Source organism: Priestia sp. FSL R5-0597 (assembly GCF_038006305.1).
Taxonomy (GTDB): Bacteria; Bacillota; Bacilli; order Bacillales; family Bacillaceae_H; genus Priestia; species Priestia zanthoxyli.
The window spans coordinates 3,239,577-3,350,127 of the sequence record NZ_JBBOUZ010000001.1 but is presented as its reverse complement, the minus strand read 5'-3'; the positions used below and the strand labels follow the sequence as shown (position 1 = coordinate 3,350,127).

Annotated in this window: 137 protein-coding genes and 1 other RNA gene (2 of these 138 only partly in view); 92 read left to right on the top strand and 46 right to left on the bottom strand. The window is 37.7% G+C overall.

Annotation, left to right across the window (positions count from 1 at the left end):
- Together MKX72_RS17490 and MKX72_RS17485 are read left to right on the top strand one after the other, a co-directional pair.
- Positions 1–237 carry the 3' end of a ParM/StbA family protein gene (locus tag MKX72_RS17490; protein ID WP_034268326.1) on the top strand. The gene continues 921 nt to the left of window position 1, outside the view, so only the last 237 of its 1,158 coding nucleotides appear in the window; the start codon falls outside the window, past its left edge; its stop codon occupies positions 235–237.
- A gap of 15 nt (positions 238–252) precedes the next feature.
- A complete protein-coding gene (locus MKX72_RS17485) occupies positions 253–957 on the top strand; it encodes a hypothetical protein (protein ID WP_155007819.1) in 705 nt (234 codons plus the stop codon).
- Positions 958–1,593: 636 nt separating this feature from the next.
- Here MKX72_RS17485 and MKX72_RS17480 read toward each other — a convergent pair.
- Entirely contained in the window at positions 1,594–2,121 is a 528-nt protein-coding gene (locus tag MKX72_RS17480; protein WP_033580183.1) for a cupin domain-containing protein, read from the bottom strand.
- Between the two features lie 275 nt (positions 2,122–2,396).
- Between MKX72_RS17480 and MKX72_RS17475 the strand changes: the two genes are divergently transcribed.
- The 3 genes from MKX72_RS17475 to MKX72_RS17465 all read left to right on the top strand — a co-directional run bounded on the left by MKX72_RS17475 (position 2,397) and on the right by MKX72_RS17465 (position 3,632).
- Entirely contained in the window at positions 2,397–2,585 is a 189-nt protein-coding gene (locus MKX72_RS17475; protein WP_028414680.1) for a hypothetical protein, read from the top strand.
- Between the two features lie 242 nt (positions 2,586–2,827).
- Complete coding sequence (locus MKX72_RS17470) at positions 2,828–3,004, top strand: aspartyl-phosphate phosphatase Spo0E family protein (RefSeq protein ID WP_223260221.1); 177 nt, start codon at positions 2,828–2,830, stop codon at positions 3,002–3,004.
- Positions 3,005–3,242: 238 nt separating this feature from the next.
- Positions 3,243–3,632: a MerR family transcriptional regulator gene (locus MKX72_RS17465; RefSeq protein ID WP_034268334.1), complete on the top strand. Its 390-nt coding sequence runs from the start codon at positions 3,243–3,245 to the stop codon at positions 3,630–3,632.
- A gap of 78 nt (positions 3,633–3,710) precedes the next feature.
- Here MKX72_RS17465 and MKX72_RS17460 read toward each other — a convergent pair whose 3' ends face one another.
- Complete coding sequence (locus tag MKX72_RS17460; protein ID WP_155007820.1) at positions 3,711–4,766, bottom strand: NAD(P)-dependent alcohol dehydrogenase; 1,056 nt, start codon at positions 4,764–4,766, stop codon at positions 3,711–3,713.
- A 197-nt stretch (positions 4,767–4,963) separates the two neighbouring features.
- A complete protein-coding gene (locus MKX72_RS17455) occupies positions 4,964–5,224 on the bottom strand; it encodes an HPr family phosphocarrier protein (RefSeq protein WP_049165740.1) in 261 nt (86 codons plus the stop codon).
- A gap of 222 nt (positions 5,225–5,446) precedes the next feature.
- Here MKX72_RS17455 and MKX72_RS17450 point away from each other — a divergent pair, with 222 nt between their 5' ends.
- Positions 5,447–6,178, top strand: a complete 732-nt coding sequence (locus MKX72_RS17450) for a nucleotidyltransferase domain-containing protein (RefSeq protein ID WP_155007821.1) — start codon at positions 5,447–5,449, stop codon at positions 6,176–6,178.
- Between the two features lie 74 nt (positions 6,179–6,252).
- Here MKX72_RS17450 and MKX72_RS17445 read toward each other — a convergent pair whose 3' ends face one another.
- Positions 6,253–6,996, bottom strand: a complete 744-nt coding sequence (locus MKX72_RS17445; protein WP_155007822.1) for an SDR family NAD(P)-dependent oxidoreductase — start codon at positions 6,994–6,996, stop codon at positions 6,253–6,255.
- Positions 6,997–7,113: 117 nt separating this feature from the next.
- On the opposite strand from MKX72_RS17445, the gene MKX72_RS17440 reads away from it, so the two are divergent.
- On the top strand, positions 7,114–7,956 hold the full coding sequence (locus MKX72_RS17440) for a LysR family transcriptional regulator (protein WP_155007823.1): 843 nt from the start codon (positions 7,114–7,116) through the stop codon (positions 7,954–7,956).
- A gap of 83 nt (positions 7,957–8,039) precedes the next feature.
- Here the strand turns inward: MKX72_RS17440 and MKX72_RS17435 are convergent, their stop codons facing one another.
- Positions 8,040–8,369 (bottom strand): four-helix bundle copper-binding protein, encoded by a 330-nt coding sequence (locus MKX72_RS17435; protein WP_028414673.1) that lies wholly within the window; start codon positions 8,367–8,369, stop codon positions 8,040–8,042.
- A 181-nt stretch (positions 8,370–8,550) separates the two neighbouring features.
- On the opposite strand from MKX72_RS17435, the gene MKX72_RS17430 reads away from it, so the two are divergent.
- Positions 8,551–9,264, top strand: a complete 714-nt coding sequence (locus tag MKX72_RS17430; RefSeq protein ID WP_155007824.1) for a DUF4396 domain-containing protein — start codon at positions 8,551–8,553, stop codon at positions 9,262–9,264.
- 121 nt (positions 9,265–9,385) lie between these two features.
- Here MKX72_RS17430 and MKX72_RS17425 read toward each other — a convergent pair whose 3' ends face one another.
- The gene (locus tag MKX72_RS17425; RefSeq protein WP_155007825.1) at positions 9,386–9,928 is read right to left on the bottom strand and encodes a recombinase family protein; all 543 of its coding nucleotides are present in this window, start codon (positions 9,926–9,928) and stop codon (positions 9,386–9,388) included.
- 231 nt (positions 9,929–10,159) lie between these two features.
- Here MKX72_RS17425 and MKX72_RS17420 point away from each other — a divergent pair, with 231 nt between their 5' ends.
- Together MKX72_RS17420 and MKX72_RS17415 are read left to right on the top strand one after the other, a co-directional pair.
- Positions 10,160–10,363 carry a helix-turn-helix domain-containing protein gene (locus MKX72_RS17420; RefSeq protein ID WP_155007826.1) on the top strand — a complete coding sequence of 68 codons (204 nt, stop codon included), beginning with the start codon at positions 10,160–10,162 and terminating at the stop codon, positions 10,361–10,363.
- A 208-nt stretch (positions 10,364–10,571) separates the two neighbouring features.
- Positions 10,572–12,038, top strand: a complete 1,467-nt coding sequence (locus MKX72_RS17415; RefSeq protein ID WP_155007827.1) for a SulP family inorganic anion transporter — start codon at positions 10,572–10,574, stop codon at positions 12,036–12,038.
- Positions 12,039–12,097: 59 nt separating this feature from the next.
- Here the strand turns inward: MKX72_RS17415 and MKX72_RS17410 are convergent, their stop codons facing one another.
- Positions 12,098–12,256, bottom strand: coding sequence for a hypothetical protein (locus MKX72_RS17410; RefSeq protein ID WP_182030386.1), 159 nt, complete (start codon positions 12,254–12,256; stop codon positions 12,098–12,100).
- Between the two features lie 170 nt (positions 12,257–12,426).
- On the opposite strand from MKX72_RS17410, the gene MKX72_RS17405 reads away from it, so the two are divergent.
- The 7 genes from MKX72_RS17405 to MKX72_RS17375 all read left to right on the top strand — a co-directional run bounded on the left by MKX72_RS17405 (position 12,427) and on the right by MKX72_RS17375 (position 17,591).
- Positions 12,427–12,738, top strand: a complete 312-nt coding sequence (locus MKX72_RS17405; protein WP_155007828.1) for a hypothetical protein — start codon at positions 12,427–12,429, stop codon at positions 12,736–12,738.
- A gap of 53 nt (positions 12,739–12,791) precedes the next feature.
- Positions 12,792–13,055, top strand: a complete 264-nt coding sequence (locus MKX72_RS17400; protein ID WP_155007830.1) for a YesK family protein — start codon at positions 12,792–12,794, stop codon at positions 13,053–13,055.
- 63 nt (positions 13,056–13,118) lie between these two features.
- A complete protein-coding gene (locus tag MKX72_RS17395; protein ID WP_155007832.1) occupies positions 13,119–13,844 on the top strand; it encodes an ABC transporter ATP-binding protein in 726 nt (241 codons plus the stop codon).
- A complete protein-coding gene (locus tag MKX72_RS17390; protein ID WP_155007834.1) occupies positions 13,841–14,668 on the top strand; it encodes an ABC transporter permease in 828 nt (275 codons plus the stop codon). Before MKX72_RS17395 ends, MKX72_RS17390 begins: the two co-directional genes overlap by 4 nt.
- A 13-nt stretch (positions 14,669–14,681) precedes the next feature.
- Positions 14,682–15,455, top strand: coding sequence for an ABC transporter permease (locus tag MKX72_RS17385; protein ID WP_033580193.1), 774 nt, complete (start codon positions 14,682–14,684; stop codon positions 15,453–15,455).
- Between the two features lie 7 nt (positions 15,456–15,462).
- Positions 15,463–16,140 (top strand): response regulator transcription factor, encoded by a 678-nt coding sequence (locus MKX72_RS17380; RefSeq protein ID WP_155007835.1) that lies wholly within the window; start codon positions 15,463–15,465, stop codon positions 16,138–16,140.
- Complete coding sequence (locus MKX72_RS17375) at positions 16,128–17,591, top strand: sensor histidine kinase (RefSeq protein WP_155007836.1); 1,464 nt, start codon at positions 16,128–16,130, stop codon at positions 17,589–17,591. The genes MKX72_RS17380 and MKX72_RS17375 overlap by 13 nt, the downstream gene beginning before the upstream one ends.
- Before the next feature lie 232 nt (positions 17,592–17,823).
- Here MKX72_RS17375 and MKX72_RS17370 read toward each other — a convergent pair whose 3' ends face one another.
- Positions 17,824–18,690, bottom strand: a complete 867-nt coding sequence (locus tag MKX72_RS17370) for an alpha/beta fold hydrolase (RefSeq protein WP_232217016.1) — start codon at positions 18,688–18,690, stop codon at positions 17,824–17,826.
- A 291-nt stretch (positions 18,691–18,981) separates the two neighbouring features.
- Complete coding sequence (locus tag MKX72_RS17365) at positions 18,982–19,806, bottom strand: hypothetical protein (protein ID WP_235918733.1); 825 nt, start codon at positions 19,804–19,806, stop codon at positions 18,982–18,984.
- 232 nt (positions 19,807–20,038) lie between these two features.
- Here MKX72_RS17365 and MKX72_RS17360 point away from each other — a divergent pair, with 232 nt between their 5' ends.
- Positions 20,039–20,365 carry an antibiotic biosynthesis monooxygenase family protein gene (locus tag MKX72_RS17360; protein WP_098627631.1) on the top strand — a complete coding sequence of 109 codons (327 nt, stop codon included), beginning with the start codon at positions 20,039–20,041 and terminating at the stop codon, positions 20,363–20,365.
- A gap of 417 nt (positions 20,366–20,782) precedes the next feature.
- On the opposite strand, the gene MKX72_RS17355 is transcribed toward MKX72_RS17360, so the two are convergent.
- Positions 20,783–21,085 (bottom strand): hypothetical protein, encoded by a 303-nt coding sequence (locus MKX72_RS17355; protein WP_028414656.1) that lies wholly within the window; start codon positions 21,083–21,085, stop codon positions 20,783–20,785.
- A 189-nt stretch (positions 21,086–21,274) separates the two neighbouring features.
- Here MKX72_RS17355 and MKX72_RS17350 point away from each other — a divergent pair, with 189 nt between their 5' ends.
- The 3 genes from MKX72_RS17350 (at position 21,275) to MKX72_RS17340 (ending at position 24,132) form a co-directional block, all read left to right on the top strand.
- Positions 21,275–22,339 (top strand): beta-carotene 15,15'-monooxygenase, encoded by a 1,065-nt coding sequence (locus MKX72_RS17350; RefSeq protein WP_155007837.1) that lies wholly within the window; start codon positions 21,275–21,277, stop codon positions 22,337–22,339.
- Between the two features lie 139 nt (positions 22,340–22,478).
- Positions 22,479–23,732, top strand: coding sequence for an erythromycin esterase family protein (locus MKX72_RS17345; protein WP_155007838.1), 1,254 nt, complete (start codon positions 22,479–22,481; stop codon positions 23,730–23,732).
- Positions 23,733–23,763: 31 nt separating this feature from the next.
- Positions 23,764–24,132 (top strand): cupin domain-containing protein, encoded by a 369-nt coding sequence (locus tag MKX72_RS17340; RefSeq protein ID WP_155007839.1) that lies wholly within the window; start codon positions 23,764–23,766, stop codon positions 24,130–24,132.
- Between the two features lie 26 nt (positions 24,133–24,158).
- Here the strand turns inward: MKX72_RS17340 and MKX72_RS17335 are convergent, their stop codons facing one another.
- Positions 24,159–24,932, bottom strand: coding sequence for a Cof-type HAD-IIB family hydrolase (locus MKX72_RS17335; RefSeq protein ID WP_155007840.1), 774 nt, complete (start codon positions 24,930–24,932; stop codon positions 24,159–24,161).
- 14 nt (positions 24,933–24,946) lie between these two features.
- Positions 24,947–25,117, bottom strand: a complete 171-nt coding sequence (locus tag MKX72_RS17330; RefSeq protein ID WP_016766569.1) for a hypothetical protein — start codon at positions 25,115–25,117, stop codon at positions 24,947–24,949.
- Between the two features lie 114 nt (positions 25,118–25,231).
- Here MKX72_RS17330 and MKX72_RS17325 point away from each other — a divergent pair, with 114 nt between their 5' ends.
- Positions 25,232–25,729, top strand: a complete 498-nt coding sequence (locus tag MKX72_RS17325; RefSeq protein WP_155008240.1) for a hypothetical protein — start codon at positions 25,232–25,234, stop codon at positions 25,727–25,729.
- 62 nt (positions 25,730–25,791) lie between these two features.
- On the opposite strand, the gene MKX72_RS17320 is transcribed toward MKX72_RS17325, so the two are convergent.
- On the bottom strand, positions 25,792–25,992 hold the full coding sequence (locus MKX72_RS17320) for a hypothetical protein (protein ID WP_060745205.1): 201 nt from the start codon (positions 25,990–25,992) through the stop codon (positions 25,792–25,794).
- A gap of 168 nt (positions 25,993–26,160) precedes the next feature.
- Between MKX72_RS17320 and MKX72_RS17315 the strand changes: the two genes are divergently transcribed.
- Complete coding sequence (locus tag MKX72_RS17315; protein WP_155007842.1) at positions 26,161–26,568, top strand: DUF1878 family protein; 408 nt, start codon at positions 26,161–26,163, stop codon at positions 26,566–26,568.
- Positions 26,569–26,625: 57 nt separating this feature from the next.
- Entirely contained in the window at positions 26,626–26,883 is a 258-nt protein-coding gene (locus MKX72_RS17310; protein ID WP_155007844.1) for a hypothetical protein, read from the top strand.
- A gap of 255 nt (positions 26,884–27,138) precedes the next feature.
- Here the strand turns inward: MKX72_RS17310 and MKX72_RS17305 are convergent, their stop codons facing one another.
- Both MKX72_RS17305 and MKX72_RS17300 read right to left on the bottom strand, forming a co-directional pair.
- Positions 27,139–27,441, bottom strand: a complete 303-nt coding sequence (locus MKX72_RS17305; protein WP_080963371.1) for a TM2 domain-containing protein — start codon at positions 27,439–27,441, stop codon at positions 27,139–27,141.
- A 1,134-nt stretch (positions 27,442–28,575) separates the two neighbouring features.
- Positions 28,576–28,857 carry a DUF4190 domain-containing protein gene (locus MKX72_RS17300; RefSeq protein WP_033580207.1) on the bottom strand — a complete coding sequence of 94 codons (282 nt, stop codon included), beginning with the start codon at positions 28,855–28,857 and terminating at the stop codon, positions 28,576–28,578.
- A gap of 291 nt (positions 28,858–29,148) precedes the next feature.
- On the opposite strand from MKX72_RS17300, the gene MKX72_RS17295 reads away from it, so the two are divergent.
- From MKX72_RS17295 to MKX72_RS17265, 7 genes are all read left to right on the top strand, one after another.
- The gene (locus tag MKX72_RS17295) at positions 29,149–29,439 is read left to right on the top strand and encodes a hypothetical protein (protein ID WP_155007845.1); all 291 of its coding nucleotides are present in this window, start codon (positions 29,149–29,151) and stop codon (positions 29,437–29,439) included.
- A 21-nt stretch (positions 29,440–29,460) separates the two neighbouring features.
- Complete coding sequence (yidC, locus tag MKX72_RS17290) at positions 29,461–30,225, top strand: membrane protein insertase YidC (protein ID WP_155007847.1); 765 nt, start codon at positions 29,461–29,463, stop codon at positions 30,223–30,225.
- A gap of 55 nt (positions 30,226–30,280) precedes the next feature.
- Positions 30,281–30,520, top strand: coding sequence for a hypothetical protein (locus MKX72_RS17285; protein WP_047750370.1), 240 nt, complete (start codon positions 30,281–30,283; stop codon positions 30,518–30,520).
- A 275-nt stretch (positions 30,521–30,795) separates the two neighbouring features.
- Positions 30,796–31,647, top strand: coding sequence for an ABC transporter ATP-binding protein (locus MKX72_RS17280; RefSeq protein WP_034268430.1), 852 nt, complete (start codon positions 30,796–30,798; stop codon positions 31,645–31,647).
- Positions 31,648–32,301, top strand: coding sequence for an ABC-2 transporter permease (locus MKX72_RS17275; RefSeq protein ID WP_034268433.1), 654 nt, complete (start codon positions 31,648–31,650; stop codon positions 32,299–32,301).
- Between the two features lie 240 nt (positions 32,302–32,541).
- A complete protein-coding gene (locus MKX72_RS17270; RefSeq protein ID WP_033580213.1) occupies positions 32,542–32,847 on the top strand; it encodes a hypothetical protein in 306 nt (101 codons plus the stop codon).
- 456 nt (positions 32,848–33,303) lie between these two features.
- Positions 33,304–33,513 (top strand): hypothetical protein, encoded by a 210-nt coding sequence (locus MKX72_RS17265; RefSeq protein WP_033580215.1) that lies wholly within the window; start codon positions 33,304–33,306, stop codon positions 33,511–33,513.
- Positions 33,514–34,079: 566 nt separating this feature from the next.
- Here the strand turns inward: MKX72_RS17265 and MKX72_RS17260 are convergent.
- A complete protein-coding gene (locus MKX72_RS17260; protein ID WP_029714146.1) occupies positions 34,080–35,126 on the bottom strand; it encodes a 2,3-butanediol dehydrogenase in 1,047 nt (348 codons plus the stop codon).
- Between the two features lie 127 nt (positions 35,127–35,253).
- Here MKX72_RS17260 and MKX72_RS17255 point away from each other — a divergent pair, with 127 nt between their 5' ends.
- The 3 genes from MKX72_RS17255 (at position 35,254) to MKX72_RS17245 (ending at position 38,557) form a co-directional block, all read left to right on the top strand.
- On the top strand, positions 35,254–36,156 hold the full coding sequence (locus MKX72_RS17255) for a LysR family transcriptional regulator (protein WP_028414635.1): 903 nt from the start codon (positions 35,254–35,256) through the stop codon (positions 36,154–36,156).
- Between the two features lie 46 nt (positions 36,157–36,202).
- The gene (locus tag MKX72_RS17250; RefSeq protein ID WP_034268439.1) at positions 36,203–36,832 is read left to right on the top strand and encodes a hypothetical protein; all 630 of its coding nucleotides are present in this window, start codon (positions 36,203–36,205) and stop codon (positions 36,830–36,832) included.
- A gap of 462 nt (positions 36,833–37,294) precedes the next feature.
- Complete coding sequence (locus tag MKX72_RS17245) at positions 37,295–38,557, top strand: SulP family inorganic anion transporter (protein ID WP_034268442.1); 1,263 nt, start codon at positions 37,295–37,297, stop codon at positions 38,555–38,557.
- A 72-nt stretch (positions 38,558–38,629) separates the two neighbouring features.
- Here the strand turns inward: MKX72_RS17245 and MKX72_RS17240 are convergent, their stop codons facing one another.
- Together MKX72_RS17240 and MKX72_RS17235 are read right to left on the bottom strand one after the other, a co-directional pair.
- Positions 38,630–39,574, bottom strand: a complete 945-nt coding sequence (locus tag MKX72_RS17240) for a phosphotriesterase family protein (protein WP_049165688.1) — start codon at positions 39,572–39,574, stop codon at positions 38,630–38,632.
- A gap of 215 nt (positions 39,575–39,789) precedes the next feature.
- Positions 39,790–40,296, bottom strand: a complete 507-nt coding sequence (locus tag MKX72_RS17235) for a CcdC protein domain-containing protein (protein WP_034268453.1) — start codon at positions 40,294–40,296, stop codon at positions 39,790–39,792.
- Between the two features lie 255 nt (positions 40,297–40,551).
- On the opposite strand from MKX72_RS17235, the gene MKX72_RS17230 reads away from it, so the two are divergent.
- The 8 genes from MKX72_RS17230 (at position 40,552) to MKX72_RS17195 (ending at position 46,211) form a co-directional block, all read left to right on the top strand.
- The gene (locus MKX72_RS17230) at positions 40,552–40,998 is read left to right on the top strand and encodes a helix-turn-helix domain-containing protein (protein WP_258524407.1); all 447 of its coding nucleotides are present in this window, start codon (positions 40,552–40,554) and stop codon (positions 40,996–40,998) included.
- Positions 40,999–41,042: 44 nt separating this feature from the next.
- Entirely contained in the window at positions 41,043–41,270 is a 228-nt protein-coding gene (locus MKX72_RS17225) for a hypothetical protein (protein ID WP_154991968.1), read from the top strand.
- Between the two features lie 159 nt (positions 41,271–41,429).
- Positions 41,430–42,170, top strand: coding sequence for a CPBP family intramembrane glutamic endopeptidase (locus MKX72_RS17220; protein WP_155007849.1), 741 nt, complete (start codon positions 41,430–41,432; stop codon positions 42,168–42,170).
- Positions 42,171–42,316: 146 nt separating this feature from the next.
- Positions 42,317–42,451, top strand: a complete 135-nt coding sequence (locus MKX72_RS17215) for a hypothetical protein (RefSeq protein ID WP_268952797.1) — start codon at positions 42,317–42,319, stop codon at positions 42,449–42,451.
- A 188-nt stretch (positions 42,452–42,639) separates the two neighbouring features.
- Complete coding sequence (locus tag MKX72_RS17210; protein ID WP_033580224.1) at positions 42,640–43,416, top strand: SDR family NAD(P)-dependent oxidoreductase; 777 nt, start codon at positions 42,640–42,642, stop codon at positions 43,414–43,416.
- A gap of 195 nt (positions 43,417–43,611) precedes the next feature.
- Positions 43,612–44,292 carry a FadR/GntR family transcriptional regulator gene (locus MKX72_RS17205; RefSeq protein WP_034268461.1) on the top strand — a complete coding sequence of 227 codons (681 nt, stop codon included), beginning with the start codon at positions 43,612–43,614 and terminating at the stop codon, positions 44,290–44,292.
- 63 nt (positions 44,293–44,355) lie between these two features.
- Positions 44,356–45,543, top strand: a complete 1,188-nt coding sequence (locus MKX72_RS17200; RefSeq protein ID WP_034268464.1) for an MFS transporter — start codon at positions 44,356–44,358, stop codon at positions 45,541–45,543.
- Between the two features lie 20 nt (positions 45,544–45,563).
- On the top strand, positions 45,564–46,211 hold the full coding sequence (locus MKX72_RS17195; protein WP_033580228.1) for an MOSC domain-containing protein: 648 nt from the start codon (positions 45,564–45,566) through the stop codon (positions 46,209–46,211).
- Between the two features lie 56 nt (positions 46,212–46,267).
- On the opposite strand, the gene MKX72_RS17190 is transcribed toward MKX72_RS17195, so the two are convergent.
- On the bottom strand, positions 46,268–46,399 hold the full coding sequence (locus tag MKX72_RS17190; RefSeq protein ID WP_080754487.1) for an FbpB family small basic protein: 132 nt from the start codon (positions 46,397–46,399) through the stop codon (positions 46,268–46,270).
- Positions 46,400–46,449: 50 nt separating this feature from the next.
- On the bottom strand, positions 46,450–47,676 hold the full coding sequence (locus MKX72_RS17185) for a dicarboxylate/amino acid:cation symporter (protein WP_155007852.1): 1,227 nt from the start codon (positions 47,674–47,676) through the stop codon (positions 46,450–46,452).
- 406 nt (positions 47,677–48,082) lie between these two features.
- Between MKX72_RS17185 and MKX72_RS17180 the strand changes: the two genes are divergently transcribed.
- The 4 genes from MKX72_RS17180 to MKX72_RS17165 all read left to right on the top strand — a co-directional run bounded on the left by MKX72_RS17180 (position 48,083) and on the right by MKX72_RS17165 (position 52,377).
- Positions 48,083–49,297, top strand: coding sequence for a threonine synthase (locus MKX72_RS17180; RefSeq protein WP_155007854.1), 1,215 nt, complete (start codon positions 48,083–48,085; stop codon positions 49,295–49,297).
- 796 nt (positions 49,298–50,093) lie between these two features.
- Complete coding sequence (locus MKX72_RS17175; protein ID WP_033580232.1) at positions 50,094–51,497, top strand: MFS transporter; 1,404 nt, start codon at positions 50,094–50,096, stop codon at positions 51,495–51,497.
- Between the two features lie 295 nt (positions 51,498–51,792).
- Positions 51,793–51,996, top strand: coding sequence for a cold-shock protein (locus tag MKX72_RS17170; RefSeq protein ID WP_014459099.1), 204 nt, complete (start codon positions 51,793–51,795; stop codon positions 51,994–51,996).
- Between the two features lie 207 nt (positions 51,997–52,203).
- Positions 52,204–52,377: a hypothetical protein gene (locus tag MKX72_RS17165; protein WP_014459100.1), complete on the top strand. Its 174-nt coding sequence runs from the start codon at positions 52,204–52,206 to the stop codon at positions 52,375–52,377.
- 197 nt (positions 52,378–52,574) lie between these two features.
- On the opposite strand, the gene MKX72_RS17160 is transcribed toward MKX72_RS17165, so the two are convergent.
- On the bottom strand, positions 52,575–52,775 hold the full coding sequence (locus MKX72_RS17160) for a cold-shock protein (RefSeq protein ID WP_029714163.1): 201 nt from the start codon (positions 52,773–52,775) through the stop codon (positions 52,575–52,577).
- 289 nt (positions 52,776–53,064) lie between these two features.
- Between MKX72_RS17160 and MKX72_RS17155 the strand changes: the two genes are divergently transcribed.
- Together MKX72_RS17155 and fbp are read left to right on the top strand one after the other, a co-directional pair.
- Positions 53,065–53,940: a YitT family protein gene (locus MKX72_RS17155; protein WP_013058095.1), complete on the top strand. Its 876-nt coding sequence runs from the start codon at positions 53,065–53,067 to the stop codon at positions 53,938–53,940.
- A gap of 867 nt (positions 53,941–54,807) precedes the next feature.
- Positions 54,808–56,736: a fructose-1,6-bisphosphatase gene (gene fbp, locus MKX72_RS17150; RefSeq protein ID WP_155007856.1), complete on the top strand. Its 1,929-nt coding sequence runs from the start codon at positions 54,808–54,810 to the stop codon at positions 56,734–56,736.
- 42 nt (positions 56,737–56,778) lie between these two features.
- On the opposite strand, the gene MKX72_RS17145 is transcribed toward fbp, so the two are convergent.
- Together MKX72_RS17145 and MKX72_RS17140 are read right to left on the bottom strand one after the other, a co-directional pair.
- Positions 56,779–57,486 carry a M48 family metallopeptidase gene (locus MKX72_RS17145; RefSeq protein WP_033580234.1) on the bottom strand — a complete coding sequence of 236 codons (708 nt, stop codon included), beginning with the start codon at positions 57,484–57,486 and terminating at the stop codon, positions 56,779–56,781.
- Between the two features lies 1 nt (position 57,487).
- A complete protein-coding gene (locus tag MKX72_RS17140) occupies positions 57,488–57,991 on the bottom strand; it encodes a YehS family protein (protein ID WP_098112421.1) in 504 nt (167 codons plus the stop codon).
- A 422-nt stretch (positions 57,992–58,413) separates the two neighbouring features.
- Between MKX72_RS17140 and MKX72_RS17135 the strand changes: the two genes are divergently transcribed.
- The 3 genes from MKX72_RS17135 (at position 58,414) to phaZ (ending at position 60,329) form a co-directional block, all read left to right on the top strand.
- Positions 58,414–58,944, top strand: coding sequence for an ECF transporter S component (locus MKX72_RS17135; RefSeq protein ID WP_033580236.1), 531 nt, complete (start codon positions 58,414–58,416; stop codon positions 58,942–58,944).
- Between the two features lie 89 nt (positions 58,945–59,033).
- Positions 59,034–59,225: a hypothetical protein gene (locus MKX72_RS17130; RefSeq protein ID WP_013058089.1), complete on the top strand. Its 192-nt coding sequence runs from the start codon at positions 59,034–59,036 to the stop codon at positions 59,223–59,225.
- Between the two features lie 207 nt (positions 59,226–59,432).
- The gene (gene phaZ, locus MKX72_RS17125; RefSeq protein ID WP_155007858.1) at positions 59,433–60,329 is read left to right on the top strand and encodes an intracellular short-chain-length polyhydroxyalkanoate depolymerase; all 897 of its coding nucleotides are present in this window, start codon (positions 59,433–59,435) and stop codon (positions 60,327–60,329) included.
- Positions 60,330–60,549: 220 nt separating this feature from the next.
- Here phaZ and MKX72_RS17120 read toward each other — a convergent pair whose 3' ends face one another.
- Complete coding sequence (locus tag MKX72_RS17120) at positions 60,550–61,116, bottom strand: CBO0543 family protein (protein ID WP_049165673.1); 567 nt, start codon at positions 61,114–61,116, stop codon at positions 60,550–60,552.
- A 166-nt stretch (positions 61,117–61,282) separates the two neighbouring features.
- Between MKX72_RS17120 and MKX72_RS17115 the strand changes: the two genes are divergently transcribed.
- From MKX72_RS17115 to MKX72_RS17095, 5 genes are all read left to right on the top strand, one after another.
- Positions 61,283–61,552, top strand: coding sequence for a hypothetical protein (locus tag MKX72_RS17115; protein ID WP_033580239.1), 270 nt, complete (start codon positions 61,283–61,285; stop codon positions 61,550–61,552).
- Positions 61,553–61,654: 102 nt separating this feature from the next.
- The gene (locus MKX72_RS17110; protein ID WP_155278279.1) at positions 61,655–61,828 is read left to right on the top strand and encodes a hypothetical protein; all 174 of its coding nucleotides are present in this window, start codon (positions 61,655–61,657) and stop codon (positions 61,826–61,828) included.
- A 23-nt stretch (positions 61,829–61,851) separates the two neighbouring features.
- The gene (locus tag MKX72_RS17105; RefSeq protein WP_047750395.1) at positions 61,852–62,229 is read left to right on the top strand and encodes a hypothetical protein; all 378 of its coding nucleotides are present in this window, start codon (positions 61,852–61,854) and stop codon (positions 62,227–62,229) included.
- 273 nt (positions 62,230–62,502) lie between these two features.
- Positions 62,503–63,126 carry an FMN-binding negative transcriptional regulator gene (locus MKX72_RS17100; protein WP_155007860.1) on the top strand — a complete coding sequence of 208 codons (624 nt, stop codon included), beginning with the start codon at positions 62,503–62,505 and terminating at the stop codon, positions 63,124–63,126.
- A 210-nt stretch (positions 63,127–63,336) separates the two neighbouring features.
- Positions 63,337–64,314 (top strand): ring-cleaving dioxygenase, encoded by a 978-nt coding sequence (locus MKX72_RS17095; RefSeq protein ID WP_034268501.1) that lies wholly within the window; start codon positions 63,337–63,339, stop codon positions 64,312–64,314.
- Positions 64,315–64,371: 57 nt separating this feature from the next.
- On the opposite strand, the gene MKX72_RS17090 is transcribed toward MKX72_RS17095, so the two are convergent.
- The 4 genes from MKX72_RS17090 to MKX72_RS17075 form a co-directional block, all read right to left on the bottom strand.
- Positions 64,372–64,575 (bottom strand): YjcZ family sporulation protein, encoded by a 204-nt coding sequence (locus MKX72_RS17090; protein ID WP_372454474.1) that lies wholly within the window; start codon positions 64,573–64,575, stop codon positions 64,372–64,374.
- A gap of 291 nt (positions 64,576–64,866) precedes the next feature.
- On the bottom strand, positions 64,867–65,760 hold the full coding sequence (locus MKX72_RS17085; protein WP_155007861.1) for a tyrosinase family protein: 894 nt from the start codon (positions 65,758–65,760) through the stop codon (positions 64,867–64,869).
- Between the two features lie 239 nt (positions 65,761–65,999).
- Positions 66,000–66,524: a hypothetical protein gene (locus MKX72_RS17080; protein WP_034268513.1), complete on the bottom strand. Its 525-nt coding sequence runs from the start codon at positions 66,522–66,524 to the stop codon at positions 66,000–66,002.
- Between the two features lie 4 nt (positions 66,525–66,528).
- Complete coding sequence (locus tag MKX72_RS17075) at positions 66,529–66,738, bottom strand: hypothetical protein (RefSeq protein WP_014459119.1); 210 nt, start codon at positions 66,736–66,738, stop codon at positions 66,529–66,531.
- Between the two features lie 198 nt (positions 66,739–66,936).
- Here MKX72_RS17075 and MKX72_RS17070 point away from each other — a divergent pair, with 198 nt between their 5' ends.
- Positions 66,937–67,476 (top strand): GNAT family N-acetyltransferase, encoded by a 540-nt coding sequence (locus tag MKX72_RS17070; RefSeq protein WP_034268516.1) that lies wholly within the window; start codon positions 66,937–66,939, stop codon positions 67,474–67,476.
- A gap of 62 nt (positions 67,477–67,538) precedes the next feature.
- On the opposite strand, the gene MKX72_RS17065 is transcribed toward MKX72_RS17070, so the two are convergent.
- From MKX72_RS17065 to MKX72_RS17055, 3 genes are all read right to left on the bottom strand, one after another.
- Positions 67,539–68,174, bottom strand: a complete 636-nt coding sequence (locus MKX72_RS17065) for an FMN-dependent NADH-azoreductase (RefSeq protein ID WP_033580247.1) — start codon at positions 68,172–68,174, stop codon at positions 67,539–67,541.
- A gap of 491 nt (positions 68,175–68,665) precedes the next feature.
- Positions 68,666–69,301, bottom strand: coding sequence for an FMN-dependent NADH-azoreductase (locus MKX72_RS17060; RefSeq protein WP_028414603.1), 636 nt, complete (start codon positions 69,299–69,301; stop codon positions 68,666–68,668).
- 30 nt (positions 69,302–69,331) lie between these two features.
- Positions 69,332–69,649, bottom strand: a complete 318-nt coding sequence (locus MKX72_RS17055) for a winged helix-turn-helix transcriptional regulator (protein ID WP_013058076.1) — start codon at positions 69,647–69,649, stop codon at positions 69,332–69,334.
- Between the two features lie 220 nt (positions 69,650–69,869).
- Here MKX72_RS17055 and MKX72_RS17050 point away from each other — a divergent pair, with 220 nt between their 5' ends.
- The 4 genes from MKX72_RS17050 to MKX72_RS17035 all read left to right on the top strand — a co-directional run bounded on the left by MKX72_RS17050 (position 69,870) and on the right by MKX72_RS17035 (position 73,543).
- A complete protein-coding gene (locus MKX72_RS17050; RefSeq protein WP_098627597.1) occupies positions 69,870–70,112 on the top strand; it encodes a spore germination protein in 243 nt (80 codons plus the stop codon).
- Between the two features lie 319 nt (positions 70,113–70,431).
- Positions 70,432–71,001, top strand: a complete 570-nt coding sequence (locus MKX72_RS17045) for a LemA family protein (protein WP_080754488.1) — start codon at positions 70,432–70,434, stop codon at positions 70,999–71,001.
- Positions 71,001–71,774 (top strand): TPM domain-containing protein, encoded by a 774-nt coding sequence (locus tag MKX72_RS17040; RefSeq protein WP_155007862.1) that lies wholly within the window; start codon positions 71,001–71,003, stop codon positions 71,772–71,774. The genes MKX72_RS17045 and MKX72_RS17040 overlap by 1 nt, the downstream gene beginning before the upstream one ends.
- 398 nt (positions 71,775–72,172) lie before the next feature.
- Positions 72,173–73,543: a DUF2254 domain-containing protein gene (locus MKX72_RS17035; RefSeq protein ID WP_047750403.1), complete on the top strand. Its 1,371-nt coding sequence runs from the start codon at positions 72,173–72,175 to the stop codon at positions 73,541–73,543.
- Positions 73,544–73,580: 37 nt separating this feature from the next.
- On the opposite strand, the gene MKX72_RS17030 is transcribed toward MKX72_RS17035, so the two are convergent.
- Positions 73,581–74,885 carry an aldehyde dehydrogenase gene (locus tag MKX72_RS17030; RefSeq protein ID WP_155007863.1) on the bottom strand — a complete coding sequence of 435 codons (1,305 nt, stop codon included), beginning with the start codon at positions 74,883–74,885 and terminating at the stop codon, positions 73,581–73,583.
- A 60-nt stretch (positions 74,886–74,945) separates the two neighbouring features.
- Positions 74,946–75,572 carry a nitroreductase family protein gene (locus tag MKX72_RS17025; protein ID WP_080754489.1) on the bottom strand — a complete coding sequence of 209 codons (627 nt, stop codon included), beginning with the start codon at positions 75,570–75,572 and terminating at the stop codon, positions 74,946–74,948.
- A 450-nt stretch (positions 75,573–76,022) separates the two neighbouring features.
- Between MKX72_RS17025 and gdh the strand changes: the two genes are divergently transcribed.
- Complete coding sequence (gene gdh / locus MKX72_RS17020) at positions 76,023–76,808, top strand: glucose 1-dehydrogenase (protein ID WP_034650269.1); 786 nt, start codon at positions 76,023–76,025, stop codon at positions 76,806–76,808.
- Between the two features lie 84 nt (positions 76,809–76,892).
- Complete coding sequence (locus MKX72_RS17015; RefSeq protein WP_235918735.1) at positions 76,893–77,942, top strand: DUF4003 family protein; 1,050 nt, start codon at positions 76,893–76,895, stop codon at positions 77,940–77,942.
- 137 nt (positions 77,943–78,079) lie between these two features.
- Here MKX72_RS17015 and MKX72_RS17010 read toward each other — a convergent pair whose 3' ends face one another.
- The 3 genes from MKX72_RS17010 to MKX72_RS17000 form a co-directional block, all read right to left on the bottom strand.
- Positions 78,080–78,841, bottom strand: a complete 762-nt coding sequence (locus MKX72_RS17010; RefSeq protein WP_034263823.1) for an MBL fold metallo-hydrolase — start codon at positions 78,839–78,841, stop codon at positions 78,080–78,082.
- A gap of 144 nt (positions 78,842–78,985) precedes the next feature.
- Positions 78,986–80,566 carry a histidine kinase N-terminal 7TM domain-containing diguanylate cyclase gene (locus tag MKX72_RS17005; protein ID WP_034263824.1) on the bottom strand — a complete coding sequence of 527 codons (1,581 nt, stop codon included), beginning with the start codon at positions 80,564–80,566 and terminating at the stop codon, positions 78,986–78,988.
- A gap of 281 nt (positions 80,567–80,847) precedes the next feature.
- Positions 80,848–81,666, bottom strand: coding sequence for a histidinol-phosphatase (locus tag MKX72_RS17000; RefSeq protein WP_033580259.1), 819 nt, complete (start codon positions 81,664–81,666; stop codon positions 80,848–80,850).
- 248 nt (positions 81,667–81,914) lie between these two features.
- Between MKX72_RS17000 and rnpB the strand changes: the two genes are divergently transcribed.
- Together rnpB and MKX72_RS16990 are read left to right on the top strand one after the other, a co-directional pair.
- An RNA gene (gene rnpB / locus MKX72_RS16995) (RNase P RNA component class B) lies at positions 81,915–82,303 on the top strand.
- A 200-nt stretch (positions 82,304–82,503) separates the two neighbouring features.
- On the top strand, positions 82,504–82,893 hold the full coding sequence (locus MKX72_RS16990; protein WP_033580261.1) for a VOC family protein: 390 nt from the start codon (positions 82,504–82,506) through the stop codon (positions 82,891–82,893).
- Between the two features lie 329 nt (positions 82,894–83,222).
- Here the strand turns inward: MKX72_RS16990 and MKX72_RS16985 are convergent, their stop codons facing one another.
- Positions 83,223–84,095 carry a LysR family transcriptional regulator gene (locus MKX72_RS16985; protein WP_033580262.1) on the bottom strand — a complete coding sequence of 291 codons (873 nt, stop codon included), beginning with the start codon at positions 84,093–84,095 and terminating at the stop codon, positions 83,223–83,225.
- 139 nt (positions 84,096–84,234) lie between these two features.
- Between MKX72_RS16985 and MKX72_RS16980 the strand changes: the two genes are divergently transcribed.
- On the top strand, positions 84,235–84,810 hold the full coding sequence (locus MKX72_RS16980) for a LysE family transporter (protein WP_033580263.1): 576 nt from the start codon (positions 84,235–84,237) through the stop codon (positions 84,808–84,810).
- A gap of 215 nt (positions 84,811–85,025) precedes the next feature.
- Here the strand turns inward: MKX72_RS16980 and MKX72_RS16975 are convergent, their stop codons facing one another.
- Positions 85,026–86,243, bottom strand: coding sequence for an MFS transporter (locus MKX72_RS16975; RefSeq protein WP_034263827.1), 1,218 nt, complete (start codon positions 86,241–86,243; stop codon positions 85,026–85,028).
- Between the two features lie 253 nt (positions 86,244–86,496).
- On the opposite strand from MKX72_RS16975, the gene MKX72_RS16970 reads away from it, so the two are divergent.
- Positions 86,497–87,381, top strand: coding sequence for a LysR family transcriptional regulator (locus MKX72_RS16970; protein WP_034263829.1), 885 nt, complete (start codon positions 86,497–86,499; stop codon positions 87,379–87,381).
- Between the two features lie 32 nt (positions 87,382–87,413).
- Here MKX72_RS16970 and MKX72_RS16965 read toward each other — a convergent pair whose 3' ends face one another.
- Positions 87,414–87,956 carry a MerR family transcriptional regulator gene (locus MKX72_RS16965; protein WP_034263831.1) on the bottom strand — a complete coding sequence of 181 codons (543 nt, stop codon included), beginning with the start codon at positions 87,954–87,956 and terminating at the stop codon, positions 87,414–87,416.
- A gap of 345 nt (positions 87,957–88,301) precedes the next feature.
- Here MKX72_RS16965 and MKX72_RS16960 point away from each other — a divergent pair, with 345 nt between their 5' ends.
- Positions 88,302–88,616, top strand: coding sequence for an MGMT family protein (locus tag MKX72_RS16960; protein WP_155007864.1), 315 nt, complete (start codon positions 88,302–88,304; stop codon positions 88,614–88,616).
- A 277-nt stretch (positions 88,617–88,893) separates the two neighbouring features.
- On the opposite strand, the gene MKX72_RS16955 is transcribed toward MKX72_RS16960, so the two are convergent.
- Entirely contained in the window at positions 88,894–89,511 is a 618-nt protein-coding gene (locus MKX72_RS16955) for a LysE family translocator (protein ID WP_034263872.1), read from the bottom strand.
- Between the two features lie 117 nt (positions 89,512–89,628).
- Between MKX72_RS16955 and MKX72_RS16950 the strand changes: the two genes are divergently transcribed.
- The 5 genes from MKX72_RS16950 to MKX72_RS16930 all read left to right on the top strand — a co-directional run bounded on the left by MKX72_RS16950 (position 89,629) and on the right by MKX72_RS16930 (position 93,630).
- Positions 89,629–90,174, top strand: coding sequence for a helix-turn-helix domain-containing protein (locus MKX72_RS16950; RefSeq protein WP_155007865.1), 546 nt, complete (start codon positions 89,629–89,631; stop codon positions 90,172–90,174).
- A gap of 171 nt (positions 90,175–90,345) precedes the next feature.
- Positions 90,346–91,278, top strand: coding sequence for a class A beta-lactamase (gene bla / locus MKX72_RS16945; protein WP_049165639.1), 933 nt, complete (start codon positions 90,346–90,348; stop codon positions 91,276–91,278).
- 101 nt (positions 91,279–91,379) lie between these two features.
- Complete coding sequence (locus MKX72_RS16940) at positions 91,380–91,643, top strand: excalibur calcium-binding domain-containing protein (protein ID WP_033580271.1); 264 nt, start codon at positions 91,380–91,382, stop codon at positions 91,641–91,643.
- A gap of 239 nt (positions 91,644–91,882) precedes the next feature.
- Complete coding sequence (locus MKX72_RS16935) at positions 91,883–93,280, top strand: NCS1 family transporter (RefSeq protein ID WP_098112409.1); 1,398 nt, start codon at positions 91,883–91,885, stop codon at positions 93,278–93,280.
- A gap of 200 nt (positions 93,281–93,480) precedes the next feature.
- Positions 93,481–93,630: a hypothetical protein gene (locus tag MKX72_RS16930; protein ID WP_013058052.1), complete on the top strand. Its 150-nt coding sequence runs from the start codon at positions 93,481–93,483 to the stop codon at positions 93,628–93,630.
- Between the two features lie 77 nt (positions 93,631–93,707).
- Here the strand turns inward: MKX72_RS16930 and bglA are convergent, their stop codons facing one another.
- Positions 93,708–95,147 (bottom strand): 6-phospho-beta-glucosidase BglA, encoded by a 1,440-nt coding sequence (bglA, locus tag MKX72_RS16925; protein ID WP_155007866.1) that lies wholly within the window; start codon positions 95,145–95,147, stop codon positions 93,708–93,710.
- 285 nt (positions 95,148–95,432) lie between these two features.
- Between bglA and MKX72_RS16920 the strand changes: the two genes are divergently transcribed.
- The 5 genes from MKX72_RS16920 (at position 95,433) to MKX72_RS16900 (ending at position 98,656) form a co-directional block, all read left to right on the top strand.
- Positions 95,433–96,143 carry a GntR family transcriptional regulator gene (locus MKX72_RS16920; protein WP_155007868.1) on the top strand — a complete coding sequence of 237 codons (711 nt, stop codon included), beginning with the start codon at positions 95,433–95,435 and terminating at the stop codon, positions 96,141–96,143.
- Between the two features lie 169 nt (positions 96,144–96,312).
- Positions 96,313–96,495 (top strand): hypothetical protein, encoded by a 183-nt coding sequence (locus MKX72_RS16915; RefSeq protein ID WP_232216940.1) that lies wholly within the window; start codon positions 96,313–96,315, stop codon positions 96,493–96,495.
- A 23-nt stretch (positions 96,496–96,518) separates the two neighbouring features.
- On the top strand, positions 96,519–97,010 hold the full coding sequence (locus MKX72_RS16910; protein WP_155007869.1) for a GNAT family N-acetyltransferase: 492 nt from the start codon (positions 96,519–96,521) through the stop codon (positions 97,008–97,010).
- A 180-nt stretch (positions 97,011–97,190) separates the two neighbouring features.
- Positions 97,191–97,970: an enoyl-ACP reductase FabI gene (gene fabI / locus MKX72_RS16905; protein ID WP_014459159.1), complete on the top strand. Its 780-nt coding sequence runs from the start codon at positions 97,191–97,193 to the stop codon at positions 97,968–97,970.
- A 149-nt stretch (positions 97,971–98,119) separates the two neighbouring features.
- Positions 98,120–98,656, top strand: a complete 537-nt coding sequence (locus tag MKX72_RS16900) for a hypothetical protein (protein WP_155007870.1) — start codon at positions 98,120–98,122, stop codon at positions 98,654–98,656.
- A 107-nt stretch (positions 98,657–98,763) separates the two neighbouring features.
- Here the strand turns inward: MKX72_RS16900 and MKX72_RS16895 are convergent, their stop codons facing one another.
- Positions 98,764–98,982: a hypothetical protein gene (locus MKX72_RS16895; protein WP_028414570.1), complete on the bottom strand. Its 219-nt coding sequence runs from the start codon at positions 98,980–98,982 to the stop codon at positions 98,764–98,766.
- 158 nt (positions 98,983–99,140) lie between these two features.
- On the opposite strand from MKX72_RS16895, the gene MKX72_RS16890 reads away from it, so the two are divergent.
- The 11 genes from MKX72_RS16890 to MKX72_RS16840 all read left to right on the top strand — a co-directional run bounded on the left by MKX72_RS16890 (position 99,141) and on the right by MKX72_RS16840 (position 104,855).
- Entirely contained in the window at positions 99,141–99,458 is a 318-nt protein-coding gene (locus MKX72_RS16890) for a hypothetical protein (protein WP_045290693.1), read from the top strand.
- A 343-nt stretch (positions 99,459–99,801) separates the two neighbouring features.
- Positions 99,802–100,161 carry a sulfurtransferase gene (locus MKX72_RS16885; RefSeq protein ID WP_155007872.1) on the top strand — a complete coding sequence of 120 codons (360 nt, stop codon included), beginning with the start codon at positions 99,802–99,804 and terminating at the stop codon, positions 100,159–100,161.
- Entirely contained in the window at positions 100,151–100,411 is a 261-nt protein-coding gene (locus MKX72_RS16880; protein WP_155007873.1) for a metal-sensitive transcriptional regulator, read from the top strand. The genes MKX72_RS16885 and MKX72_RS16880 overlap by 11 nt, the downstream gene beginning before the upstream one ends.
- Positions 100,412–100,502: 91 nt before the next feature.
- Entirely contained in the window at positions 100,503–100,730 is a 228-nt protein-coding gene (locus tag MKX72_RS16875) for a sulfurtransferase TusA family protein (protein WP_028414566.1), read from the top strand.
- 46 nt (positions 100,731–100,776) lie between these two features.
- Entirely contained in the window at positions 100,777–101,259 is a 483-nt protein-coding gene (locus MKX72_RS16870) for a DsrE/DsrF/DrsH-like family protein (RefSeq protein ID WP_013058040.1), read from the top strand.
- 27 nt (positions 101,260–101,286) lie between these two features.
- Positions 101,287–101,643, top strand: a complete 357-nt coding sequence (locus MKX72_RS16865; protein WP_033580280.1) for a rhodanese-like domain-containing protein — start codon at positions 101,287–101,289, stop codon at positions 101,641–101,643.
- A gap of 22 nt (positions 101,644–101,665) precedes the next feature.
- Positions 101,666–101,962 (top strand): rhodanese-like domain-containing protein, encoded by a 297-nt coding sequence (locus MKX72_RS16860; RefSeq protein ID WP_098627577.1) that lies wholly within the window; start codon positions 101,666–101,668, stop codon positions 101,960–101,962.
- Positions 101,963–102,017: 55 nt separating this feature from the next.
- Positions 102,018–102,569: a sulfurtransferase TusA family protein gene (locus MKX72_RS16855; RefSeq protein ID WP_047750423.1), complete on the top strand. Its 552-nt coding sequence runs from the start codon at positions 102,018–102,020 to the stop codon at positions 102,567–102,569.
- A 62-nt stretch (positions 102,570–102,631) separates the two neighbouring features.
- On the top strand, positions 102,632–103,759 hold the full coding sequence (locus tag MKX72_RS16850; RefSeq protein ID WP_155007875.1) for an MBL fold metallo-hydrolase: 1,128 nt from the start codon (positions 102,632–102,634) through the stop codon (positions 103,757–103,759).
- A gap of 24 nt (positions 103,760–103,783) precedes the next feature.
- Positions 103,784–104,008, top strand: coding sequence for a sulfurtransferase TusA family protein (locus MKX72_RS16845; protein ID WP_155007877.1), 225 nt, complete (start codon positions 103,784–103,786; stop codon positions 104,006–104,008).
- Positions 104,009–104,078: 70 nt separating this feature from the next.
- Complete coding sequence (locus MKX72_RS16840; RefSeq protein WP_155007879.1) at positions 104,079–104,855, top strand: sulfite exporter TauE/SafE family protein; 777 nt, start codon at positions 104,079–104,081, stop codon at positions 104,853–104,855.
- A 26-nt stretch (positions 104,856–104,881) separates the two neighbouring features.
- Here the strand turns inward: MKX72_RS16840 and MKX72_RS16835 are convergent, their stop codons facing one another.
- From MKX72_RS16835 to MKX72_RS16825, 3 genes are all read right to left on the bottom strand, one after another.
- Positions 104,882–105,058 (bottom strand): hypothetical protein, encoded by a 177-nt coding sequence (locus MKX72_RS16835; RefSeq protein WP_186808514.1) that lies wholly within the window; start codon positions 105,056–105,058, stop codon positions 104,882–104,884.
- A gap of 95 nt (positions 105,059–105,153) precedes the next feature.
- Complete coding sequence (locus MKX72_RS16830) at positions 105,154–105,693, bottom strand: DUF2812 domain-containing protein (protein WP_155007881.1); 540 nt, start codon at positions 105,691–105,693, stop codon at positions 105,154–105,156.
- The gene (locus MKX72_RS16825) at positions 105,694–106,020 is read right to left on the bottom strand and encodes a PadR family transcriptional regulator (RefSeq protein ID WP_063247412.1); all 327 of its coding nucleotides are present in this window, start codon (positions 106,018–106,020) and stop codon (positions 105,694–105,696) included.
- 518 nt (positions 106,021–106,538) lie between these two features.
- Here MKX72_RS16825 and MKX72_RS16820 point away from each other — a divergent pair.
- From MKX72_RS16820 to MKX72_RS16810, 3 genes are all read left to right on the top strand, one after another.
- A complete protein-coding gene (locus tag MKX72_RS16820; RefSeq protein ID WP_049165619.1) occupies positions 106,539–107,741 on the top strand; it encodes an aminotransferase-like domain-containing protein in 1,203 nt (400 codons plus the stop codon).
- Positions 107,742–107,746: 5 nt separating this feature from the next.
- Positions 107,747–108,349, top strand: coding sequence for a dienelactone hydrolase family protein (locus MKX72_RS16815; RefSeq protein WP_155007883.1), 603 nt, complete (start codon positions 107,747–107,749; stop codon positions 108,347–108,349).
- 107 nt (positions 108,350–108,456) lie between these two features.
- Positions 108,457–109,071, top strand: a complete 615-nt coding sequence (locus MKX72_RS16810) for a GNAT family N-acetyltransferase (RefSeq protein ID WP_155007885.1) — start codon at positions 108,457–108,459, stop codon at positions 109,069–109,071.
- A gap of 48 nt (positions 109,072–109,119) precedes the next feature.
- Here the strand turns inward: MKX72_RS16810 and MKX72_RS16805 are convergent, their stop codons facing one another.
- Positions 109,120–110,551, bottom strand: partial view of an FtsX-like permease family protein gene (locus MKX72_RS16805; protein WP_155007886.1) — the 3' portion only. The gene runs 515 nt beyond the window's last position; only the last 1,432 of its 1,947 coding nucleotides appear in the window; the start codon falls outside the window, past its right edge; it ends in the stop codon at positions 109,120–109,122.

Here is a 110,551-nt window from a genome sequence, read left to right as displayed (position 1 = left end):
TTATTAACAAAAGTTGAAAATCTATTTCCATCGCCAAAAGATAAAGTCTATAAATATATTTATATTGGAGGACTGGCTCCTATCCTTCAACAGTTTATTGCAGAGCAGATTGATAACATGTACGGGGAAGAAATCAGAGAAGAAAACCATCTTTTCTTGCCGGAGACACGAAAGTTAAATTTATACGGTCTTGAAATTTTAAGCAGACATGAAACAAACGCAGCGGTTCACGCTTAAAAAGGGGGAGCATACATGAGTCATCAACACACTCGCCTTAAGGAAGCACTAGACGATTGGTACGGTCAGCTAAGCTCCCAGGTGGCTGCACCATTTTACTTATTATCAAATGCGTTTCTAACAGCTGGGAATCTATCAGCAGATATGATGGGAGCAAGGGGAAAGACCGTAAGTAATAGAGATGAACATGCAAGTTTTACAATTGAAACTGCTGACATTCCGTCAGAAGTGTCTTCATTTCTAAAAGAAAAACAGCAGGCAAACGAGCTGCAGAACTATATAGTGAGACTCATACAGCAAGACTTGCAAAAAATGAATAAAAAAGATGAAGTCGAGTCGCTCGTTCATTCACTTAGAAAAGAGCTGTTGGGCGAAATTGACTTGCTAAAACAAGAAATGAATTCACGTTTTGCTGCAAATCGTGAGGAGTATGAGTCCAAGCAGTCAAATGAACTTCAGGATTATGTAGCGAAGCTTGTGGAACAAAACGGGCAGAAAGACAGCCGCCAAGAAGATTTTCAATCGTTAGTTCATTCATTGAGAACCGAGCTGTTAGGAGAAATTCACTTGCTTAAAAAAGAGCTTGGCTCTGCATCAGCTCCTTCTTATAAGCAGCTGAAACCCGTTATGAATGAGGAAGAAACGTTTAAAGAAGGTCAGTTAATTAAAAGTGAAAAAGTGACCGGAACCATTCAAGAAGATATCGATGTAGATTTCTAAACAGAAAGTAGAGGCGTGCTATGCCTCTACTTTTATTATTTTTCTATTAAAAATGGAGCTGGGGCAAAAGTATTTTTGCTAAAGGAAGATCCGAACGAGTTTGATTCTTGATTGTGAATCCAACTTGTACGGAAATCAACAGCGGTCCAATATAAAAGCTTTAGCGTATAAATCATAAAGCTCTTTTGTTTCTTTTTAGCTTTTTTCGAAAGTATAAGCACATATCGAATGTAGCGATGGTACAAATACTGCATTTTATTATAAACCAAAATAATGATTCGTTTATGCCAAATCCGCCAATCGAAGCTTTTAGTTCATTTAGCTGTCTGAGAATTAAATTTATGTCGTTTTCATAAGCCACAGTAAAAGATTTAATCACAAGCATGGTCATAATGACTGCTTCTACCGATATATATAGAACTTTTCTTGCTAGTTTAAGGGAAGGATTTACGTTTGATTTAGGAATTTTATAAAATAATTTCATCGCCCGTTTGCCTTTCAGTTATTTTAAGCTGTTTAAAAAGGTTCGTTTATTCTATAATTCTTTCTTTGGCTATAAAATCCTTTATGTATAGCAAGTTAAAAAAAGCTCGCTAGAAAAGGTCGTACACCGATTTTCTAGCGAGCTTATGTTAGTTAATGTTCTTCAGCTAAGGCATTTGCTTTTGTCACATGAACTGTACCGAATGGGTGGTTTGGAGGAGCGTAGATGGAGTAAAGTTTTAGCGGAGTGGTACCGATATTGGTGACATCATGCCACGTTCCGGCAGGGATAAATATCGCATCATCATCGTAGACTTTTCGTTTAAAGGTTAGATTGTTTTTACTTTTGCCCATTTGAACAACGCCTTGCCCTTGTTCAATACGCAGGAATTGATCAACGTTAGGGTGGATTTCTAAGCCGATATCTTCACCTGGCTTTAGACTCATTAACGTCACTTGTAAATGTGTTCCCGTCCATAAAGCAGTGCGGTACGTATTGTTTTGCTTTGACGCTTCATTAATGTTAATCACAAATGGCCTTGGTCCGTAGTCCTTTAATTTACCGTTTCTTTGTTGAAACTGTTCGCTGGTGTGATAGTGATTCGGCACATAATAACTATATGGCTGCCAGCCGTAGTACACTGGGGTCTGCCACTGATGATAATAAGGTGCATAGTGCATACTCATTCTCCTTTTCTCGTTTCATTTTTCTTTTCATCCTATGCTTTTGTCAAAACGGTTGATACCATTTGCCTTTTTGTCCGCGGTCTTTATCCACTTATTTTTTGCCCAAATCATGTAATTAATGATTTCTCTGAGCTCTTTGATTGTTTTTCGGTGGTTAAAAAATACTTTCATCACTTTAATACGATAATTCAGTAAAAAATATATCGTATGAAAACGTTTTATTTGATATAATTTTAGAAGATGAAAATTATTTTAAAGGGTGACGTTCATTGAAAGAAAAAAAACTTCAAGAATTAACTGAACATCTTAATAATTTATTCAACAATTTAATTCATGGATCTATCACAGAAGGTGAATTTAATGAGCTGTCCGAAGAGCTTTACAGGAAGCAAACGAGGCTGCGCTATGAGATAGAGTGTGAGAAAGGTTCGTATTACCGAGAATATTTTAAAGGCTAAGGCTTTGTATTAGACTGCTTTATAAGAAATAAGAAAAGACCTCCATTTAGGGGGCCTTTTCTTCACTTCTAGTAGTAAGTGGAGTGATACTTTCTATTTCAATAAGTATATTAGTATATTTACTTCATAAAAAATACAGCTGTTGAAGGTCTAAAACTCGCTATTCACCCCCAAAAACCTGTATGATAGGTTTAAGATTGCCGCATATGAGATATATGTATAGTAAAAAGGGGTGATGAGCTGTGAAGTGGTATAAAGGAGTTGTCATGCAAGTCTTAATGACAGAAATCGAAACAGCAAGAGAGCACATGGTTATGTTGGGACTTACAGAAGGTCTTACAAGTCGTAATACAGTTCGAATCAGTCAAACCCTTGATTATTTATTAAATGAACTAAGTAAAGTAATGGCCGCAGATTAATCGTATTTTATATAAAAATGAAAAGAGCTGCTGACTTCACGGCAGCTCTTTATAAGTTGCCTTAACGCTTTTATGATACTATTTATACAGTTATCTCATAGCAAAGAAAATAGCGGATTTGATTATATATATCGTATAGTAGAAACCTAGAAGATGAGTTGAAAGCACCCGTGAAAAGGGAAGCTTAGATACATAAAGCAAACGCCGTACTAAGAATGGCGATGGAGGGTATAGTGGAATGGAATATCATATTAAAGAGGCCGCTGCAAAGGTAGAGCTGCCTACGCATACGCTTCGATACTACGAGCAGCAAGGGCTTTTGCCTTTTATAAAAAGAGACGAAAACGGAAATCGTATTTTTAGCGAGTCTGATATCGAGTGGCTGGAATTTATTATTTGCTTACGGAAAACGGACATCTCTCTTTTAGAATTACGTAAAATTGTTGAATTAACACAAGAAGGTGATGATACAATCGGTTTGCGCAAGCAGATATTTGAAAAGCATAGAGAGAAAATGATGGAAAAACAAAGAGAGCTGGACGCAGCTTTTAGAAAAGTGGAAACAAAAATCGACTACTATGATAAATTAGAGCAAAAGTATCAGGAAGAGCTTTCATCTAAAGCCTAATTTACCGTTTGTTTTTTATTTTATAAAGAAATAAAAAGCGGGCAGCTAATCCAATTAGCTGCCCGCTTTTCTCTAAACTTACAGTGTAGAAATGTCAATAACAAATCGATAGCGAACGTCGCTGCGAAGAACGCGCTCGTACGCTTCGTCTACTTGATTTGCATCAATGACTTCAATCATAGGAGCAACGCCGTGTTCAGCCGCAAAATCAAGCATTTCTTGTGTTTCACGAATGCCGCCTACAAGTGAACCCGCAATGCTGCGACGTCCCATGATAAGGGAGAATACGCTGTATTGATCTGGGTTAGCAGGTGCGCCCACGTTAACAAGCGTTCCATCTACGCGAAGTAATGATAAGTATTGATCTACGTTTAAGTTAGCCGATACCGTGTTTAAGATAAGGTCAAAGCGACCTGCTAATTCAGTGAACGTCGTCTCATCACTTGTTGCAAAATAATGATCCGCACCAAAGCTTAGCGCTTCTTCTTTTTTATTGTTAGAACGGCTCAATACCGTCACTTCAGCACCCATTGCATGTGCAAATTGAATCGCTACATGTCCAAGGCCGCCCATTCCCACGATCGCCACTTTTTTGCCAGGACCAGCATTCCAGTGCTTTAATGGAGAAAATGTTGTAATCCCTGCGCATAGAAGCGGACTTGCTGCATCCATACTTAAGTTATCAGGAATACGAACAACGAATCCTTCTTTTACGACGATTTTTTGGCTGTAGCCGCCGTATGTACGGTTTCCGTCGTAATCCAATGAATTGTACGTTTGAACAACGCCTTTTGTACAGTATTGCTCGTCACCGTTCACACAGTACTCGCACTCTCCGCAAGAGTCAACGAAACATCCAACGCCTACGCGATCGCCAACCTTGTATTTTGTTACGTTTTCGCCAACCGCTTCAACCACTCCTGCGATTTCGTGACCAGGAACCATCGGGAACATCCCGCCGCCCCACTCATCAAATGCACTATGAATATCAGAGTGACAGATACCGCTAAACTTAATATCAATTAAAACGTCGTCTGCTCGCAGTTCTCTGCGTTCAATTGTCGTATTTTCAAATTTTGCCTTTGCGTGCGGTGCACTTAAAACACGTGATGTTGTTGTATGTTGATTACACATAAGTAAAAACACAATCCTTTCGTATTAAACATAACCAGTTGCTACTAAACGTGCATTCACTGACTACGCTTGATGTATTTAAAAACTACAATACTAGCTTAAACGTTAAAGTCGACTTTAAAGCAAGAGTTTTTTGAAAAAAATTTCGTTCTATGACTTTATGAAAAAAGGAAAGGAAGGAATAGCATGGCAGCTTTCTATCTATGTTTAGTTAAAAGAAATTCTTCAAGGGTGCGAGCGGCAGCTTGTTCATCAACTCCATTTGTCAGCAGTGTTATTTCATCTCCCTTCTTAACAGCCAAAGCCATTACCTTCATGATGCTTTTTCCACTTACACATTTTCCATCTTTACCAAGAAAAATATCACTTTGAAACGAACACGCTTCGCGTACAAACAAAGCTGTATGTCTAGCTAGAAGTCCACCGGAAAGTTGCACCGTTATTCTTTTAATTAGCATAGTGTTTCCCCTTTTTTGTATTTTAAAAACTATAAAACTAGCTTAAACGTTAAAGTATACTTTAAGGCAAGAGGGAACTTGGATAAAAGAGTCATTTAAATGACGGTAACTAAAAGTAAATACGGTAGACATGTTCAAAAAGGTTAAATAAGAACTTATTGTTAAAGGAATTTCCACGTTCTAACCAGAAAAACAATAGATATCATTTTCTGGAGGAATACGATGAAAGAGCTAAAAAGGTTAGAACCGCTGCAAGCAGCTACACAATTTATTTCTAAGTATTATCCTAATTGTCAGGGGGCATTACTTGCCGGAAGCGTAGTCAGAGGCGAAGCTACACATACGTCCGACCTTGATCTTGTTATTTTTGACGATAGCTTTACCTCTTCTTTTAGGGAGTCACTCATTGAATTTGGATGGGCCATTGAAGTTTTTGCTCATAATCGGACTTCATACCAAGTCTTTTTTAAAAGCGACTGTAAGAGGGCTAGACCTTCACTGCCAAGAATGATTTCCGAGGGAATTATTTTAGTGGATAAAGGAGTAATCCAGTCTATAAAAAAAGAAGCAAAACAATTACTAGAAAAAGGCCCTGAAAAATGGCCGGAAGAGACGATTAGATTAAAAAGATATTTTATAAGTGATGCGTTGGATGATTTAATCGGTTCTTCAAATACAGGTGAAGCCCTTTTTATTGCTAACACGCTCGCTTACATAACGCACGAATTTGTTTTAAGAACAAACGGTCATTGGATCGGGGATTCTAAATGGATTGTCCGGTCTTTGAATGACTATAATGAACGCTTTAGTAAAGAGTTTGTAGAGGCATTTGATACCTTTTATAAAACAGGAAATAAAGATAAAGTAATTCAACTGGTGGATAAAGTGTTAGAACCACATGGGGGCCGGCTGTTTGAAGGATTTTCACTAGGGAAAGAGAGAGCCAATCAGTAGCATAGTGCTTATTATAACCCCACTATTAGTTTTTGCTAGTAGTGGGGTTTATTTTTAGGGATATTCACGTATGCTTAAAGAGTTTGCCCGTTATCAATCGTAAACACTTGGCCCGTCACGGACTCTTGTTTTAACTGAAAAAGAATAGCATCTGCGATATCTTCAGGAGAAGAAATGCGCTGAAGAGGCAGATTTCCTGCAAGCTGATACATTTTATCTTCGTTGCCAGACCACCACCTTGTGTCGACTGCACCAGGAGAGATGCAGTTGACTCGAATATGGGGTGCCAGTGCAATCGCTAACGATTTTGTCATCGTATGAATCGCTGCTTTTGTTGCTGCATAGGGAATGGAAGAGCCAATTCCAGTTTTGCCGGCAACACTTCCTACATTAACAATCGCCCCTGACTTTTGTTTTTTCATATGTGGAACGGCTGCTTTTACACAGTGAAACATGCCTTTTACGTTTACATCATATAAAGAGTCCCATATGTCATCCGTTGCAGACTCTAAGTCATGCATCGGGATTTGAGCAGTAATACTAGCGTTATTCACTAATCCATCTAACCGTCCGAATTGTGTAATCGTTTGATGAATCATTTCATTCACTTCATTCTCGTTGGCTACATTCGCTTTAAAAGCAAAAGCCATACTTCCTTTTTCTGAAATTTCTTCCACAGCTTTTTTAGCTTCCTTTTCTGAGTTGCTGTAGTTTATCACAAGTTTTGCGCCCATGTCAGCTAACTTTAAAGCCGTTGCTTTGCCTACACCAGTGCCTCCGCCTGTGATAATAAATACTTTGTTTTTAAAATCGTTCATTTCTCTTAACCTTCCTTTCTCTCAACATCTTTTATTATATCTTCGATGAAAAAAAGGATATAATAGGTAATACTAAGAGAGGTATCATTTAAAATGATATCAGCGGAGGAATTGAAATTGGAAAGCCAAGACTTACGAATTTTTAAATGTGTGGCAGAAACAAAATCACTATCAAAAGCCGCCGAGGTATTAGGATATGTTCAACCGCATATCAGCCAGCGCATAAAAAAATTAGAGGAAGAGTTAGATACTAAATTACTGACACGCACAAATAGAGGAGTCACGTTAACGGATGAAGGGGAAGCTTTGTTTAACTATGCCCAGCGTATTTTACTGTTAATGGAGGAAGCTAAAGCAGAAGTTAATCCGAATAAGTTTAGAACATCTTTAATCATTGGTGCGTCGCAGACGGTTTCTGCTACTAAAGTTCCTTCTTTGTTCTCGTCTTTTTTGAAAGAACATCGAAATATTGAAGTTAAACTAAAAACAGACAGAAAACAAGTCTTGCAAGAAATGCTTTCGTACGGGGAAATTGATGGACTTTTTCTTAGCGGTACCTATAACGAAGCGCAGTTTGAAAGAGTTTATCACTACGCAGAAAAGGTGGTACTCATCTCACCTACGTCTGAAGATATAGAAGAAAAAACCCCACCAATGCTGCTCATCAATAGTGATGTAAACTGCATCTATAGAAACAGACTATTAGCGTTTTCAAAAGAATATCATACACATAAAGCCAACATGATGGAATTTGATTCATTAGAAGCGATTTTACAAGGCGTCCGCGATGGACTTGGGATGAGTGTAGTCCCGGCTAGCGTAGTAAATTCTCGTGGTGATATGAAAAGAATTGAATACCAAGAGCTTGCAGAAGACGTTCAAATTGATTTTATAGTAAAGAAAGGGAAGCAGCGCTCGCAAAGTCTTAAAAAGTTTATTCGTTTTTTAGAAAGCCTATAGATTCTCTCTTCCCGTATCACTAAAAAGAACCCTTAATGCCTGAAATGCGCTTCAAGGGTTCTAGCTTTCTTATGTTCCAAAGATTATGCAGCTAATTTTCTACATTCATCCGCGCATTTCAAGCAAGCCTCTGCACATCTTTGACAGTGATCATGATCGTGTTTCTTACACTCATTTCCGCATCTTTCGCAAATTTCGGCGCAAACTCCAGCCAGTTCAGCAACGAAAGGCGTTCCTCTTTCTAAAGCTTGTTCCAAATATCCGCACATATCTGCACACTCTCTGTCAAAGCGAATACAGTCCACCATCATACCCACATTTTCTTCTTTTAGACAAGCATCAAAGCAATGGTTACAAGCACTCATACAGTCATGCAGCGTTTGAATAACAGTTTGATAATTTTCGTTAGACATTGTAAAATTCCTCCTTATTTTTTCTTCTCTTTATTACATTAGACTATCGTTTAGTTTATTAAACCTAATAAAAATAAGAGTGCTGTAAAACTTATTAAGTAATGAGCAGGTTCTTTTTTACGTTTAAATATAGGGGGATAGGGTATGTAAGTGATAGATAAATCTTAAAGGAGTGTAGCACATGAGCTGGCTAGAAATACTTTCTTATATAGCTATTACAATCGGAATTATTCAATTTTTAGTTATTACAATCGACGTGATCAAGCATCCGCAGATGATGTTTGTGATGAATATTGTGTGGCCTATCACCGGGCTATATTTTCCTGTCGTCGGGATATGGTTTTACTTTAAATTAGGTCATAAAGATAGAAAAAAATCCGATCACGCTCATGATTCCTCTGAACATATGCATCATAGCCATGAAGATCATCATGAACACCATCATAGTAAGAAGCCTTTTTGGCAAAGTGTTTTTGTATCTACGACCCACTGCAGCAGCGGGTGCTCGGTCGGAGATTTAATTGGCGCACCAATCGTATTTTTAACGGGATGGACGATTGCCGGAAGCGTCCTTTTTGCAGATTACGTAGTGGAATTTATTCTTGCTTATATAGCGGGAATTGCTTTTCAATACTATGGTATGAGTATGAAAGATAACGGCTCAAAAGATGAGCTGAAAAATGCGGTAAAAGCAGATACGTGGTCGCTTATTGCGTTTGAAATAGGGATGTTCGGCTGGATGGCTTTATCACATTATGTCTTTTTTGCACAGGCACCCAAACCAGACAGCGCGGTCTTTTGGTTTATGATGCAAATCGCCATGATCATTGGCTTTTGTACAAGCTATCCAGCGAACTGGGTACTTGTTAAAAAAGGGGTAAAACATGCGATGTAGAGACGTTTATGAACGCTGTTATGTTATCAGTACGGACTAATAAAACGTACACTGAAGAACTTAAAAAAAGACGCCTTTTTATTAGAAAAAAGGCGTCTTTTTCGCATATGTTTTTACTATTTCAGTTATCTAAGTAACGGTATAAAGTCGTCTTGCTTATACCTGTAGCTTCCGTTATTTGAGCAATCGTATAGTTTTTGCTCCAGTACATATCAAGCGCTCGGTGTACGTTATAGTCAGGCTTCTTCGGACGGCCGCCGCTTTTTCCTTTTGATTTTGCTTCTTGAAGACCGGCTTTTGTGCGCTCGCTGATGACGTCGTGTTGAAATTCACCAATACGTTTAATGGTACTGAAAAAGGCTTTTCCTTGTGACGTGGACGTATCAACGTCATCTAAAATCGATACAAAATGAATCCCATTGTCAAAAAGATACTCAATTAATTCAATGAGGTGCCGAGTAGAGTCTGCAATGCAGTAAAACTTATACACAACGACTGTATCGCCCGGCTGAAGCGAGGCTACCATCTCATCAAATTCTACTCTTTTCTTTATGGAGTTTGTTTTTTCTTGATGAATTTTATCGCAATTAAAAGGCTGCAATGCCTGTAACTGTTTGTCCAAATGTTCATCTTCGCTATATGGACGGGTATAACCAATAATCACTACACCATCTCCTGCATGGATTGTTTATTTATATTTACCTATTGTACCAAATTCCTTCCACTCATAACATTTCTTTTCAGTATAGAAAGAATCATGGTTCCAAAAAAGATCGTTTTTGGAACAAAAAATGATAGACATTTTGTTTTAGGTCTGCTAGAGTTTTAGTTGTTCACAACGTCTCGGCTTCTATGAGAGTTGGAAGCCACCTATAAAAGAAAAGCGAGGTGTAATATGGACAAAGAGACCATTAAACTGATTCGGAAAAGCTACAATTTAAATCAGCGAAATTTTGCTGAAAGAGTAAACTGCAGCTTTTCACTCATTGCATTAGTGGAAGTTGGGAAGAGAAGAATTACAGAGGACTTAGAAAATAAAGTGAAAGAAGCGTTCGGATTGAATGAGGAAAAAATAAAGGAGCTGACTTCATCGTTTTAATAAAAACGTTTCATGCACGTAAATATAATACTTGAGGAAGATGGGACATGCTTGCCTGTTTTCACTCGTTTTTTTATATATTAAAAGTACCATAAACGTCCCATTTAGGTTCTGTTTATTTTCTATTTTACTACTTTTATTGTCCAAAATCTAGAAAAGCGTACAGTAAACGTTTATGACTATAGAGAGAAAGGTGTTTTTGGTTATCATGTTCAATAAATTAAAAACGGAGTGGTTTGGCAACGTGAAAGGAGATATTCTTTCAGGTATTGTCGTAGCGCTTGCGCTCATTCCTGAAGCTATTGCATTTTCTATTATTGCCGGGGTAGATCCGATGGTGGGCTTACACGCATCTTTTTGTATCGCCGTTGTGATGGCCTTTGTAGGAGGGCGTCCTGCGATGATTTCTGCAGCTACCGGCGCGATGGCCCTGCTGATGGTGACACTCGTAAAAGAGCATGGAATGGAGTATTTATGGGCAACGACTATTTTAACGGGTGTGATTCAACTTCTGTTTGGCATCTTTAAAATTGCTCGCTTTATGAAATTCATTCCTCGATCCGTGATGGTAGGATTTGTGAATGCATTAGCGATTTTAATTTTTATGGCACAAGTTCCGCATTTTGTAGGAATCTCAACGATGACGTATGTGTTTGTTGCGTTAACTCTTGTTATTATTTACGTGCTACCGCGCTTTACAAAAGCAGTGCCTTCGCCATTAGTAGCGATTGTCGTCATGACAATTGTAGCTATTTTTGGAGGATTTAATTTGCGTACAGTAGGAGACTTAGGAGAAATTACAAAATCACTGCCGGTGTTTTCTATTCCTAACGTTCCTTGGAATATGGAAACACTGTCTATCATTTTTCCAACAGCGCTAGGATTATCTATTGTCGGATTAACAGAATCGCTGCTAACGGCATCGATTGTGGATGATATGACAGATACGTCTAGTAATAAAAACCAAGAAAGCAGAGGGCAAGGAATTGCGAACATGGTCGTTGGTTTCTTTGGCGGCATGGCTGGCTGTGCGATGATTGGTCAAACCGTTATTAATGTAAAATCAGGCGGACGCGGTCGTTTATCAACGTTTGTAGCAGGCATATTTCTCATGTTTCTCATCTTGGTGCTAGGGGACTGGGTTGTTAAAATTCCAATGGCTGCACTAGCAGGCGTGATGATTATGGTATCCATCGGAACATTCGACTGGTCTTCGCTTCGTACATTAACGAAAGTTCCTTTAACAGATACCGTTGTGATGCTTGTTACGGTGATCACGGTTGTAGCAACGCATGATTTATCAAAAGGAGTTATTGCAGGTGTTATTTTAAGCGCAGTTTTCTTTGCGGCTAAAATTTCAAAGCTAGATGTGTCAGCAAAAGAATCCGAACATCGAACAGTTTACAAAGTAAAAGGTCAGCTGTTCTTTGCCTCTGTAGAAGACTTTGTTAACTCGTTTTCGTTTACAGAAAAACAAGATTTAATTTTAATTGATTTTTCAGAAGCGCATATTTGGGACGACTCAGCCGTAGCGGCCATTGATAAAGTCGTATTAAAGTTAAAAGAACAAACGTCTGCTGAAGTGAAGCTGACAGGTTTAAATGATGTAAGTGAGGAGCTGCTTCAAAGGTTAGCGACTTACAATAAGGAAAACGTGAGGGCGTCAGCTCATTGATAGAGTGATAATTCCTAGGTTCAAATCATATATGATTTGAACCTTTTCTTTAATTCTCTTTACCAGTCTATATAGTTTTGGAAGACTAAAAAACCAAGCAGTATAAAGAAGGCAAAAACAAATAAGGCTTCGGCAGAATGTTGTCTTTCCGCTTTTTTTACGTTTATTTTTTCTCTATATTTTGATTGAATGTTTCTTCTTTTCAAATCCAGTTTCATATATAGACTCCTTAAACGATTTTATATAAATGATTTTACCATATTATTGAATATATGGTTTTTTAATCTGAGAAATCAAGATTATTGGAACAATGAATGAAGTTTGTAATTTGTATATTTCAATTCAGTACTATATGGTATTATTTTCTTTAGTTAGGAGGGTATTTGAAATGAGTGTTTCCAAAGAAAATAAGCCGATTTTATTAACCGTTATTTTGCTGGCGGCTGCGTTTGTTGTATTTTTTGCAAATCGGCTGCTTCCCCAAAATTCAATTTTTCCAAGTGAAACCGGGGATTTGACCATTCTGCTGTGGCTGTTTTTTGCGATAGATATTGGCTTTATTGTGGCGTTAGTTTTAGGAGTTCGAACGAAAAAGCAGAGCGTTGTGTGGTTTAGCATTATCGCAAACAGTATCTTTTTTGTGTTGCTTTCTGGCTTAATTTTCTTATTAGCGATTGCAAATGGAATTTCTGAGCCGTAAGTTTATTATTTTTATTATAGGTGAATGATTAGGATTTAGAGAGGTTGATAGATATGATGATAGGCGGTCCTTTACTGATTGCCCTGCTGCCAGGTGTACTTGTACTCCTTATAACCTGGCTGTTCAGAAAGATGAAGTGGAACAAAGTTATTAGAATGCTTCCCTCCATGCTTACCGTTCTTGCCGCCACCGTGCTTTTTTATATTGGCTATGTAGAAGTAAGAGGTTTTGAAGGTGCGGGCTATTTGTTTTTATCCGTATGTTTACTGTTGTTTGCAACTGTTGCTTTTATCATTGCCAAAAAGCCTGTACGATAATTTTTATAAACTTTATAAATTCTTTATAAATCCCTCCTATACTACGTGTAGGAGGGATTTAATATGAAAAATATTATTTTAGAGGTAAAGAGCGTTTCAAAAAAAGTAAGGCGTCGCCACTTAGTAAAAGAAGTATCGTTTCAAATCAGTGAAGGAGAAATATGTGGACTGCTAGGGCCAAACGGTGCTGGTAAAACGACCTTAATTCGTTTGTTGACGGGGTTGATTAAACCAACTGGGGGAGAAGTTTTTATTAATAGCAAAACCATTCTTTCACAAAGAAAAGAAGCGCTGCAAAGCGTTGGTGCGATTGTAGAGTCGCCCATCTTTTTTCCTTATATGACGGGAAAAGAAAACCTGACAAACTTAGCTCGACTGCATCCATTTTCGACAAAACAAGAAAGGCAGCAAAGAGTGAAAGAAGTACTTGATATCGTAGGATTAACCGGCAGAGAAAACGATAAAGTTCGAACGTATTCTCTAGGGATGAAGCAAAGGCTCGGAATTGCTCAAGCGCTTTTAGGCGACCCGGATTTGTTGATACTAGATGAGCCAGCCAACGGCTTAGATCCAATGGGCGTACGTGAACTGCGCGAGCTGCTTTTCACCTTAAAACGTGACTATAACAAAACGATTTTAATCTCTAGTCATTTGCTGGATGAATTACAGCGAGTATGTGATCAAATTGTTGTGATGAGAGAAGGAGAGTTAATATGGGACGGCGCTCTGGACCAGTTAGCATCTGGTAAAAATCTTGAAGATGCGTTTGTAGAGCTGGTGTCGCAATGAAGGAGCTGTTAGTAGCGGAGTGGGAAAGACTTTGGAAAAGAAAAGTGGCGTGGCTGACTTTTCTATTAGTGCCGTTGGTACTGTTGGTCGCTTCTTCCTATCTCCAAAAACAAAATGGAGCACTCACAGTCGATTTACCAGAGTATACGTTTGCGGGAAACTTTCCTGTACTGAGCTTAGCTGAAATGTTATTTACCGTTTTTAATGCCATGTTCTTAGTTTTTATTACGCTAGTGGTTACCGGCGAATACCGGTCAGGACAGCTGCGAATGGTTATGATACGATCATATTCGTTTAAAGAAATCATCCTAGCAAAAGCCGCAGTGATTCTGCTGTTTAATGCACTGTTTTTTATTACGTATTTTTGTATGAGCTATGTGATAGGCTTTCTGATGTTTGAACACCCGCAAAGCTACTTTGTGTTTTATCACAGTCATGCTTTTAACATAAAAGAAGCACTAGTATATAATCTTTCGTTTTATGGATATGCCTACTTAACGACTATTGCGATATGCTGTGTGCTGTTTTTTATCTCTGTTATCAGCAAAACGACTACTACGGCTGTTGGAATTGGGGTTGCTTTTATACTAATATCATTTTCGTATCCTACTTTATTAAGAGGGTTTAGACAGTGGATGAGTGAAGAGCTCTTTGGACAGCTGTTTTTTACTTCCGTACCGATGATTCAATGGCAGGGCATTACAGTCATGATGGCAGAAAACCCGCAGTTTGTAGGGTGGAATTTCGGGGTTTTAGGTTTTTATATTTTATTTTTTGGCGGTTTAACGTATGTAGCTATTCGAAAAAAAGAATCGTTTCTATAAAAGGAGAGAAGACATGATGACAGGACTTTTTATAAGTGAATTAGAGCGAACGTTTAGACGGAAAAAGACAGCGGTGGTACTAGGTGTGTACATAGGATTACTTGCTTTTATTTGGTTCTTTTTCTTTCAAAGGGGAGGCATTTCGTTTTTTGATGCGGCTCATGACGTAAAAATTGATTCTTTAAATGCAGCACCGCTGCTTCTTCGAGACCTATCCTTTGCGATTACGTTTATTGTCATTCCTATGTTTGTGGCAGATAGCTTCAACGGTGAGTACACATCGGGAGCTCTGCGTATGGTACTAATTCGGCCGCACCATCGCGTGAAGCTGTTTTTTGTAAAGTGGGCAGTTCAATGTTTACTAGTTTTTATTATTCTTTGTATTACGTGGGTAGTGGGGACATGTCTTGGAAGAATGGTTATGCCTCATGTAAATGAAACCACATTTTTAGGCGGACATACGCTAGGGACTTTAGGGGCGTTACTATATTCGCTCAAATTTTACGGCATTTGTTTTTGTATCTTTATAGCAGTTATTAGTATCGGGAGTATCCTGAGTGTTCTTATGCCTAATTCCATTTTATCTTACGTCGCAACCATTGGTGCTTTAATTGGAAGTGTGTATGTGTCAGATAAACTAAGCTTCTTTTTCTCCGTAACCGATTCTGTTTTTCATGAATTAAGCAGGCCAAACTCTGAATTTTTAGTTAACCTATTATTTCCAATTTTACTTATTAGCCTTATAATAAACCTATTCGTATGGAAAAAGAAGGAATGGGTAGGGTGAGATGGAGATGAAGCAAACAATTTTACTAGTGGACGACGAAAAAGACATTATTTCCTTTATGAAAGATGCGCTCCAAGATGAAGGATATGAGGTGGTGTTTGCTTACGAAGGGCAAGAAGCGTTAACAAAGTTAAAAATAAATCCAGACTTAATTGTGCTGGATGTGATGATGTCAGGCATGGACGGCTTTGCACTTTGTGAAATGATCCGAAAAAGCATATCATGCCCCATTATCTTTCTAAGCGCTAAACAAACGGAGCAGGACCGAGTAAAAGGACTATTAGTGGGTGGAGATGATTACTTAGTTAAGCCTTTTAGCATGAAAGAACTAAAAGCCCGCATTTACGCCCATCTGCGCCGAGAGCAGAGAATTAACAGTAACTCCTATAACAGGCTTCACTTTGGAGAGTTAACCATTGATTTAAATGGCTATCAAATTTTACATAGCAATGAAGTAATTCCGTTTACTTCAAGAGAATTTGAGATTATTCATTTTTTAGCTCTTCATCCAGGTCAGGTTTTTACACGCGAGCAGCTGTATGAAAAGGTGTGGGGCTACGACGCGGAAGGAGATTCGTCTACGATTACGGAACACGTAAAGAAAATTAGAGCAAAACTATTAAAATATGACGAAACGCCTTACATCTCAACCGTTTGGGGCATTGGCTACAAATGGGTAAAATAAAAAAATGGATGAACCGAGCAACATTAAAAGCGCAGTTTGTGTTATCGTTTCATTTAATCTTACTGTACAGCCTGCTTGCGACGCTCTTAACGTGGGGCATTGTGATTGCAGTAAACTGGTTTCTTATGCCTGGAGCACTGAATCCAGCAAATTACTATGAAAAACAAATTCCTGATATTCTTCAGTTCGTCAAAGAAAAAGAAGATGCGCTCCTTTCAAAAGATGCTAAAAACCAAGCAGAAGCGGTGATTCCGCTAGAAGGAATGGATTATCAAATTATAAATAAAAAAGGGCAAATTGTGTATGGGTCCATGTCCACTTCATACATAAAAAATAAACGGGATTTTTACTCTCAGGTCAATACCAATATCCGCTCAGGTAAATATATTATAAAAGTTTATCCGCTTTTTAATTCAAAAGACGAAGTAAACGGGGCGATTGCGCTAAGATATCAATTAAATATGGCTTCTGCTAATCCGAATATTAAATGGATCGTTGCGCTTGTCACATTTGTATCGCTAGCCAGCCCGTTTCTTTACTTTTATTTGTTTGCTTATTTGTTTGGAAGACGATTTAGCAAAAAAATTGAACGGCCTTTTAATGAGCTGATGACCGCAGCTAAAAATATTCAGCATAATAATTTAGATTTTTCGCTGTCCGTCACTCAAGACGCCAAAGAATTAAGTCAGCTGCTTCATGCCTTTGAAGAAATGCGAAAAGAATTAAAGCAATCGTTAGCTAAACAGTGGCAGCTAGAAGAAGACCGCAAAGATATGACGGCTGCGATTGCGCATGATTTACGAACGCCTCTTACGATTATTCATGGACATACGGAAATTTTAGTAGAAGGAAGCAAAAGAGACCCGGAGAGGCTTAATCGATATTTACATACGATCTACACAAATACACAGCGTTCGATTCAGCTATTAAATCAGCTGCAAGAAGTATCTGTGATCGAAAATCCGGGCTTTACCGTAAAGAGAGAGCCAATTGATATAATCTCATTTGTTCATGAGAAAACAGACGAGTTTCAGCTTTTATGTCAAAAAAAAGAGATTGCCTTTTTACCTTCGGTTAGTGAAGCAGAAGCATCAAGTCAATTTTACGGAGATCCTCAGCGTATTTCTCAAGTGCTAGATAATATCATTACAAACTGTATTCGCTACACGCCTGAACGAGGGGAGATAGCGTGGAATACCGTCATTCATCAGAACGAAGTAATCTTTGAAATACATGATACGGGTCCCGGCTTTGCGTTATCAAACAAAGAGCAGGTGTTTAAAAAGTTTTACAGAGAAGATGCATCGAGAACAAGCGGCCACGGAAACTTAGGGCTAGGTCTTTATATTGCTCATTCCATTGTGAAAAACCACGGAGGAAGCATCACGGTCGATAATAAAGAGACGGGAGGGGCATTATTTAAGATTGTTCTTCCGATGGGAAAGAAGTAAACGCATAAAAAAGAACCCTCAAAAAGAGAGTTCCAAAAAGGGTAAGTAAGAAAGAAATGTACATGTTCCTTTGGGGGGACTGCATCTGTACAGTGAAATTTATACCCGGTATGCACTTGTTAAAACGTTGAAAAATAAACCAATCATGTAAAAAATAGATGAAATCAGCTTTTAGCATTTAAAAAAAGACTGCAAAACGGCGGTATACCGTATTCTGCAGTCTTTCTCTCGTTTATTTGCTTAAAAACTCTCTCATAAATTCATTCACTTTTTCTGGCTGCTCATGCTGAGGAGCATGTCCTACACCATCTAAGCGGTGAATCGTTACGTTTGGAACGTACTCTTCAATTCCATCTAAATTACTATTTTCAAACGCTTCGTCCGCATTTCCCCATACAATTAAAGTTGGAGATTCGAATACTTTATGCGGCAGTGCTACAGGTTTATGAACGCGCTCTTCAAACGGATAAAGGGAAGACGCACGGTAGTAGTTAAGCATGGATTTCATTGCATTCGGCTGGTTCCACGCCTCTACATATTTAGCTTCTTCTTCTTTTGTTAAATAGCCTTTTTTAATGCCTGGTTCCGTCAGCATGTTTCTTAACTTTTCACTATTATTTGCGAGCAGCTCATCTTGAGAATTTGGCTGTTGGAAAAAGCTCATATAGCTGCTTGCTTCTCGTTGAGCAGGATTTTCAGCAAGCTCTCTTATAAAGGTGTAAGGGTGCGGTGCATCAAACATCACTAACTTTTTGACATACTGCGGATATGTATAAGCAAATGCCCATGCTACAGCGCCGCCCCAATCATGCGCCACTAGCACACACTCTTTTTCACCAAATGCTTCAATTAGCTGTTTTACATCTTCCATTAGAATGGGCATGCTGTAAGAAGAAATTTCTTCTGGCTTATCTGATAAGTTATAGCCTCGCATATCTACAGCTACCACGCGATAATCTTTGGAAAACTCTTCTAACTGATGGTGCCACGTGTACCAAAAGTAAGGGAATCCGTGTAAAAACAGCATAAGCTCGCCTTCACCTTTTGTTACATAATGAAGATTTACATCATTTACTTTTACATAACCGTCTTTAAACATCTTACTCATCCTTTCGCTTTTAACCTTTATTATAGAAAAACTTTACTCTTTATTAGTTGATGTATCAAACAATAAGGTTTCCTTACGCGATAAATGAGCTATAAAGCTCTCTTAAAACCCTTATTTTGGTTATTATTTATGAAATATAACCTCGATATTCCTAGGATGTACGCGATGCTTTATCTGGCTCATGAGAAGAAAATATTTATAGAACGCTAGAAATAAAGAAATCGCGTTTGTAATGAATACAGCAAAAAGGCTCTCTAAAAGTACTTTATAGAGAGCCTTTTTTTAAAAATCACCGGCCTTGGCAATTCCTAAATTAGATTCAAAGTCAGTAATGTATACACAGGCATTTGTATATTTATCATAGGAATTATAGCGAAAGTTTCTGCTTATATTATAATCTCCACTTATAGGTTTATAGGATTGAATCGATTTAATTTGATCGTTAAGAGACAAATCAAAATTATGAGTGGCTTTTTTTAATTGTTCGAGCTGGAGCTTGGTGAAACTATCGCGGTGCTTTTGGATTTCGTCTTGCATGAGCTCTATTTTATATTTAGATGCGGTGTTGATATGATTAATCGCAGGCCCCATATCTTTTTTTATTTGTGCTTCGGAAGAATGAAAGTGTTTATCATCAAATGAGTCTAACACGTTACTGCTTTCTTCCGAAGTTTTCGTTGCATCTATAACGTCATGCATATTGTTCATGAGCGTAACTTCATAAATAGTCTTACTTGAATTGAATTTTTTATAGGATGTTACATACTCTTTTTCTGTTAAAGTATCTACGTCTTTTGCTAAGTGGGCTATGCTTTTTTTTAGCTCGCTATCACTTTGTGTTTCTACTTTTGACGTACTATTAATAGACGCAGACAGCAGGTTAAAATCATTTTTGTAGCTTTGAAACGTTTTATCTTCTATCTTTCCGTCATTATTAATTAAGCGTTCGGACTCGTTTTGCAGAAATTTCAGCTCTATGGCCAGCTCTTTTTTTGCCTCGCTTCCATCTATGCTCTCATTGTTTGAACTTGTGTGACTGCACCCCATTAATCCAAGCGCCAAAGCTATCATAATGGTCCCAGTTGTTATCTTGCTTATGTTCCTCATGTTGAAACTCCATTTCTATTTGTTTATTACTTACTTATAAAGACTATATCATATAAATGGAATATTTATCTTTACATGCTATTAAATGTTACATTTTGTATAGGTAAACTTAAAAAAGTATTATAATGGAATTTATAAAAATAGTACTAAAAGAAGATAAAGGTAATAGAAAAATTAATTATGCACTTATACTTTTTTACTGTTAATTTGACTTCTAAAGGAGGAAATCAATATGGGTGGAATCTCTAAAACCCCTGAACCGCCTTATTATGCCGTTATTTTTGCTTCTGAACGAACGGAAGGTGAGAAGGGTTATGGACTAATGGCAGATAAAATGGTGGAGCTTGCATCTAAACAAAAAGGCTTTTTAGGAATAGAAAGTGCCAGAGATCAAGATTTAGGCATTACCGTTTCATACTGGGATTCCTTAGAATCAATCAAAATGTGGAAAGAACATTCAGCTCACCGCGTAGCCCAGCACAAAGGAAAAACAGAATGGTATCAAACGTTTTCGCTTAGAGTGTGTAAAGTGGAAAGACATAGCTTTTTTGAGATGTAGGACGTATATGGCTGATTATTTTGCAACAAGGGAGAAGCCGTTATGTTTTATGGCGTTATAGGATTTATAGCCGTTTTTATCACTTTGTGTTCGATAGAAGCAAAGCTAAGAACGATTGTTAAACAAAATGATCGAGTGATTGAATTACTTGAGAAACAGAATAGAGAGTAAGAAAACGCTAATGAACTCACCGTTTATAATATCATCTCCTGAGTTTAGTTAAGGGAGATGTTTTATTTTAAGAGTGCATAAAAAAAACCTCAGTAGGAGGTCTAGTTATTACTTTTAAAAGCACTTATAACAAGCTCATTTACTGTCGGATGTCATCTAGAGGCTAATTATAAAGTGAGGTTATATTTATCGTTTCACCAGAAAATATGAGCTCAATTTCTTTATTTCTTACTTGTGAGCTTTCATTTAATCACCGTATTTTTTTCTGTAGGTAAGAAACGTTATCAAATATATAACTGAAATCATCGTTAGAAATATTAGCGGCGAAATGCCAATGCCATCATAAGAACTTTTCCCTTGAAAAGTCCGGTAAATGGACTCTATAACTTCTAAAATCAGCATACCTATAACTACCACAAATGCGTATGATTGAGCCTTCGTACTGATAAACTTCTTTCTTTCATCACCTTTTCGAGAAGATGATGAAACAAAAATCAAAATTCCGCAAACTAACAGGATGAATGAATACACAATTTTAACCCAATCCATTCTTACTCCTCCTTACAATAAATGTAAAACTCTTTTTACATTGTAAATTATTTGTATAGAAGAATTGGTAAATAAAAAATGGTTTTATAACACAATGTCACGCTACAAAGTGACTTAAATCAACTCCATTGGTAAAATGGAAGTAACAGGAATTTTTGTGTTTCACCAACTAAAAGTGAGGTGGGTTATTTGGTTCTTCATAAAAAAACGGTGTCTCTGGTCGCTCTTTTTTTACTGCTGTTAGTAATAAGTTCAAATTACGTGTTATATCATTCTTCTTTTGGACTTCAGTCGTTGCCTGGTAATTTCAACGGAGTAGTAGTAGGTTCTATTTTAGACTTAAGCCTTGTGGCTCCGCTCTTATTTCTAGCTTGGCAGCGTAAGTTCAGCGTAAAATATTTTATTGTATTAATGGCCACAGGTCTTATTGCTGCGCGTTTTATCATTCCAAGTGAATATTTAGCTTCTTTTCAGTCGGTTATGTGGCTAGGCGTTGACATAGAAGGGGTACTCATTTTCTTTGAACTTTCGCTGCTGTTTATGCTGGCTAAAAACGTACCGCCTATTTTGAAAAGAGTCAAATCAAGCTCTTTACCGCTGTTATTTTCCTTTTCACGGGCTGTAAACGAAAAGTTCTCCAAACAACCGTTTATACACGTACTGTGTTCAGAAATGCTGATGTTTTACTATGCGTTTGGAACGTGGAAGAAGCAGCCGAGTACTGAAGAGAATACGTTTACTCTGTATAAACGCTCAAGTTTTATCACGTTTCAAATTATGATTATTCATGCGATTGTTATTGAAACATTAGGACTTCACTGGCTGCTTCACAACACGTCTATGACTCTTTCAATCGTTTTACTAATCCTTAATATTTATAGTATTGTTTTCTTTATAGGAGATATTCAAGCATTAAGGCTTAACCCTTTACGAGTGGACGATGATCGCATATACATTTCATTTGGTTTAGCTAAGCGTATGGAAATCTCTTTTAAAGATATTGAAGAAATAATAGAAGACACTCACACCCTGAAACAAAAAATACCCAGCACCACGATTGAATTTATCGCACGCGATTTTGAAACCGTTCATCCTGATCTTTTACTAACACTAAAGTCTCCAGTAGAGGCGACGCTTTTTATGGGAATTAAAAAGAAATACCAGCAGGTCGCCATTCGCGTAGATAATCCACATGCGTTTAAAAAAATAGTCAAAGAACGTTTGGAGAAAGCTAAGCGGGATGAGCTGATCTAGAATTCTAGAAAGATAAGACCTTATAGAGATATCTATAAGGTCTTTTTGCTGTTGATTAGTTACCGGACATAAATAGTGAAGTACTAGCTGTATTTTAGTAAAATGGAAGTAATAGGTAACATAGTTAAGGGGGATAGGAATGGGAATTTTTTCAAAAGGAAAAGAGAAGTATTTAAACTCTATAGAATGGCTATCTGAAAACTCAATCCATTTAAGCAAACCAACTGAATGTAAGCTGCAAGAGTTTGAATTTCTCCGTCATATCGTAAAAGATAAGAGAATTGTGTGGTTAGGGGAAAACGGTCATAACATAAGAGAACATAATATGATGAAGTCAAAAATAATAGAATTTCTACATAAAGAAATGAATTTTACCGTACTGGCATTTGAGAGCGGCTTAGCGGAATGCTACAGCGCTAACGAGTTAAAGAAAGAGTTTACAGATGAAGCCTTTTTAAAAAACGCCGTTTATTCTTTATGGGCCACAAAGGAAAATATGCCCTTGTTTCAGCTAATGAAAAAATCAGATTTAAGTTTAATAGGAACAGATATTAACCCTTCTTCTAATCCTGATCTTTTCGTAAAATTTGTTCAGCAGCTGAGTCCCGTAGTATCTGAAGACGTGATAGAAAAGATAGAATACATTGAAGCAGGCGTATATAAATGGTACTACCAGCTAGGGCAATATAAAGCGAGAAGAAAAAAAGTCCCAGCAGAAATGCTACGTGAGTTTGAAGAGTTTAAAGAAAAAGTAAGCGCGGTGATAGGAGATTTAGAAGCCTATCTACATGAAGAATACGTTTTGTATCTTGAAAATCAAGAGCTTGTATGTAAGGTTAAAATGATTATTCGATGCCTGCAAAATCGCTTGTATTTTATTAACCATATTCACCATAACCACCGAACGTATAAAAAAGTAAGAGAAAAAAGGATGAAAGAAAATCTAGAGTGGGTTTGTCAAGATCTGTATCCTGACGAGAAAATTATTATTTGGGCCCATAACCTTCATATCTTTAAACAATACAAAACGTTTACGGGATTTGAACCTCTAGGAGCAATTGTCTCTAATGAAATAAAAAAACAGTCTTATTACTTAGGCTTATTTATGTATGAAGGTGAAATACATACGGATACAGGGCAGCCATACAAAATAGAGAAGCCGCCTAAAAAAAGTCTAGAGGACTATATGCATCAAGTGCAGTCACCGGCTTTATTTACCGATTTCTCACAGGTTGAAAAAAACTCAGACAACAAATGGATATTTACTAAAACGATCTTTTTAGAAAGCGGTACTATGCCGACTTTATTTGTACCGCGTGACCAGCTAGACGGTGCTTTATTTGTTGAGTCTGTGTCTACGCCTGAGTATCTTAAACGCAGTAAAAATAAATAAAAAATCGTAATGAACAAAGAAGAGGTGCACATTGAAAATCTATACATGCAGTAAAAAACATGGCAAAAAAGTAGAAAAATATCAGTCGCATTTAGCTACTTACGTAAAAATGATTCAAACAAACGAAGCAGCTACGATCGGTTATATGTATATAGACGGAGAAGGAACCGTAGGATATCACGAAGCGCCTATACCTCAGTTATTTATCGTCGTCGAAGGTGAAGGGTGGGTAACAGGAGAGGACCAAAAGCGAATTTCGATTAAACGTGGAGAAGCGGCACTGTGGGAAAAAGGAGAATGGCATATGTCGGGAAGTGAAGAAGGTATGACTGCCATTGTCATTCAATCGGAGGAGCTACATCCTGAAGCATTTATGGAGATAAAAAAACAGCACGCTTAGATGACTTATCCAAGCGTGCTGCTTTTCTATAAGACTTTGAATTTTTTTAGAGCAAATTCAATACCGTCTTCACCCGATTTCTTCGTTACAAAATCAGCGGCGCTTTTTAACTTATTAGATCCGTTGCCCATCGCAATTCCAAGGCCGGCTAATTCTATCATATCAATATCATTTTCTCCGTCTCCGAATGCAATAGCCTCGGATTGATGGATGTTAAAATAGTCTAAGACCTTCAGGATAGCTACCGATTTTGTGATTTCTTCTTGAAGCACACTTACGATAAAAGGGTGCCATCTTTTAAATAGTAAATGAGGAAATCGCTGTGCATACTGCTCGGCGGTTTCCTCATTGGCATACAAGCACATTAAATAAATATCTTCGTCATAAATACGCTCATTCATTTGAGGATAATCATTGAGCGATAGCGTTTCCTTCAGGGCTTTTAAAATATTATCATCTTTAATCCCGTTCATGCTGAGCTCTTTTGTATAAAATGAAAGACCGTGATTTTGCGAGGCTGCGTATTCAAAGACTTCGTGCGCAACGTCCTTATCCATGGACAGCTTATGAATAACTTTTTCATCGTGTACAGTAAACGCTCCGTTCGCGGTAATGAGCGTATCTATACCTAATTCTCTAATTTCTTCACAGAGAGATAAAGGCCTTCCGGTAGCGGCTACGATTTTTAATCCTTTGTGCTTTAAACTTTCTACAATCTCTCGAGTTTTGGTGGAAATAGTCCCGTTTTCGTGATGAGTAAGAGTTCCATCTACGTCAAAGAATACAATTTTATAGCTCATAGTAATCTCCTTATTTAAACAGCTCGATCTTTTTTTACATTTACAAGCAGTAGCGCACAGGCAAAAATAGCAGCTACATATAAAAAAGCAGAAACAACCGGTTTATGTAAAAAAGCAGTATGATTGTATGAAGAGTCATACAAGTAAAGAGCGGCTAGAAATAGAAAAGGCAGTAGTTTTTTCATGTTGTCACCTCCTGGTTTTATTATACATATTTTCCTTGTATTTGTATGTAATCTTAATAAGAGTGATAGAATAATAGTATTTTACATAAGCAAAGAGAAAGAGAAGTGACGAATATGACTGTACATTACTATATAGGATCTCCTTATGAATTACCTACAGGAAGTTTTGGCACAAAAGAAACGCTGGTGCCTTTATCCGAAGTTTCTTCCTTTAATCGAAATTCAAAGAAAGAAAAGATAATTACAATCTATGAAAAAGAAGAAGATGCGTACGGTATTAGTGTTAATCGTTTAACCGACGGGTATAGCGACATCAAGCACGTATTCACCTTGCCATATATCTACGAATTATCTTGTGATGCACATCCTAAATCGATAAGAGAGCTGTTTACTTATATTGAAGAACAGCTGATAGAGGGCTGTCATATGGAATTATATTCATGCTTAGACGGTGATGAAGCGGATGAAAAAGATTTAAGTCTAGATATGAGTATTAACTTAAAAACGCTGTATTTTGGAAAGTATTATAAATTAGACAAAAAGAAGTATATCTATGAATTAGGGGAAATGTTCAAATTTGAAGACAAACAATTTGTAGTGGTGGTGAAATGAGGGGATTAGCCTATAACCTTTAGATAAGAGTTATAGGCTAACCAGTTTAGGCAGACTAATATTTATAAAAAAGGCTTAATATACGGAAAGCTCAAACCAAAATAAATAACAAACGACATAAGCAAGTAACAGCCAATAACACTTCTTCTAACAGGTGTAGAAGCTTTCTTTAGCCAGCCCCAGTGCTTATCTTCATAGTCAAAAATAAAGTAATCTAAAATGATGGATAGCGTGATAATAACCGCAATTAGTAACAGGCCCATATGTATCCTCGCTTTCGGTTTATGAAATTATTACCATTTATAACAATATACCTTATTATTCCATTCATTACAAAGTAATTTTCTATAAACGGTTTATCTGAACTACTAGATTATGGTAAAATTCACAGAGTATAGTAGGATCATTTTTTAAAGAAAGATGGGAAGAAGTTGGATGTCGTAAAAGAAGTGAAGCTATTAAAATATCAAATGAGTCTCATGAAGCACATGATTAACGCAGAGGAACATCCTTTTTTTATGTTTGTGATTGATTATGAATTTGAAGAAAATCAAGTGAAGGCATTCTTGAAGATACTAGGTGTGTTTAGCTGCCGAATAAAAGGTGAAGAAATTTTCGAATGGTATCAAAATGATCAGCTATTCTCTCAATTTAACCTTTCACTAGATAAACTATATGCGTCAGAACAACCAACTTTAGAGGAATTAAAATCGGTTGTTGCTAAAATCTTTTATCAGGAATTTGAACTAGAGTATTTATTTTGCAGTTTGAAGAAGCAGTTTATTCAAGCTGAAGTTTGCGACTTTTTCCTGCAGCGTTTAAAAACAGATTTGAAATAAATAATCTAAGAGTGTGTTTAAACGTGGAAATTTTAAAAGTAGAGGAGGGTAGGTGAGATGGCGCGAATTATTAATTTCTGGTCATTTATCTTTACGCTACTGTGCGTTGGTTTCTTTTTCATCGCTTTTTATTATCCAGCGTTATTGAATATCAATCTTTGTTTAGCAATTATTCTATTTTGTATTGGTATCGCAGGGTTCTTTGGAATAAACAATTGGACATCGGCGCTAAGAAGTATTCTAACAGTGGTAATTAGCGGTGTACTAATCCTCGTTACAGGGTTTATTGTCTTTACCGGCTATCTTTTTTCGTAGCACGTACATAAGAAGTACAACAATGAAATTGAGTATGAATCAATATGGACAAGAACTCTTACAGTTTACTTACACGTACGTAAACAGCGGAGCCGTGGCAGAGGATTTTTAATGATGAATGACCTTAATAGCATATAAAAAGAACAAACAGCAGCTGCCGTTTGTTCTTTTTGTATGTTCACTTTATTACTATAGTGAAATGAACTTACTTTTAATATGTGATCTATTATATAAAAAGAGGTAGGGTCCCTCTAATTAGTTATTTAGCGTTTTCACTAATTGAATAGCTTCAAATTCAATCTCTTCGTTTTTCTTTTCAATTGCTCCACCAATCATAAATACGTCAATGAAAGCCCAGATACCTAATCCACCAAGTGTTAAAGTCATTGCAATTGCCATTCCAATGTTTCCTGAATAGTAACGGTGTCCGCCCAGGCCACCTAGAAAGAACCATAAAGCATAAGCAATTCCTTTTGATTTACCTTTTTTATTCATTTCTGATTGAACCATTGCTAGTTGCTCGGCTGTTAAGTCTTTCTTTGCTAATAAGTTATTCAAATTTTACTTCCCCCGAATATTTATATATATTTTTTCAACGATTAATAATATACCACATATAGGTGTCTAAAGACTCATTTAATTTCCATATGGTGTATTATACTCTTCTAATGTAACAATTTGCTCCTATATAAACGCTTTCTTACTATTAAATGGTTTTCGTGTGCGTCGTGACATAAAAGAACAAGAGTTAATGGGGGGAAACAGCTGAAAGTTAAGTTATATTTTAAATAGTAAACTAAGTCAATTATCCAAATCTTTTTTTATAGACGCTATAGATAAACGAAGGAAATTCTTTTAGTAACACCCTTAGAAGCTGCTTGAAAAAGGAGTCTACAAGTACGTAACAAATACATGTACTGGCTTAAACACTTTTCTTTTTATAGATACTTCTTTATTAAGCATGCCGCACAAATAATCAAAATAGTAAGTTTGCTTAAAATTACCTCTCATTCTTTGGTCTAGTTGCTCGATTCTCATATATTTTCTCAATAATTTTATACGTAACACCAGTTAAAACGGACAATATTAGCACCTTTCCTATAAGGTTAAGACCATAGTTATATTTTAGATAGTCTAATAGTACGGCATATACGAATACGCAGATGCCTAATATGACATGTTTCATAAAGAACTCCTTTATTGTTGACTGAATACGTCTATACTTTAACGTATAGAAGAGGGCTAAATCGTTAGCCCTCTTTTAAGTAAGCATGTTAAGTAACCAGCTGTTTTTTAACTCAGTTATTTACATTCAAAAGAATAATCATTAATAATTGAATTATGTATTTCTACTATGGCTTCTCCGCCGTTATCATAACATTTTGAGGTCAAAGTTTTTATTTCTGTACTATTAAAATAGCTAGAACAGTTAATTAATACAGAGATTACTAGTAGTAAAGTAAGTAGAACAATTATGATTTCTTTTATTCTAGATTCAACGATAGATTTAATTTTTCATTCTCCTTTGCAATTTACATTAAAAGCTATAGACGTAGTAACAATGAGTCATAACGTTTAAATTTCAAGAGCTTGATTTTCGGATAGTCGAAAATCAAGCTTTTATTCTTTCATATAGAAATTTCAATAACCCTATCTAAATCTCGATTTTCTTACATTTTTAATTGCCCTGTTTTATTCATAGTCAACCGTTGTTCCTCCAAACATAAACGTAATAATTCCTAATATAAAGAGTAGCTGAGAAATCATGCCTACTATACTGCAAATCAGACCGGCAATCGCGAGTCCTTTACCGCTTTGATTCGTAGCAGCTATTTGATTTGATGCTTTTTTGTAGAAGATGATTCCAATAATCCCTGTAATAAACCCAATGATTGGAATAAAAATAGATACGATACCTAGAGTTAGAGAAACAATAGAGTTGGTGTTTACTTGAGGTTTTGTATTAGTTTCCAATGAATTCACTCCCTATAAATTATATTTTTTGATTATACCATAAAAAGGAATAATATCCTTTTTCCTAATAAAAGTAGAAATTTTTAGAATTATATGTGTCCCAGTATATGTTCTATTCGTTGTTTCATCAAACGTATGAAGGTATGTGCAAAAGCAACGCAGCTTTTGACTTTCCTATAAGAAAACCAGCTTTGTAGAGTATATTTACTGAGATAGCAGATTCTGCGCCATAAAATCAATTAACCTAAATTAAGGAAAATATGATACAATAATCCATAAGGATGTGAATAAATGGAATTGTTTATACCGGATGCCTTTCTGTATTTATCATTTGCGATTATGACGGCATTTTTTGTACATGCGGCTATTAAACTAGCTACCTTTCAAACGGTACATAAACATGTCTCTCTGCAGCAAAAGGACATGTATCTCATACAAAACGTAAATCTGTTACGCGCTCAGAATCTCATATGCTGCGTGTATCACAAATTTAAATTTATTCATTCTGTTCACAGACAAGAAGCAATAGGTGAACAAGATGATGAAGGTCCGCATTCGCCAGTATTTTTTTCGTTTAACTAAAAAAATACTGGAGGAATATAAATGTTAAAACATAAAAAGAAGCTTTTCTTTATTGCTGTTTCCGTTTTTCTACTTGCCGGCTGTGATTCAGCAAACGTGATTCAAAGTTCGCACACTCACTTTTTGGATCACTATTTTATTTATCCTTTTTCACTGCTCATTTTGTTTATAGGAAATACGTGGCTTCATCAAAGCGTTGGTTTTTCGATTATGCTTGTGACCGTTGGCGTACGTATGCTGTTGGCGCCTTTAAACATTCTTCAATATAAAAATCAGCTGAGCAATAAACGTATACAGCCTCAGCTTCAACTGCTAAAAGAGAAGTACAAAAATAAAGATCCTGAGAGTCAGCAGCAATATCAGCGTGAAATGATGAAACTGCTTAAAGAAAATGGAGCCAATCCTCTTATGGGCTGCCTTCCTATACTTGTTCAGCTTCCCATCTTTTCAATTGTGTACTACGCGATTAGACGAATAGATGAAATTAGCGCATCATCTTTTTTGTGGCTTGACTTAGGACATGCAGATCCGTACTTTATTCTTCCAATAGTGGCGGCAGTGGCTACGTATTTGCAGACAAGAGTCATGCAAAAGGATGTAGCAGGAATGAATGGATCGCACGCACTGGTAGCTCAAACTCTTTCGCCTGTCATGGTGCTTTCATTTGGGATATTTTCACCGTCTGGTCTCGTTTTATACTGGATGACAGGCAGTTTGTTTATGATTTTTCAGTCTCTTGTATTAAAGAAGGTTTTTCAAGAAAAGGCAGTGCTTGAAGCAAAATGAATAAATTAAAAGGTTGCTTTGCTTGAAGCAGCCTTTTAATGAAAGGAGGAGTACGGTGAAAAAATATATTCTTTCATTCGGCGTAACAATTGGCACGATAGCACTTTTATTTTTTATTGGCAATACCTTTCATATTTCGTTGCTTTCCGTTCAGTGGCTTTATGTAAATGAACCGGAAAATTTTCAAATGGAAGCAAAAGGCGGTTTGATACCGGTAGCCGTTGGACTTATTCTTGGTTTTATAACAGACTACGTATTAAGTGAAAAAGAAAAAAAGCAGCGTCATCAATTATAGTGAAGACAAAAGGATCTTTTATGGGAGATCCTTTTTTTATTTGTGATTTGGGTAAAAAGGTAAGGCAAGAATAGTACAGGCAGATGTTGTCATACATATTACGGTCATAAAAAATGAACGAGTTAGAAACAAAGCTTTATGTCGTCATCGACTTTTTATAGTTTACTAGCTATAATTGGTAGTGAATCATCATTTTTGTAAAAAAAAGGTGATATTATGAATCATCATAGCGATTAGATTACACTAACTACTAATAGAGAAAGTGAAGTGAGCACATGACAAATCTTTTAGAAGTTAGAAACATGGCAAAATCGTTTGGCCAAAATGAGGTTTTAAAAGATGTTTCATTTCATGTACCTCCTGGATCGATTGTAGGATTTATTGGTGATAACGGAGCAGGGAAATCGACGACGTTTAAGGCGGTACTAGGACTGATTTCAAGAGATAGCGGTACGGTCGAAATATTTGGTGAAGACAATTTAAATAAAGATGCGACGATTAAAGAAGACATTGGAGTCGTGTTTGATGCGATTAATCTGCCGGTTTCTTTAACGATAAAACAGTTAAACAACGTTTTTAAGAAACTATTTAAATCTTGGGAAGAAGCTGATTTTCACCGGTTGATTCATTCTTTTTCATTGCCAGAAGATAAAAAAATACATACGTTTTCACGCGGCATGTCGATGAAATTATCTCTAGCGGTAGCGCTGTCTCACGGTGCTAAACTATTGCTGTTAGATGAAGCGACAGGAGGATTGGATCCTTCGTCTAGAGAGCAGATATTAGATGAATTAAAAGCTTTTGTCAGCGATGGGAACAGCGGAATACTGCTTTCATCTCACATTATGAGCGACGTTGAAAAAATCGCGAGCCATCTTGTTGTGATTAAAAACGGTGAAATTTTATTAAATGAAGAAAAAGAGAAAGTGTTTGAGGAGTACGTAATTGCCGTTATGAAGGAAGAACAGCTGAATGTACTTCCTGAAGATGTAGTAGTGGCAAAAAGAACGTATGATACGTCTGCCCGTGTACTCGTATCAGATAAGCATCAGCTGCCAGAAGGAACTGTAACTGAACCGATGTCGATGGAAGAACTAAGCGTGCTTTTAACAAGGAGTGAAACGTAAATGAAAGGTCTATTGTTAACGAACTATTACCTCATTCACCGAAGCTTTTTGACTTACACAGCGCTCGCCATAGTTATTTCTGCAGTCATCTTTTATTTTGCTGATCCTTCATTTTATCGTATTATAGCGATGTTAATTATTTTATTAATGGCAATGCCAGCGCTTGAAGTGATCAAACTAGAAAGCAAAACCGGCTATGACAAATACGTGCTTACCCTTCCAATTAGCCGGAAAAATGTGGTGCAAAGTCACTATATTTTTTACTTTTTAATTGTCGTCAGCGGAACCATCCTATCTTATGGTGTTTTCTCAATGTATTCGCTTATTTCCAAGAGTGCAGTAGAGAATATAGTAAATATCGTTTCGTTTGGTACATTTATCGTACTTTTCGCCGGTGCAATTGCTTATCCGCTTCTTTATGTATTCGGGGCAGAGAAATCTGACGGAATAGTACTTGGAGGTGGAATGGGCGGCCTTTTCGTTGCGATTGCTTTACAAGGAGTTGTTGGGTATATAGTTGAAATATTAGCAGCATCCAGCTTACCGATCGCTTCTTCTTTGCATGTTCCTATCTTATATACTCTCTTTGGAGTGGTGATGTATATTGCTTCTTACTTTATTGCGCTGTCTATCTACCAAAAGAGAGAATTTTAGTGTGAATTGATTTTGAAGTAAAGACTACAAAGCGTTCTTTAAGACTATTTATCAACCAATAGTTCAAACAAAAAAACAGCCACAACGTTTGATAAACCAAGCAAAGAAGATCTCAAAAATATAATCGATATTATTGGTGATAAAGCTTAGGTGATGGGCACTTTTAAAAAAGTTAATTGTGTCCTCTAAGCACATGTATTATAGTAAAAGATGCAGTTTTAAAATGTGAAAGGAGACTATATGGGGAATTTGTTTAAACGGGCTTCAAACGTATCAAAAACCGCTTTTATTGCTACACTGATTTTGTACATAATTATTGTAGCGTGTTTTATTCCGTCAATTGTATTTGCAGGAGCTTTCTTTGCTATAGTAATTAAAATAGCAGCAGCACTTTTAATCTTAGTAACAATCCTAGGAATGATTTATTCGTGCTTCATTAAAGGCGGCCAAAAATTTCTTTTTTTACTGTTACATGCCGCTTCTTTATTGATTGTTTTGTTTAGTATCTCTGCTTTTATGCTCGCTAAAAGCGCTGAGTTGACATAGTGAAGAGGAATTACATATGCAAAAAGGCAGGAGAAATCCTGCCTTTTTTATTTTTGTATGATTTCAAGAGGACTCGTATGTTCTAGAGAGGCGCCGCTGACTACTTGGCTAAACTTGTTTAACAAGAAGAAAAGAAGGAAAAGGAAGAAAAAGGAAATGTGATAATTTGGAAATGATCATAGCTGTGACAGCGGGTATGGGTTTTCTTTTATCTTTTTACCTTTTTTATTTTTACCCTGTTATGAGTGAAAGAAAGGGGAAACCTTTGAGTGAAAGCCAAACCTATATGATAAGAGAGCTAGCCGTAATCGTTCTTTTAGCCAGCGCTATAGCGGGAAGTCATTTTACCTAAACAGGATTGTGCTATTAATCGGTGCATCTCTTAATTGCTGACAAATAAATCGTATGCTGAGACTATCAAGCTAGGTGGGGTGAAAAAGAGGGGAGGCTAATACAATGAAATGGTATAAGCACGCGCTCATTCCTTTAGCTATAGGCTTTTTAAGCTTTGTGTGTTCTATCATTTATAGTAAGGCAGCGGCAAATCCGAGTCTTCAGCTGAACCAGTCGCTGTTTATTTCGATTGGTATAGGTATTGGAGCAGTTCCAGTATCCTTTTTTGTAGAGTATCAAAAGAACAAAGAAAATAAAAAGTTTCATAGCTGAGTTGTTTGCCGAATGTCTCTTAGATCTTTAGTTTGTTGAAATGGATGTGATAATCTGTTTATTCTTGTGAAGATTGGTTTGTTTGCCTTCGTTATTTTACTTCACATTTCCTTTCGAAAACTGGTTTTGTATGTCCATGAAAAACAAAAGACATCCCCAAAAGAAGGACGAAGGATATTAATAGGAGGAGTTTTGGTTATTTTGATTATCCTGTTATCCATTTTAAATCTTTTGAAGTTTTATTATGGTGATTAAAAAGGGCGGGCATATGTATTTTATATCTGTCTGGTCCTCGTCAATTAACCCATTGGTACGTCAACACTAGACTAGAAAAGTTTTTTAGGTGATCAATTCTGTAATCCATGGGATTCATGTAACCAAGCGTCCCACGGATTCAAATGTAATTAAGTCAATGGGCATCGTTATGTAGTTGACTCGTTCATTCTTCTAAACTGTCAAATTGTGTTGGTGAAATTTTACACATCTCTCGGCTGGACCCGATTAAAGAAATAAAAAGCCACTAATTACGATCAGTGGCTTAGAGAAATCTTCATTGTTGATGATTGTTATTGCTGTTCCGATTTAACCAGAATTTTAACTTGGTTTTTTTCTTTAATCAGGCTTTCAAACCCTTCTTCAATTACATCGTCTAGAGCTATCTTTTTCGTTACTAACTTTTCGGCTGAGAAGTAGCCTTTTTGCATAAGAGACAATACTGCTGGGAACACGTTACGATAGCCAATGATTCCTTTAACAGTTCGTTCTTTAATTACAATATCATTCGGTAGAATTTCTGCTCCTTTTTCCCATATGCTAACGATAATCGTTTCTCCGCCAATTCCTGTAGATTGGATTGCTTGACGTAATACAATAGGTACGCCTGTTACTTCAAATGATACATCTACGCCACCGTCAGTTAATCTAGCAATTTCGGCTACCGTATCTTCAACTTCAGCAGGATTAATGATGATTGCTCCTAATTCTTCTGCTTTCGCTTGTCTTTCTGGAGATAATTCAACTGCATAAATATCAGTTGCACCTGCTGCTTTCAACGCTTCAATGACAAGAAGTCCAATTGGTCCACATCCAAATACAGCAACTTTGTCTCCGGCTTTCACTTTACTTGAACGTACTGCATAAAGAGCTACTGCCGCTGGTTCTACTAGAGCACCTTGTTCATAAGATAAATCATCTGGAAGTTTGAATAAAAGTTCTTCGTCTACTGCGACATATTCACTAAGACCGCCACCGCCACCGGCTAAACCTAAGAATCCCATTTGTTCATCTAGGTTATAAGCACCTTGGTGTCCATGTGTAGCAAAGATTGGCTCAACAACCACACGATCACCAACTTTATAATGGGTTACACCTTCTCCAACCTCTACTACTTCACCTGAGAATTCATGTCCAAGCGTCACTGGAGCAACCTCATTAGTGAGAGGGTGCGGTTTATCAACTGGAATAAAGATGGGACCACCTAAGTATTCATGCAAATCACTACCGCAAATTCCACACCATTTAACTTTCATTTTTACCTGACCAGCCTGTACAACTGGTTCATTTATTTCTTCAAGACGAATATCTTTTTGATTATGCCATCTTAGCGCCTTCATATACTCCATCTCCTTGTGTCATTTCTTTTACTATATCTATCAGTATACAACCAGATATACTTATGGTAAATTTAGTTAATATTAACGATTGTTAAGTAATACTTAACTAAAAGAAAAAGAGGGCATTATGAATATTGAACAATTAAAACATATAGTGGAAATAGATAAAACGGGTTCACTAAAAGAAGCAGCTGGTAACCTGCATATTACGTTACCTGCATTAAGCCAATCTATAAAAAATTTAGAGAAAGAACTAAATATAATGATTTTTCATCGTTCCAGAAGAGGATCTATTCCAACTGAAGAAGGTCATAGGTTAATTGAAAAGGCCAGCGCTGCTTTATTGAAAATTCAAGAATTTATGGATGAAGCAGAAGCGTATACAAATACAATGAATGGTGAAATAAAGATTGCAACCTACCCAGGACCAATGGAGATTCTCGTTCGCTTAATAACAGAAATTAAAAGAGAATATCCGAACATAAAGGCTTCTGTCTATGAAAATAGCACCGAGTATATTATAGATAAAGTTCTAGATGGGGAAGTAGATGTAGGTTTCATTACTTATACAGAAAAAGAAGAAAAAAAGTATCGGAACTTGGTATTTAAAAAGTTATTGGATGGTCATATGGTAGCTGCAGTAAATAAGAAGTCGCCATTAGCCAAACAAACACTCATTACTGAAGAGATGTTAATTAACCAGCCAATTGTTTTATATAACGACAAGTATATTCAGGAATTTATGAAAGGTTTTAGTTCACTGCCATGTGATATCTTGTTTACTACCAATAATGTAGATACAATTCGTCATACATTGGAAAATAATACGGCAATAAATATAGGATTTGACTACGCATTTAAAACAGATGCTGGTTTATCTAGAAGTGATCAATATGTAGTCGTTAACTTTGCTCCTCCGCACTATAAAACTTATTCTTTTGGGTATTTTTATAACGCCAATAATGGGCTTTCTAGAATAATAAGAGAATTCTTAAAGCGGATTCACAGAACTATAGTAAATAATGAATGATAAAGAGTGAAGGTTAAAAAGAATTATTTCAGAGAGAGGGAAATATGTGAAACGTCATTTAACTTTGCTTTTATCGTTATGTAGCAGTTTGTTCATTTTTTTATTGTCCCTGTTTCAATGGGATTTAGATGATCGTATAGGGAAATACGTAAGTCCATATATATGGTTATTCTTTGTCCTTCCTTTCTTTTTACTACTAACGCTGTGGACATTGATTTATCTCTTTAGTAGTAGAAAGTGGCTACCACTGGTTATTCAAGTGATAACCGTTGTGCTGTGGTTCTTCATTCCGTTTGAGCAGCTTAATTTAGACATAAACTTTAAACTCCATCAGCAGAAAAGAGAAGAAGTGGCAGCTAACATACAAAGTGGCGTCTTGAAAGCCGATGGAGTCGACTACCCGTCGCTCATTCCTTTCTCCAATGAACCCGACAACTCATCGCTTGTTGATCTACCGAAAGAGTATGCGAGTGTGTCCAGAGGTCGAGATGATGTTGCAGTAGAAACCAAAGGAAAGGCAATCTCCGTACTTTTCTTTACAAGCAGTGGACTATTCGGGCATTTCTCGGGTTTTGTGTATGACCCAAAAAACCGTAAACCTTCATCAGGCGATTTTGGTATGAAGTTTGATGAAATAGAAAAGATACAAAAGAATTGGTATTATATATCTTATTAGTAAAAACAGGGGCTTTGAATTATAATTCAAAGCCTCTGTCTTTTAGTGTTCACGTTTGTAATTAATTGGCCTTATGTAACCGAGCTTCCTATGAATTCGAATATAGTTAAACGAATGGAGGTAGGCGTGTCGTCTACTTAAACTTAAAGATTTTTAAACACAGCCTGTCCACATCCATTCATTCTATCGTTACTATAGGGTCTAGTTATCTTGCTTTATTTACAACAAAGAACCGCATTTTATCTAAAAAATAACTAAAAGAATAAAAAGTAAGAATTTTTAAGAAAATTTTAATAACTGTCTAAGAAACTTCTAATTTCCTCTTTATTTTTTTGTAAGTTGTCTCCTTTAAGATAGAAGTAATCGAGTAGCCCACCTTATTTTGAGAAAGCTCAATAAGGTTGTATGACGAAAATACGAATGGGTAACCTCACTACTTAAAATGGAGGCTGATGTACACTTATGAATCTAGAGGTTTTTCGAAATTACTCCTTGCAGCATTTGAAGAAAGATATACTATCGGGTATTGTTGTTGGCATTATAGCTATACCTTTAGGGTTAGGATTTGCGATAGCTTCTGGAATATCGCCTGTTACAGGACTTTATACGACGATTGTAGCGGGATTGTTAATTGCTATTTTAGGTGGATGTAGGTTTCAAATCGCTGGACCTACGGGTGCGTTTGTTCCTGTTTTATTAGGAATTGTGTTGCAATATGGCTATGAAAACTTATTAATTGCCGGCTTTATGTCAGGGATTCTCCTCATTATCTTTGCGCTATGCAAAGTAGGAGCTTTAATCAAGTATTTTCCGTCATCTATTATTGTTGGATTTCAGTCAGGGATTGCGCTGATTATCTTCAGCGGACAAATTCCAAATTTCCTTGGGTTACACGCTATTGAAAAATATCAGTATTTTCATTTGAATATAAAAGAGATCTTTGGTAATTTACACTTCATCAACATCTATAGTATCGCTACAGCAGGATTGTGCTTAGCTACGATTTTAATTGTTCTTTACTTTTCGCCTAAGTCGCTGGGAATGTCCTATTTACTTGGAATTATTGTATCAACGGGATTAGCATCTTTTTTCTTTGCAAATCAGTTTGAAACGATTGGTTCGATTTACGGAGAGATACCTCGTCATTTCCCGGCGCCAGCGTTTCCAGATATAACAGTGGAGAGGGTGGTAACTCTTTTACCTTCTGCGTTTGTAATTGCTGTACTTGTAGGGTTACAGTCTTTGCTGACAGCTCGCGTTGCGGATGAAATGACAAAGTCAAAGCACAGCAGCAAAAAAGAACTGATTGGCCAGGGAATCGTAAACATGGTAACGCCGATGTTTTCAGGTATTCCTGCAGCAGGAGAGATTGCAAGAACCGTTACCAATATTAAAAACGGCGCTTCATCTCCAATTGCAGGAATCACGCACGCTATCTTTGTGTTGATTGTGCTGCTAGTGCTTGCTCCGTATGCTTCATACGTGGCGCTTGCCAGTCTCGCGCCGGTTTTAATGGTCGTGGCATGGAACATCAGTAAAAAAGAGCAGTTTGCAAAGGTGGTAAAAGAAAGATCATTTCATTCGCTAGTTTTACTCACGACCTTTTCGTTAACGGTGTTTACAAACTTGACGATCGGAATCGCCGTTGGATTATGCCTGTCGGGTGCCCACTTTATGATAAAAAAGAGCCAAGAAAAGCAGAAATTATTAAGAAAAACAGGTTAACGTAAAGTAGAATAATACGCGGAAAACCCCCACTGTAAGCTTGCACAGTGGGGGTTTTTTATAATATTTTAATTACTTTCCTTCAAACCAGCAGCGGGCGTTATCAAAAAGCATATGCTGAATCTGCTGTTCCGTTACGCCTTTTCTTTTTAACTCAGGCACGACTTCTTCTAATACAAAGCTCATCGACCATTTTGGAAAACGTTCTTCAATTACGCCTTCTGGAAACCAGTCCATTGTACAGCAGTAGTCTTGTGAGAGAAACATGCGGTTTGAATAGCCTTGTTTAGCCAATTCAATGACCGTTTCATTTCTATTTTCAGTTGAACATTCTCTTGTCAGGCCGTAGCGGTCCATACCGATAAAGGCACCTTGACTTAATATGTTTGAAATATACTCAAGGTTATCCGTATCTCCCGTATGTCCAATCAGAATTTGATTTGGATTAGCGCCTTCATCGAGTAAGATGTCCAGCTGCTTTAAGCCTGTGCCGCTTGCAGGATGTGAATGAGTCATAATTGGCACGCCCGTTTTTTTATGAGCTCGTGCGACAGCGCGCATTACTTTTTCTACATCAGCCGTTACGCCAGGTGCATCCGTAGCGCATTTTAAAAAGCCTGCTTTAATCGATGTGTTTTGAATGCCGACTTCAATGTCTCGAACAAACAGGTCTGCCATATAGTCAATGCTCCGAGTTTGAAAGTGGGTAGGAATGTAGTTATACGTATAAATTCCTGTGGCTGCGATGATTTGAGTGTCTGTTTCATGGGCAATTCGCTCAATAAAACGAATATCGCGTCCTTGTTCCATCACCGTAGGATCACAGATTGTTTTAACTCCAAGTTTCTTCGCACGATTTACTTGTTCGACTGCTTTAGCGATTTCTTGTTTCTCATCATATAAATGAGGAAACTGTGCGTGAACAGATTCAGAACGAACGCGCATATGCTCATGGATTAGTGTTAGCCCTAGTTCTGACGCATCGACTTGGCCTGTTACAGAATTGATAAATGTCATGTGACGATTCCTTTCATTATATACCTGTAAATCAAACAGCTGGTGATTAGGTACAGTTTTCCTATAATCTGTTTTTATAGATAGACTTCTGTTATAAAAAACACATATTGCATTATACAATATATAGGTTGTCTTACACAACACGCGAGACTTTTACTCACTATGACAAAAAATCCTTCTTTCCAAACAGGAAGAAGGACTAGTCATATTGATGATTATCCAGCATTTACACTGTAATTATCACCATTTAATTTACGGAATTTTAAATAGCTGCCAACTCTCCAAATGACAATATATATAAAAGCTAATGTCATCGTTAAGACCGCGAAGTCTATGGAATCTAAGCCTTTGAAGTACTGGCTCAAAGCCATTCTTATAAAAATAATGGCGATAATTACATATTTGAAATTTTTGTTTGGCTTTGAATAAATAAAGCCATCTTCTCTTACTTCATAGTCCGTTTGGCTAAGCATAATGAGCCCGAATATCACACCTAATACACCAGCAATCATCATTTCCCAGTAGGGTGGTAAGTGAAATGATTGGCCCGGTATGTGCATCATCTGACTTAGACTAAGAGAAAATGCAATGACTATAAAGAAAATAGGTGCTAATATACCAAGTCCATTCTTTTTAATGGGCTTATTTTTCTTTTTCATTTTTCTCCAAATAATGAATCCGATAAGAGCGATAACAAATAGATAAATAAGCAGCATTTCCATCGTTATTTTGCCTCCTTTTTTATTTCTACGTTCTTACAATCCACTATTTAGTATAAACACTAAAAGGCTGAAGATAAAAGTGCATTCTTTCATTTTTTACACATGAGAATTCTCACTATTTTTTAGGGGTATCGTTTTATGGTTTATACGTCTCATTACTGTTTCTTTCTTTTTTACCACAATATGTTAGAATTGTAGAAAACGAGAAAACGTAGTGCAAACAAATTTTGTTTACAAGCTGCCACAGTTATAGAGGTGAATGAGTTGAGGTTAGGAAAGCAATTGCAAAAATTAAGAGAAGAACAAAAGATGTCAGAAGAAGAGGTTGCTGAGCAGCTGAGTGTATCGGTACAGCACATACATAAATGGGAAGGTAATCAGAGCTACCCTGATATCCAACAACTTTTAAACTTAAGCGACATCTATGGAACAACTATTAATGAGTTTATTAAAAATGATGTTGCATTACAAAACAGAATAAACATTCAGGAAGAAGAAAAAGAAGACGACGATAAGCTGCTTCACCCAGGCTTTTATATCGGAATTGGCCTCATGTTTTTTGGGAATTTTCTGAGTCTCATCATCGGCAATCTTATGATTATGATGGTGACAAACATCGCTGGAATGTTAATTATCTGTTTTTATAAAGAAATCTTAAAGCTTTTGAAAGGTGTCAAAAAAGATTTTTATGAACAGAAATAAAAAGCAATGTTATGTAATAACACAAAAACGATGAGGTGTACAAGGTGAAAGAGTTAAATTTAAATTTTATGACCATCTCTTTTTTATGCTTAGTCAGCTATTACTTATTTCGAGTGGGAGCATACGCTTTAGCTAGAAAATATGTAGATAAAACGTCTGAGGGAAGTGTTTTGAATTGGGCTGTAAATGTACTCGTGAGAGGCGATAAAAAAATGGAGTTCAGTGATTACGTCACATGGGCAGGGTTTTGTGCATTTTTGTACTTTGTGTAATCACAGTAAAAAAGGAAGGAACGATCTTCTTATTTTAAAAGGAAGAAGCGTTGCCTCACATGATCTTTGAGCTCGAATGATAAAAAGGTGAAAACATATAAAATCCTTAAAACGAATATAGGTTATCAATGAAGCCTAAAGTAGAAAGGTAGTGTAGTGATGATCAAGTCAAAGCTTTTATGGAAAGTTATTGGCCTAGAAATCTTAGTTATCTTTTGGTTTGTGGTAAACGGTGCATACGTGAGCATGACGCATCCTACTGCACATTATCTTCAGTTTTTAGGAGTTGTCCCTTTAGCAATAGGAATAGCTTTTTATCTAACAAAAACAAAAAAGTGGCAGCATTTTTTCTCCTTTCAACAAAACATGTCCTTTAGAACAAGAATCCTCGTTCTTTCTCCGCTTCTTTTGTATTTGCTTATTATCCTCATCGGGAACAAAGGTGTACACGGAAGTTCCATTGCAGATATTGTTCTTATTTTGCTTACCCAAACTCTAGTCATAGCATTTGTAGAGGAGATGGTATTTAGAGGATTTATGCTGAATTTGCTGTTATCAAAAAGCTATAAAGTAGCGGTTCTTCTATCATCGTTCCTATTTGCCTTTACGCACAGTTTAAATATGTTAAGCGGTCAATCGGTAGCAAATACAATTTTTCAAATTTTATTTGCATTTGTTATTGGGTTGGTCTTGGCTTTACTGATCGTTAACGGTCAATCGATTGGAGTGACGATTGTATTTCACGGCTTAAATAATTTTCTCCAGTTTACAAGCCCTGTCAACGCAAATGATTCTTTATTTGTTAATTACGCGCTGCTTCTATTTTTAAGCGGATATGCTTTCTATTTATGGAACCGAAAATCTACTTTATCTGTTTCTCACCATCAAGTTAGTGGCTAATTAAAAGAGGTTGTGACAAAAGTAGTCTAGTTGAAGGTGAATCCGAACAAGGAATGGAGATTCTTGATGGAGAATCAAACTCGTTCGGATTTTTTGTTATTGGGATGAACGTAGATTTCGTTTATGTGGGTACGTGCGTCTAGCGGTTGATTGGAGGGCAAGGCGAAGACTCCTGCGGGAAAAGCGGAATAGGTGAGACCCCGCAGGAGCGTAAGCGACGAGGAGGCTCAGAGGCCGCCCGCGGAAAGCGAAGCCTTGCACGGAAATCAACAGCGGTGTAGCGAGTGACCCAAACTAGCTCATGTATCCGATTTGCTCGCCTTTAGATTGAATTGCTTTAGTTGCGTCTCACTCTCTTTTTAGTGTTTCGAAGCAGGGATTAATCTACCTAAAGCTGAATAACTTCTATGGCTAGTGTTACTCAATTTAATTTGTTGAGATTTTATTAAACGCAAAAGGGGAGAAACGTATGTTTGAAGAAAAAGTAGGGATTATTACGGGTGGAACGTCGGGGATTGGCTTAGCAACAGCGGAATTACTCGCAAAAGAGGGCATGCATCTTGTGATTGCTTCTAGAAATAGTGAAAAAGGAGAAGAAGCTCTTTCTGTATTAAGAAAATGGTCTCCTCACTCTCTTTTTATCAAAACGGATGTAACGAATAGTCAAGATGTTAAAAACCTTGTGAGCCAAACATACTCTGCATTTGGAAAAATTGATGTGGGCTTTAATAATGCGGCTAACACGGAGGCAGCTTCTAATGCTACCCATGAATTCAAAGAAGAAGACTTTGACCATTTAATAAACGTTACGTTAAAAAGCGTATGGCTTTGTATGAAATACCAGCTGCAGGTAATGACCAAACAAAACAGCGGTGTCATCGTGAATACGTCGTCAATGGACGCTATTTTATGTTCAGCAGGGACAGGCGTATATGCGGCCGGCAAAAGCGGTGTGATCGCTTTAACAAAATCAGTTGCTCAGGAATATGGCCATCAAAACATAAGAATTAACTCTCTGTGTCCAGGTGCATTTCGGACATCTATGTTAGAAGAAAAATTTTCTGATCTATCTTCAGAGGAAAAAGCAAAGCTCAATGAATCCTATCAAAAATTAAACGCGCTAGGCAGAATTGGTGATCCGCTTGAAGCCGCAAAAGCAGTAAAATGGCTCCTTTCGGATGACGCATCGTTTGTTACGGGTCAAAATATTATTGTAGACGGCGGGATTGGATTTAGGTTTGAGTAGGCAGGCTTTTAAGTTTAACGGAGCCTTTTTTTACTACTGATAAAGACTTATTAAAATCTAGAAGTAAGGGGCGGTGATTCTCCTTGCTTAATTAGCGTAACGAGCACTCCACGCGCTGCTCCTTAATCTATAGCACTCTTGCCAAACAACATAAATTTGTTTATGATAAAGGTGATATAAACAGGAGATGAGCAGATGAATATACATAATAAACAATCGTTTTCAAAAGTACCGCGTCGAAAGCTAGTGGACGAAGTGCTAGATCAGCTTCAAACGAAAATTTTTTCAGGTCAATATCAGGTGGGAGATCAGCTTCCAACGGAGCCTCAGCTAATGGAAGAGCTGGGGGTAGGGCGATCTACCTTGCGAGAAGCGGTTAAAATTCTTGTTCATGCAAATGTACTGGAAGTGAAACAAGGAAAAGGAACGAGAATTAAGTCTCTTAGCTTCACACAGGATTCGTTTGAAACAAGACTTCAAACGGCAGATATAAATCATATTTATGAAGCGCGTGAAATGCTTGATTTGCAAGTGGCGATGTTAGCGGCGCAGCGTCGAACGGATGAAGACTTGTTAAAGATGAAAGGGCATTTAGATAAACGAAAAAAAGAGCTTGAAAAAGGCAATTACGCTGAATATATAGAAGCGGATATTCAGTTTCATCTTTCGATTGCAGAAGCCAGTAAAAATAATGTTTTAATGGATTTATATCAATCGTTTGTGCCTGTACTGCGACATACGCTGAGTCAGCTCATTTTAAAAACGGTTGATTATAAAGATAATTCCACCATTCATGAAAACTTATTTACCGCTATTTTGAATGGAGATACAGAACAAGCAAAAAAATATGCCGGTCAAAATTTGGAGCTTACCTAAGTTCCTTTTTTAAAAAACTAAACATCAGATGATATACTGAATTAACGAGGAGAGGAATACTACATGAAGTCAAAAGAGAGAATATATGTGTATGTGATTGCTTTATTTTTAGTTTCAATTAATTTACGAATCGGCATTACATCGGTATCGCCTGTGCTTGAGACCATACGTAATCAGCTGGGACTGAGCAATGTTACAGTTAGTTTTTTAACAGCTATTCCTGTGTTATGTATGGGGTTGTTTGCATTGTTTACAGGAAAACTTGAAGGGCTGTGGGGAGTTGAAAAAGTGATTTCTTTTTGCTTAGTGGTGATTGGAATCGCGACGTGTATGAGAGTGGCCGCACACTCAATATCTGTTCTTTTAAGCAGTGCTTTTCTTTTAGGTGTAGGTATTGCCATCGCTGGACCGCTGTTATCGGGATTTATCAAAAAGAAATTTCCAAATAGAATAGGCCTCATGATCGGAATTTACTCCGTGGGCATGGGAACGGGCGCTTCGTTAAGCGCAGGGCTGACGGTACCTTTGCAGCATGTACTGCACGATTCGTGGAATGTAGTTCTTGCTAGCTGGAGCGTGCTGGCCGTGATTGCTCTCATTGTTTGGTCTCCGATTGCGCGTAAATCTCAGCAAGCGTTTGGCTCCAGAAAAAACAAGCTGCCGTTAAAAAATAAAAAAGCCTGGCTGTTTACGCTTTTCTTTGGGCTGCAGGCCGGCATTTTTTACTCTGTGACCACATGGCTAGCGCCAGCCGCACACGATTTGGGCATGAGTAATCAAGAAGCGGGTACGCTTATTACCGTTTTTACGTTCGTTCAAATGGCGTTTAGCTTTTTAATTCCAACGCTAGCCGATTATTATAAAAACCAAACCTTTTGGCTTGTAAGCAGTACATTATTTGCATCAGCGGGTTTAGTTTTCATTCTCTATCCTTTAACCAGTCTTTGGTTTTCTTCGATACTATTAGGAATAGGGCTTGGAGGACTTTTTCCTTTAGCACTTATGCTGCCGTTAAACGAGACAAATTCGCCTCAAGAAGCGAGCTCATGGACAGCTATGATGCAATCAGGGGGATATATTGTAGGAGGGTGCGCTCCGGTTTTATCTGGTTTTGTGCGCGATCTCTTTCATACAAATACGCCGTTATTTTTTGTTTTACTTGTTTTAACAATTTGTTTGCTAGTGCTTACTGCATTCATGCACAAGCGCTCAGAGGTGAAAGAATTATCACATGATGAAAAAATCTATTGATTTAAAAAAGGAGAGAGCATATGGCAGATCACTATCAAGTTCAGTCGCTTAACTACGGAAAAATTGAAACACTTACGTATGGAAAACGAACGTTTCAATCAGCTATTAGAAAAACAGCAGCAGATGAACCCGTCTTTTTAAGTAAGTTGGGGCTAGAAGGTGACGAGCAGGCGTACAAAGATCATGGAGGAGTGGACAAAGCGCTATGTCTGTATCCTTATGATTATTATGAATACTGGAATAACATCATCCAAAACCCTGTTAAAACCGCGTTGTTTGGAGAAAACATCACAACCGTTGGATTAACAGAAAGGAACGCGCACGTCGGGGATATATTTGCATTTGGTGAGTCCATTATTCAAGTATCTGAACCTAGAAATCCTTGTTACAAGCTTGCTGCAAAATATGAAGTGCCGGATATCGTTGTGAAAATGAGAGACACGGGCTATACAGGATTTTTATTTCGCGTTTTAAAAGAAGGCATCGTCTCAGTACAAGATGATTTGATCCTTCTTGAGAAAGATCCGAACGAAGTTTCTATCTCAGCAGTTAATGATGTGAAATTTAAAGACCGGTTTAATAAAGAGAAGCTGGATAGAGTTCTGCAAGCAGAGGCCTTGTCCACTAGTTTAAGAGAGATCTTGCTGAAGCAGTTTCGTTCTGAATAATAATAAAGTTGCTAAAAGATATGAGTATAAAAAATGAAGTGATAAAGCTAACCCTACTAAGTTAGCTTTATCACTTCATGGCGTTTTTCAATACGTTTTTCGATTTTCTCGATTGCTTTTTTATCTTTTAGTAATGCTTGTTTATTTTCTTTTACTAGCTCTTCAAATGATTTTTTCTGTTTAAACAAACTAACACTTCTTTCTCACTATCGTGTTTTTTAATGATGAGGGGGGATGGTTATTTATCCTCGGCATTAAAATGAAACGACTTCTCAGACTTTGCGATCACAACAGTAGCTAAAGAGTTTCCTACGACATTTAACGCTGAACGGCCCATGTCTACAAAGAAATCAACTGCTAATAATAAAGCGACTCCTTCTGCAGGTAAGCCAATTTCTTTAGCTGCAGCTAACAGCACAACGATGACAGCTGAAGGGACGCCTGCTAATCCTTTCGTCATAAGCATTAATAAACCAATAATCACAATAATTTGTTCAAGACTAAGAGGTAGGTTATATACATTGGCAAGAAAGATAATCGCTACACTGATATAGATGCTAGCTCCATCTAGGTTAAAAGAATAGCCCGTTGGTAATACAAAAGAAGTGACAGAACGTGACACTCCGAACTTTTCTAATCGATGAATGAGCAGCGGCATAGAAGCCTCTGAGCTGCGCGTTGTAAACGTTAATAAAATTAAATCTCCGGTTCTTTTTAATAGTTCCTTATAAGGGATACGGAAGATAAGTGCGATAATAGGAAATACAACAAATGCCGTAATGGCAAAAGATAAATACGTAATACCTACAAATTGACCTAAAGAAAGCAAGCTGCCAATCCCGTATTTAGCCACGCTAAAAGAGATAAATCCAAATACGCCAACCGGGGCAAATGATACCGCGTATTCGACTACTTTAAACATCGCTTGTAGCCATGCTTCAAAAAATGTAATAACGGGCTTCGCTTTCTCTTCAAGTGATGTAAGAGCTAACCCTACAAAAATACCAAAGAAGATAATCGGTAACAGCTTTCCTTGCGCCATTGCTTCTACAATATTGCTTGGAATAATACTTAAGAAAAACTGTCCAAAGTCGATCTCTTTTGCCAGGTTTCCTAATGAAGAAGTATCCACTGCACCTACATGCATATGTCCACCTACATTTGTTAGTTTAGCAATGAGTATTCCTAATATAATTAATACTGTAGTCACAATCTCAAAATAGAGAAGCGTTTTAAACGCGACTCGTCCTAGCTTTTTTGTATCATGCATCCCTGTTATTCCTAATACGATTAACGGAAAAACAAGAGGAACAATAACCATTTGAATAAGCTGGATAAACGCTTTTCCTACTATTTCTAACTTCAAACCAACTTCTTTGCTAAAGTAGCCAACCATCAATCCAAGAATTAATCCAATAATTACTTTTAATCCTAAATTAAGCTTAAATCTATTTTTTGTAGCCATCTGTCTAATTCTCCTTGTAGTGTAGTATTGTGTATGTTTTAGTAACCTTTGAGAATTAGACAAGTACACATGCTGTTATTATGCTTATTCACTATGGAAAGTGCGTTCACCTTAATTACCTCCTTCAAATATCTTTTTACATACTAAAACAATTATTCCTATAAGTAAAGTATGGATTTTATTTATTTTTCCCGTTTTTATCTAAAATTACTGGGTTTACTTCTAAAAAAAGTAATATAAATAAAGTCAAAAAAAGCATAAAAACCCTAATTTGATAGGGTTTTTATGCTTTTAATAATGAACAATAAAATGATGGAGATATCATACCTTATAATTCTGATAAAAATACTATAAATTATATTTTATATATAGTATTATGTTTACAGAATTTAAAGGAGTGTGTATGATGCCGTTTAGTTATGTTTCTCACTTATATTGTCCTAAATGTAAAAAAGAATATAGTCCAAAAGAAAAACATCAATTATGTGAATGTGGCTCACCGCTATTGGTAGCGTATGATTTAGAGAGATTGAAAGCTAACTTGACTCCAGAAGCTGTTCAAAGCAGGGAACCAAATTTATGGAGATATCATGAGCTGCTTCCAGTAGAAGATCCTAAAAATGTCGTGTCCTTAGGTGAAGGGATGACTCCGCTTATAAAAATGCCTAAGCTAGGGAAAGAAATGAACATTCCAAACTTATATATGAAAGATGAAGGCATTATTCCAACGGGATCGTTTAAAGCTAGAGGCGCCGCTGTAGGGGTGTCAAAAGCAAAAGAACTTGGCGTTGAACAGTTAGCCATGCCCACAAATGGGAACGCCGGAGCTGCTTGGTCGCTGTATTCGTCGCGCGCTGACATAAAAGCAACCGTTGTCATGCCAAAAGATGCGCCTGTTATTACACGAAATGAGTGTGCTGTCGCTGGAGCTGACCTTTACTTAGTCGATGGACTTATAAGTGATGCGGGTAAAATTGTCGGTGAGGCTATTAAAGCCTGGGGTCTTTATGACGCTTCTACGCTTAAAGAGCCGTACCGAATCGAAGGTAAAAAAACAATGGGCCTAGAAATTGCTGAACAGTTTTCTTGGAATCTTCCTGATGTGATTTTATATCCAACAGGAGGAGGCGTTGGCTTAATTGGAATCTATAAAGCGTTAAATGAATTAAAAGAGCTTGGCTGGATTAAAGGTGATCTTCCTCGTTTAGTTGCGGTACAAGCTGAAAACTGCGCGCCTATTGTAAAAGCATGGAATGAACGAAAACAAGAATCTGAATTTTGGCCGGATTCTTCAACCATCGCCTTTGGTATCAACGTACCAAAAGCAATCGGGGACTTTCTTGTTTTAGAAGCCGTATACAATACAAATGGATGTGCGATTGCGGTCGATGAAGATAAGATTGTGGAAGAACAAAAAAAGATTGCGCAGCTTGAAGGATCGTTTATTTGTCCGGAAGGTGCGGCTACATTTTTAGCTGCACGCCGTTTGCGAGAAGAAGGCTGGATTAAAGAAAACGAAACGGTTGTTGCTTTAAATACAGGGCTTGGAGTTAAATATCCAAATACGGTAGATATTGAAGTACCAATTTTAGAGCGAGATGGCAGCCTTACTAAAAAATAAAGCAAGTGAAAAAATAGATCTCCGTCTAAGTGGAGGTCTATTTTTTATGTCATCGCACACTCACACTTATTTAATGTAAAAAATTGTAATTATCGTGAATCTTTATGTTCAAAACTATATGAGTGAATGTAGGTTTAAAGTTTGTCTTAGGGGGTATCTAAGAGAAGAAAGAGGATATCTTTCAATTTGGAAAAACAGCTTGGTGAGGAGGTTGAGCGAGCATATTACAAAGCTTGAAGAATATGACAAAAGTAGCACTGTAAACCAGTTTGCTTTTACGGTAGAAAACTTCCATGAAGCTACGAACCACGATAGGGAGAAAGGAGCTGAATTTTTATCCCCCGAACCCAGCCAACTCTTGAAATTTTGTTCTAAGGGCAGAATCATACACTGTTACAATTATTAGAACGAGCTTTATAATTTATTACTAAGTTTACATAATTTTTGTAATGAAAACCGTGTATTCATTGCAAAAATGAAGCTTGTATCTAATGGGTTGTGCCAATAATTGTCAGGTGATCTGAGTGGAAATTATGATCCGTGAATTGTACGTTGAAATAAAAAAATTATTTTATTTTTAATTAATTTCTTTATCAACGATTATTCTTTAGCATTTTTTTTGCTCTAACCCCTTTAGCAGCAACCTTTTTTATATTTACCACCAGATGAATATTTTTTGTTTTTTACTTAAAAATAAGTAGTGTTCCAAGACAGTTACGTGTGAATTACAGTAAGTCAAATTTGACTTTACTACTCAGTCTTGTATAATCGTATACCGCGGAGGTGACGTGATGAAATGAAGTTTAACAAGAAAAAAATTAACGTCGTAGATATTGACAAAGCTAAAAAAAGCGTCTTTGCTACAGGAGTAGGAAACGCGATGGAATGGTTTGACTTTGGCTTGTATTCATATTTAGCCGTTATTATTAGTCAAAACTTTTTTAGTGCAGTTGAAAATGATCAGCTCAAATTAGTGTTCACATTTGCCACATTTGCGATTGCCTTTTTAATGCGTCCATTAGGCGGTGTTATATTCGGTAAAATTGGAGACAAGTTAGGAAGGAAAGTCGTTTTAACCACCACCATTATTTTAATGGCCTTTTCCACATTACTCATTGGGTTGTTACCTACATATGATCAAATCGGTATATGGGCACCCATCCTTTTATTAATTGCACGAATCATTCAAGGTTTTTCAACTGGTGGTGAATATGCTGGTGCGATGGTGTATATTGCAGAATCGTCTCCAGACAATAAGCGAAATGTGCTTGGAAGTGGACTAGAAATCGGTACACTTGTTGGCTATATTCTTGCTTCACTGCTAGCCAGCTTACTGTTTTTTGTTCTCTCGGATAAACAGATGGCCTCATGGGGCTGGAGAATTCCCTTCTTATTAGGATTGCCTTTAGGACTTATTGGTTTTTATTTACGAAGAAGTTTAGGGGAAACACCTATTTTTGAAAATGAACTTTCCAACGAAGACGAAGTTGAAGAAGAAAGCTTCCTCTCTATTTTAAAAAATCACAAAAAAGATGTGTTTGTTTGTTTCGTAGCCGTGGCTTTCTTTAACATTACAAACTATATGCTATTATCGTACATGCCTTCTTATTTGAATGAAATTATTGGTTTATCAAACACAGTTGGTACGGTATTAATTACGGCAGTTATGATTTTAATGGTGCCGCTTGCTCTTATGTTTGGAAAACTGAGCGATAAAATCGGAAACAAGAAAGTTTTCTTAATCGGTTTAGGCGGATTGAGCTTACTGTCAGCCTTTTCGTTCTATTTAATCAACTTAAATGGTTTAGTTTTTATTTCAATCGGTATTCTTATTCTAGGTGTTTTACTTGCTACGTATGAAGGAACAATGCCAGGAACGCTGCCAACGATGTTCTACACAGATATTCGCTACCGAACATTAGCGATTACGTTTAATGTTTCAGTTTCTATCTTTGGTGGAACGACGCCATTAGTTGCGACATGGTTAGTTCACGCAACGGGCAATCACTTAGCTCCAGCGTTCTATTTAACGATTGTGAGCATCATCGGATTTTTCGTAATCTTGTTCCTGTTCGCGAACACGGCAGGAAAATCACTGAAAGGTTCATACCCTACAGTTGCTTCTAAGTCTGAGTACAATGAAGCGGTTGAAAATCCAAAAGATTCATTATGGTGGCACACAGAGCAAACAGAAAAATAAAGTAAATAATAAGCAGCTGCTACATTCACTGCTGCGTAAAATAGGAACACTCAAAAAGAGCCTTCTCTTTGTATAGAGCTACAAAGAGAAGGCTCTTTTTATCGTTCGATGATTTATTCCATTTCCTGTATTTGCTATCTGCGGTTCCGTATGTTACGATTAAATTAATTATTTTTGTTCGGTATAGGATTGAGAGAAGAGAAATCTCTTCAATAGAATTTTTTATCTTAAGATAGTATGGTTGGACAAGGGTAGTAATACAACCGTGGAGTATTCCACACCAGGAGGCACTATTATGGAACAAGGTACAGTGAAATGGTTTAATGCAGACAAAGGCTTCGGCTTTATTGAAGTTGAAGGCGGAGACGATGTATTCGTACATTTCAGCTCTATTCAAGGTGAAGGCTTTAAATCGTTAGAAGAAGGTCAAAAAGTAACGTTTGACATTGAACAAGGTCAACGCGGAGCACAAGCTGCTAACGTTCATAAAGTAGCATAATTAATCCAACGTAAAAAGACTCCACATAGGGGTCTTTTTGCTTTGGATTTTAATAATTAAAAAAGAAATCTTCATTGGACTAGCCGTTGGAAAAGGTTGCTGACTATCAGAATGCTGATAAGGTCTCAAATATAAGCTGCACATTATATTTCCCGATAAATAAAGTTAAAAATTTGATTGGTTTTGATACGAGAGAGGATGAAGGATATGAGTATAAGCTTATTTGCTAATGGAGAAACAGTAAGTATAAAAGCATCTAATGAAATAGTGATCATCTTAAAAAGTCATTATGTGAAAAATATGAAAAGATATTCTTATACAGTTGATAAATATCCCAGTACATTTTTCTTTGAAGAAGAGTTAATGAAGCACGAATCATAATTATTCATGAAGAAATATTGATTTATAGTTTGGATTCCGCCAATACTATGCTATACTGAGTTTACCATTTGTATTACCGATTACTATTTTTGTATTAATAAGCCCTATTCCTCAGTGGATAGGGTTTTATTATTACATTTTCAAAGTAATGAAAAAGACAGACTCCATGGAGTCTGTCTTTTTCTATTTATGACGGATTACGCTTTTTGAACGTTAGTAGCTTGAGGGCCGCGTTGACCTTGTTCTACTTCAAATGTAACTTCTTGACCTTCGTCTAAAGATTTGAAGCCTTCGCTTTGGATTGCTGAGAAATGTACAAATACATCGTCTCCGTTTTCGCGTTCGATGAATCCAAAACCTTTTTCTGCGTTAAACCATTTTACTTTACCTTGTTCCATAATTGTTGCCTCCTAGTGTGACACGCACACATTGTGTTACTATCCTTGCTCAAATCTATAGACGAAAGTTATGTAACTTATCAATCTTTGCCGAACAAAAATAATTCTTCTTAAACTTAACAGAAATGATGACGTATTGCAAGGATAGAGTCTGTATAGCTAGAAGTTCGCCTTTGTCTATTTTGCACTATGTGAGCTAAAAACCGATACGTAAGCCTCCTCAGTTCAAATAAAGAGAATGTTTGTGGTACACTTAAATAGTAAAAAACATTTAAAAGCGAGGAATTATATGAACACAACTAAAAAACACCACAGGCCTAAGCGGCTAAAAATTGCTTTCCGAGCACTAATGGTCATTATCGGAGGGATTATTGCAGCTTACGGCTTAGAAACTGTCTTAATTCCAAACCACGTCTCAGATGGAGGAGTAACAGGCATTAGTATCGTTGCGTCAAACCTATTTGGCTTACCACTAGGAGTTCTCATTGCCGTTATTAACATTCCTTTTGTATGGTTAGGGTATCAACAAATCGGGAAAAGTTTTGCTATATTTTCCATCCTCGGAATCGTCTCACTAGCTGTCGGTACAAGCCTCATGCATCATACTCCAGCGATTATTGAAGGAGATACACTACTCGTAACCGTTGTCGGCGGTATTATCCTTGGTTTTGGAATGGGAATTGCACTGCGTAATGGCGGCGCGCTAGATGGCATCGATATGCTAGCTGTACTGCTTTCTCGAAAATTGCCGTTTGGAACAAGTGATCTTATTTTGTTCTTAAATGCGTTTGTCTTTATTTTTGTTTCATTAGTATTTGGTCTGCAAGGCGCGATTCTTTCTGCAATTGCATACTTTATTGCATCCAAAGTTATTCACATCGTAGAAGTAGGTCTAAGCGGATCGAAAACCTTCCAGATTATCACTTCTCAGCCTGCGTTAATGGTAGAGACAATACGTGATCGTTTAGGTCGAAGCGCTACATATAAAGAAGCTTACGGCGGATACTCTCATGAGAAATTCAAGGAAATCACATGTGTAATCAACCGCTTGGAAGAAAGCAAAATGAAAGAAATTATCAATGAAATTGACCCGACGGCTTTTGTTACGGTATATGACGTAGCCGAAGTTAAAGGCGGTAATTTCCGAAAGAATAATATTCACTAACATCATCAATACATTGTAAGAACACTCTACTACATCCTTTTTTACTTAGGCGTGTAGAGATAAGAAAAAGCAGCGTGATGTTTTACATCCGCTGCTTTTTTATATCGTAAAATCCACTTGCTGAGCGGAGGGTTTTAAAATCGGATATGCTGAAAAAATGAGACGGTCAGAGTTAAAGTAGATAGGGTACCTGCATACATTCACGTAATGATTTTTCCTTTGTATTTCTTCCTTGGAAATTTGACAACAGCGTTCCATATTATAATAGAAGCAATTGTTACTCGGAAAAGCCACATACAACTTCTTCCGCCGTCAAACAGCAGACTCAGATAGCCTACGTGTACCATATGTATTTGTATTCATTTTCCTCTCGTGCTGTATTTAACAAAGCCAACAGAAAAAATCTCTGAACGTAGAAGAACAGAGATTCAACAGAATGATGATTCTTATATCATACAAAGGATGACTTTTCCTGTCTCAGAAAGGTCATCTTTATCGTACCACCAGAAAGGACTTGGCGCTGTGCGTTTTCTCACAGCGGGGGAAGAAAAACTCTGCTATTGTATAGAGGGCGGAGTAAACTTTCTTAATTATGTGCGCTTCTTTCATATGTATCGAACCTGCTGACTAAGATCAGCAGGTTTTTTTTGTTACCAGCTAGCTATCATCTTCAAGGGGGCAAGACCGCTTAATCTTTATAGACAAATAGACTTTATACCATTTTACCCATACGTAAAATAGGTTAAAATAAAGGGGTGAGGCGTGGAGAGAAAAGAGAAGAGTTAAATAAAAGGTATTTAACATCATAATCACAAGCTTGATGAGTGATTGTACTAAATGGTGAACGTTGAAAGGGGATACATAGTTTTGAACACAAAATATCTAGATTTACTTGCACAAAAGTATGATACGGAAGAAAAAGTGGTAACCGAAATTATTAACCTTGAAGCTATTCTTCATCTGCCAAAGGGGACTGAACATTTTGTCAGTGATTTACACGGCGAATATCAAGCTTTTCAGCACGTGCTGCGAAATGGTTCAGGAAATGTAAAAGAGAAAATCAAAGACCTTTTTAAAAATGTATTATCTGACAAAGAAATCAATGAATTTGCGACATTAGTGTATTATCCTGAAGAAAAATTACCGTTGATTAAAGCGCAGTTTCGAAACAAACGAGAACTATATGAATGGTATAAAGAAATCATCGATCGTATGCTTAATCTCATCTCGTACGCTTCTTCTAAATACACGCGCTCTAAACTGCGTAAAGCGTTGCCGGATCAATTTGTGTACATTATTGAAGAGCTGCTATATAAAACGGATGAATTTACAAATAAAGAACAGTACTATACAAAGATTGTTCAGCAGATTATTTCTTTAGGGCAAGCCGATAAGCTTATTATAGGGCTAGCTTATACGACGCAAAGATTGGTTGTGGACCATCTGCACGTAGTAGGGGATATTTATGATCGTGGACCTGAACCGGATAAAATTATGGATACGCTGATTAACTATCACTCCGTTGATATTCAGTGGGGAAACCACGATGTGCTATGGCTAGGCGCTTTTGCGGGCTCGAAAGTGTGTCTTGCCAATATTATTCGGATCTGCGCGAGATACGACAATCTAGATATTATTGAAGACGTATATGGCATTAACCTGAGACCGCTGCTTAACTTGGCGGAGAAATATTATGATGATAATCCTGCTTTTAGACCAAAAGTAAGCTCGAGTGACAAACTATCCGATCACGAGCGACTACAAATTACGAAAATTCATCAGGCCATTGCGATGATTCAGTTCAAGCTTGAAAGTCCGATTATAAAAAGACGTCCTTTCTTTAATATGTCAGAAAGGCTGCTGCTTGAAAAAATTGATTATGATAAAAATGAAATTAAGATATACGGAAACACGTATCCGCTAGAAAACAGCTGCTTTGCAACGGTTAACCCTGAGCAGCCTGATAAGCTATTAGAAGAGGAAGAGCAGGTAATGGAAAGACTGCTGCTTTCCGTGCAGCATTCGGAAAAGCTGGCGAGACATATGAAGTTTCTGATGAAAAAAGGCAGCCTTTATTTGAAATACAACGGAAACTTATTAATACACGGCTGCATTCCTTTAGATGAAGAAGGAAACATGGAAAAAATGACGATAGAAGATAAAACGTATGCAGGCCGTAACTTGCTTGATGTGTTTGAACATTATTTACAGGAGGCTTTTGCACACCCTGAAGAAACGGATGATTTGGCAACAGATATGGTCTGGTACCTATGGACAGGAGAATATTCATCACTTTTTGGGAAACGCGCTATGACGACGTTTGAACGATATTTTATCAGTGATAAAGCAACGCATAAAGAGAAGAAGAATCCATACTACTATTTACGGGAAAATGAGGAAGTCTGCCAAAACATCCTCGCAGAATTTAATTTGAATCCTGATCATGGTCATATTATTAATGGTCATACGCCTGTCAAAGAAATTGAAGGAGAAAACCCGGTCAAAGCAAATGGAAAGATGATTGTTATTGACGGCGGTTTTTCAAAAGCGTATCAATCCACAACAGGTATCGCTGGATATACATTATTATATAATTCTTACGGCATGCAGCTAGTTGCTCACAAACACTTTAATTCAAAAGAAGAGATTTTATTAGAAGGAACGGACGTTTTATCCGTAAAGCGATTGGTTGATAAAGAATTAGAAAGAAAAATGGTTTTAGAAACAAACGTCGGAGAAGAATTGTTAAAAGAAATTTCGATTTTAAAAGATTTACGAAAATATCGCTATAGTTAAAAATACGAAAAGAGCAGGATGCCTAAAGGCTCCTGCTCTTTTTTACACGGTCATTTCCCAGCTCGACATTTCCAGCCAGTGCTCTTGTTCACGATAATCGGGCATGATTTTCCCGACAAGACGCCAAAAGGAACGATCATGATTCATGTGAACCATGTGGCACATTTCATGAACGACTACGTAATCAATGACGTGCTGCGGTGCCATTGCCAGCCGCCAGTTGAAGGTTAGCTGACGCTTAGAATCACACGTGCCCCACGCTTTTTTGCTATCCGAAATCGAAATGGATCGCGGCTTTGTTTTAAAATGTTTTTGATAGGAGGAGATACTTTTGGTTACGAGCGCTTTACATTGTTGATAGTAAAAACGTTTGAGCGCTTGTTTTATCGCTTCATCGTCGTGCTGATTGACATAAATCTGAAGCGTGTTCGCTTCAAACACTACAGAATCCTTTGTAATGGTCGAATCGTGATGAATCTGTATCGGATAGTTTTTTCCTACATATAAAAAGCTTTCTCCGTGTTCATAGACTTTTTTCTTGGGTCCATGCGTTCTATCTTTCATTTCATTTATTTTTTGCTGAATTAATGCCCAGTTGTTCTCTAATAACATACGTACTTGTTCAGTAGAGGTTCCTTTAGGAGCAAGGACTTCGACCGTTCCGTATCCGTCTACTTTAATTGCAAAAGAACTTCGGTTTTTATATCGTATTTCATAATGGATACTCTGATTTGAAAAAGTGTGTATCATGTTATCCTCTATATTGTACGGTTAAGCCTCTTAGGAATTTTCGAGCAAAATTCTCTTTGCACGGTTTGTAATTTTTATGGCCTTTTTTTCGTAATAAAGCACCTAATTCTGCTTTAGATACACGTATTCCACCGTCGTCAAATACTTCTAACATCTCTTCGCTTGTTAGGGATAAAGCGATTTTCACTTTCTTTAATAAGACATTATACATATTTTGATTGCTCTGAACCGGCGCTGGAGGTGCTTGCCCTGGTTTAGGATCTTGTTTTCCTCTTTTAAAGGTAATAAAACCGTTTAAAAAAGAATCTAACATACTGTTCGTGCACGGTATATGATCGTCCGCATGAACTGCATCCTCGTCTTCTTCATCCGGTGTTCTCGTAAGGATTTTTAATACGTCTTCTTTGGTTACATCTTCTCCGCCAAGAGTAAAGATCTCTACCATTTCTGTATTTTTTAAATCCAAGGCATATCGTAATCTAATTAAAATATCGTTATTATCCATTCTTGCTCCTCCTATAACTTGCTTGCTGTATGTAAAAATTATGACTGCCACAATCTGAACGGACTTGGTCAATATCAGTACAATTATAGTAACAGGTTCCGCTGGAATTCTAAGTTATTCCATTCATTTCTACAAACATATAACTTCTCATATTTATCAGCCTTCGTCAACTCTTGAAAAAGAACGATTTGCTCATATTATGTCCGAACAGACACTTTGCCATAACAAAAATTAGGAGGTGAAGTCTGCTAAAGGAAGGAGAGGCAGCTTTATTTTTTTAAGAACGGATAGGACAATTTTTGAAGTTAGCGGATCTCTGTGTGCTGCTAGAATGATATACCCTACTAAATAAATAGTTTTACATATTTATTTAGTATCCAAATAGGAGTATGATAGTAGTAAAAAAAGAAAGAGGTCAACAGATGAATTCAACATACTCACCAAGAGAATCAACCAAAATCAAAGCTTTATCCATGCATGCGCTTTTTATCGCACTGACGTTTGTAGCGACAATGTTTATCAACATCAAGCTTCCAATCATGGGTAACGGAGGCCTCATCCATTTAGGCAACGTTCCTCTTTTTATAGCGGCCTTTATTTACGGTAAAAAAACAGGAGCCATCGCCGGCGCTTTTGGAATGGGGTTATTCGATCTGATCTCGGGATGGACAGCATGGGCACCGTTTACGTTTATTATTGTAGGGGCCATGGGCTTTTTAGCAGGTCTTATCTCTGAAAAAGCACCTGGTAAAAGAGCACTTGTCAACACACTGGCAGTTGTTGCTGCGCTGATTGTGAAAATCGTGGGCTACTATTTTGCCGAAGTGATTCTTTACGGTAACTGGATCCTTCCGCTTGGCTCTATACCAGGCAATGTGATGCAAGTTGTTATCGCCGGTATCATTGTCGTTCCGCTTGTAGCGCGCTTAAAGAACAGAGCGGTACAAATTTAATCCGTCAATCGTAAGTCGTTTTACCATTATCCTATCCTTAAGTGATATACTTGATAGATATTCATCAAGTGAAAGGAGCGGAAAACACCATGAAATATCTAAAATCACAGATGAAGCAGCTCATTAAAGACAATCAGGAACTGCAAGGTAAGCTGAATGGACTGATGAAAGAGCACAGCCTTGAAAAAAACTTTGCTCTTAAAGCTCTCTACCATGCAGAAGTGGCTGAAGGCGGGAAATATCAGCTTGCTTATCAAGCATTAGACGCACCGAAAAAGTAATGGCCTTGTTGCTCATTCGTATATTTCTTCATAATAAAAAGGCAGCCGAATCGCGTATTTGGCTGCTTTTTTTAGCAAATAGAATGACGCACAATCATCTTGGTGTTTGTACAACTTCTTTTGAACTGCTTAACTCTAGATAAATAGGGTATGTAAAAATTAAAGATAGCTATCGTTCTAATCATATAAGAAAAGAGGAAAATAGCGATGACCGTATCTGCTTTAGAACAAGCAAAAGTAGAATTACCGAATGGAGAAACAGTAAATTACCGAATGAAAAAAGGCGGAAAAGAGGTGCTTTTGTTAATTCACGGAAACATGAATTCTTCCCTTAACTGGGATGTGTTAGTGAACGAACTGCCAGAACATATCACAGCTTATGCCATCGACCTAAGAGGGTTTGGAGACTCCACTTATCATACACCTATCCACACAATCAAAGACTTATCAGATGATGTCAAACTGTTTGCACATGCTTTAAAGTTGTCTGCTTTTACAATAAGCGGGTGGTCATTAGGAGGAGCAGTTGCTATGCAATATGTGATTGATCATCCGAATGATGCCAAAAATTTAATCCTATTAAGCTCCGTCAACATCAAAGGCTATCCCATTCCAAGAAGAACGTTTCTAGAACTGCCTATTCCTAACAATTTTATACAAACCAAAGAAGAAGTAAAAGAAGCATTTAGAATGGTAGAAAACGCGAAAGAAACAAAAAACACATGGTTTTTAAAAATGATGCTGCGTCAATTTTTATATACAAAAAATAAGCCGTCTGCTGATCAATTTGAAAAGTATTTAGAAGGAACGATCAAGCAGCGAAACTTAATTGATATCAATTACGCACTCATGAGATTTAACATTTCAAACGATTTTAACGGTGTTGTTCAAGGGACAGGAGAGGTGGAAAAAATCACGATTCCTACTATGGTTATTCAAGGAGATGAAGATAAAATGGTTTCAACAAGAGATGCATCTGACATCGCAAAAGGCATAGGGGAAAATGCAACGTTAAAAATCATGAAAGGTGTAGGCCACTGCCCGTTGTTAGATGATTTAAGCAGTTTAATGGACTTATACAACGCTAAGTTAAGCAGGGCTTAGGAAAAGCGAGATTTTCTTTCCTAACAAAAGTTTTATAGTTGCTAGATGCAGCATGTTCTAAATCCACACAAGAAAAATGGGCTGCCTGAAAAAGAGATACTGTGTGATGAAAAAAGCGTGCTATCTTTTGAGGAAGCTGACAGGGAGTAAATAAAGCCACTACAAAAAACGTAAGGTCTTTGCAAAGAGGCTTACGTTTTTTTACATGCACTCAACATATTCAATTCTGCTTTTCAAAATAAAGAAACAGATTGGTAATCCATTTTGATAGCAGTATTACACCGAGATAAAATACAAATAAATAACCGTAAGTAGCCCATTCATGCAGCTGGAAAAAGCCGATTCCTGTTAATAATGGTTTAAAAATAAAAGCAAAAAATAAACAAAGAGCCGTTGCGTATAAATAATAATTTTTATGACGGTTGGTCGTCCATTGGTAAAGCAACATAAAAGAGACAGGAATAAGCGAAGCATCTAGGCTAAAGCTTACGGGTATGATTGTGTTGATTTGGTAAGGATACGTCCACAGCCCGTTATAAACGCCAGCGGTATCACTATAGTGAAACCAAACGTGCACGTTAAATCCATAAAACCCTAGATGAAAAGCTTTTTTTCGATCAATAAAAAAATAGAGAATGACTAAAGGCAAAATAAAAGCGCCCAAGGTCACCCAAAACTGCCAAGAGCTTGGACTCGAGTAGTGATGCCAATATTCAGCCCACGTTTTGGAGAGATCTTCCTGTATGCTATGTATTTTTTCAAGATATTCCTTTTGATTGGTTGTCAACGTGATCCATCCTTTTTAAGTAAGAAAAGTTTTTTATTTTTAAACTGCCCTTTTCTTAAGGTTTGGATACCTTTCCCTGTTGAGTTGTTTGTATTTTTCTGCACGTACATTTTAACTGGCCTTTATGCTAAAATAGGAGGTATAAAAAGGAAAAAGAAGGGAACGTATGGATAGTTCTATTTTAAACATAGTGATAGCGGTTTTTTCTATGATGGCCGGGTTAATCATCCTTTCTTTATCTCGATCATTATCCGATGAATCAATGAAGCGGGTTCGGATTAGAGGGCTTCTTATCCCCATGTACTGGATAGCTAAAGGATGCTTTGGCATATCGTTTGAGAGGTTTGCACGTAAAACGATGTATGTATTCGGTGTAATCTGCATGCTTACGTCGATTTTGCTGCTCGGAGAGGCCGTTTATCAGCTAATTATCTAAAAAGCAGTTAAAGTAACTGCTTTTTTCCATTTTTATGAAACTTTTAGCGTGGTTTTTACGTATAAAAGGTATCAATAAAATAGGAGAAAAAGGAGTGGTTTTTTGCCTGAAGAAAAGAAAAAGACAGATTATCTAGGAATGGGATTAGGTCTGGGCATTGCGATGGGGGCTTCTCTTGGGATGATGATGGATAATATTGGGTTTGGTATTGCGATTGGGACCTCATTAGGCGTTGTTTTTGGAACGACGATGAATCAAAGAAACAATAAGGAATAGATTTCTGAAGAAAGGAGTAGAGAATGAAATATTTTGACGAAGCAAAAGAACTATGGGTAAACTATGTCCCGAGAAATGGGCAGTCGGATATTGTAGAAGGAGAGGTTATCCGAGCTATTGAAAAGCTCCGCTGTGAAGCTCAAGGAAACGGAAATGCCAATTGGGACAGCGGGTTTGAGATGCTGGTGTTATATATATTAGACGTATTAAATGACCCGGACGTATTCAGCGCAGCTATGCTAGCCGAAATAAAAGCCGATGTTCACACCTTGCTCACTTCGGCAGAAGATCCGTATTTAGAAGACGACGTATACGATCGCTTGACGGATTGCGTCATTGAGTGGCATATAGCCAAAGGCGGACCTATCAAACGAGAAAAAAATCCTCAATTATATAGATAAGCGAGAAAAAGGAGCTGTTTTAAACGGGCTCTTCTTTTTTTGATCCCCAACGCTTTGCTTAACCAACAACTATCTAATTGCATCATGTGCTAAATAAATACATATTAAAAATCAGCGGTTTACATCACAGCAGTGTAGCATAAGCTTCTTAAAAAATCGATTCATAAACGATTAAATGTTTGCTGACCTCTATAAAAAGTTTATAACTGACGCTGTTGCAAACACCTGTATTATTATATTCTTTACTAAATAAAAGATAAAGGAGAAGCGCCGATGTATATTCCAAAGTATTTTAAAGTAAATGATGAACAAATCATGTATGATTTTATTGAAGACAATGGATTCGCCACTTTGTTTTCGTATCATAATGAAAAGTCTTATGCTACTCATTTGCCCTTGATGTTAGATCGGAAAGAAAAAGCTTTATACGGGCATTTTGCTCGTCCGAATCAGCAGTGGAAAGATGCTGAAAATCAAGAAATTTTGGTTGTGTTTCAAGGGCCTCACTGCTATATTTCACCGTCTTGGTATGAAACGAATCAAGCTGTACCAACATGGAATTATGAAGCTGTTCACGTGTATGGAACCATGAAAATGATTGAAGAACCAACAGAACTGCTTGGGCTGCTGAGTAAGATGGTAGAAAAATATGAAAGCCCGAGTAGTAGATATACACTAAATGACGTTGACCCTGCTTATATGAATGGTTTAAGCAAAGGAATCGTTGGATTTAAAATCGATATCACTAAAATGGAAGGCAAACAAAAGATAAGTCAAAATCATTCAGCAGAGAGACAGCAGCTAGTTATAGAAAAATTAGAGCAGACGTCGCGTGAAAATGAAACAAAAATTGCGGAGCTGATGAAACAAAATGTGCAGCGCGTGCTTAAGAAGTAACCGCTGTTGGAAAAGATCAGCAGTTTGTTGAAGGGAAGATAAAGAGAAACTAACTATGTGTTTAGTTTCTTTTTTATGTTCACAACATTTTCTTGGTATTGACAAACAGGCTGTATATCCTTTAAAATTATCTTTAATTAAAGATAATTAAATTAAAGATAATTTCAGCGTAAGTTAAAAATTTATACATTATGAAAAGAGGCGGAGCAGATGGAATTGTTAGGGTTGCATCATGTATCTATTTTGACGGGGAAAGCTGAGAAAAACTATCAGTTTTTCACTAAAGTTTTAGGCATGCGATTAGTAAAAAAAACGGTGAATCAAGATAACACTCAGTCTTACCACTTATTTTATGCAGATGGAGAAGGGACCCCAGGAACGGAAGTAACGTTTTTTGATATTCCAGGGCTTGCAAGAACACATGAAGGTGCATCTGACATTTCGACTGTGTCGCTTCGCGTTAAAAGTACGGATTCTCTACACTTTTGGAAAGAACGCTTCGAGCAGCACGGAGTGGAATATGAAGAAATAGCTAAACGAGCTAATCGTGATACATTAGCATTTAAAGATTATGAAGGTACACGTTTGCTTCTTGTCGCGGACAACGGTGAAAAAGGGGTAAGAGCAGGCGTGCCGTGGAAGCGCGAAGACATTCCGTTAGAACATGCGATTATCGGCTTAGGACCGGTCACGCTAACGGTGGGCACGGCAGAACCAACAGTCGATGTACTAACAAACATTATGGGATTTCGCTATGTGGGTTCTTATCCATCTTTTGCAGAAAATCAAAAGGATATTTTGGTTTATGCAACGGGTGAAGGCGGAAGCGGAGCCGAAGTTCATATTGAAACGAGACCCGATTTGCCGAAAGTTCGCTTAGGGCGCGGTGGCGTTCATCACGTTGCCTTCCGTGTGCCAAATGAAGAAGAATACAATAAGTGGGCAACTCGATTAAATGAAAACAGTCTGCCGAATTCCGGTAAAGTAGAACGATACTATTTTAAAGCACTTTATTTCAGAGAACCAAACGGCATTTTATTTGAATTATCAACGGACACACCTGGATTTGCGACCGATGAACCGCTTGAAACGATGGGTCAAACACTAGCGCTGCCCCCATTTTTAGAGCCGAAGCGCAAAGAAATTGAAGAGAAGCTGAGACCCCTAGATTTGGACGAAACGCTATAAGGTTTGCAGCGATTAAGACATGAAAAAACTCCAGTATTTATACTGGAGTTTTTTAGGTTAACAATCATCGTGATGGAAACCGAAACCACATGCACCAATAATAATGAGTAAAATAAACAGTACGATGATAATGGCAAAACCATTACCTCTGTGGCAAGGAACGCTATATCCACATTCCATATATCCATAGTCCGGCATTGTATATCCGCAGTGTGGAATCATATGGTCATAAGCAGGAGCAGTATAGGCGTGGTGAGCCATAGCAGGTGAGAACGGTACATTCTCGTGAGAACTAAACGGTGCGTTTACGTTATTATGCATTTTAATATCTTCCCTTCATTTATAAAACTTTTATAAAGCTTTGATAACTTATTCATATGTTCAAAGGTCCTTATATGAAGCTTATTCACAGCCCAATTATGGTTGATTAACTATATTTTATGGTGAATGGAAATGAAGCAGTGAGTTTTACGGTGCTTGTGGCCTTATAAATTATGTCAGAAGGGAAGGGGTTTACCTGTTTTTGATTGCGTACCGCTGTTTCTAGAGTGGTTATGATGAACGTTTTGATTTTCTTAATTCTATATCGTATACGTACCCAAGCTTTCGATGGTTCATAACGTCTTCAGGGGTTGTATTCCAAGGATACATCGGATCTCTAAAGTTTTGACCAAACGGCCCGTTTTTCATCGGCAGATAGTTTTGATTGCGATGAACAATTTGCCATACAGCCCAAATACGATCCACATTTGCGTGGTGTAAAAAGAAGACAGGATCATTCGGAGCAGTAGGGACGACGCCCATCTGTCCGCCAACCCAACGGTGTACGCGATTGTGAAGCTGCGGTCCGTTAATAAATCCTTCAAGCTGATTACGAAAGCTGTTTTGGCTGGTCATATCCCAAGGCGGCGTATCATATTGAGTTATTTTTAAAGCTTTGAGAACATCATCTCGAGTAGGGAGTGTAGGCGCCTCTTTCGTTGCTCCAAAATTACGTTTTAACCCTCCGGAAGGATTTCCTTGTTCATCGATCGTCGTCCAGCGCCCAGCTGCAAATGGCCCAGTATCGACGATAAAATCCTTTTTGGGATTTCCGTTTCCGCCCATAAAATCTGCGCTCCAAATTGGTGATTGTGATGGATCCTGCAGCTGTGCATCCGTTTCCCATTCCCAATAAGGAAGGGTTACTTCTGGATTGATCGACTGGAGGTCACGTTCGAATCGCAAAAGGTATTCACGATGCCACGGCAAAAAAGCAGAACTCATATGTGCTGCATTTCGATCGCTGCCCGGAGGAGTATGAAATTTACCTGCTGCACCATGCCAGGCTACATAGCGGTCATATATTCCTTTTTCCTTTAGTATTAGCACGGCACGAATAAAATCTCTTTTTTCGGTGTCTGTAAGATGTAATACGTTTTTTCTGACTTTATATTTGTTACTCATTTTTAAACCTCTTTCTTAAAAAAGAAGCAAAGGACTGTTTCTTTTTTATATTTAGAATATGTCCAAGAGGTAAAAGTGCTACTGTCATATCTCCAAAATTTCACAGTCTAAAGTTGGATTTTTTACATATCAAATAGACTTTAAATCAATTATTAACTTTCTAGAGCTGTAGATAATGAGAAGAGGTACAATGAAAAAAAGCAGGCGTGGGCCTGCTTTTTTCATTGTATATATTAGGGTTAATGACCTATTGGATACATGGTCGTTACACTGTAGTCGTAGTCTTTGCCTCTGTAGTCGGTATACACAACTCTAACTTCTTGGTTTAAAGAACTAATGTACTTTTCTTTAACGTAATTGCCAGATTTATTATTGGTGCCGTCTTCACCTTCGTTAATGACTTCTTCGGCAATAGACATGGCTTGTTTTTCATTTAAATACTTGCTGAATTGGCTTTTACCATGGTAATTGTCCGCTCCTGGTTTTTGCATATGCGCGACAATGTGGCAATATCCGTATTTATCATTTCCTTCTTGTAAGACAAGCTCTTTGCCGGTAAATAACCTGTCGCTTTGAGTCTCTGCAGAGCATTCGTTGCTTGATGTAGTGTCTGATGTACTCCCCGATGTACTGCTGGATGTGCTGCTTGAATTTTCATGCTGCTGAATGAGGGAAATAGGCGAATTGTTGGTAAATACAGCGATGAGAGCAATCACAAGTGCTACAATGGTGTATAGTATTTTGCTGTTTTTAAAAAAATCCATTCCTTTATGCGTCTCCTTTTTGAATCAACGTTAAAATCAAATCAACTTTCTTTTCTAGCTGATCAATTAAGTTTTGTTTTACTTGTTCTGATTGTAATAAAGCGCTTCTTAGTTCGTCCATATCTTTTTGCATATACGCACGGTTTTCTTTTTCTTGCTGCAGCTCTTTTTGAAGAGCGTGTATCGTGGACAGCAATTCTTTATCTTGGTTCATTTCTGCGTTCACCGCCTCTGTATTGATAAAAAGCAACGTATGCCCACTATATAAAATACCACTATCTCTGCTGTAAATCGACTATTTGGATAGGAAATGAGCCCTCCCGGGTGAGGTTTTAGCAGGATATTGCTAGTTGAGAGGAGAATAGTATGGTTTACCGTAGATAGATAAGCTGCGCAGAAAAGAGGGAAGAAAATATTTCCGGAATTAGAGACAAAACGGCTGATATTAAGAAAAATTGTAGAAAATGATGCGGGTGAGATTTTAGAATGCTTTTCTGATGAAGACGTGCTGCGCTATTACGGGCAAAAATCTTTAGAATCGATTGACCAAGTGAAAGGGATCATTAAGAATTTTTCCAAAGGCTACGAAGAAAAGCAGTTGATTAAATGGGGGATTCAGCTAAAAGAAAACGAAAAGCTGATTGGCACAATAGGGTTTCAAGAGTGGTCTGCAGAACATAAAAAAGCAAATATAAGCTATGCACTTTTTCCAGAGCACTGGAACAAAGGATACGCAACGGAAGCCGTTCATGAAGCGGTCTCTTATGGATTCAACGAACTTCAATACAATCGCATAGGAGCGATTGTATTTACGCAAAATAGCGGATCTATCGCTTTGTTAAGCAAAGTAGGATTTAAAAAAGAAGGGACGTTAAGAGAGTACCTATATCAAAACAATATCCCGTTTGATACATACGTTTATTCGCTGCTGCGCGGGGAGGCAAAGATATAATTATAAGCACAAAAAAAAGGAACATGGGGAGATGTTCCTTTTTTTTGTGCTTATATTTGTTATTAGAACGTACGTGCAGCTTCTTTAGCGCGAGCAATACCGTCTTCTTTAATTTCTTGTGCTTTATCTGGCATTGCAGCCTGTCCTTCTACAAATAGGCTTCCGATAGAAGGAACCCCAAAGAAGTTCATCATAATGCGCATATAGCGGTGACCCATTTCTAGTTCACCAGCAGGGCCGCGAGAGTAGATACCGCCGTTTGCTTGAATATGATACGCTTTTTTATCTGTTAATAGACCTACAGAACCTTCTGCTGTATATTTAAATGATTTTCCAGCTACTGCTACAGCATCTAAGTATGCTTTCATCACTGGAGGGAATGAGAAGTTCCACATTGGTGTAACAAATACATATTTGTCCGCTTGAGCAAATTGGTCACTTAATTCGTTTAAGCGAGCAACTTTGCGCTGTTCTTCAGAAGTAAGTGTATCAAATTCTGCGCCGCTTCCAAGTTTGCCCCATCCGCTGAATACATCGCCGTCGATGTGAGGGATATGCTCTTGATATAAGTTAACGTGAACAATCTCATCCGTTGGGTTTACTTCTTTATACTCATTAATAAATGCATCTCCCGCAGCCATACTGAATGATTGCGTAGCATCGTTAGGGTTTGCTGTAATATATAATACTTTTGCCATAATTCTTTTCACCTTTCTGTTTTCAATATATAAATGTTGTTTTATGAATTAAAGATAATATGTTCGAAAACATCTACTACGTTATTAATAGTAACTTACGTAACAAATTTAGTCAAAGGTTTTTTATTTGGTTTTATCATGTTCACAAACATTTTTAAGAGTATTATGCTTTTGGATTTTATGGCTGAATCCTTTAAAAATAAGGGTTTTTTCAGGTTGAAGTGTGATTTTAAACGTTATTTATCTAGAGGAACTATCTTTTTTTGAAGGTGGATAATTAAAAAACGAAAAAGAAAAATTATATATTTTTCTTTCATGCGTTATTAATAGTAACAAAAAATAACAGCGTTTAACCGTTTGTTTAACATATATTTTTAGCGCAAAACGAGACAGAAAGAGAGGAATATTTCAAGGGAAATATAATGTAGGGAAGAGGAAAGAAAAGAAAAAGACCCCGGTCAGCTTCGAGGTCTTTTTGATTCTTATTGAATTTAAAACGTTTTGGCCATTGAATGTGCTTTTTGGAGTGCTTTTTCTTTAATTTGCGGAATTTGATCCGGGAATTTTACTTGCCCTTCAATAATAATGCTTTCAAACGCTTCGATTCCAAAGAAGTCCATCATGATTTCTAAATAGCGGTGGCCCATTTCTCTTGCCATTTCAGGGCCTTCTGAATACACGTCTCCGCGGGACTGAATGTGAATTGCTTTTTTTCCTTTAAGCAATCCTTGAGCGCCTTCTTTTGTATATGTAAAGGTTTTACCTGACACGGTAATCGCATCAATGTACGTTTTCATGATCGCAGGAACAGAAAAATTCCACATTGGCGTGACAAAAATATATTTGTCAGCGAGTACGAACTGTCCGCCTAGTTCGGCTAACCGTCCCACTTTTAATCGTTCATCCGTTGATAAATCCTGGATGGAGGAGTGAGAACGAAGCTTTTTCCATCCGTTAAATACGTCTGCATCTAAGTATGGAATATCTGCTTGATATAAATCTAAATGAACCACATCATCTTCTGGATGGGTTTGCTTATACACGTCAATAAATTCTTTCCCTACAGCCATGCTAAGCGATTCGTCTTCAGCTAAAGGGTGTGCAGTAATATAGAGAACATTTGCCATGATGCTCATCCTTTCTATGGAGTAGTTTTATTAATCTTGGACCCAGCTTTCTGCCCACTGGCTAATCGGTCCTAGTATTTTACCTAACTCTGTTCCTTTTTGAGTCAGCGAATATTCAGAACGAATAGGGCGGTCGGGAATGACATTTCGGACAACGATTCCGTGGTCTTCAAGCTCTTTAATCCGTTCTGTCAACAGCCTTCTGCTTAAAGCTGGTATACTTTCATTTAATTCACTAAAGCGTTTAGGACCGCTCATAAGCACATAGATGATTAATCCTGTCCACTTCTTGCCAATCAGTTCGAAACTTTTTTCTACTTTAGGTTGAATATCTTTTGGTTCGTCCATATTACGTATCCTCCTTCAAACAATATGGATGAAAAATAACTTATGCATTTATTGTAACAGAAAAAGCATAAAAACATGTGGAAACTTTGGGTGAAGCAGGGTGAAATGAATAAATTCACTAATGTTTGTACCTTGCCTTGTGTTTTATAAAAACTTTTCACACATAGGCTTGTCACAACATATGATGTACAAATTCTCTTTAAGAAAAGGTGGTATGGTCATGGCAGGAGTTATTAACATCTGTAACACGAGAATTAATGGTATGGCAAGAAACGGATCGATGAATTTTGGAGAAGTTCTTCACAACGGACACACAGCGGATGTTAAATCTGTTGGAATCAACTCAACCTATGGAGACATTTCGGCTGCTTGTGCGCGAATGAAAAATACGAACTTGGATCCAGACGTGTTTGATCAAACCGATTTAGCGAATCTTGATAACGCATATGGCAATCAGATATAAAAATGAGCAGCTTATAACAAATAAAGTTATAAGCTACTCGTTAGCTTGTCTTGTTTTTTTCTAGATGCATAGTGGACAAGATTCTGACTTTTTCCATTGTTGTACGATAAAACTAATTCCTTTGTGCTAGTGGCACAAAGGTGGTAAGGTATGACATGTGCTAGAAAAAGGAGAGACTATAAAAGAAGCGCTATAGGCACATTATAACGCTAGTTCATCTGTTTGCCCTTAATAAAATTGGCAAAAAATGAATCTTTTTAGGGTATGATTCGTACTAGTAAATAGATACATAATTTTGATGAAGAAAAGAGGTAATACATTGAGAAACAAAGGTTTGATCGCTACGATTGTTGTGTTAGTGCTTATTGTAATTTACGGAATAAGCTCTTACAATGGCCTCGTTAGCGCAGAGGAAGATGTAGATAATAAATTTTCCCAAGTGGATAACCAACTAAAAAGACGATCTGATTTAATTCCTAACTTGGTGGAAACGGTAAAAGGCTACGCTAAGCATGAACAGGAAGCAATTGATTCAGTCACTCAGGCAAGAGCGCAGCTAGCGGGAGCGAAAACGCCTGAAGATAAAGCTGATGCAGATCAGCAATTAAGCGGCGCGTTAAATCGCCTGCTTGTAGTGGTTGAAAAGTATCCGGATTTAAAAGCAAATGAAAACTTCAGAAGCTTGATGGATAGCTTAGAAGGAACGGAAAATCGACTCGCTGTAGCGCGTAAAGACTATAATGATGAAGTTGCAAAATATAATAAATCCGTTAAGGGATTTCCTAAAAACATGTTTGCGCGCACGTTTGGGTTTGATGAAAAATCATATTTTGAAGTAACAAATGAAGAAAAACAAGCGCCGAAAGTTGATTTTGGGAGCGATAAGTGATGAAATTTCTTGCTTCGTTTGCTTTATTATTATCTCTTTTATGTAATACGGTAAGCGTTGCTTTTGCTGCACCTGATATCCCAAATCCGGTAGGCGATATTTACGTTCAAGATTTTGCTCATCTGTTAAATGACCAGGAAAAAGCGGATATCAATCAAATGGGCAGAAAGTTAGATGATGAAACGAAAGCTCAAGTAGCGATTCTTACGGTGAATTCATTAGGTGATTCGGATGTAGAAGAGTACGCAAATGAAGCGTTTCGAAAGTACAAACTCGGTGATAAAAAGCTGAACAATGGCGTTCTTATTTTGCTCGCTAAAAAAGAACAAAAAATCCGAATCGAAGTAGGGTATGGGTTAGAAGGAGCTATCACCGATATCAAATCTGGAGAAATCATTGACTCTTATGCTATTCCTAACTTAAAAAACGGCAAATACGATACGGCGCTAGAAAGCACATACAAAGCTGTTTATAACCAAGTCGTAAAAGAGTATGATTTAGGAACAGATTTTGAACAAAAAGTGCCAAAAGCAGCCCCTCCTTCTGATAGCGGTGTTCATTTCACAACGCTTCAAACGCTGCTGATTGCAGCTGTTATTGTGGGCTTGCTTATCCTTGACTTTGTCTTTTTTAAAGGAGCCATCACTCAATTTCTGCTAAACTTCCTTGTCATGTTTGGAGGAAGAGGCGGCGGAGGTGGCGGCAGTGGAAGCGGTCCTCGCGGAGGGGGAGGCGGCAGCTCCGGAGGCGGCGGAGCGAGCCGAGGCTGGTAAAAAGATAAGAGTTAAAAGAGGCTGAGATAAAATGAGGTTAGTTGAAAGAAAATCCGAACGTGATGGATTCTTGATTGAGAATCCAACGCGTTCGGATTTTTTGTTTGGATGGTGAACATAGCTTTCATATCTTCATTCAGTTCCTTCTAGCAGTTGATTGGAGGGCGAGGCGAAGACTCCTGCGGGGAAAGGCTCACCGGCCGCGTCATGAGCGGTTCAGCTCATGTATTCTATTTGTACTCATTTAGATGAAATAATTAGGGGTATCTCAACCTCTTTTTTGCGTTGTGTGCCTATATCTTAAAAAATAGATTTTTTCCATTGTATAAGCATAATTAGAAAAATTAAGGGAACTAAGAAAAAAGTTAGAGATTTACAAATAAAAAGGAAGGTTTTATATGAATACATTTAGATGGATAGCTGCAAGGAAACAGCTTTCTCCTCGCGCGTTTAAAGATGAGTTAACTAGTCAAATCTGGTTTAGTCCCTTAATTTATGCTTTCTTTTCTGTTCTTTTAGCTGCACTGACGCTGTTTCTTGACTATTATTGCAAAGTAGGAGAGAAGGTCCCTTCATTTTTTTCAATCAACATGGATTTAACGAATACGTTAGTGAGTACGATTATGCCCGGGATTTTATCGATTACCACATTTACCTTTAACTTAATGCTTGTTGTGTTTACATCATTTGCAGCTCAGTTTTCTCCTCGCGTGTTAAAAAACTTTGCTTCTTCTAAGTCTACTCAGCGAATTTTAGGTATTTTTATAGGGAGTTTTTTGTATACACTTTTTGTCTTTCTTTTTTTAAACAGCTCTCAAGTAGACGGATATTTTGCGATTCCGTTTGTGACGACAGCCCTTTCTGTTTTTAGTGCGGGCACGTTTGTCTACTTCATTAATCATTCTGTTAAGTGGCTGCAAGTAAATCATATGACTCAATCGATGAAAACAGCGTCCATAAAAGCGATTAAGACAACGATTCGCGAGGAACTGGAGATTCATCGAACGCAGTCTAGTCATAGCGAACAATTTTCCTTTCCAGAAGGAGAGAAAAAGCCGGTATGTATTCAAACATCTGGCTATATTCAAACGTTGAACTACAGCCAATTGATTCACTGTGCCAAAGAGCATAATTTAGTGATAAAAATGGAGCGTGAAGTAGGGGATTATGTGCTCAGCGGAACCGTATTGTTTTATTATTGGCATAGAGATTCGACAGAGCACGATGAAATGGATTGCACCGTCTTTCACCAATACATCCATGTAGGGAAATCCCAGACTGATATTCAAGACACGACGTATATTATTACCAAGTTTGTGGAGATGGCGATTAAATCACTAGGAAATGATGACTTCAAAACGGCGGTTAACTCCATTCACCAAATTAGCGATATTCTTCGGGAAATTTGTGCCGCGAGTCAATTTTCTTCTTACTTAGTTGATGATAAAGGCGTGATACGAATGGTGATCCCTGACAAAAAGTTTGAGGACTTTTTATATGATGGATTTGCTAATATCCGGCACTATGCGAGACGGAATATTATCATTACGATGGAGCTGCTCAAAACGCTTGGAAATCTCGCTGAGGCCATTGGGCCAGCTTATTATGACGACATCTGGGAGTTTGCCGTATACATTTCTAAAGGCTTTGAAGAAGAGTATTTATTTGTTCAAGATAAAAAATATTTTTTACATATTCTTTGCGATTTAGCGGTTTCCACAAAAAAAGAAGAGCAGTATGAACAAATCGCCAAACAAATGAAAGAATAAAAAAAGCCGAAGTCAGCGTTTGACTTCGGCTTTTTCTTTATTTATTCGAACGTTTTAAGATGCTTTTAGCATGTGAAAATGTATCAAAGCTTGCTTTTCCGTGATACGCACCCATTCCGCTGTCACCAACGCCGCCAAATGGAAGGTAGTGAGATGTCATGTGGTTAATTGTATCGTTAATAGAACCCCCGCCGAATGACACGCTGTTTAAGATGTGATCTTGGACTGCTTCATCTTCAGAGAAAAGATAAAGTGCCAATGGTTTTGGACGTTTTACGATTGCTTGGATTACTTCTGAGATTTCATCGTATACGATGACTGGAAGAATTGGTCCAAAGATTTCATCTTGCATCACATTGTCTTCCCATGAGATGTTGTCAAGAACAGTTGGTTCAATAAACAGACGAGAACGGTCCGTTTTGCCTCCAAAAACGATATCTCCGTTTGTTAAGAAGCTGTTAAGACGATCAAAATGCTTTTCGCTCACTACGTGAGGGAAGTCTAGATTTTGTGAAACATCTTCGCCGTACGTGTTTGTTACGACTTGTTTTAGGTTAGCTAGCAGCTCGTCTTTTACATTTCGCTGAACAAGAATGTAGTCTGGCGCTACGCACGTTTGACCAGCATTTGCAAATTTACCGCGCGCAATACGTTTAGCTGCTTCTTCAATATTAGCATCTTCGTGTACAATTGTAGGACTTTTTCCGCCTAGTTCTAGCGTAACAGGCGTTAAATGTTTAGCTGCAGCTTCTGCTACAATTTTGCCGACCATTGTACTTCCTGTAAAGAAGATGTAATCAAAGTTTTCTTTTAGTAAAGCCGTGCTTGTTTCCACTTCACCTTCGACTACAGTCAAGTATTCTTCAGGGAAGTTTTCATTAAACATCTTAGCAAGAAGGCTTGACGTATGAGGTGTTAATTCAGAAGGCTTTAACACCACGCAGTTACCTGCAGCAATCGCGCCTACTACTGGTGATACAGCAAGTTGGAACGGATAGTTCCAAGGTGCAATCACTAGAGCTAAACCGTATGGATCTTGATAAATGTAGCTTTTTGCTCCAGCGTGAGTAGATGGTGTTTCTACTTCTTTTGGCGCTGCCCATTCTGCAAGATTCTCAACTGCAAAGTCGATTTCGCTTAGTACAAGACCAACTTCTGCACGTTTTGCTTCCATTTCTGGTTTGTTAAGATCAGCTTTTACTGCTTTTAAAATGTCGTCTTCATGACCCACAACAAGTTCTCTTAATTTTTTTAGCGTTTCGATACGGAACGCAACGTCTTTTGTTTTACCGCTGTTGAAGAATGAAAGCTGTTTTTTTGTAAGTTCTTGATAGTTATTCATCAGAAAGTCTCCTTTTACTTCACATTTTTAGCTCTTTACTTATTGAATAGAACTAGCTGCTTATTTCCAAGTCGTAACCGTATTGACCGGTAGACGGTAAGAAGCATGACCTTCGCTTGCTGCTTTTCCGATTGAGATAAGCATAATTGGAAGATAACGTTCTTTATCTAGACCGAATGCTTCTGCGATTAAGTGTTTTTCGTATCCGCCGATTGGATTTGTATCATACCCGTGAGCACGAGCCACAAGCATAAGCTGCATAGACACAAGACCTGAATCGATCAGCACGATGTCTTTCATATCTGCTTTTGGCATGTTTTCGTAAATCGGCTTAAAGAAATTTAGCTGCTGTTCTTTAATGTCTTGAGGCATATAGCCCAGCTCTACGGCCTTGCCGAAAATCTCATCTGCATATTCAACGTTATTCATATCACCAAACACGGCAATAACAGCTGAAGATGTATGAACTTGTTCACTGTTAAATTTCGCAAGTTCAGCTAGCTTTTCTTTTCCTTCCGGCGTTTCAATTACAACAAAGCGCCACGGCTGCATATTAACAGAAGAAGGAGCGCGCATAGCTTCTGTAAGAATTTCCTCCATTTCCTCACGGCTAATTTTTACTGAAGGATCATATTTTTTAATTGAACGACGTTTTAAAGCAATTTCGTTAAAGTCTTTTGTAGTCATAGTCATTATTCCTTTCTTTTTAGGCGTTAAACATATTTATTGTCATTTCCATATTTTTGATTGTGGACAATTGTTTGACATATCAATAATTGATACATCAACAATATAATACATTGATTTAAGAATTGCAAGGGAAAAAGTTTAAACTTTTGAAGTGGTGTGAATTGGAAGTGTGAAGACTCATTCTCCAGGGAACAAACAACTATAAAGAGAGTAAGGAAAAAAGAAATGATAAAAATGATCAAACAAAAAGTTTGACTACTTTATCTCTCTTGGTTACGATAAGTAACGAAAAGGGAGCAAAATTGAATTTACTGCTCTTTAAATGAATGACAGTTTGACAAAGAAGAGATAGAAAAATGTTTATTCTCTTTTTAAAACCTAAACTGTATTTGTAATTAGTACAGTATAACAAGACATATTAAACAGGAAAAGTAGGAGGACTTCAAGATGTATACAGATTTAAAAGATAAAGTAGTAGTTGTAACAGGCGGATCAAAAGGATTGGGTCGCGCAATGGCCGTTCGTTTTGGACAAGAGCAGTCAAAAGTGGTTGTAAACTACCGCAGCAACGAAGACGAAGCGCTAGAAGTAAAAAAAGAAATTGAACAAGCTGGCGGTCAAGCAATTATTGTTCGAGGCGACGTAACAAAAGAAGAAGACGTTGTGAACCTTGTAGAGACAGCTGTTAAAGAATTTGGCACATTAGACGTTATGATTAATAATGCTGGTGTTGAAAACCCGGTTCCTTCTCATGAATTATCATTAGAAAACTGGAATCAAGTAATTGACACAAACTTAACGGGCGCGTTTTTAGGAAGCCGTGAAGCAATCAAATATTTTGTTGAAAACGACATTAAAGGTAACGTTATTAACATGTCTAGCGTTCACGAAATGATTCCTTGGCCATTATTTGTTCACTATGCAGCAAGTAAAGGCGGCATGAAGCTGATGACGGAAACATTGGCTCTTGAATATGCACCAAAAGGAATCCGCGTGAATAACATTGGACCTGGGGCAATTGATACACCAATTAACGCTGAAAAATTCGCTGATCCAGAACAGCGTGCAGACGTAGAAAGTATGATTCCAATGGGCTACATCGGTAACCCGGAAGAAATCGCGTCAGTTGCAGCATTCTTAGCATCATCACAAGCAAGCTATGTAACAGGTATTACATTATTTGCGGATGGCGGTATGACAAAATATCCTTCTTTCCAAGCGGGAAGAGGTTAATAAATAGAACTGAACAAAAAAAGACCTCGGAATATTCCGAGGTCTTTTTTGTATGTAATAAATGTATAGGATATTTACCAAATATTGAAACTTTTGTTGAAGTGCTACGTATATAAGCTAACGACGAATAAAGGACGTGTTGATATGCTCCCGGAAACGATTCAACAAAAAGTAAATCAGTATAGAGATTTTTATATAAGCTTAAAAAATGAGCTCAAATGGAAAGCGGCAGATCACAAGCAGTTTATGGCTATCGCTTCTATTTATGCAGTGAAAGGTAAATCGCTCGAGCTTCAGGATTATCTCGAGTTAAGCGACTATATTAAAAATCAAGTAGGGATGTTTTCTACGTTAAAATCATCACAGCGTTTTACAATAGCAGCTATGCTTGATACTCGCTATGAGAATCCAAAAGAAACGTTTCATGAGTTTCTTGACGTATACGATCAATTGATACAAGGCGGATTTACGAGAGGCGCTTTTACGTACATTGCGGCTTCGGCTATGCTGTCGAATGAGTCAAGCCGAAGTCATAAAGAAATGGTCCGAAGATCCGCAGAAATTTATCAAGGCATGAAAAGAAAGCACCTTTTCCTTACGTCAAGCGGCGATGTACCTCTTGCCGTTTTATTAGCTGAAACGAGCGAGTCTACTGATGATCTCATGCATGAAATTGAACACTTCTATACAACATTGGCACAGCATGGATTTAAAAAAGGAAATGACCTTCAATTTTTAAGTCATATTCTTTCAATCGATAAAAATTTAGATGCAGATACCCTTATTGAAAGATGCGTATCAGTAAAAGAAGCCTGTGAATCGGCAGGCATGAAAGTAAAGGCAATGCATTACCCGGTCATTGGCTTATTAGCACTGTTTGAAAAACCAGAAACTGAAATTGAACTTATCCATGAAGTGGTGAAGCAGTTAAATGCAGATAAACTTTTTAAATGGCAGAAAGACATCAACGTTATGCTGGCGGTTAATTTGGTTATCAGTGAAAAACTGAAGGATTCTAGAGTGGTCGAAACGGGCATCTATACAACGATTGAAACCATTATTCAAGCTCAGCAAGCAGCTATGCTAGCGGTTATTGCGAGCACTTCAGCAGTTGCTACTACGACTACTACTTGATAAATTAAAGAGCTATAAAAGAGAGAGGGAGACATAACTACATCAATGAAAAGATCCGAACGTATTTGATTCTCAACTAAGAACCAAACTCGTTCGGACCTTTCTTCAACTTAAATACTTTTGTCTCATCTTCTCTCTTAAAAAGTATAGACCTCGCCATCATCTGGAACTAAGACACGGGACGCCATATCTTTTTCGTTGATAAAGCTTTTTAACTCTTCTCTTGATAGGGTCCAGTGATTGACAGCTTCCATATGGACAGAAAGAATCGTAGCATGAGGGGCCGCTTTGTGTACTTCGTAAATATCTTCTTTCCCCATCACAAGAGAACCGCCTTCTAAAAATTGATTATCGCCGCCGTTTACGACAATGACATCCGGTTGATGGGTGTTGATTTCTTCTTCAACAGCGGAATACCATACCGTATCTCCAGCTATATAAAGCGTTTTTTCGCTCTTGTGTTTAAAAACAACGCCGCATACTAAACCAGTACGCTTTAAAATTTCTCCTCTTCCGTGTTCACCTTTTGTTTTGGATAATTGGATGTTTTCAAAGACCGTGTTCTTTGTTAGTACTTCTACATTTTTAAAACCATCAGCTCTTACTACTGCGGCATCTTCTTCATTTTGAACGAACATTTTGATATCGTTTGGCAACGCCTGCTTAGCGGCATCGTCAAAATGGTCCAAATGAAGGTGAGTGAGAATGACGGCATCAATACCCTCAATAATCTCTTCAACGGATAACGGCAGGCTCACTAAAGGGTTGTTTTGATCTTGTCTGATCGAATTTGGAAAGGGAGGGTACGTGCCTTTTTCCGCTAACATAGGATCAATTAAAAACGTTTTTCCCCCGTATTCAACAAGTAAAGTAGCATTTCGAATGTGTGTAATCTTCATCTCTATCTCTCCTTTTTTTGATCTACCTCTAGTTTATAGGATGAGCTGTTTTCAAATACATAAACAAAATCAAGTCTTTTAGCACTTTTACTTGATAAATGAAAGAATAGTACTCAAAAGAAAAAAGAACCGAAACAGTGCTGTTTAGGTTCTTTCTAAGATTTCTTTTATTTCTTTATATACACGTACTTGGTTGCGTCCATGTTGTTTGGCAGCGTACAGGGCGATATCTGCTTTATTCAACAGCTCATCTAACGTTTCATTTTCTTGTTTTTCCGCTTGTGCTACTCCAAGACTTAGCGTAACAGAAATGGTTTTTTCATTAATCAGTAAGGGCTGAGTCTCGACGTGACGGCGAATTTGGTCAGCAAGCGTTTCGCCTTCAGATAAAGTATGGCCCTTTAGCGTGAGTACAAATTCTTCACCGCCGTACCGAGCAAAAAGGGCTCCTTGCGGCAATGCGGACTCGCAGGCTTTTACGACATGTACAAGCACCTGATCGCCGGCATAATGACCATACGTGTCGTTCACTTTTTTAAAATAATCAATATCAAGTAAAAGAAGTGTAAAAGAAGATGCGGACTTTTTTGCTTCATCGAACGCTTGCTTGCTGTGTTGAAAAAATGCCCGACGATTATAGATTTGCGTCAGCTCATCGTAATAAGCTTGATTTTCAAGCTTTAGCTGAAGTCTTTTTAGCTCCGTGATATCTGTAAAAATAAGCAGCAAGCCGTGACTGTTGTTAGCATACTGCAAAGGAGAAGTGCGAACTTGATACGTATACGAAGATTGATCTTCAGAAAAAAGCTCCAGCTCATGACTGCTTTTTGTATTTTCTAATGCAAAAGGAAACGAACGGCCGGACAGCGTCACCCAAATATCAGCAAAATGTTTTCCAAGCATCGACTTTTTTAGCTGCGGAAACATGTTTTTAGACGCTAGATTAAATTCAATTAATCTATAGCTTTCATCGAGCACGACAACGCCGTCATTGATGCTGTTAAATATCGCGTCTTTCGCAACGGGCATGACTGTAAACATACGCGATGAGTTAATGGACCATAAATATAAAAATGAAGAAACCCATAAAACCATCGGAACTGGATCAATTCCCTGCGGCGTAAAGCCCATTAAATAGATAAAAGCTGTGACGATAGGGACTAATTGACCGACCATTAATGAAATTAACTGCAGGCGGTAAGCTTTGGCTGTTTCTTTCCAGCGGTAAACGGCTAGCAAAAAAGCAACGAACATAGACGAAAAGATGAACATGCCGTGAATTGTGTACCATGGCCCAATTTCTTGATGAACGTAAGGAGCACCTAGAACGGGATCAATTTCAAACACTCGGTAATGAAGGTGATGCCAGTCATTTGTTGCGACCATGATCAAACTAATAAACGGAATGATAAAAAGGGCGAAAATATGTTTTTTTCTTACCTTTATGCCGACATACTGCATAACAAACAGCAGTCCTGCAGGAGGCGAAAAAGGCATGCCCACGTATTGAATAGCGGTCCAAAATTTCATTTCTCCGAGGTTAACGGATAGTAAGCTAAACGCCGCACCCATACAATAAATAGAGGTGAAGCCTGTATGAAGAATAAATAAATGGGCAATGTTAGCGTAGTGGTGACGCTTAATAAATACGTAAAAACATAAGTATAGATTAAGAACACCGGACGTACAGATAAGCGTTATATAAGCTGTTAAATCTAAATTCAAAATTGTATCCCTCATTAAGAAAGCATTTTTAGTTAAATGTAGCACAGTTGAAATGAAATGTGGATATTTTATGTAGGAAATTAGTAGTACAGGGAATACAAGGGTAGTTCAAGACGATGAAAAAATGGTGCCTAAACAACAAGTAATTGAAACAAATGGAGAAGATTTATCTTCATCTACAAAAGTCAAAGTTTCTCAGTGAAAAACACATGCCTGAAAACACGAGATGTCCTTCATCTCCGTGTCTTCAGGCATATTTTTATTGGAGTTCTATTTAAGTTTTATAAAGGTGTCATCTGCATTTTTTTCTGTCTAAAAAAGACCCAATCCGTAAAGCCGATTTCTTTAAGACGCTTTTTTACTAGTTCAAAGTCGTCGCCAATACGCTCTGGGTCATGAGCATCAGAACCAAATGTAATGTGTACCCCGTAGTGCAGGGCTCTTTCTAAAATATCGTCTGCAGGATACCAGCCTCCGCAGTCTTTGGTTTTGCCTGATGTATTCACTTCTATAGCAATGTCATGTGCCGAAATCACTTTTAGCGTCTGATCGATTACAGCTGTCTCGATAGAAGAAAAGGAGGGATAGAATCCTTTCATGGCATCAATATGGCCAAGAATCTGAAACATTCTGCTTCGGGCGGACTCTTGGATCAATTGATAATACGTTTCTTTCGTGCGCTGTTTTTCTTTTTGAGAAAGTCCTTCCCAGCGCGTTTTATGAAAGATACTGATTTCATCAACTTGATGGACAGAGCCGATTATGTAGTCAAACGGATATTTTTCATAGTGGCTTTGATATATTCCCGCATGCTCAGGAAAGAAATCAGACTCCACGCCTAACAGCACTTCAATTTTCTCTTTATATTCTTCTTTTAGTTTCAAAATCTCAGCTACATATCCGGAGAATGCGCTTTTTCCCATCGCAATGTGAGGGTACGGCTGCTCTTCTTCGCTCGCAAAATAAGGAGAATGATCCGAAATCCCAATAATATCAAGGCCTTTATCAATAGACGCCTCTATGTAATCTCGAATCGTTCCGCGAGCATGTCCGCATCGGTCGTGATGGGTATGAAAATCAAATTTTAAATCAGCGTTCATGTTTCATCACCTCTGTCATCTTTTTGTGTGGTGTATAGAATATTCTACAAAGAAACAAAGTATCCCTCGTAGAAATGGATGAAGAGAATATTTCTTGAATTTGCGGGTGATTCATCTACTAAAAAGAGTGTACAGAAACAAGTTATTTTATTTAATTTGCTGTAAAAATTGAAATGGAATCCGTTCCAAAAGTTACATTTGATTTGGCTTATTAAAACGCATATACTACTCATACACGATCTGAAATAACGTTCAGGTAATCGCTGCATCATTTGATGTAGAGGAAAGTCCATGCTCGCACGGTGCTGAGATGCCCGTAGTGTTCGTGCCTAGTGAAAAAATAAGCTAGGGCAGCTTGGCTTATAGCTTAGCTGACGGCGGGAAAAACCACCTAAGTCCTCGGATATGGTCGAGTATCCCTGAAAGTGCCACAGTGACGAAGCTTTGCTGGAAACAGCAAAGGTGGAACGCGGTAAACCCCACGAGCGAGAAACCCAAACAATGGTAGGGGAACTGTCTCGAAGGAATTTAACGGAGAGACGGACGGTTACATGCGTAATCGTAGATAGATGATTACCGCCTGAGTACGAGAGTAAAATCGTTTGCAGTACAAAGGTACAAAACATGGCTTATCGAACGTTGTTGAAACAGAGACTGACTATATAATATGTAACCAAAACAAACCAATGGGGTTTGTTTTTTTGTTTGTTATTTTTCAACTCATAGCCGACTCATTGATAGAGTGCTTGAATTCCCTTACTATATGTAAATACATATTGCCTAAATTGTTGTATAGTTTACTTGTACTTACTAAACATGGGGAAAGGGAGAAGATGAATGATTAAGAAAATGGAACATACAGCAATTATTGTTAGAAATATGGATGAAACGATTCACTACTACGGGGATATGTTTGGCTTTAAAGTTCGCCTTCAAGGCTCTACCGAAAAAAGAGAGATGGCTTTTTTGTATCTTGAAGAACAGCCGGGTATTGAAATTGAGCTCATTCGAGATATTGATCCGATTGGCGAGTATACCAATAGCGGGATTGTTAACCATCTTGCCTTTACGGTAGAGGATATAAATAAGGCGATTCAACATTATAAGAGCAAAGGAATTGAATTTTTATCATCTGAGCCTCAGCCAACGCTTGAAGGCGGACGGATGATTTTATTTCACGGACCTAATGATGAATTGCTGCAGTTAGTAGAACGGGTTAAACTCTAAAAAAGTCTGCTTTAAAGGGGTACATACAAGAAAGAATGTGTTTTGCAGTCAGGTTTTTAATAAAAATAGTCTTGCCATAATACATCTATAGCTAACACGAACACTATTGATAGCAAGTAGACAGTAAACTTAGGTCATAGATTGGCATCAGTTCGTCCCACGTATCATTATATAAAAACGGCTTGTATTCATCTAGAAATTTACTACTTTTAACTTGGTTTCGAGTATGTGCTGTGATAAAAAGACTGGCCCCTCTAATTAGAATGACTGACAACTGGAGGGGCAGTTTTGTATGCAAAAAAGTTTATTAATTTTTATCGAGGTCGTGTTTATATGGATTCTAGAGTTAACTCAATAAATTTTTCAACAGCAGGAGATTGCCACTTTTTTGACTTGACGAGTAGATGCGAGTAAAAGGGCACAAATTGTTCATTGTGTTCAAGAATGTTTAATAATCCTTTTTCAACCTCATTTTTTACGGTGATATAAGGAAGTACAGAAAACCCTAATCCGCTCATTACCGACTGTTTGATTGCTTCTAAACTCCATAGCTCCATTGTTTGAAATTTAGGCAGTTTATGAGCAGCCAGATACTTTTCAAACATCGAACGATAACTGCATCCCTCTTCGTTTGTTATAAAGAAGTCAGTAGTTCCATCGGTTTTATAATCATCAAAGTGCTGATTTTTATCCGGGCTTGTAATTAAAACAATTTCTTCTTTATGCAACTCATGATGAATGAAATTATCTGCTTCTAATTTTGGCCAAACCATAAACGCAACATCAACATCTCCGCTCATAAGATCTGTTTGATTTTGCCCGCAAGTTCCATTGCTTAATATAACCTTAACATCGGGATACTTAGTTGAATATTTTTTTAGAATAGGTCCTAATCTTGAAATAGTTAGCGACTCAGGTGCAGCAATTTTCAGCTCGCCGCTGACCTTATTATGAGTTTTCAGATGGGATATACGTTTATACGTATATAACAGTTCGTCGGTTAAAGGTATTAATTCTTTTCCTAGAGCAGTCAATTTTAACTCTCGTTTAGTATAAGTGAATAACTCTCCGCCAACTTCGCGTTCTAATGCTTTAATATGAGAAGTGATAGTTGACTGAGTATAGCCTAATTTTAGAGCCGCATTTGTATAGCTCCCCACATCGATAATCGTTCGAAACGTAGTAAATTGTCGTATCTCCATTGGTCATAAACTCCTCTTATCTATTTAAAAAAACGATAGTAATTATTTGTTATTTCAATTTTACCGATAGATAGGCTTATATTACAATGAAGCACGTAACTCATTCAACAATTTTTTAGTAAGAGGAGAAATTAACTATATGAATTTTACAGCATTCCTTTCCTATTTAATTATTACATCTTTTACTCCAGGCCCAAGTAATATCTTGGTAATGAACGAAGGGAGAAGGTTTGGATTCAGAAGATCCCTACGCTTCAGCGGTGGAATTATGTTGGGGTTTATTATTCTAGGTGTAGTAACTGCATTATTAGCAACAAGTCTGTATCAGTGGATACCAATGGTAGAACCTTACTTTAAGATTGTTGGTGCGGCCTATTTAGTTTACCTAGCATGGCAAATGGCTTTTTCTAAGAAGAAAAAAGAGGATAATTCCTGTACACATTCTTCTTTTTTTTCGGGGCTGTTTTTTCAAATTCTCAATGTGAAAAGTATTTTGTATTTTTTAACGGCCATGACAACTTTTGTGCTCCCTTATACTAATTCAAAACCAGCTGTACTTTTTTTGGTGTGTCTAACTATATTTATAGGGTGCACCGCATTGCTACTGTGGACTGCATGTGGTTCTGTATTTAAAAAACTATTTGCAAAATATGATAAAAAAATAAATGTAATAATGTGCGTGTTGCTTATTTATTCAGCAATTGTCATTTTCTAAAACTTGCTTGTTTATAAATTCATCTTGTATTAAATGGTGAAACGTGAGCAAAAGGATCAACTGCAAGAGGTAAGTAGGATTTAGGATAAATAAGTAATATAAATAGTTACATAATGACTGCATCAAAAAAGACCTTTTTTAGGGGGTCTTTTTTGATGTGTATTTTTCTACTTCTTGATCTAGATAATAGGATATACCAATTAGTTTTCCTTCATTTAATAACTTTCCTTAACATTCGCAGCGCGTCTTGTCTTTACTGAGCTCTTTAAAAGAAAACCAGAAAGGAGAAAAGCAATCAATAAAAAAACAATAATCATACAAATGAGGCCCCTCCAGCCGAACATCGACCAAAAGACTCCTCCGAGCGTTCCGCCTACGCTTGACCCCGTGTAATATAGAAACAAATAAAGTGAAGAAGCCTGGGCTTTATTTGTTAAAGCGCGCTGACCTACCCAGCTGCTGGCAATCGAATGGCTACCGAAAAACCCAAACGTAAACAAGCCCAAACCGGCTATTTTAGCAAGTAAAGCAGGATTTAACGTTAAAACGACACCGGCTAGCGTAATTAAAAGGTTGATCATAAGTATTTTTTGTTTTCCGTAGCGGTCTACCAGTCTGCCGGTCCACACCGAACTAAACATTCCGATAATAAGAATTAAAAAGACCCAGCTGACAATCGTTTGGCTTAAGGAATAAGGTGGAGCCGTTAGTACATACCCAATATAGTTAAATAAGGCGACGTTGCTGCCTAACAACAAAAATCCTAAGCCATATAAACAAACTAACCTCGGATCTTTAAGATGATCAAGTAACGATTTCCCTAACTTTCCAACTTCTAATTTACGAGATTGAAAGTGCTGTGAAGGAGGGAGGCTAATCCAAAAGATAACGGTCGCTGCTATACTTATAATACCAATCCCTGCTATTGCACCGTGCCAGCCGAAATAATCACTGAGCGTTCCCGCAATCACTCTTCCGCCAACCGCGCCAATTGCATTGCCGCTTATGTAGAGGCCCATTGCTGAACCAAGGCTTTTAGCTTCGATTTCTTCCCCTAAATAAGCCATTGCCACTGACGGCAGACCGGCTAGCGTAATTCCTACCATTATTCGGAAAAATAGCAGAATATGAAAAGTAGGGCTCCATGCAGTCAACAGACATAATAAAGAAGCGGCAAGCATGGAATAGACCATGACAGGCTTTCTTCCCCAAACTTCCGATAGCGAACCGAAAATAAGCATACTGATAGCCAAAGCTATGGTTGTAACGGAAAGCGATAGGCTAGAAGTTGTTGGAGAAATATGAAATTCTTTTGTGAACGCTAGCATTAAAGGCTGTGCGCAGTATAAAATCGCAAATGTATTAAACCCGGCTGCAAAAAATGCAAAGCTCGTTTTGCGAAAAACGGGCGTTCCTTTTTTTATGTAACTCATAGAGCAACCAGCTTACGCTTTCTCAGATGTACGATACGTTTCATAACAAATCCTTCTTTCTGCTAGAAAATGATGATCATAAAATTTTGTAGGAGCTGTATACAGCAGTCGTTAAAAGAAACTAAAAACATCCTCGAGTATGTTTCCGTTTTTTATCGTAACACCTGCTATTTATAATGTATAATTCATTATAATCATATTTTTCATACATCTATGTAATGAATGGAGCCGCTTGATAAGGAGATGGTACAAAGTGGAATGGCAGCAGTTTAAATATTTTCAAACGCTAGCACGTACGCAGCATATGACGCGCGCCGCAGAAGAGCTGTTAATTACGCAGCCTGCGCTCAGTCGTTCAATCGCTCGTTTTGAAGAGGAAGTAGGAGCACCGCTATTTGACCGGCAAGGACGTTCCATTATATTAAATCAATATGGTAAAGTTTTTTTAAAGCGTGTAGATAACATAATGAAAGAATTTGATAAAGGACAAGAGGAAATTCAAGCGCTGCTAGATCCTGAAAAAGGGCAGGTGTCACTTGGATTTTTACATACGCTCAGCACGGATTTGATTCCAGATTTAATCGCTTCGTTTCGCAGTTTATATCCTAAGGTGAATTTTCAGCTGAGGCAAAGTCCTTCGCACGTGCTTCTTGAACAGCTGGAGCTCGGCGAACTGGATCTTTGTTTGATTGCGCCGATGGAAGAGAAATCGTTCATTAAATGGCAGCATCTTTGGAGTGAAGAGCTGTTTGTAATCGTACCGAAAAATCACCGGTATGCTGATCGTGAATGTATTGCACTAGAAGAAATTGCTGAGGAATCATTTATTCACTTAAAAGAAGGCTTTTCTCTTCGTCTTACGTTTGAGCAGTTATTTGAAGAGTCAGGAAGAATGCCTCACATCATGTTTGAAGGAGAGGAAGCTGATACCGTAGCGGGACTAGTAGGAGCCGGCTTAGGAATTTCTATCCTTCCAGATTTACACGGAATCGATCAAAGCAAAATAGTGAAAATCCCATTAGCTAAGGCCAACTGCCACCGAGTCATTGGACTAGCATGGATGGAAGGAAGATATCTATCACCGGCTGTTAAACAGTTTAGAAACTTTGTTTTACATAAATTTAATGATCAGAAATAAAGATGCTTCATGGCCTAGGCTTGTTTACAAACTTAGTCCTTTTTTCGTTGGAATAATCGTTTTAAAATCGATCTCTTTTTACCTACTACGCTGCTTTCTTTTGAAGCTTCTACTAATTCTGAAATGGCCTGCTGTTCACGCAGACTTTTACGCAAAGATTGAATAAGCTGCTTATCTTTTTCCTGAAGAATTTGTTTTGTATCAGGCTCTTGTTGGGGTGAAGGCTGTACCGGCTGTTCGGGAGGTGTCGGCTGCTGGTCATCGGCCTCGGGCTGGTCAGCTGCTTCTGCTGTGTTCTCTTTGTCTTCGTCTAGAGACACGGCAGCTTGATCCTCGCTTGTAGTCAAAGAGAATTCTTTTTGCAGCGCTTCATTGATTTCTTCTGCTTGACAGCCTTCATCATAAAGCTGCTTAATTTTCAGTAAAACGGTCGCAGCTGCAGCTTCATATTGTTTTGGTCGATGATCTTCTTTTTGTATAAAGAAATCTTCGAATTTATCTATGTATCTTCTGATAGTTGAAGTAGGAATACTCGTTTCTTCAGATAATTCTTTTACACTAAGCCATTTTGTCATTTTCTCACCACTTTTTAAATGATTACTTATTCGTCAGCATCAATTTGAAATTGTACTAGTATCTACTGTTTATCTTATCATGTAACGCTTCTACGTACTTTGCTGTGTTGATTTCTGTAACGTTTTTATAATCACAGTGTCATAAATAAGGGATAAGCTGCCACTCGCGCAAAGATTTGCTAGTTGAAGAATAGGAAATACAAGCATTTACCTGAAGAATGTTGCACAATGATGAGCGTACTTCTTATGTATTATCTTATAATGTTGCTGAAGAAAAATCGAGTGATTACTTCACGGTTTATTAATTATGGTAATGTTGTACTAAACAATAAAAGGAGGGACAGCATGAGTTTTACAGAGCGAGCAGTAGCCCTTATTAAACAAATTCCTCGCGGGAAAGTCATGACATACGGACAAATTGCCCGCCTAGCTGGGAGCCCTCGAGGTGCAAGACAAGTTGTACGAGTACTGCACTCAATGAGTAAGAAACATAATCTTCCCTGGCACCGAGTCATCAATTCCAAAGGAGAAATTGGATTTAAAGATGAAGAAATGCATGTTGTCCAAAAACTTTCACTCGAAGCGGAAGTAATACTCGTTTCTTCGGATGGAAGACTTGATCTTAAAGTCTATCTCTATGAACCTGACGTGCATAAATAACAATTGAGATAAATGATTGAGTATGAATTGCTTGTTACACGTCTGTTGATTTCGGTGCCAGACTTCGCTTTCAGCAGGCGGCAGCTGAGCCTCCTCGTCGCTTGCGCTCCTGCGGGGTCTCATCTATTCCGCTTTGCCTGCATGAGTCTTCGCCTTGCCCTTCAATCACCGGCTAGAAGCACCTGCATTTACCCTACTAATAAAAAAATCCGAATGAGTTTGATTCTCCATCAAAAATCAAACTCATTCGGAACTTTCTTCAACTAACATGCTTTTGTTATTTATGTTTTTCAAAAGCGAGCTTTAATCCAAATCCGATTAACACGACGCCCGTTGCTTTATCCATAAAACGCTGCACGCTAGGTGTTGTAAGCCATTTTCGTAAATAGTTAATAAAAAAGACGAATACGAAAAACCACGTGATCGCAAGGATTGTATACGTTATTCCCATAAGAAGCAATTGAAGCGTTACGTTTTGATCGCTTTGAACAAATTGAGGTAAAAAAGTTAAGAAAAACACGGCTACTTTTGGATTAAGAACATTTGAGACAAGGCCTTGACGAAAAGCGGACGTTTCTTTTGACTGCTCCTCTTTTTCAGAAGAAGATGCATTGCTTTTTTTAGAAAGGAAGGCAGAGATGCCTAAGTACATTAAGTAAAGGGCTCCTGCGTATTTTACGATTTCAAATGCCAGAGCTGACTGAAGGAGAAGAGCTGATAAGCCAAACGTGGCGGCGAGCGTATGAACTAAAGAGCCGCTCGCTAATCCTAAAGCCATTTTATAGCCGCCCGTTTGTCCGTCTGCCATCGTTCGTTTCGTGATAAGGGCGGTATCGATACCAGGGCTCATAATAACAAACAATGTAAGAACCAAAAAGGTCAAGATGTCGTTCATTTTTTTCTTCCTCCTCGCTGTGATAAAATTAAAATATACTTTATTTATTAAATATAATTTAACATAAGCAGCGCTGTTTATTAAATTTAATTAAACATCTTTTACGGAGGAATCATCGTGGAAAACATAGATATTGGAAAAAAAGTAGAGAAATTTCGAAAAGAAAAGGGACTAAGCAGTCGTGACTTAGCAAAATTAGCGGATATCACGCCGTCTATGCTAAGTCAAATTGAACGAGGGGTAGCTAATCCGTCTATTTCAACGCTTAAGATTTTAGCTAAATGCCTCGACGTGCCTACTTTTAGCTTTTTGCTTGAAGACATAAATACCTCTCATTTAGTCGTACGGTCAAACGAGCGTAAAACGATGAAGGTAAAAGAGTTAACGTATTCGCTAGTATCACCAGATTTTACTGGAAATCTAGCTACGGCGATTATCGAAGTCCCTCCCATGATGTCTTCATCTGAAACTCCTTTAGCACATAAAGGGGAGGAAGTGGCATACGTTTTAGAAGGAAAAATTAAAGTGTATTTGGACGAGGAAGTATACGTGCTAGAAAAAGAAGATAGCGTCAAAATCCCTTCGCATCTTACGCACAAATGGGACAATCCGTTTGATGAGAAAGCCGTTATTTTATTTTCCGTTACGCCGCCGGTATTTTAAATTTATTAATAGGTGGTATGCTAGTTATTCTTCATTATCGGGTACTTTATTATATAAATGTGATAAAACTATCATGTTTGTGAGAGTAAACAATTGATAAAATAGAATTGTTGGTAATCTCTACCTAAGAGACTACATACTAAATACTTTTTGGAAAGGTGTTGAAAGGTAATGAAGAGATGGAAAGAGATGTTTTACACTTCAAAGCTTAAAAAAATGATGCCTGCACTGGCTCTATCATGCGCGGCGGTTGTAGGCTTTTCAAGCAGCGGAGTACAGGCTGAAACGGTGAAGTGTCAAAAACAAGAAACGAAAAGTGATCGAGAGTTTGCTAAGCTTGAAGAAAAATATGATGCGAATCTTGGCGTTTTTGCTTTAGATACCGGTACAAACAAAACGGTAACGTATCATCCGGACGAGCGCTTTGCTTATACGTCTACCCATAAGGCTCTTGCTGTCGGTGCACTTTTACAGCAGAAATCAATTGAAGATCTCAACGAGCGAATCTTTTATACGCGCGATGACCTTGTGAACTATAACCCTATTACAGAAAAACATGTTGATACAGGCATGACTCTTCGAGAACTCGCGGATGCATCGCTTCGCTATAGCGACAATACGGCAGGGAACTTAATTCTGCAGCAGCTGGGCGGACCAGACGGATTTAAAGAAGCTTTAGAAAACATAGGAGACGATGTAACGCTGCCTGAGCGGTTTGAGCCGGATTTAAATGAAGTGAATCCAGGAGAAACCCACGATACAAGTACAGCAAGAGCACTTGCTTCAAGTCTTCAAACGTATGTACTTGGACAGGCACTTCCTGAAGACAAACGTGCACTTTTAACGGATTGGATGAAACGAAATACGACAGGGGATGCCTTGATACGAGCGGGCGTGCCAAAAAGCTGGGAAGTAGCCGATAAGACAGGCGCAGGCTCCTACGCGACGCGAAATGATATTGCCATTCTTTGGCCGCCAAATGGAGATCCAATTGTTCTTGCGATCCTTTCCGATCGTACGGAAAAAGATGCGGAGTATCATGATAAACTGATTGCAGAAGCGGCTAAACAAGCGGTCAAGGCTCTTAAAGCTACTTATAAATAAAAAAATTGGATAATAGTAGTTTAAATGTAAAAAAAAGATTGAAAAGATTGATAGAACATTCTATTATTAATGAGACAAAATATAGGAAGGAAGTATCTGTTATGAAAAAGATTTTTCCAATTGTTCTATCTTTCGGTTTATTAACAAGCGTATCTTTTGGCACGGTTTCAAACGTAGATGCGGCAGCTAAATCTTACAAAAACTGTACCGAATTAAACAAAGACTACAAAGGCGGCGTAGCTCGTGCGGCTAATGTGAAAAATAAAGGCGGCAAAACAAAGTACAAGCCGTACGTATCAAAAGCATTGTATGATGCCAATACAAAGCTAGATCGAGATAAAGACTACATTGCCTGTGAAAAATAAATACTGAGTGACTCATCCAAGCGCTTATTGTAAGCGTTTGGATTTTTTGTTATCAACTTTTGTTTGTTACGAACTGAGGTCAACAATTAGTCAAGTTGCACAAATTAATATCAGAAAATTCACATAAATATTGATGAACTTGCACTGCGATTCGTATACACTATGTACATGTTAAGTTAACTCACATTCGATGTTAGTTTTAGGCGTGTAAGCACCATAAAAAAGGAGTTGAGTGTATAGTGTCTACAAATGCAACAAGTACCGTTATAGAAGAGGTACATTCTCATCAAGATAGGGGTCTTGATCCGTCACTAAAGCCAAAAGCGGAAAGTGATCGAAAGCTAACTCCGCTGTCCTATATGTTTATGTGGATTGGAGACGGCGTTAATTTAGGAAACATGACGCTTGGTGCGAGCTTAGTAATTGCGGGTACAGCGGTATTAAATCTTTTTCAAACGTTTGTGGCAGCCATTATTGCTATTGGTATTATTTCTACTTTTTTTGTGTTAAACGATCGAATTGGCTATAAGACGGGTATACCGTATGTGATGCAGCTTCGAATGTCTTTTGGCATAAAAGGCTCCGTTATATCGTCTCTTTTACGAGGTATTCCAGCTATCATTTGGTATGGTTTCCAAAGCTGGACAGGGGGTACAGCTTTAAACGAAATTGGTAAAATTGTGAGCAAAGGGTCTTTTGACAATCTTGTTCTTTGTTTTATTATCATTCAACTGCTGCAAATTGTTCTTTCGCTGTACAGCTTCCACGCGGTTAAATGGGTAGAGATGCTTGCGTCGATCATTATATTGCTTGGTCTTGTGTATGTATTTGGTGTTCTTTTAACGTCTCATAGTGAAGTAGTAGGGGAGAAGTGGGTACATACAAAAGGCTCGTGGGGACTTCCGTTCTTTTCTTTCATCATGATGTTTATGGGTAATTATGCGGCGATTTTTCTAAGCGCAGCCGATTACTCCAGAGAGCTAAAGCCAGGCATTAGCGACAAGAAGCGCGGATTTTTATATTTTACACCAATTCTAGTAGCCTACGGATTTGTTCTTACAATCGGGGCTATGCTTGCTTCTGCTACGGGTATTTCCAATCCAGTTAAAGCGTTCGCGGTTGTAGTCGATAATTCGTATATCACTGTTGCTGTATCAGCATTTATTGTGATTGGCGTGATTGCCGTAAACATGGTGGCAAACATTATTCCGCCTACGTATGTCATTACGCTGCTGACAAAAGCAAACTATAAAGTGGCGGTTACGATTACCGGGCTGCTTGCCTTTTGCTCGTTCCCTTGGGTGCTTGTTCAAGATTCATCAGCTGCAGGTCTTGGTTTGTTCATTTTGATTTACTCTGCTTTTTTAGGGCCGATTGTTTCTATTTTACTAGTCGATTACTATATTTTACGGAAGCAAAAAGTGAATGTAGAGGAATTGTATCAAGAAAAAGGGCCGTTTTCCGGCTATAATCCGTGCGCTTTGCTTGCGATGCTCATCGGTGCAGGCGCTGCGTTTATTGAAGTTGATTTAGGCTGGATTATAGGAGTAGTAGTCGCAGGAGTTGCGTATATTCTTTTAACGAAATTTGCTTTTAAACAGTCAAAGTTCAAAAAAGGAACCATCTTTGAACAATAATATTCAATAGATAAAAGTCTTTGCTTACGGCAAAGGCTTTTTATGTGTCTTTTATCGCGTCAGAGTAAATCTCTTTGTCTAGTTTCCTAAAAAGTGGGTAAAGTAAAGAAGAGTAAAAAGTAACCTCTATTAGGAGTTGCTTTGAACAGAAGCGCATCTAATGAATCGCATCAATCATAGCTTAAAGGAGAGGGCAGAGTATGTATGAATTTAGAGTGTATACTCTTCGAGATGGAAGCGAAAAGGTAATCAAAACGCTGAAACATGAATCGTTTGCTGATGAAATTCAACGAGCGGGAATTAAGCAAACAGAAATTGCGCAAACGCAGCTAGTAGATAAACCGAGATAACGTATTTGCATTTATTTTTACATTTAAAAAAGCCGGTTTCCTGTGTCTTCACGCAGGTACCCGGCTTTTCTGATTTCTTACAGTTCTTCACCGTTTGTTTCAATCACATGTTTATACCAGTTAAAAGAATCTTTTTTGTAGCGTTTCATCGATCCGTTTCCTTCGTTGTCACGGTCGACATAAATCATCCCGTATCGTTTTTTCATTTCGCCTGTTGTAAAGGAAACAATATCAATAATTCCCCACGGCGTGTAGCCCATTAAATCAACACCATCGTACGTTACAGCTTTTTTTAACGCTTCGATGTGCGATTTTAAATATTCAATTCGCGATGCGTCATGAATGGAACCGTCTGCTTCAACCGTATCGATGGCGCCAAATCCGTTTTCTACAATGAATAGCGGAATTTGATAGCGGTCGTAGAAACGATTTAACGTATAGCGCAAGCCCGTTGGATCGATCGACCAGCCCCAATCGCTTGATTTGATATAAGGGTTTGCTACGCCGTTTGGCAAGCCGCCGTTTACGATATCACCCGTGTTATCAGCTTCAACGTCGCTTTTAACCGTTGTGGACATGTAATAGCTGAAGCCTAAATAATCGACTTTTCCGTTTCGTAAAATTTCTTCGTCGCCTTCTTCAAACGGAATATGATAGCCTTCTCGTTCAAATTCTTTTAACGCGTAGCTCGGGTAATAGCCGCGAACTTGAACGTCAGGGAAGAAGTAGCGCTGTCTCATTGTTTCTTCTGCTAACATCACGTCTTCAGGGTTTGAAGAATACGGATAAATTGGCACATGTGACACCATTGCTCCGATTTGGAAATCTGGATTAATTTCTTTTCCTTTTGATACGGCAAGAGCGCTTGCTAAAAGTTCATGATGTCCCGCTTGATACATCACTTCTTTTGCATTTTCACCAGGCTTTACAGAAACGCCTGAGTTCGTCCATAGAAATAGAGGATTGTTTACGTCCATTTTATTGTTGATTTCATTAAACGTCATCCAGTACGTGACTTTGTCTTTGTAGCGGTCGAAACAAACTTCAGCGAATTTCACAAAGCAATCTACCACTTTTCGGCTTCTAAATCCGCCGTATTCTCGAGCTAAATGCAGAGGCATTTCAAAGTGAGACAGCGTAATAACCGGTTCAATCCCGTGCTTTAACAGTTCATCAAATACATCGTCGTAAAATTTTAGTCCTTCTTCGTTTGGCTCAGCTTCATCGCCTTTAGGGAAAATACGGCTCCAGCCGATAGACGTTCGCAAACATTTTAAGCCCATTTCTGCAAACAGTGCGATATCTTCTTTGTAGCGGTGATAAAAATCAATCGCTTCGTGATTTGGATAAAATTTATCATCTTCCACTGTTTCAGTGATTTGTCGCGGTACACCGTGTGCACCTGCAGTCATAACGTCTACTACGCTCGGTCCTTTTCCGCCTTGATTCCATCCACCTTCAAATTGATGAGCTGCTAATGCGCCGCCCCATAAAAAATCTTTTGGCATCTTTGTCATTGTTAGTTCCTCCTTATTTCACTACGGTAAATAATGTTTGATTCAGTCCGCTATTCTTAATATCTGCAACGATTACTTCTCGATAATCGCTTGAATGTGTGATAATAACCGGTGTGATTGTTAACACCCTTGTTGAGTATACGCTTTCAGTATAATTGTACCGATACAATTTATCAATACCCAAATAAAATAATAATCAATAAATAATTTAAGTTTATGGGTTGGAGTTAGATTATGGTATAATCGTGTTATTCTTGAGACAAATATCAGTAAAGAGGTATAGCTATGATCAAATACCAACAAATTGCAATTGAAATTGAAACCTATATTGAAGAACACAAGCTTCAGCAAGGAGACAAGCTGCCGGTATTAGAAACGCTGATGACACAGTTTAAGGCGAGCAAAAGCACCGTAACAAAAGCCTTAGATCTGCTGGAGAAAAAAGGCGTTGTTTTTCAAGTAAGAGGAAGCGGCATTTTTGTCCGTCGTCATAAACGAAAAGGATATATTGGCTTGCTTTCCAATCAAGGATTTACAAGTGAACTTGAAGATTTTCAGTTAACGTCGGAAGTAATTGAGCTAGATGTACGGAAACCGACACAAGAAGCGGCGTTAAATTTAAACATAGAAGAAAATAGCGACGTCTATTATGTAAAAAGAGTACGGTATATTAACGGCCAGACGCTTTGTCTGGAAGAATCGTTTTATAATAAATCCATCGTTACGTACTTAAATAACGAAATTGTTTCTCAGTCTATTTTTCATTACATTAAAGAAGGCCTTGGCTTAAAAATCGGGTTTTCTGATCTATATCTTCACGTCGGCAAGCTGAACGAAGAAGAAGCAAAGTACTTAGGATTAAAAGAAGGCGATCCTAAATTATTTATTGAAACACTTTTTCACTTAGCGAATGGCCAGCCGTTTGACTTTTCAAAAGTGACGTATAACTACGAACAGTCGCAGTTCTTTTTACAAGCAACAAGTCATGTTTTATAAAAAAGTGCCCGTCTCTCAATTACCAAGGAACGAGAGGCAGGCACTTTTTTTCATTTCTTTGATAAAAACATGAAAGAAGATAAAGGTTGTAATAAATAGGAAATTAATATACGGTAAAATGGTTACAGGGTTTATAGAAATAAGAAAATGAGGTGCGAAGTTGAAAAAGATGCTGAGTTATCTTATTCCAATGCTTTTTATGTTTGGTTTGCTTTCCATGAATTTATTTCAGCCGACTAAAGGGGATTTTATCGCTGTAGGTGTGATATCGATTCTTACAGGTGCCGTGATTGGTTTTGTAATAAACATAGGTTATGCAGTATTAAAAACAGTCAAAAATAAGATGGAGTAAATAGATTAGAGGCGGTGGAGGTTTTGAGTGAAAGTATTGTTATTCAGCCATATACGAGCAAGTATCAACAGCAAGTAGTGGATTTAATTCTTCCTATTCAGCAGCAAGAATATCACATTCCAATAACGGAAAAAGATCAGCCGGATTTATTTGAAATCGAGAGCTTCTATCAGCAGGGCAACGGAAACTTCTGGGTGGCTGTTTGCAACGAAAAAGTAGTAGGAAGCGTAGCTTTAATAGACATTGGCAGCCGCCAAGTAGCCCTGCGAAAAATGTTTGTAGCAAAGCCTTATAGAGGAGCAAGCTTCAAAACAGCTCACCGTTTATTGCATACAGCCATCGCGTGGGCAAAAGAGCAAGAAGTGGAAAGAATATACTTAGGAACGACATTGCAATATAGAGCTGCCCATCGCTTTTATGAGAAAAATGGATTTCAAGCTATAGAAAAAGAAAAGCTGCCTGCGAATTTCCCGGTGATGAACGTCGATAAAAAGTTTTATACATATGGGGTATAAGCAAACGGTTGTGGTCAGGAATGAACTCATTCTCATCTGCAGCCAAGTAAGAGGTCATTTATAGACCAAAAATGGATAATTCATAAGACATTTAGGAACTAAGCGCATCTTTATGCTATAATGAAGCTATACAATTACCTATTAGTCATCATCGATGACTAATTTTTTTTGGAGGATCATATGGAAGATTTATTACAATTAAAGAACAAGAACATTGTTATTATGGGAGTTGCCAACGACCGAAGTATTGCTTGGGGTGTTGCAAAAGCCCTTCATCAAGTAGGAGCAAACTTAATTTTTACATACCGTAAAGAACGTTCACTAGGAAAATTGAACAAGCTTTTAGAAAAAAATGAAATTCAAGCATCATTAATTGCTGAATGTGACGTAAACAGCGACGAAAGTATTGAAGCAGCGTTCAAAAAAATCGGAGAAGAAGCAGGTACAGTTCACGGAGTTATTCACTCTGTTGCGTTTGCTCACTCAGAAGATTTAAACGGCGAGTTTATTAATACATCAAGAAGCGGATATGCATTTGCTCAAGACACAAGTGCTTATTCATTTATCGCTGTAGCGAAAGCAGCAAAACCTCTTATGACAGAAGGCGGTTCTCTTGTAGCGATGAGCTATCTTGGTGCAGAGCGCGCAGTGGAAGGTTATAACGTAATGGGCGTAGCGAAAGCGGCACTTGAGTCTTCAGTAAAATACCTAGCATTAGACTTAGGAAAAGACAATATCCGCGTAAATGCGATTTCAGCAGGCCCAATTCGTACGCTTGCAGCAAAAGGCATTTCTGACTTTAACCAAATTCTTCACAAAGTTGAAGAAAAAGCACCTCTTAAGCGTAACGTAACACAAGCAGAAGTTGGCGACATGACGGTTGTATTACTGAGCCATCTTTCACGCGGCGTAACAGGAGAAATCGTACACGTAGACGCTGGTTATAATATTGTAGGTTAATTGCAAAACACCTTCTCAAATGAGAAGGTGTTTTTTTGTGGGAAATTCAGAAATCTATCGTTTCCTCTATTAAAAATTATGAGTCAAAGGACAAGCATCCAAGCATTTTTCCTGCGAATGAATAAAATAGATAGACACACAAAGAAAGGATGATTACGATTAAAAAAGATGATAAATATCATGTAGAAAGATCTTATTCTTCTAAGAAACATCACCATAGTTCTTGTCCACAAGACAAGCAAGGAAATACAAGAGACTCAGCGTTTCGTGCTCTTAACCTTACAAATCAGCCAGTATCAGCAAACACTTCTGTGAAAGTTTCCTATCAGTTTAAACAATTTGACTTAGCGAATGAATATAACCCGGTTACATCCACTTTTCGTCCTAAAAAAGATGGCGTATATTCCCTTGTTGCTACAATTGGATTTCTTCCTAATGATACGACTGTCGATTATCGAGCACGCGTAGAAATTCGTGTCAACGGCACGGCGGTTATCGCAATTGATAACGATTTCTTTGGTGGAAACACTATATTTGTTAACGTGGTATCCGTTTCTACTATTTATAATTTAGAAAAAGGAGACCGAGTTGAAGTCTTCGCAGAAAGTAATGTTGACGGCACAATTGTCACAACAGAAAATGTGTCGCATTTCGAAGCAGCAAGATTTCCATCTCCTTCCGAATAAAGAGCTATATGCATCTTTTGGTGTAAAGAAGTCGAAAAAAACAAGTTTAATACAAGCTGACAAAGGAAGCAGACTTCTCATAAGAAATCTGCTTCTTTTGCTTATATTCATTTAAACGTTTCTTTTAGATTTTTCTCAGCTTTTTTCATAGGAAGGTAAAGGAATACGTGTAAAGAAAGACCAATCACGGCAGTAATATTAGCAATAAGGCTAATAATAAAAAATATCCATTCTATACTTCCAGATAAGTTTATGCTTCCGCTTATAAGAGAAGAGCTTACTCCTATAAGTAAGATAGCCATTAATAAAGGTAAGTTTTTAACCAATTGAAATCCTCCTGGATGTTTTATATTGATATTACCATATAAAAACAAAAGTGTTATGTAATTCATAATTAACCAAACGCCTATATATTTTAAAATAGATAAGCTCTAAATCCCAACATGAACATATGATGTGGCAAAGGAAAAGGAGTTGAAGAAACATGCATCAAGGACAGCAACATTATATTCCATGGGAACAATGGCATCACCAGCATCCTCAAGGCACGTGGAATCAATGGCATCAGCAACATCCTCATGTACCTTGGGAGCAGTGGCACAAACAGTATCCGCACGGCACATGGAATCAATGGCATCAACAACATCCATACACACCTTGGAATCAGTGGCATCAGCAGTATCCGCACGGTTCGTGGAATCAGTGGCATCAGCAAAATCCATATGTGCCATGGAATCAGTGGCACCAGCAGCATCCACACAGTTCATGGAATCAATGGCATAATATTTATCATCAAAGCTAATCAGCTTTTTACCATAAAAGGTCCGGTTCTCCTTAGGAACTGGACCTTTTGTGTGTAGACGTGAATGACGCAGTAAGCTTATTTTCTAGTAATTTATATGAGCCCAGGTGATGAATGAAAACGGAAAAGTATGTTTGATCTATAGGGTAGGGGGTACACACAATAAAGCAGGTTAAAGAAAACATTCATGATTCCTAAGCTGTATAAAGTGGATTGGTTCATATGAAAGGATCCATGTAAATCAGCAAAATTAACTATAATTTTATCGCTTGACAATATACCTGTAGGGGTATAATATGGAGCATGTAAACAACATCAATTCAATAGCAAGGCGGTGATTGTTATGCTTTATATAGCAGTATTGTTGCTTGCTATTTCATTTATTGCATACAGACGTTATTATCCTGTTAAAGGAATACAGTGCATACGGGAATCTGAAGCAAAAGAACTTGGGCGAACGGTTGTAGATATTCGCCATTATCATGAAGTTCGCGATTCTATTGGTACAGTTATTCCGTATGCGTATCTCAAACGCTTTTATTCAGAAATTCCACAGGGCAGCGTTCATCTGATTGCCGGAGATAGAGTGGAGTTAAATTTAGGCGTACGGTTCTTACGAAAAAAAGGTTTTGAAGTACGCAGCTATGAGTTAGCAGCGTGTAAAAGTAAAGGAAAGAAAGGGGTATTCGATTATGGAGTATAATCAACAAGTGAAAAATCGCATGCGCCGAATTGAAGGGCAGTTAAAAGGCGTGCTTAGCATGATGGAACAAGGAAAAGACTGCCGAGACGTCGTGACTCAATTATCTGCTGCAAGAAGTGCCATTGATCGCACAATGGGAGTTATTGTGAGCAGCAATCTTGAACAGTGCGTCAGAGAAAGCCTTCAGCAAGGAGAGGCAACGGAAGGGTTAGTGAAAGAAGCTGTACAGCTGTTAGTGAAAAGTCGTTAATCGTTGTCACCTTATTTAAGGTTGACGAATATCATTATTTAATATAATATACCCTTACAGGTATATGTATATAAAAGGAGAGATAAACACTATGAAAATTGATCAAGTTTTAGATGCAAAAGGATTAGCGTGTCCAATGCCAATCGTAAAAACAAAAAAGGCAATGGATACTTTAACAACAGGCCAAGTATTAGAAGTGCAAACGACAGATAAAGGTGCTAAAAGTGATCTAACAGCTTGGGCAAAATCGACAGGACACGAGCTTATTGATTTTAAAGAAGAAGGCAGTACATTTATCTTTTACATTCAAAAGAGCTAATTTTTTTAAATTCAAATATACCCCATAGGGTAATAGGAGGAACAACATGACTGAGCAAAAGAAACGAACAACAATTGTATTATTTAGCGGTGATTATGACAAAGCGATGGCAGCTTATATTATTGCTAATGGAGCGGCTGCTTATGACCATGAAGTGACGATATTCCATACGTTTTGGGGATTGAATGCGCTTCGTAAAGAAGAAATGGTGCCGGTGAAAAAAGGATTTTTAGAAAAGATGTTTGGCAAAATGATGCCGCGCGGTGCGGATAAAATGGGCTTATCTAAAATGAACTTTGCAGGTATGGGACCTAAAATGATTAAAAATGTCATGAAAAAGCATAATGCCCTAACGCTGCCGCAGCTTATCGAAATGGCACAGGAACAAGACGTTAAGCTAGTAGCTTGTACAATGACGATGGATCTTCTAGGGTTACAGGAAAAAGAGCTGCTAGATAATATTGAATATGCAGGCGTAGCGGCGTATTTAGCCGACGCAGAAGACGGAAACGTAAACTTATTTATCTAAAAGATAGCTCATGAAGTGAGGGTCAATATGATTATTAATGCGCTTATTATCGTCTTTCTGCTGTGGTTTTTGTATCAGCGTTTTGCAACAGTAAAAGGTATTCAGCAAATAGCCACAACGGAGTTAAAAGCAAAGTTAAAAAATAAAGATAACCAGTTTATCGATGTGCGAACACCACATGAATTTCGTACCAAACATATTAAAGGATTTCGAAACATTCCTTTATCAGAATTGCCAGCGCAAACAGGGCAGCTTTCAAAAGACAGAGAAGTAGTCGTTATTTGTCAAAGCGGAATGAGAAGTATGAAAGCAAGTAAGCTGTTGAAAAAGCAAGGTTTTATATCCATTACCAACGTTAAAGGCGGCATGAATACGTGGAGATAAATCAAGAAGGAGGAGACGCAGAGTGAAGACAATAGCAGCACAAGAAGTAGAACACTTAGTAAAAAAACAAGAACAAATTCACATTTTAGACGTGCGTGAAGTAGAGGAAGTAAAAATAGGTAAAATACCAAATGCGTTAAATATTCCGCTTCCTTTATTGGAATTCCGTATGCATGAGTTAGATAAAGCAAAGAATTATATTGTTGTCTGTCGTTCTGGTGGCAGAAGCGGAATGGCAGCTCGTTTTCTTGAGCAGAAAGGCTACAGTGTAACGAATATGACCGGCGGCATGATGGAGTGGAAAGGGGAAACGGTCTAATTTTTTTAGATAAAAATATACCCCTACTAGTATTTAAACCAAGGAGGAAAAAGAAATGATGCAAGCAAACTTCGTATTAGATGCAAAAGGGTTAGCGTGTCCAATGCCAATCGTAAAAACAAAGAAGAAAATGAATGAGTTAGAAGCAGGTCAAGTACTAGAAATTCAAGCAACGGATAAAGGCTCTACGGCTGACTTACAAGCGTGGGCAAAAAGCACAGGTCATGAGTATTTAGGTACCGAGGCAGCAGGTGACGTTCTTCACCACTTTCTTCGTAAAGGCGGAGCTGAAGAAAACGTAACGCCAATTCCTGAAATTTCATTAGAAGAATTTGCGAAAAAAGTAGAGAATGATGAACATCTTCATATTTTAGACGTTCGTGAAGTAGAAGAATACGATGAAGCTCATATTCCAGGCGTAGTTCACATTCCGCTTGGTGAAGTAGAAAAACGTTTCAATGAGTTAAATAAAGAAGATGAAATTTATATTATTTGCCACTCTGGAAGACGAAGTGAAATGGCAGGCCAAACAATGAAAAAGCAAGGATTTAAACATTTAATTAACGTGGTTCCCGGTATGCGTGACTGGACGGGTAAAGTAGAATAACCAATCGATTATAATGGATTAAAAAATTTTGATAGTTCATATACCTAAGGAGGTATTTTAATATGACAGTACATGTACTTACTGCAAAAGAAGTTACATCTAAAATTATCAATAAAGAAGCGTTATTTATCTTGGACGTTCGTAACGAAAGTGATTTTAGCGATTGGAAAATTGAAGGTCATCAATTTCAGCATTTAAATGTTCCATACTTCGATCTTTTAGACGGAGTAGAAGAAATCTTAGAAAAAATCCCTTCTGATAAAGAAGTATTAGTTGTTTGTGCTAAAGAAGGTTCATCCGTGATGGTAGCTGACATGCTTTCTGAAGCTGGTCTTACCGTATCGTACCTTAAAGGCGGTATGAAAGCGTGGAGTGAGTACTTAGAGCCTGTTAAAGTTGGCGATTTAAAAGACGGCGGAGAGATCTATCAGTTTGTTCGTATCGGTAAAGGGTGCTTATCTTATATGATCGTATCAAAAGGTGAAGCGGCTATTATTGACGCAACGCGTATGGCAGATGTGTACATCCACTTTGCCAAAGAACTTGGTGTCACCGTTAAGCACGTGTTTGATACGCACCTTCATGCAGATCACATTTCAGGAGGAAGAGTTATTGCGGAAGCAACAAATGCAGCGTACTGGCTGCCTCCAAAAGATGCACAAGAAGTGATTTTTGACTACAAGGCTTTAGAAGAAGGCAGCGATGTCGTAATTGGTAACACAACGATTACGATTCAGCCTCTTTATTCACCGGGTCATACGATTGGGTCAACTTCATTTATCATAGACGATCAATATTTGCTTTCAGGTGATATTTTGTTCATCGATTCAATTGGACGTCCTGATTTAGCTGGTATGGCTGAAGACTGGGTAGGCGATTTGAGAGAAACGCTTTATACACGTTATAAAGCATTGTCAGATGAGTTAATCGTATTGCCAGCTCATTTTATGATTATTGATGAGCTAAATGACAACGGCAGCGTAGCTGAAAAGTTAGGTGCGTTGTTTGCAAAAAATCACGGATTAAATATTGAAGACGAAGCAGAGTTCAGACACTTAGTAACAGATAATTTACCGCCGCAGCCAAATGCGTATCAAGAAATTCGTGAAACCAACATGGGAAAAGTAAGCCCAGATGAAGAAAAACAGCGTGAAATGGAAATTGGACCAAACCGCTGTGCGATTCGCTAAAACCTAAACAAAGGAGAGAGAGAAATGCAATCAAATAAAGTACTAGATGCAAAAGGGCTGGCATGTCCAATGCCGATTGTTAAAACAAAAAAAGCAATGAATGAATTAGAAGCAGGTCAAGTGTTAGAAATTCACGCAACGGATAAAGGGGCAAAAAATGACCTTGCAGCCTGGGCAAGATCTGGCGGTCACGAGCTTCTTCATACAGAAGAAGGCGACGTTCTTAAATTTTGGATTAAAAAAGGATAAGAAATAATAGACGAAAAGGGTATCTCTTGTAAAAGGTACCCTTTCCTTATATGAAACGGAGCGACTATAGATGGATCTTACATTTATCATCACGCTTTTTCTTATTGGATTTATTGGGTCGTTCATTTCCGGTATGGTCGGTATTGGCGGGTCTGTTATTAATTATCCGATGCTGTTGTATATTCCTCCATTAGTAGGAGTAGGAGCACTAACAGCTCATCACGTCTCAGGTGCAGGAGCCATTCAAGTATTCTTTGCGACATTAGGCGGCGTATGGGCGTATCGAAAAAGCGGATTTTTAAACAAATCATTAATTTTATACATGGGCAGCAATATTCTAATTGGGAGCATGCTTGGAAGCTACCTCTCACATTATATGAGTGAACAAGGATTAAATGTTGTATATGGAGTTTTAGCTCTTATTGCGGTTATGATGATGTTTATTCCAAAGAAAAATGTAGATAAGATAAAAGAAGGCGAACTTCAATTCAATAAAGGGTTAGCTTCTATTTTATCACTGCTTATTGGAGCCGTAGCAGGCGTGTTAGGAGCAGGAGGAGCCTTTATTTTAGTTCCTGTGATGCTTGTGGTGCTTAAAATTCCAACTCGAATAACCATTGCAACTTCACTAGCCGTTACCTTTATTTCTTCCATTGGTTCAACGGTTGGAAAGCTGGTGACCCATCAAGTTCCATTTATACCGGCACTTATTTTAGTTGCGGCAAGTTTAATTGCCTCTCCAGTCGGTGCAAAAGTTGGTCAGAAAATGAATACAAAAGTGCTTCAGTGCATCCTTGCCGGTTTGATTCTAGCAACGGCAATTAAGATTTGGTGGGGGCTACTATAAAAAGCTATGGATTCCCATAGCTTTTTTTATAGCACTTCATCACTTTCCACATACGTTTCAAGCGCAGGATGAAATTCTTTTTGGTAGTGGTTAGACGGACACACTTTCACTATAGTCGCGTGAAGTGCATTAGATTTTGATGTATTTAACACTTGCTTACATTTTGGGCATCGTTCATTAAACAGTAAATGAAACCATTTCACTTTTCATCACTCCTGTACTAAAACCTTTAAATCTTATCGAGTTAATAAGGATTATAACGAGTTTTATACGGAAGGTCAATGAAAAGGGAATCTCTTTAGGTGTTATTAAGCTTTTTTAGCTTACGCTGATACGCAAGGTAAGGAAGTCCTGGAAATACTAAAATTACTGTTGAAATCGCTAATAAAATCTCGCTTATTGTACCTACTGCTTCCGGAAGCCAGCCGTATAAGCTCATAACGTCAAAAAGCAGCAGAAACACCATCGCGACAAGAATAGATAGAGCTGCTTTTCCTACAGAACGCTTTTCTCGTTCGTATCTGTCAATGATCGTTTCTACATCGGAATAAATAGGTTTTGTTCCCGGAGATGCGCTGAAAATATGCATAGCATGACCTGTTGAACAAACGTGCTGCCATCCGGCTTCTTTAAAAAGCAAAAAATATTCATCATCTGCATGTTCTTGAAAATCTAGTGAATATTGAAGCTCTTGAGCCTTTCCTTTTTTTAATGTATATCCAAAAAGAGCCCAACGGTCTAAAAGCCAGCCTTTTTTTGCATAGTCGCTGAGCTTTTGTAAATCTTCTTTTTCGGCAAAAGCAGTCCCGCCGCTCAGTATGTATTTTGTCTTTTTCATTTATAAACCTCCTAAAATATCTTCAGCGTGCTTAATCATTTCTTTGCGGCGCTGAATTTCTTTTTTTAAAAACTGAATTCCTTTTTCCGTTGCAACATACGTTTTCTTTTTGTCTTTGCTTTCGCCACAAAGCATGATTAACTCAGCTGCAAGAAGTTTTTTAATTGTAGTGTACATAGATGCAGGTCCAATCGAAAACTGTTGATTGGTCATATCTTCAATCGTTTTCATGATAAGATACCCGTGTTTTGCTTCTATGAGGGACACTAAGATGTAGTAAGACGTGTCGGTAAGTTCCCCCGTCTCTAATGAATCGTTTCGCGGCATATTCAACCTCCTTATATCATTAAACGATATATCGTTAATTAATATATATCATTTAATGATATAAATAGTCAATAGAAAATGTTAAATTTTAGGTTTATAATTGCGCCATGAACTTCTTTGATACATATATAAAAGGAATGATTTTGAAGAATCGTTTAGTGAGATAAATATATTTGTATAAAAAATTAAGAATTTGTAGAATTTATTGTTTATTTATTTGATTTTTATGTTATCCTTTTTAACATACATTAAATATAAGGCCACATTTATCGTACGACCTTTGATTTGTATTATAAATAGTGAATAAGAAAATATATATTGAAAGGAGAAAGGGAGAGTCAGAGAGGACGCACATGCTAGTTGTCTGTTAAAAAGGCATCTTGCAAGCTGTAAAAGCTGCATAATCTCATGAATAGAAGCATCCGTCTTAATTTTTCTGACTATTCGAATAATTAGTTTTACCATTGAAAGTTTGAGTCACTGCAAAAGTTTAAAATCTAAAAAAGGAATGATCATCAATGAAAGATAAATTTGCCCAACGAGCTAGTCTTGTAAAATCCTCTGAAACGCGCGAAATTTTAAAAGTAACGGAACGACCAGAAGTGATTTCGTTTGCAGGAGGACTTCCAGCGCCGGAGCTATTTCCCGTTGAAGCAATGAACGATGCGTGCCGCGCCGTATTAAATGAAGACGGAGCCGCTTCGCTTCAATACAGTACAACTGAAGGGTATATTCCTTTACGAGAAGCCATTTCGACACGAATGAAGCATATCGGCATCGAGTCCGCTGTTTCAAACATTTTAATTACGTCCGGATCTCAGCAGGCAATCGATCTTACAGGAAGACTGTTTCTTAATGACGGAGACGTGGTAATCTGTGAAAGTCCAACGTACCTAGCAGCCATTAACGTCTTCAAATCTTACAATGCAACGTTTGTAGAAGTAGATATGGACGAAGACGGAATGATTATGGAAGAGCTGGAGAAAAAACTTCAAGAAAATCCGCATGCTAAATTTATCTATACAATTCCAGATTTTCAAAACCCTACAGGACGCACCTTAACGCGAGAAAGACGTCAGCGAATGATCGAGCTTGCGAATGCATACGACGTGCTGATTGTAGAAGACAATCCGTACGGAGGCGTACGATTTGCAGGAGAAACCCTTCCGCCCGTTAAGCATTTTGATACAGAAGGCAGAGTTATTTATATCAGCACATTCTCTAAAATCTTTGCACCAGGTCTTCGAATCGGCTGGGTGTGCGCAGATGAAGCTTTCATTGATAAGTACGTGGCATTTAAACAAGTAGCAGACTTGCATACGGACAGCTTTGCTCAGCGGGTAACGGCTAAGTATATGGAGCTTTATGATATCGAAGAGCACATTCAAAAAATTAAAGCCGTATACAAAGAGCGATGTACACAAATGTTATCTTGTATTGAAGAATTTTTCCCGGAGAATTTGTCTTACAGTAAGCCAGAAGGCGGATTGTTTATTTGGGTAGAGCTGCCCCAAGGAATCGATTCAGCACATATCTTTTCAGAATGTCTAAAAAATAACGTAGCCTGTGTTCCGGGAACACCATTCTTTCCAAATGGCACAAGAAACAACGCGCTGCGCTTGAATTATTCCAATATGTCTGCGGAGCAAATCGTAGAAGGCATGAAGCGCATGGGAGACGTATTGCACCGTGAACTGGCGAGAGAAACGACTGTTTTATAAAAGAAATGAAAAAATCAAATAAAGCCATTTTATTAATTCATGAAATATACGGTGTGAACGATCATATGAAGTTTGTAAAACAGGAATTGTCTAAGTTAGAGGCAGATATTATCTGCCCTAACTTATTATCTAGAGACATTCCTTATAGTTATGAAGAAGAAGGAATGGCTTATCAGAACTTTGTTCAAAACATTGGGATTGACGAGGGTTCAAAACAAATTACTAACATGTTAATTCAGCTAAAACAAGAATATGAAGAAGTAGGGATCATGGGATTTAGTGTAGGAGCCACAATATCGTGGCTATGCAGTGAAAACAATTTGTGTGACTTTGTGATTGGCTGTTACGGATCGCGCATTAGAGACTATATAAATAGACGTCCTGTGTGTCCAACTCTTCTTATTTTTCCCGCTGAAGAGCAAACATTTGATGTAGACTGTTTAATAAACTCACTAGAGCAAAAAAGAGAGCCGCTTTTGGAAATCAAAAAGTTTTATGGATTTCATGGGTTTATGAATCCTTTTTCACAAACCTTTAATAAAGAATCAGCGGACGAAGCCTTCCAAACAGTAAGTGACTTTCTCGAAAAGCACTTAGCTGATCACTAGCTATACACGCTGAAAGTGATACCTTGCAATAAGCAGAAACTGACCCTTTTTCAGTACGTATACCTGTATTAACATTTTCTTTAAACGTATCAAAAAGGAGTGAGGTTATGCTAAAGTCAGGTGAGCTTGTAGGAACAGCGGTAAAACTAGTACCGCTTGAAAACATGCATGAGCAAGGACTCTATGAAGCTGCAAAACCGAAAGAAATTTGGGAGTATCTCCCGGTAAAAGTTCATCGTCTAAGTGATATGAAACAGCTGATTGAAAGTGCTTTAACAGCAAAGCAGGCAGGAAGAGAGCTGCCTTTTGCTGTATTTGATATAGAGTCACATTCAATTGTAGGAAGCACAAGATTTTTAGATATATCACTTCCTAACAAAAGCGTAGAAATAGGGTGGACGTGGTATCATCCATCCGTGTGGCGAACGCGAGTCAACACGGAGTGTAAGTATTTATTATTAAAATACTGTTTTGAAGAGCTGAAGCTTCACCGCGTTCAATTCAAAACGGATGTGCGAAACAATCGGTCTAGAGCGGCTATTAAACGGTTAGGTGCTACGCAAGAAGGCATTAGCAGAAAACATATGCTTTTACCAGATGGATACGTACGAGATTCGGTCATCTTCAGTATAATCGATGACGAATGGCCGTTTGTCAAAAAGCGATTAGAAAATTTTTTACATGAAGCCAGTGTGGAAAATAAAGAAAACGCCAGCAATTAATGGCATTTAAAGATAAAAAGCACAAGCTATAGCTTGTGCTTTTTATTTTTAGAGAGCTTGTTTAATAATTTTTTTATAGTAAAGAACAGATAAAATACCAAAAATAGAGTACAGCGCCGTATAGACAATCATGACGATAATCATTGGTGTCCAAACCTCTGTTCCAAACCAGAACCAGCCGGATTGTACGGCAAAATAGCTGTGAAGCAAGCCTACAATTAACGGGATGCCGAAGTTAAAGAGCTGCTTAATTTTTATTCCGTTTAGTAAGTCTTTTTCGGTAAAACCTAGCTTTCTAAGAATGGTATAGTTTGGCTTTTCATCTTCACTTTCGTCCATTTGCTTGAAGTAAAGAATGCACCCTGATGTGATTAAAAATGCGAGTCCTAAAAAAGCAACAATGAACATGATTAGACCCATAGTCTGCTTTTGGCTCCCTATCATATCCATACGGGAATCATTTAAGCTGTTATTGCTAAATTTCATTTCTCCGAAAAGCTCATTTGCTTTTTGTAAGTTATCTTCATTTGATATGTCCATTCCAGTGTAGACAGACGATTCTTTTTGAATAGAAGGGTCTGCATTCTGTTTAAGCTCATTAAATACAGCATCATCTACAATGGCAGTAGGCAAACCGCCCCCGGTAAAATAAATAGGTAGAAGAAATTCTCGATTTAATCCTACATACTTTTGGGAAATTACTTTTTTCTTTCCTTTTAACTCAATTTGTCCCGAATCTTTAAATGCCATTGTTTTTTGAAGCATATTATTATAGCCGGTAAACAATGTTTCGTTTTGAGCTAGATTTAAGCCATTAACTGATTTTTCACTAATCATCGGAATCGTCATAGCAGATGAGTCTACCATTGGACTTTTTAGTTCATGTTCTAAGATGCTTTTTACGTTTGCTTTTACTTGGATGACGTCGATCTTTTTTTCTGTATATGCTATTTTCTTTTGATCCAGCGCCTCTTTAAACAAAGCAGCGTCTTTTGTATTATTGATAGCAAAATCGTTAGGTACATAGTCTCCAGCCGACTTTTCAGCAGAGTAATAGGAAATGTAGCTCAAACATAGAAAACCTATAGCAAGAGCCGATACGGTTGTAATAACCGTCAGTAACAGTGCATTTGATTTCATGCGAAACATAATGGAAGAAAGAGATAATACATTGTTAATCGATAAATAGCCTTTTTTGCTTTTACGCATCAGATTTAATAAAAAGCGAACTGATCCTTTATAAAACAAATAGGTTCCGATGATAACCGAAGCTAAAATAGATACCATTGCGATGGACAAAGCATTCATGCTTGTAAAAGATCCGTCAAACAATTTAGCAGAAATATAGTAGCCGGAAGCAATAAAGATCATGCCAAGAATTCCAATAATAATTTCAAGAATACTGATTTTTTTTGTTTTGCTTTCTGTAGATGACGTAACGCGGAATAGGGCTAAAATGGTCTGTCTTTTAATAAAAAGA

Excerpts from the sequence above, each read along its gene's own strand:
- MKX72_RS16840 (WP_155007879.1), top strand. The coding sequence starts at position 104,079 with ATGGATCTTACATTTATCATCACGCTTTTTCTTATTGGATTTATTGGG.
- fabI (WP_014459159.1), top strand. The coding sequence starts at position 97,191 with ATGGAAGATTTATTACAATTAAAGAACAAGAACATTGTTATTATGGGA.
- MKX72_RS17390 (WP_155007834.1), top strand. The coding sequence starts at position 13,841 with ATGAAGGAGCTGTTAGTAGCGGAGTGGGAAAGACTTTGGAAAAGAAAA.
- MKX72_RS17405 (WP_155007828.1), top strand. The coding sequence starts at position 12,427 with ATGAGTGTTTCCAAAGAAAATAAGCCGATTTTATTAACCGTTATTTTG.
- MKX72_RS17170 (WP_014459099.1), top strand. The coding sequence starts at position 51,793 with ATGGAACAAGGTACAGTGAAATGGTTTAATGCAGACAAAGGCTTCGGC.
- MKX72_RS17275 (WP_034268433.1), top strand. The coding sequence starts at position 31,648 with ATGAAAGGTCTATTGTTAACGAACTATTACCTCATTCACCGAAGCTTT.
- MKX72_RS17325 (WP_155008240.1), top strand. The coding sequence starts at position 25,232 with ATGACTGTACATTACTATATAGGATCTCCTTATGAATTACCTACAGGA.
- MKX72_RS17060 (WP_028414603.1), bottom strand. The coding sequence starts at position 69,301 with ATGGCAAATGTTCTCTATATTACTGCACACCCTTTAGCTGAAGACGAA.
- MKX72_RS17430 (WP_155007824.1), top strand. The coding sequence starts at position 8,551 with ATGAGCTGGCTAGAAATACTTTCTTATATAGCTATTACAATCGGAATT.
- MKX72_RS16815 (WP_155007883.1), top strand. The coding sequence starts at position 107,747 with ATGAAAAAATCAAATAAAGCCATTTTATTAATTCATGAAATATACGGT.
- MKX72_RS17140 (WP_098112421.1), bottom strand. The coding sequence starts at position 57,991 with ATGGATAATAACGATATTTTAATTAGATTACGATATGCCTTGGATTTA.
- MKX72_RS16825 (WP_063247412.1), bottom strand. The coding sequence starts at position 106,020 with ATGCCGCGAAACGATTCATTAGAGACGGGGGAACTTACCGACACGTCT.
- MKX72_RS16875 (WP_028414566.1), top strand. The coding sequence starts at position 100,503 with ATGAAAATTGATCAAGTTTTAGATGCAAAAGGATTAGCGTGTCCAATG.
- MKX72_RS16855 (WP_047750423.1), top strand. The coding sequence starts at position 102,018 with ATGATGCAAGCAAACTTCGTATTAGATGCAAAAGGGTTAGCGTGTCCA.
- MKX72_RS16900 (WP_155007870.1), top strand. The coding sequence starts at position 98,120 with ATGATTACGATTAAAAAAGATGATAAATATCATGTAGAAAGATCTTAT.
- yidC (WP_155007847.1), top strand. The coding sequence starts at position 29,461 with ATGTTAAAACATAAAAAGAAGCTTTTCTTTATTGCTGTTTCCGTTTTT.
- MKX72_RS17000 (WP_033580259.1), bottom strand. The coding sequence starts at position 81,666 with ATGAACGCTGATTTAAAATTTGATTTTCATACCCATCACGACCGATGC.
- MKX72_RS16845 (WP_155007877.1), top strand. The coding sequence starts at position 103,784 with ATGCAATCAAATAAAGTACTAGATGCAAAAGGGCTGGCATGTCCAATG.
- MKX72_RS17180 (WP_155007854.1), top strand. The coding sequence starts at position 48,083 with ATGCCGTTTAGTTATGTTTCTCACTTATATTGTCCTAAATGTAAAAAA.
- MKX72_RS17105 (WP_047750395.1), top strand. The coding sequence starts at position 61,852 with ATGAAATATTTTGACGAAGCAAAAGAACTATGGGTAAACTATGTCCCG.
- MKX72_RS17395 (WP_155007832.1), top strand. The coding sequence starts at position 13,119 with ATGAAAAATATTATTTTAGAGGTAAAGAGCGTTTCAAAAAAAGTAAGG.
- MKX72_RS17090 (WP_372454474.1), bottom strand. The coding sequence starts at position 64,575 with ATGGCTCACCACGCCTATACTGCTCCTGCTTATGACCATATGATTCCA.
- MKX72_RS17210 (WP_033580224.1), top strand. The coding sequence starts at position 42,640 with ATGTTTGAAGAAAAAGTAGGGATTATTACGGGTGGAACGTCGGGGATT.
- MKX72_RS17355 (WP_028414656.1), bottom strand. The coding sequence starts at position 21,085 with ATGGATTGGGTTAAAATTGTGTATTCATTCATCCTGTTAGTTTGCGGA.
- MKX72_RS17270 (WP_033580213.1), top strand. The coding sequence starts at position 32,542 with ATGGGGAATTTGTTTAAACGGGCTTCAAACGTATCAAAAACCGCTTTT.
- MKX72_RS17415 (WP_155007827.1), top strand. The coding sequence starts at position 10,572 with ATGTTCAATAAATTAAAAACGGAGTGGTTTGGCAACGTGAAAGGAGAT.
- MKX72_RS17345 (WP_155007838.1), top strand. The coding sequence starts at position 22,479 with ATGGGAATTTTTTCAAAAGGAAAAGAGAAGTATTTAAACTCTATAGAA.
- MKX72_RS16885 (WP_155007872.1), top strand. The coding sequence starts at position 99,802 with ATGCTTTATATAGCAGTATTGTTGCTTGCTATTTCATTTATTGCATAC.
- MKX72_RS17320 (WP_060745205.1), bottom strand. The coding sequence starts at position 25,992 with ATGGGCCTGTTACTAATTGCGGTTATTATCACGCTATCCATCATTTTA.
- MKX72_RS17380 (WP_155007835.1), top strand. The coding sequence starts at position 15,463 with ATGAAGCAAACAATTTTACTAGTGGACGACGAAAAAGACATTATTTCC.
- MKX72_RS17040 (WP_155007862.1), top strand. The coding sequence starts at position 71,001 with ATGAAATTTCTTGCTTCGTTTGCTTTATTATTATCTCTTTTATGTAAT.
- MKX72_RS17385 (WP_033580193.1), top strand. The coding sequence starts at position 14,682 with ATGATGACAGGACTTTTTATAAGTGAATTAGAGCGAACGTTTAGACGG.
- MKX72_RS16870 (WP_013058040.1), top strand. The coding sequence starts at position 100,777 with ATGACTGAGCAAAAGAAACGAACAACAATTGTATTATTTAGCGGTGAT.
- MKX72_RS17335 (WP_155007840.1), bottom strand. The coding sequence starts at position 24,932 with ATGAGCTATAAAATTGTATTCTTTGACGTAGATGGAACTCTTACTCAT.
- MKX72_RS17330 (WP_016766569.1), bottom strand. The coding sequence starts at position 25,117 with ATGAAAAAACTACTGCCTTTTCTATTTCTAGCCGCTCTTTACTTGTAT.
- MKX72_RS17375 (WP_155007836.1), top strand. The coding sequence starts at position 16,128 with ATGGGTAAAATAAAAAAATGGATGAACCGAGCAACATTAAAAGCGCAG.
- MKX72_RS17185 (WP_155007852.1), bottom strand. The coding sequence starts at position 47,676 with ATGGCTACAAAAAATAGATTTAAGCTTAATTTAGGATTAAAAGTAATT.
- MKX72_RS17460 (WP_155007820.1), bottom strand. The coding sequence starts at position 4,766 with ATGTGTAATCAACATACAACAACATCACGTGTTTTAAGTGCACCGCAC.
- MKX72_RS17370 (WP_232217016.1), bottom strand. The coding sequence starts at position 18,690 with ATGTTTAAAGACGGTTATGTAAAAGTAAATGATGTAAATCTTCATTAT.
- MKX72_RS16920 (WP_155007868.1), top strand. The coding sequence starts at position 95,433 with ATGATCAAATACCAACAAATTGCAATTGAAATTGAAACCTATATTGAA.
- MKX72_RS17485 (WP_155007819.1), top strand. The coding sequence starts at position 253 with ATGAGTCATCAACACACTCGCCTTAAGGAAGCACTAGACGATTGGTAC.
- MKX72_RS17145 (WP_033580234.1), bottom strand. The coding sequence starts at position 57,486 with ATGATACACACTTTTTCAAATCAGAGTATCCATTATGAAATACGATAT.
- MKX72_RS16865 (WP_033580280.1), top strand. The coding sequence starts at position 101,287 with ATGATTATTAATGCGCTTATTATCGTCTTTCTGCTGTGGTTTTTGTAT.
- MKX72_RS17085 (WP_155007861.1), bottom strand. The coding sequence starts at position 65,760 with ATGAGTAACAAATATAAAGTCAGAAAAAACGTATTACATCTTACAGAC.
- MKX72_RS17255 (WP_028414635.1), top strand. The coding sequence starts at position 35,254 with ATGAATATTGAACAATTAAAACATATAGTGGAAATAGATAAAACGGGT.
- MKX72_RS16955 (WP_034263872.1), bottom strand. The coding sequence starts at position 89,511 with ATGAACGACATCTTGACCTTTTTGGTTCTTACATTGTTTGTTATTATG.
- MKX72_RS17410 (WP_182030386.1), bottom strand. The coding sequence starts at position 12,256 with ATGAAACTGGATTTGAAAAGAAGAAACATTCAATCAAAATATAGAGAA.
- MKX72_RS17025 (WP_080754489.1), bottom strand. The coding sequence starts at position 75,572 with ATGACTACAAAAGACTTTAACGAAATTGCTTTAAAACGTCGTTCAATT.
- MKX72_RS17260 (WP_029714146.1), bottom strand. The coding sequence starts at position 35,126 with ATGAAGGCGCTAAGATGGCATAATCAAAAAGATATTCGTCTTGAAGAA.
- MKX72_RS17195 (WP_033580228.1), top strand. The coding sequence starts at position 45,564 with ATGGCAGATCACTATCAAGTTCAGTCGCTTAACTACGGAAAAATTGAA.
- MKX72_RS17165 (WP_014459100.1), top strand. The coding sequence starts at position 52,204 with ATGAGTATAAGCTTATTTGCTAATGGAGAAACAGTAAGTATAAAAGCA.
- MKX72_RS17160 (WP_029714163.1), bottom strand. The coding sequence starts at position 52,775 with ATGGAACAAGGTAAAGTAAAATGGTTTAACGCAGAAAAAGGTTTTGGA.
- MKX72_RS16960 (WP_155007864.1), top strand. The coding sequence starts at position 88,302 with ATGAGTTTTACAGAGCGAGCAGTAGCCCTTATTAAACAAATTCCTCGC.
- MKX72_RS17235 (WP_034268453.1), bottom strand. The coding sequence starts at position 40,296 with ATGGAAATGCTGCTTATTTATCTATTTGTTATCGCTCTTATCGGATTC.
- MKX72_RS17480 (WP_033580183.1), bottom strand. The coding sequence starts at position 2,121 with ATGCACTATGCACCTTATTATCATCAGTGGCAGACCCCAGTGTACTAC.
- phaZ (WP_155007858.1), top strand. The coding sequence starts at position 59,433 with ATGACCGTATCTGCTTTAGAACAAGCAAAAGTAGAATTACCGAATGGA.
- MKX72_RS16930 (WP_013058052.1), top strand. The coding sequence starts at position 93,481 with ATGTATGAATTTAGAGTGTATACTCTTCGAGATGGAAGCGAAAAGGTA.
- MKX72_RS17245 (WP_034268442.1), top strand. The coding sequence starts at position 37,295 with ATGAATCTAGAGGTTTTTCGAAATTACTCCTTGCAGCATTTGAAGAAA.
- bla (WP_049165639.1), top strand. The coding sequence starts at position 90,346 with ATGAAGAGATGGAAAGAGATGTTTTACACTTCAAAGCTTAAAAAAATG.
- MKX72_RS16915 (WP_232216940.1), top strand. The coding sequence starts at position 96,313 with ATGCTGAGTTATCTTATTCCAATGCTTTTTATGTTTGGTTTGCTTTCC.
- MKX72_RS16890 (WP_045290693.1), top strand. The coding sequence starts at position 99,141 with ATGCATCAAGGACAGCAACATTATATTCCATGGGAACAATGGCATCAC.
- MKX72_RS17100 (WP_155007860.1), top strand. The coding sequence starts at position 62,503 with ATGTATATTCCAAAGTATTTTAAAGTAAATGATGAACAAATCATGTAT.
- MKX72_RS17035 (WP_047750403.1), top strand. The coding sequence starts at position 72,173 with ATGAATACATTTAGATGGATAGCTGCAAGGAAACAGCTTTCTCCTCGC.
- MKX72_RS17455 (WP_049165740.1), bottom strand. The coding sequence starts at position 5,224 with ATGCTAATTAAAAGAATAACGGTGCAACTTTCCGGTGGACTTCTAGCT.
- MKX72_RS17435 (WP_028414673.1), bottom strand. The coding sequence starts at position 8,369 with ATGTCTAACGAAAATTATCAAACTGTTATTCAAACGCTGCATGACTGT.
- MKX72_RS17155 (WP_013058095.1), top strand. The coding sequence starts at position 53,065 with ATGAACACAACTAAAAAACACCACAGGCCTAAGCGGCTAAAAATTGCT.
- bglA (WP_155007866.1), bottom strand. The coding sequence starts at position 95,147 with ATGACAAAGATGCCAAAAGATTTTTTATGGGGCGGCGCATTAGCAGCT.
- MKX72_RS16980 (WP_033580263.1), top strand. The coding sequence starts at position 84,235 with ATGAATTTTACAGCATTCCTTTCCTATTTAATTATTACATCTTTTACT.
- MKX72_RS16820 (WP_049165619.1), top strand. The coding sequence starts at position 106,539 with ATGAAAGATAAATTTGCCCAACGAGCTAGTCTTGTAAAATCCTCTGAA.
- MKX72_RS16850 (WP_155007875.1), top strand. The coding sequence starts at position 102,632 with ATGACAGTACATGTACTTACTGCAAAAGAAGTTACATCTAAAATTATC.
- MKX72_RS17130 (WP_013058089.1), top strand. The coding sequence starts at position 59,034 with ATGAAATATCTAAAATCACAGATGAAGCAGCTCATTAAAGACAATCAG.
- MKX72_RS16975 (WP_034263827.1), bottom strand. The coding sequence starts at position 86,243 with ATGAGTTACATAAAAAAAGGAACGCCCGTTTTTCGCAAAACGAGCTTT.
- MKX72_RS17205 (WP_034268461.1), top strand. The coding sequence starts at position 43,612 with ATGAATATACATAATAAACAATCGTTTTCAAAAGTACCGCGTCGAAAG.
- MKX72_RS17450 (WP_155007821.1), top strand. The coding sequence starts at position 5,447 with ATGAAAGAGCTAAAAAGGTTAGAACCGCTGCAAGCAGCTACACAATTT.
- MKX72_RS17280 (WP_034268430.1), top strand. The coding sequence starts at position 30,796 with ATGACAAATCTTTTAGAAGTTAGAAACATGGCAAAATCGTTTGGCCAA.
- MKX72_RS16940 (WP_033580271.1), top strand. The coding sequence starts at position 91,380 with ATGAAAAAGATTTTTCCAATTGTTCTATCTTTCGGTTTATTAACAAGC.
- MKX72_RS17420 (WP_155007826.1), top strand. The coding sequence starts at position 10,160 with ATGGACAAAGAGACCATTAAACTGATTCGGAAAAGCTACAATTTAAAT.
- MKX72_RS17240 (WP_049165688.1), bottom strand. The coding sequence starts at position 39,574 with ATGACATTTATCAATTCTGTAACAGGCCAAGTCGATGCGTCAGAACTA.
- MKX72_RS17055 (WP_013058076.1), bottom strand. The coding sequence starts at position 69,649 with ATGGACGAACCAAAAGATATTCAACCTAAAGTAGAAAAAAGTTTCGAA.
- MKX72_RS17365 (WP_235918733.1), bottom strand. The coding sequence starts at position 19,806 with ATGAGGAACATAAGCAAGATAACAACTGGGACCATTATGATAGCTTTG.
- MKX72_RS17095 (WP_034268501.1), top strand. The coding sequence starts at position 63,337 with ATGGAATTGTTAGGGTTGCATCATGTATCTATTTTGACGGGGAAAGCT.
- MKX72_RS17080 (WP_034268513.1), bottom strand. The coding sequence starts at position 66,524 with ATGGATTTTTTTAAAAACAGCAAAATACTATACACCATTGTAGCACTT.
- MKX72_RS17265 (WP_033580215.1), top strand. The coding sequence starts at position 33,304 with ATGAAATGGTATAAGCACGCGCTCATTCCTTTAGCTATAGGCTTTTTA.
- MKX72_RS17135 (WP_033580236.1), top strand. The coding sequence starts at position 58,414 with ATGAATTCAACATACTCACCAAGAGAATCAACCAAAATCAAAGCTTTA.
- MKX72_RS16830 (WP_155007881.1), bottom strand. The coding sequence starts at position 105,693 with ATGAAAAAGACAAAATACATACTGAGCGGCGGGACTGCTTTTGCCGAA.
- MKX72_RS17310 (WP_155007844.1), top strand. The coding sequence starts at position 26,626 with ATGGCGCGAATTATTAATTTCTGGTCATTTATCTTTACGCTACTGTGC.
- MKX72_RS17050 (WP_098627597.1), top strand. The coding sequence starts at position 69,870 with ATGGCAGGAGTTATTAACATCTGTAACACGAGAATTAATGGTATGGCA.
- MKX72_RS17465 (WP_034268334.1), top strand. The coding sequence starts at position 3,243 with ATGGAATATCATATTAAAGAGGCCGCTGCAAAGGTAGAGCTGCCTACG.
- MKX72_RS16965 (WP_034263831.1), bottom strand. The coding sequence starts at position 87,956 with ATGACAAAATGGCTTAGTGTAAAAGAATTATCTGAAGAAACGAGTATT.
- MKX72_RS17115 (WP_033580239.1), top strand. The coding sequence starts at position 61,283 with ATGGATAGTTCTATTTTAAACATAGTGATAGCGGTTTTTTCTATGATG.
- MKX72_RS17360 (WP_098627631.1), top strand. The coding sequence starts at position 20,039 with ATGGGTGGAATCTCTAAAACCCCTGAACCGCCTTATTATGCCGTTATT.
- MKX72_RS16810 (WP_155007885.1), top strand. The coding sequence starts at position 108,457 with ATGCTAAAGTCAGGTGAGCTTGTAGGAACAGCGGTAAAACTAGTACCG.
- MKX72_RS17220 (WP_155007849.1), top strand. The coding sequence starts at position 41,430 with ATGATCAAGTCAAAGCTTTTATGGAAAGTTATTGGCCTAGAAATCTTA.
- MKX72_RS17065 (WP_033580247.1), bottom strand. The coding sequence starts at position 68,174 with ATGGCAAAAGTATTATATATTACAGCAAACCCTAACGATGCTACGCAA.
- MKX72_RS16880 (WP_155007873.1), top strand. The coding sequence starts at position 100,151 with ATGGAGTATAATCAACAAGTGAAAAATCGCATGCGCCGAATTGAAGGG.
- MKX72_RS17075 (WP_014459119.1), bottom strand. The coding sequence starts at position 66,738 with ATGAACCAAGATAAAGAATTGCTGTCCACGATACACGCTCTTCAAAAA.
- MKX72_RS17445 (WP_155007822.1), bottom strand. The coding sequence starts at position 6,996 with ATGAACGATTTTAAAAACAAAGTATTTATTATCACAGGCGGAGGCACT.
- MKX72_RS17030 (WP_155007863.1), bottom strand. The coding sequence starts at position 74,885 with ATGAATAACTATCAAGAACTTACAAAAAAACAGCTTTCATTCTTCAAC.
- MKX72_RS17010 (WP_034263823.1), bottom strand. The coding sequence starts at position 78,841 with ATGAAGATTACACACATTCGAAATGCTACTTTACTTGTTGAATACGGG.
- MKX72_RS16990 (WP_033580261.1), top strand. The coding sequence starts at position 82,504 with ATGATTAAGAAAATGGAACATACAGCAATTATTGTTAGAAATATGGAT.
- gdh (WP_034650269.1), top strand. The coding sequence starts at position 76,023 with ATGTATACAGATTTAAAAGATAAAGTAGTAGTTGTAACAGGCGGATCA.
- MKX72_RS17175 (WP_033580232.1), top strand. The coding sequence starts at position 50,094 with ATGAAGTTTAACAAGAAAAAAATTAACGTCGTAGATATTGACAAAGCT.
- MKX72_RS17295 (WP_155007845.1), top strand. The coding sequence starts at position 29,149 with ATGGAATTGTTTATACCGGATGCCTTTCTGTATTTATCATTTGCGATT.
- MKX72_RS17200 (WP_034268464.1), top strand. The coding sequence starts at position 44,356 with ATGAAGTCAAAAGAGAGAATATATGTGTATGTGATTGCTTTATTTTTA.
- MKX72_RS16985 (WP_033580262.1), bottom strand. The coding sequence starts at position 84,095 with ATGGAGATACGACAATTTACTACGTTTCGAACGATTATCGATGTGGGG.
- MKX72_RS17400 (WP_155007830.1), top strand. The coding sequence starts at position 12,792 with ATGATGATAGGCGGTCCTTTACTGATTGCCCTGCTGCCAGGTGTACTT.